Annotated in this window: 87 protein-coding genes and 1 tRNA gene (1 of these 88 running past the window's edge); 51 read left to right on the top strand and 37 right to left on the bottom strand. The window is 63.2% G+C overall.

All coding sequences use genetic code 11. The annotated features are described in order from the left end of the window. Nucleotides 1–40 precede the first annotated feature (40 nt). Complete coding sequence (locus tag KIT10_13195; GenBank protein MCW5900216.1) at nt 41–2116, top strand: peptidylprolyl isomerase; 2076 nt, start codon at nt 41–43, stop codon at nt 2114–2116. Nucleotides 2117–2123: 7 nt separating this feature from the next. Here KIT10_13195 and rodA read toward each other — a convergent pair whose 3' ends face one another. The 7 genes from rodA to KIT10_13230 form a co-directional block, all read right to left on the bottom strand. After that, on the bottom strand, nt 2124–3449 hold the full coding sequence (gene rodA / locus KIT10_13200) for a rod shape-determining protein RodA (protein ID MCW5900217.1): 1326 nt from the start codon (nt 3447–3449) through the stop codon (nt 2124–2126). Then, nucleotides 3446–5299 carry a penicillin-binding protein 2 gene (gene mrdA, locus KIT10_13205; GenBank protein MCW5900218.1) on the bottom strand — a complete coding sequence of 618 codons (1854 nt, stop codon included), beginning with the start codon at nt 5297–5299 and terminating at the stop codon, nt 3446–3448. The genes rodA and mrdA overlap by 4 nt, the downstream gene beginning before the upstream one ends. Next, nucleotides 5296–5817: a hypothetical protein gene (locus tag KIT10_13210; protein MCW5900219.1), complete on the bottom strand. Its 522-nt coding sequence runs from the start codon at nt 5815–5817 to the stop codon at nt 5296–5298. Before KIT10_13210 ends, mrdA begins: the two co-directional genes overlap by 4 nt. Beyond that, nucleotides 5814–6644, bottom strand: a complete 831-nt coding sequence (gene mreC / locus KIT10_13215) for a rod shape-determining protein MreC (GenBank protein ID MCW5900220.1) — start codon at nt 6642–6644, stop codon at nt 5814–5816. The genes KIT10_13210 and mreC overlap by 4 nt, the downstream gene beginning before the upstream one ends. Nucleotides 6645–6733: 89 nt before the next feature. Beyond that, the gene (locus tag KIT10_13220) at nt 6734–7759 is read right to left on the bottom strand and encodes a rod shape-determining protein (protein MCW5900221.1); all 1026 of its coding nucleotides are present in this window, start codon (nt 7757–7759) and stop codon (nt 6734–6736) included. Nucleotides 7760–7773: 14 nt separating this feature from the next. Beyond that, nucleotides 7774–9348 carry a bifunctional phosphoribosylaminoimidazolecarboxamide formyltransferase/IMP cyclohydrolase gene (gene purH / locus KIT10_13225; protein ID MCW5900222.1) on the bottom strand — a complete coding sequence of 525 codons (1575 nt, stop codon included), beginning with the start codon at nt 9346–9348 and terminating at the stop codon, nt 7774–7776. Nucleotides 9349–9465: 117 nt separating this feature from the next. Further along, entirely contained in the window at nt 9466–10167 is a 702-nt protein-coding gene (locus KIT10_13230) for a hypothetical protein (protein ID MCW5900223.1), read from the bottom strand. Between the two features lie 90 nt (nt 10168–10257). Here KIT10_13230 and KIT10_13235 point away from each other — a divergent pair, with 90 nt between their 5' ends. Next, a complete protein-coding gene (locus tag KIT10_13235; GenBank protein MCW5900224.1) occupies nt 10258–10698 on the top strand; it encodes a DedA family protein in 441 nt (146 codons plus the stop codon). 18 nt (nt 10699–10716) lie between these two features. Here KIT10_13235 and KIT10_13240 read toward each other — a convergent pair whose 3' ends face one another. The 4 genes from KIT10_13240 to KIT10_13255 form a co-directional block, all read right to left on the bottom strand. Next, a complete protein-coding gene (locus tag KIT10_13240) occupies nt 10717–11340 on the bottom strand; it encodes a hypothetical protein (protein MCW5900225.1) in 624 nt (207 codons plus the stop codon). Nucleotides 11341–11410: 70 nt separating this feature from the next. After that, nucleotides 11411–12856, bottom strand: a complete 1446-nt coding sequence (locus tag KIT10_13245; GenBank protein MCW5900226.1) for a hypothetical protein — start codon at nt 12854–12856, stop codon at nt 11411–11413. 232 nt (nt 12857–13088) lie between these two features. Continuing rightward, entirely contained in the window at nt 13089–15929 is a 2841-nt protein-coding gene (locus KIT10_13250) for a carboxypeptidase-like regulatory domain-containing protein (GenBank protein ID MCW5900227.1), read from the bottom strand. A gap of 118 nt (nt 15930–16047) precedes the next feature. Further along, on the bottom strand, nt 16048–16788 hold the full coding sequence (locus KIT10_13255) for a TIGR00730 family Rossman fold protein (GenBank protein MCW5900228.1): 741 nt from the start codon (nt 16786–16788) through the stop codon (nt 16048–16050). Nucleotides 16789–16908: 120 nt separating this feature from the next. On the opposite strand from KIT10_13255, the gene KIT10_13260 reads away from it, so the two are divergent. Then, nucleotides 16909–18792, top strand: a complete 1884-nt coding sequence (locus tag KIT10_13260) for a 2-oxoacid:acceptor oxidoreductase subunit alpha (GenBank protein ID MCW5900229.1) — start codon at nt 16909–16911, stop codon at nt 18790–18792. Next, on the top strand, nt 18789–19853 hold the full coding sequence (locus KIT10_13265) for a 2-oxoacid:ferredoxin oxidoreductase subunit beta (protein ID MCW5900230.1): 1065 nt from the start codon (nt 18789–18791) through the stop codon (nt 19851–19853). Before KIT10_13260 ends, KIT10_13265 begins: the two co-directional genes overlap by 4 nt. Nucleotides 19854–19862: 9 nt before the next feature. Here the strand turns inward: KIT10_13265 and KIT10_13270 are convergent, their stop codons facing one another. The 3 genes from KIT10_13270 to KIT10_13280 are packed head-to-tail and all read right to left on the bottom strand — an operon-like array spanning nt 19863 to nt 23223. Beyond that, the gene (locus KIT10_13270) at nt 19863–21005 is read right to left on the bottom strand and encodes a radical SAM protein (GenBank protein MCW5900231.1); all 1143 of its coding nucleotides are present in this window, start codon (nt 21003–21005) and stop codon (nt 19863–19865) included. A gap of 13 nt (nt 21006–21018) precedes the next feature. Further along, nucleotides 21019–22644 (bottom strand): hypothetical protein, encoded by a 1626-nt coding sequence (locus KIT10_13275; protein ID MCW5900232.1) that lies wholly within the window; start codon nt 22642–22644, stop codon nt 21019–21021. Nucleotides 22645–22656: 12 nt separating this feature from the next. After that, nucleotides 22657–23223, bottom strand: coding sequence for a hypothetical protein (locus KIT10_13280; protein MCW5900233.1), 567 nt, complete (start codon nt 23221–23223; stop codon nt 22657–22659). Between the two features lie 121 nt (nt 23224–23344). On the opposite strand from KIT10_13280, the gene KIT10_13285 reads away from it, so the two are divergent. After that, entirely contained in the window at nt 23345–24436 is a 1092-nt protein-coding gene (locus tag KIT10_13285) for a hypothetical protein (protein ID MCW5900234.1), read from the top strand. Between the two features lie 9 nt (nt 24437–24445). On the opposite strand, the gene nadE is transcribed toward KIT10_13285, so the two are convergent. Together nadE and KIT10_13295 are read right to left on the bottom strand one after the other, a co-directional pair. Further along, complete coding sequence (nadE, locus tag KIT10_13290; GenBank protein ID MCW5900235.1) at nt 24446–25237, bottom strand: NAD(+) synthase; 792 nt, start codon at nt 25235–25237, stop codon at nt 24446–24448. A 58-nt stretch (nt 25238–25295) separates the two neighbouring features. Next, the gene (locus tag KIT10_13295; protein MCW5900236.1) at nt 25296–26030 is read right to left on the bottom strand and encodes a PorT family protein; all 735 of its coding nucleotides are present in this window, start codon (nt 26028–26030) and stop codon (nt 25296–25298) included. Nucleotides 26031–26074: 44 nt separating this feature from the next. On the opposite strand from KIT10_13295, the gene KIT10_13300 reads away from it, so the two are divergent. Both KIT10_13300 and gldC read left to right on the top strand, forming a co-directional pair. Next, complete coding sequence (locus KIT10_13300) at nt 26075–27088, top strand: hypothetical protein (protein MCW5900237.1); 1014 nt, start codon at nt 26075–26077, stop codon at nt 27086–27088. 44 nt (nt 27089–27132) lie between these two features. Further along, complete coding sequence (gldC, locus tag KIT10_13305) at nt 27133–27459, top strand: gliding motility protein GldC (protein MCW5900238.1); 327 nt, start codon at nt 27133–27135, stop codon at nt 27457–27459. 47 nt (nt 27460–27506) lie between these two features. Here gldC and yihA read toward each other — a convergent pair whose 3' ends face one another. Next, nucleotides 27507–28124 (bottom strand): ribosome biogenesis GTP-binding protein YihA/YsxC, encoded by a 618-nt coding sequence (gene yihA / locus KIT10_13310; GenBank protein MCW5900239.1) that lies wholly within the window; start codon nt 28122–28124, stop codon nt 27507–27509. A gap of 29 nt (nt 28125–28153) precedes the next feature. Next, a complete protein-coding gene (locus KIT10_13315) occupies nt 28154–28915 on the bottom strand; it encodes an alpha/beta hydrolase (protein ID MCW5900240.1) in 762 nt (253 codons plus the stop codon). A 407-nt stretch (nt 28916–29322) separates the two neighbouring features. Between KIT10_13315 and mraZ the strand changes: the two genes are divergently transcribed. From mraZ to KIT10_13415, 20 genes are all read left to right on the top strand, one after another. Further along, the gene (gene mraZ / locus KIT10_13320; protein ID MCW5900241.1) at nt 29323–29787 is read left to right on the top strand and encodes a division/cell wall cluster transcriptional repressor MraZ; all 465 of its coding nucleotides are present in this window, start codon (nt 29323–29325) and stop codon (nt 29785–29787) included. Continuing rightward, nucleotides 29771–30682, top strand: a complete 912-nt coding sequence (rsmH, locus tag KIT10_13325) for a 16S rRNA (cytosine(1402)-N(4))-methyltransferase RsmH (protein ID MCW5900242.1) — start codon at nt 29771–29773, stop codon at nt 30680–30682. Before mraZ ends, rsmH begins: the two co-directional genes overlap by 17 nt. Continuing rightward, nucleotides 30679–31086: a hypothetical protein gene (locus KIT10_13330; protein MCW5900243.1), complete on the top strand. Its 408-nt coding sequence runs from the start codon at nt 30679–30681 to the stop codon at nt 31084–31086. Before rsmH ends, KIT10_13330 begins: the two co-directional genes overlap by 4 nt. After that, nucleotides 31083–33191: a transpeptidase family protein gene (locus KIT10_13335; GenBank protein MCW5900244.1), complete on the top strand. Its 2109-nt coding sequence runs from the start codon at nt 31083–31085 to the stop codon at nt 33189–33191. Before KIT10_13330 ends, KIT10_13335 begins: the two co-directional genes overlap by 4 nt. Further along, nucleotides 33188–34651 (top strand): UDP-N-acetylmuramoyl-L-alanyl-D-glutamate--2,6-diaminopimelate ligase, encoded by a 1464-nt coding sequence (locus KIT10_13340; protein ID MCW5900245.1) that lies wholly within the window; start codon nt 33188–33190, stop codon nt 34649–34651. The genes KIT10_13335 and KIT10_13340 overlap by 4 nt, the downstream gene beginning before the upstream one ends. Further along, nucleotides 34651–35898, top strand: a complete 1248-nt coding sequence (mraY, locus tag KIT10_13345; GenBank protein MCW5900246.1) for a phospho-N-acetylmuramoyl-pentapeptide-transferase — start codon at nt 34651–34653, stop codon at nt 35896–35898. The genes KIT10_13340 and mraY overlap by 1 nt, the downstream gene beginning before the upstream one ends. Next, on the top strand, nt 35895–37229 hold the full coding sequence (murD, locus tag KIT10_13350) for a UDP-N-acetylmuramoyl-L-alanine--D-glutamate ligase (protein MCW5900247.1): 1335 nt from the start codon (nt 35895–35897) through the stop codon (nt 37227–37229). The genes mraY and murD overlap by 4 nt, the downstream gene beginning before the upstream one ends. A gap of 20 nt (nt 37230–37249) precedes the next feature. Further along, nucleotides 37250–37750 carry a hypothetical protein gene (locus KIT10_13355; GenBank protein MCW5900248.1) on the top strand — a complete coding sequence of 167 codons (501 nt, stop codon included), beginning with the start codon at nt 37250–37252 and terminating at the stop codon, nt 37748–37750. Between the two features lie 18 nt (nt 37751–37768). Then, nucleotides 37769–38965 (top strand): FtsW/RodA/SpoVE family cell cycle protein, encoded by a 1197-nt coding sequence (locus KIT10_13360; GenBank protein ID MCW5900249.1) that lies wholly within the window; start codon nt 37769–37771, stop codon nt 38963–38965. Next, nucleotides 38934–40055: an undecaprenyldiphospho-muramoylpentapeptide beta-N-acetylglucosaminyltransferase gene (gene murG / locus KIT10_13365; protein MCW5900250.1), complete on the top strand. Its 1122-nt coding sequence runs from the start codon at nt 38934–38936 to the stop codon at nt 40053–40055. Before KIT10_13360 ends, murG begins: the two co-directional genes overlap by 32 nt. Next, complete coding sequence (locus KIT10_13370) at nt 40052–41434, top strand: UDP-N-acetylmuramate--L-alanine ligase (GenBank protein ID MCW5900251.1); 1383 nt, start codon at nt 40052–40054, stop codon at nt 41432–41434. Before murG ends, KIT10_13370 begins: the two co-directional genes overlap by 4 nt. Continuing rightward, entirely contained in the window at nt 41425–42249 is an 825-nt protein-coding gene (locus KIT10_13375) for a hypothetical protein (GenBank protein MCW5900252.1), read from the top strand. Before KIT10_13370 ends, KIT10_13375 begins: the two co-directional genes overlap by 10 nt. 12 nt (nt 42250–42261) lie before the next feature. Further along, nucleotides 42262–43560 carry a cell division protein FtsA gene (gene ftsA, locus KIT10_13380; protein ID MCW5900253.1) on the top strand — a complete coding sequence of 433 codons (1299 nt, stop codon included), beginning with the start codon at nt 42262–42264 and terminating at the stop codon, nt 43558–43560. Between the two features lie 44 nt (nt 43561–43604). Next, complete coding sequence (gene ftsZ, locus KIT10_13385; protein MCW5900254.1) at nt 43605–45197, top strand: cell division protein FtsZ; 1593 nt, start codon at nt 43605–43607, stop codon at nt 45195–45197. Between the two features lie 55 nt (nt 45198–45252). Beyond that, a complete protein-coding gene (locus KIT10_13390; GenBank protein MCW5900255.1) occupies nt 45253–45711 on the top strand; it encodes a GatB/YqeY domain-containing protein in 459 nt (152 codons plus the stop codon). Between the two features lie 334 nt (nt 45712–46045). Beyond that, nucleotides 46046–46219 carry a SprB repeat-containing protein gene (locus KIT10_13395; GenBank protein MCW5900256.1) on the top strand — a complete coding sequence of 58 codons (174 nt, stop codon included), beginning with the start codon at nt 46046–46048 and terminating at the stop codon, nt 46217–46219. Between the two features lie 26 nt (nt 46220–46245). Beyond that, entirely contained in the window at nt 46246–46851 is a 606-nt protein-coding gene (locus tag KIT10_13400) for a hypothetical protein (GenBank protein ID MCW5900257.1), read from the top strand. An 82-nt stretch (nt 46852–46933) separates the two neighbouring features. After that, nucleotides 46934–47560 (top strand): hypothetical protein, encoded by a 627-nt coding sequence (locus tag KIT10_13405; protein ID MCW5900258.1) that lies wholly within the window; start codon nt 46934–46936, stop codon nt 47558–47560. Next, on the top strand, nt 47557–48315 hold the full coding sequence (locus KIT10_13410) for a hypothetical protein (GenBank protein MCW5900259.1): 759 nt from the start codon (nt 47557–47559) through the stop codon (nt 48313–48315). The genes KIT10_13405 and KIT10_13410 overlap by 4 nt, the downstream gene beginning before the upstream one ends. A gap of 84 nt (nt 48316–48399) precedes the next feature. Next, entirely contained in the window at nt 48400–49524 is a 1125-nt protein-coding gene (locus tag KIT10_13415) for a hypothetical protein (protein ID MCW5900260.1), read from the top strand. A gap of 288 nt (nt 49525–49812) precedes the next feature. On the opposite strand, the gene KIT10_13420 is transcribed toward KIT10_13415, so the two are convergent. Together KIT10_13420 and KIT10_13425 are read right to left on the bottom strand one after the other, a co-directional pair. Next, nucleotides 49813–50508: a response regulator transcription factor gene (locus KIT10_13420; GenBank protein MCW5900261.1), complete on the bottom strand. Its 696-nt coding sequence runs from the start codon at nt 50506–50508 to the stop codon at nt 49813–49815. An 81-nt stretch (nt 50509–50589) separates the two neighbouring features. Beyond that, a complete protein-coding gene (locus tag KIT10_13425) occupies nt 50590–51909 on the bottom strand; it encodes a HAMP domain-containing histidine kinase (protein ID MCW5900262.1) in 1320 nt (439 codons plus the stop codon). An 86-nt stretch (nt 51910–51995) separates the two neighbouring features. Here KIT10_13425 and KIT10_13430 point away from each other — a divergent pair, with 86 nt between their 5' ends. The 6 genes from KIT10_13430 (at nt 51996) to KIT10_13455 (ending at nt 69503) form a co-directional block, all read left to right on the top strand. After that, on the top strand, nt 51996–53576 hold the full coding sequence (locus tag KIT10_13430; GenBank protein MCW5900263.1) for a glycosyltransferase family 39 protein: 1581 nt from the start codon (nt 51996–51998) through the stop codon (nt 53574–53576). Nucleotides 53577–53696: 120 nt separating this feature from the next. Continuing rightward, nucleotides 53697–58796, top strand: coding sequence for a T9SS type A sorting domain-containing protein (locus tag KIT10_13435; GenBank protein MCW5900264.1), 5100 nt, complete (start codon nt 53697–53699; stop codon nt 58794–58796). Nucleotides 58797–59178: 382 nt separating this feature from the next. Beyond that, nucleotides 59179–64818, top strand: coding sequence for a T9SS type A sorting domain-containing protein (locus KIT10_13440; protein MCW5900265.1), 5640 nt, complete (start codon nt 59179–59181; stop codon nt 64816–64818). 222 nt (nt 64819–65040) lie between these two features. Then, nucleotides 65041–66255 carry a T9SS type A sorting domain-containing protein gene (locus KIT10_13445; protein ID MCW5900266.1) on the top strand — a complete coding sequence of 405 codons (1215 nt, stop codon included), beginning with the start codon at nt 65041–65043 and terminating at the stop codon, nt 66253–66255. Between the two features lie 24 nt (nt 66256–66279). Then, nucleotides 66280–68535: a TonB-dependent receptor gene (locus KIT10_13450; protein ID MCW5900267.1), complete on the top strand. Its 2256-nt coding sequence runs from the start codon at nt 66280–66282 to the stop codon at nt 68533–68535. Continuing rightward, nucleotides 68532–69503: an HmuY family protein gene (locus KIT10_13455; GenBank protein MCW5900268.1), complete on the top strand. Its 972-nt coding sequence runs from the start codon at nt 68532–68534 to the stop codon at nt 69501–69503. The genes KIT10_13450 and KIT10_13455 overlap by 4 nt, the downstream gene beginning before the upstream one ends. A 3-nt stretch (nt 69504–69506) precedes the next feature. Here the strand turns inward: KIT10_13455 and KIT10_13460 are convergent, their stop codons facing one another. From KIT10_13460 to KIT10_13470, 3 genes are all read right to left on the bottom strand, one after another. Further along, nucleotides 69507–72011: an outer membrane beta-barrel protein gene (locus KIT10_13460; GenBank protein MCW5900269.1), complete on the bottom strand. Its 2505-nt coding sequence runs from the start codon at nt 72009–72011 to the stop codon at nt 69507–69509. A 152-nt stretch (nt 72012–72163) separates the two neighbouring features. After that, a complete protein-coding gene (locus KIT10_13465; GenBank protein MCW5900270.1) occupies nt 72164–72547 on the bottom strand; it encodes an RNA-binding protein in 384 nt (127 codons plus the stop codon). A 158-nt stretch (nt 72548–72705) separates the two neighbouring features. Continuing rightward, nucleotides 72706–73209, bottom strand: coding sequence for a GNAT family N-acetyltransferase (locus tag KIT10_13470; protein ID MCW5900271.1), 504 nt, complete (start codon nt 73207–73209; stop codon nt 72706–72708). A gap of 93 nt (nt 73210–73302) precedes the next feature. On the opposite strand from KIT10_13470, the gene KIT10_13475 reads away from it, so the two are divergent. Beyond that, nucleotides 73303–74376, top strand: coding sequence for an acyl-CoA desaturase (locus tag KIT10_13475; protein MCW5900272.1), 1074 nt, complete (start codon nt 73303–73305; stop codon nt 74374–74376). 37 nt (nt 74377–74413) lie between these two features. Here KIT10_13475 and KIT10_13480 read toward each other — a convergent pair whose 3' ends face one another. The 5 genes from KIT10_13480 to KIT10_13500 form a co-directional block, all read right to left on the bottom strand. Further along, entirely contained in the window at nt 74414–76030 is a 1617-nt protein-coding gene (locus KIT10_13480) for a DUF4139 domain-containing protein (protein ID MCW5900273.1), read from the bottom strand. A 152-nt stretch (nt 76031–76182) separates the two neighbouring features. Further along, entirely contained in the window at nt 76183–79617 is a 3435-nt protein-coding gene (locus tag KIT10_13485) for a T9SS type A sorting domain-containing protein (protein MCW5900274.1), read from the bottom strand. Nucleotides 79618–79845: 228 nt separating this feature from the next. Then, on the bottom strand, nt 79846–80241 hold the full coding sequence (locus KIT10_13490) for an IS5 family transposase (GenBank protein ID MCW5900275.1): 396 nt from the start codon (nt 80239–80241) through the stop codon (nt 79846–79848). Then, a complete protein-coding gene (locus KIT10_13495; protein ID MCW5900276.1) occupies nt 80172–80612 on the bottom strand; it encodes a transposase in 441 nt (146 codons plus the stop codon). Before KIT10_13495 ends, KIT10_13490 begins: the two co-directional genes overlap by 70 nt. A gap of 117 nt (nt 80613–80729) precedes the next feature. Next, nucleotides 80730–81689, bottom strand: coding sequence for a hypothetical protein (locus KIT10_13500; protein MCW5900277.1), 960 nt, complete (start codon nt 81687–81689; stop codon nt 80730–80732). Nucleotides 81690–81957: 268 nt separating this feature from the next. Between KIT10_13500 and KIT10_13505 the strand changes: the two genes are divergently transcribed. Genes KIT10_13505 through KIT10_13515 form a run of 3 tightly spaced genes read left to right on the top strand, consistent with a single transcriptional unit; the run spans nt 81958 to nt 86449 of the window. Continuing rightward, nucleotides 81958–82497 carry a sigma-70 family RNA polymerase sigma factor gene (locus KIT10_13505; protein MCW5900278.1) on the top strand — a complete coding sequence of 180 codons (540 nt, stop codon included), beginning with the start codon at nt 81958–81960 and terminating at the stop codon, nt 82495–82497. Beyond that, the gene (locus KIT10_13510; GenBank protein MCW5900279.1) at nt 82494–83228 is read left to right on the top strand and encodes a hypothetical protein; all 735 of its coding nucleotides are present in this window, start codon (nt 82494–82496) and stop codon (nt 83226–83228) included. The genes KIT10_13505 and KIT10_13510 overlap by 4 nt, the downstream gene beginning before the upstream one ends. Then, entirely contained in the window at nt 83225–86449 is a 3225-nt protein-coding gene (locus KIT10_13515) for a CHAT domain-containing protein (protein MCW5900280.1), read from the top strand. The genes KIT10_13510 and KIT10_13515 overlap by 4 nt, the downstream gene beginning before the upstream one ends. A gap of 73 nt (nt 86450–86522) precedes the next feature. Here the strand turns inward: KIT10_13515 and KIT10_13520 are convergent, their stop codons facing one another. The 8 genes from KIT10_13520 to miaB all read right to left on the bottom strand — a co-directional run bounded on the left by KIT10_13520 (nt 86523) and on the right by miaB (nt 96412). Next, nucleotides 86523–89615: a hypothetical protein gene (locus tag KIT10_13520; protein MCW5900281.1), complete on the bottom strand. Its 3093-nt coding sequence runs from the start codon at nt 89613–89615 to the stop codon at nt 86523–86525. A gap of 133 nt (nt 89616–89748) precedes the next feature. After that, nucleotides 89749–91389 (bottom strand): chaperonin GroEL, encoded by a 1641-nt coding sequence (gene groL, locus KIT10_13525; GenBank protein ID MCW5900282.1) that lies wholly within the window; start codon nt 91387–91389, stop codon nt 89749–89751. Nucleotides 91390–91464: 75 nt separating this feature from the next. Beyond that, entirely contained in the window at nt 91465–91758 is a 294-nt protein-coding gene (gene groES, locus KIT10_13530) for a co-chaperone GroES (GenBank protein MCW5900283.1), read from the bottom strand. Nucleotides 91759–91934: 176 nt separating this feature from the next. Beyond that, entirely contained in the window at nt 91935–92231 is a 297-nt protein-coding gene (gene secG / locus KIT10_13535; protein ID MCW5900284.1) for a preprotein translocase subunit SecG, read from the bottom strand. 17 nt (nt 92232–92248) lie between these two features. Beyond that, complete coding sequence (locus tag KIT10_13540; protein ID MCW5900285.1) at nt 92249–93175, bottom strand: hypothetical protein; 927 nt, start codon at nt 93173–93175, stop codon at nt 92249–92251. A gap of 21 nt (nt 93176–93196) precedes the next feature. After that, on the bottom strand, nt 93197–93640 hold the full coding sequence (locus KIT10_13545; protein ID MCW5900286.1) for an LptE family protein: 444 nt from the start codon (nt 93638–93640) through the stop codon (nt 93197–93199). An 88-nt stretch (nt 93641–93728) separates the two neighbouring features. After that, the gene (locus KIT10_13550; protein ID MCW5900287.1) at nt 93729–94940 is read right to left on the bottom strand and encodes a sigma-54-dependent Fis family transcriptional regulator; all 1212 of its coding nucleotides are present in this window, start codon (nt 94938–94940) and stop codon (nt 93729–93731) included. Continuing rightward, complete coding sequence (miaB, locus tag KIT10_13555; GenBank protein ID MCW5900288.1) at nt 94937–96412, bottom strand: tRNA (N6-isopentenyl adenosine(37)-C2)-methylthiotransferase MiaB; 1476 nt, start codon at nt 96410–96412, stop codon at nt 94937–94939. Before miaB ends, KIT10_13550 begins: the two co-directional genes overlap by 4 nt. Before the next feature lie 87 nt (nt 96413–96499). On the opposite strand from miaB, the gene KIT10_13560 reads away from it, so the two are divergent. Next, a complete protein-coding gene (locus tag KIT10_13560) occupies nt 96500–97273 on the top strand; it encodes a hypothetical protein (protein MCW5900289.1) in 774 nt (257 codons plus the stop codon). Here KIT10_13560 and msrB read toward each other — a convergent pair. Then, a complete protein-coding gene (msrB, locus tag KIT10_13565) occupies nt 97236–97769 on the bottom strand; it encodes a peptide-methionine (R)-S-oxide reductase MsrB (protein MCW5900290.1) in 534 nt (177 codons plus the stop codon). The genes KIT10_13560 and msrB overlap by 38 nt on opposite strands. A 233-nt stretch (nt 97770–98002) precedes the next feature. On the opposite strand from msrB, the gene topA reads away from it, so the two are divergent. The 13 genes from topA to KIT10_13630 form a co-directional block, all read left to right on the top strand. Then, nucleotides 98003–100522 carry a type I DNA topoisomerase gene (topA, locus tag KIT10_13570; protein ID MCW5900291.1) on the top strand — a complete coding sequence of 840 codons (2520 nt, stop codon included), beginning with the start codon at nt 98003–98005 and terminating at the stop codon, nt 100520–100522. Nucleotides 100523–100651: 129 nt separating this feature from the next. After that, on the top strand, nt 100652–101824 hold the full coding sequence (locus tag KIT10_13575) for a formimidoylglutamase (protein ID MCW5900292.1): 1173 nt from the start codon (nt 100652–100654) through the stop codon (nt 101822–101824). A gap of 157 nt (nt 101825–101981) precedes the next feature. After that, nucleotides 101982–102914 (top strand): type IX secretion system membrane protein PorP/SprF, encoded by a 933-nt coding sequence (locus tag KIT10_13580; protein MCW5900293.1) that lies wholly within the window; start codon nt 101982–101984, stop codon nt 102912–102914. Between the two features lie 119 nt (nt 102915–103033). Continuing rightward, nucleotides 103034–104395, top strand: coding sequence for an SUMF1/EgtB/PvdO family nonheme iron enzyme (locus tag KIT10_13585; GenBank protein MCW5900294.1), 1362 nt, complete (start codon nt 103034–103036; stop codon nt 104393–104395). Between the two features lie 95 nt (nt 104396–104490). Next, complete coding sequence (gene gldL, locus KIT10_13590) at nt 104491–105282, top strand: gliding motility protein GldL (GenBank protein MCW5900295.1); 792 nt, start codon at nt 104491–104493, stop codon at nt 105280–105282. A gap of 94 nt (nt 105283–105376) precedes the next feature. Then, nucleotides 105377–106996: a gliding motility protein GldM gene (gene gldM, locus KIT10_13595; protein ID MCW5900296.1), complete on the top strand. Its 1620-nt coding sequence runs from the start codon at nt 105377–105379 to the stop codon at nt 106994–106996. 21 nt (nt 106997–107017) lie between these two features. Next, complete coding sequence (gldN, locus tag KIT10_13600) at nt 107018–107878, top strand: gliding motility protein GldN (protein MCW5900297.1); 861 nt, start codon at nt 107018–107020, stop codon at nt 107876–107878. Nucleotides 107879–107944: 66 nt separating this feature from the next. Next, nucleotides 107945–109888 (top strand): ABC-F family ATP-binding cassette domain-containing protein, encoded by a 1944-nt coding sequence (locus KIT10_13605; protein MCW5900298.1) that lies wholly within the window; start codon nt 107945–107947, stop codon nt 109886–109888. Nucleotides 109889–109944: 56 nt separating this feature from the next. Further along, nucleotides 109945–110017: transfer RNA gene (locus KIT10_13610), tRNA-Met, on the top strand. Between the two features lie 43 nt (nt 110018–110060). Further along, nucleotides 110061–110936: a GTPase Era gene (gene era / locus KIT10_13615; protein ID MCW5900299.1), complete on the top strand. Its 876-nt coding sequence runs from the start codon at nt 110061–110063 to the stop codon at nt 110934–110936. A gap of 1 nt (nt 110937) precedes the next feature. Next, nucleotides 110938–112242, top strand: a complete 1305-nt coding sequence (der, locus tag KIT10_13620) for a ribosome biogenesis GTPase Der (protein MCW5900300.1) — start codon at nt 110938–110940, stop codon at nt 112240–112242. 14 nt (nt 112243–112256) lie between these two features. After that, complete coding sequence (locus KIT10_13625; GenBank protein MCW5900301.1) at nt 112257–114356, top strand: hypothetical protein; 2100 nt, start codon at nt 112257–112259, stop codon at nt 114354–114356. A gap of 92 nt (nt 114357–114448) precedes the next feature. Next, on the top strand, nt 114449–115343 hold the 5' end (the start) of the coding sequence (locus KIT10_13630; GenBank protein ID MCW5900302.1) for a histidine kinase. Its footprint extends 2207 nt past the window's final position; only the first 895 of its 3102 coding nucleotides appear in the window; the start codon lies at nt 114449–114451; its stop codon lies off the right edge, out of view.

Consider the following 115343-nt stretch of genomic DNA (forward strand, 5'->3'; position numbering starts at 1 on the left):
GGGGTGGGATCCTATATTTGCACCCCTTATTCCCTGGAACATGGCAGTTATCGGCAAGATCCGCGAGCGCAGCGGGTTGCTTTTGGTGATCGTGGGCGGCGCGCTTGCGGCCTTCATCCTCACGGACCTGTTCTCGGGCCGAGGCGGCCAGCGTGACCAGGTCCTCGGCGAGGTGGGCGGTGAGGAGATCAGCTTGCGCCGCTTCGAGCAGCGGGTGGGCGAGGAACTCGACAGTTACCGCAATGATTTCGGGCAGCAGGTCACCAGCCAGTTGCAGGAACAGATCCGCAGTTCCGTGTGGAACGAGATGGTGAAGGCCCATGTGCTCCTGGGCCGCGTGGAGCGCGCCGGGTTCGCCCTCACCAAACCCGAGTACGACGACATCCGCTTCGGCAACAACATCCTGCCTGAGTTCCGCAACCAGCCCAATTTCCAAGGCCCCGATGGCCGTCCCAGTCCGGAAGCGCTGCAGCAATACTTCAGTTCGGTGCAGCTCAATGCGCCGGTGTACCACGCCATCCAAAAGCGCCGCATCACCGAGAACCGCCTATATGCCAAGTACAACAACCTGGTGAAGAAGAGCATCTTCGTCAACCGTGTGCAGGCCGAGGATGATTTCCACGGCAAGAACACCAAGGTCTCCTTCGACATGGTGGCCCACCGCTACGACCAGGAGCCCGACAGCCTTTTCCCGGTGGGCGACCGCGACCTGCGCCGCTACTACGACCAGCACCGCAACGATCCGAAGCACCGCCAGAAACCGGCGCGCCGGTTCGAGTATGTGAAGTTCCCCGTAAAGGCCACCGAGGCCGATCGCCTGCTGGGTCGCCGTGAACTGGAGGACCTCCGCGAGGAGTTCGCCAGCACGCAGGAGGATTCGCTCTTCGTGGTGATGAACAGCGAGTCGCGCGCCTATGTCCTCACGCCATACGCGGAAGGGACCGCTGATGCCGAGACCGACACACGCATGCTGGAAGCGGCCGTGGGCGACGTGGTCGGCCCGTATGCCGAAGGCGAGACCTGGAAGCTGGTGAAGGTGAAGGAACTGAAGGCCGTGCCTGAGGCCCGTGTGCGCCACATCCTCCTCAGCACCCAGCAGGGCAAGGGGGAGGACGAGCAGAAGAAACGGGCCGACAGCCTGCTGACGGTGGTGAAGCGCGACCGCAGCAAGTTCCCCGATCTCGTCTCCAAGTTCAGCGATGATCCCGGCAGCGTGAACAGTGGAGGCGTATACGAATGGTTCGATAAGTTCCGCATGGTGCCGGAGTTCACCGAGGCCAGCTTCGATCAGAAAGTAGGTGCCATCACCATCGCCAAGACCACATATGGCTTCCACATCGTGGAGGTGCTGGGCCAGCGCGATCGCATGGAGCGCATGGTCGCCACCATCGATCGGGGCATGCGGGCCACACCCGCCACCTACAAGGAGGTGTACAAACAGGCCAATGAATTCTCCCTGCGCAACAAGACCCTCGCCGCTTTCCAAAGCGCCGCCGAGGAAGCCGGCCTGGAAGTGGTGAAGGTCGACGAGCTGCGACCCGACATGCGATTCGTGATGGGCCTGCAGCAGCCCAACTCCACCATCAGCTGGGTGAATCGCGCCAAGGTTGGCGACGTGAGCGAACCGCTGGATGCGGGCGATGACCATGTGGTGGCGATCCTCACCGGCATCCGCGAGGAAGGCCCGCCTGCGTTGGATGATGTGCGTGAACTCTTCACCCGCGAAGTGATGAAGGAGAAGAAAGGCGAGGAACTCGTCAAGCGCATGAAGGGCAACACCGACCTTCCGTCCCTGGCGCAGACGCTGGGCACCACGGTGCAGCCGGTCTCCGAGATGCTGCTCAGCGCCACCAGCATTCCTGGTGGCTACACCGAGTTCGAGGTCATCGGGCAGATCTTCGCCATGGAGACCGGCCAGACCAGCGTGCCCCTGAAGGGCGAGACCGGCGTATTCGTGGTGAAGGTGACCAACACTTCTGCCACACCCGAGCCCGGTGATGTGGCCACGGAGCGTTCCAGCCAGACCACCCGCATCCGGGGCCGTGCGGAGAACGCGCTTTACAACGCGCTGCGCGAGGCGGTGGGTGTGAAGGACGACCGCAGCCGCTATTACTGAGCGCGGGTCACCGCAGCTGGCTCAAACGCTCGGCATCAAGTCGCAGCAGGATGGCCAGGAGGATGGTGAAACTGATCATGCTGCTTCCGCCGTAGCTGAAGAAGGGAAGCGGTATGCCGATCACCGGCGCCAGGCCGATGGCCATGCCCACGTTGATCATCAGGTGCAGGAAGAAAATGCTGGCCACACAATAGGCATAGATCCGCGTGAACCGAGAGCGCTGCCGGTCGCTGATCCAAATGATGCGCAGGATGAGCGCCGTAAGCAGCAGAACCACGAACGAGGTGCCCAAGAAGCCCCATTCCTCGCCCACCGTGCAGATGATGAAGTCAGTGCTTTGCATGGGCACGTACTTGTATTTGGTGAGCGTACCCTGCAGCCAGCCCTTGCCCGTGAGACCGCCCGACCCGATGGCCGTCTGGCTCTGTTTCACGTTGTAGCCCAAGTTCTGTGGGTCTTCCAATTGGCCCAATGTCACCAGGATGCGGTCGCGCTGGTGTTGTGCCAGAACCTTGTCGAAGGCATAATCCACGCTGCCGATGAAGGCCGCTGAACAGACCACGCCCACGACGATGTAGGTATACAACGGCCTCCGCGATCGTTTCACCACGAAGCTGCGCACCACCCACCAGGCGATCCCGGCGGCGAAGGCGATCAGTATCATCAGCAGCCAGGGGCCGGGCAATTCACGGTCGGTAAAGGGCAGACCGAAGCTCGACTCGCGCAGGATGAGCGAAAGCACCGAGAGGATGCCCGCCAGGATGGCCAGCAGCAGCACGTTGCCTGAGAGCCCTTCTCGGTAGAGCACCAGGATGAAGGCGCCGGAGACGAGCGCTGTGCCGGTATCGGGCTGCAGCATGATAAGTGCCACGGGGGCGAGGATGATGACCCCGGCGATGACACGTGAACGAAGGTCGGCCAAGGCCTTCAGGCCACTGAGGTAGCGGGAGAGCGCGAGGGCGGTGGCGAACTTGGCGAACTCCGCGGGCTGGATGCCGAAGCCGCCGATGGCGAACCAGGCCCTGGCGCCCTTCACTTCCTTGCCGAAAAGCAGCACGGCCACCAGCAGCAGCAGCACGAAAACGTAGACCCCGAAGGCCGAATCGCGCAGGAAACCGCCCCGCACCAGCAGGATGCCCGCGCCAAGCACCAGGCTGACGCCCATCCACACCGCCTGCTTGCCATACTCGCGGCTCGTGTCGAACATGCTGGGATGGTCCGGGTCGAAAGCGGCCGAGTAGATGTTGGCCCAGCCGAGGAACATCAGCAGCAGGTACATCAACAGGATCGGCCTGTCGAGGTTGTGGGCCACATTCTCGCGCGCGCTGGTCATGGGCGTCGCGGTTTCTTGGGCGGCTTGCGGTAGTCCTTCTCGGCGGCGATCAGGTCGGCCTCCTCCATGCGTGCCACCACCTCCGGCCGCGTGATCTCGCCGGTGAGGTATTGCTCGATGATGAGGCTGGCGATGGGAGCGGCCCAGGTGCCACCGAAGCCGCTGTTCTCCACGTACACGGCGATGGCGATGCGCGGGTCCTCCATGGGTGCGTAAGCGATGAATACCGCGTGGTCCTTGCCGTGCGGGTTCTCGGCCGTACCGGTCTTGCCGCACACGGTGATGCCTGGAACCCTGGCCTGGCGTGCCGTGCCACCGGCCTCATGCACCACACGCCGCATACCCTCGTGCACCAGGTCGTACCAGCGCGCGCTGATGCCGGTCTCCTTGCGCTCCCTGTAGCGGGCCTGCGCGCTGTCCGGATGTCCGATGGCGCGCACCACATGCGGCTCGATGTACCAGCCCTTGTTGGCGAAGATGGCCGCGAGGTTGGCCATCTGCAGCGGTGCCACCAGCACTTCGCCCTGTCCGATGCTCGCCGAGTAGATGGTGCTGAAGGCCCAGCGTTCCTTGCCGTACTTGCGGTCGTAGTAGGCCGGTCCAGGGATCAGGCCGCCCTTCACCGAGGGCAGGTCGATGTCAAGCTTATGGCCCAGACCGAAGCGGTGCATGTAGGTCTCCCATTCGGCCAGGCCCAGCGCCGCGTCCCGGAATCGGCTCTTGCGGTCCAGGTCGCGCTCCACCAGCCGCCGGAACACATTGTAGAAATAGGGGTTGCACGAATACTGGATGGCCTTCTCCACATCGGTGGCCGTGGGGTGGTTGTGGCAACCCACCAGGGCACGGTTGCAGGGGTAGCCGGTGTTGGGCTGGATGACGCCCAGTTCGAGCGCGGTGAGCGATTGCACGATCTTGAAGATCGAGCCCGGAGGATACTGCGCCTGCAGCGCCCGGTCGAAGAGCGGCTTGATGGGGTCGCGTTGGAGCTGCCCGTAGTTGGTGTTGCGCACCCGTCCCACAAGCAGTTCGGGATCGTAGGCCGGGCTGCTCACCATGCACAGCACCTCGCCGGTCTTCGGGTCCAGCGCCACGATACTGCCCTTCTTGTTGCGCATGAGCTTTTCGCCCAGCAGCTGAAGGTCCAGGTCGAGGCCCGTGAAGAGATCCTCACCCGCCACGGCCAGGGTGTCGTACATGCCGTTCTTGAAGGGCCCCTTTTCGTTGTTGTGCACGTCCACCAGCACATACTTCACACCGCGCCGCCCGCGCAGCGCTTCCTCGTAGTACTCCTCCACGCCGCCAACTCCGATCACGTCGCCCGCCTTGTAGTACTTGTCCTCCTCCACCTTCTTCGGACTCACCTCGCTGAGGTAGCCCAGCAGGTGCGGCGCGGTACGTGGTGGATAGGTGCGCAGGGTCCTGCTCTGTCCATAGAAACCGTTGTACTTGTGCAGATGGACGCTGATGGCGGCGAACTGCTCGGCGGGGATCTGCTTCTCGATGACGCTGGGCTTGTAGCGCGACCAGACCATCGCTTCCGCCAGGCGCCTGCGCAGGTCGTCCACACTTACCCCGATCAGCGTGCAGAAGGCCAACGTGTCGAAGGGCTTCACCTCGCGGGGCACCACCATCAGGTCGTAGACCGGTGTGTTGGCCACCAGCAGCCGTTCCCGCCTGTCGTAGATGAGCCCGCGCGAAGGATAGACGGTGACCTTGCGCTCGGCCATGTTCGCCGCTTCGGCCTTCCAACGGCCGTCAACCACCTGGATCCAGAAAAGGCGCAGGATGAAGACCAGGGCGATGAAGACCACCCCGGCGATCAGCACGTATTTGCGCGAATCGAGGTTCATGCCCTTCCGCGTTCGGGCCGCGCGGTGAGGAATTGCGCCAGCATGCAGAGCAGCAGCGTGAAGGCCGCGCTGAGCAGGCCGCGCAGGAGGGTCTCACCGAAGCGTTCCCACCGGAGCAGTTCAACGTTGAAAAGCCACAGGTGGTGTATGAGTGTGAGCACGCCCGCATAGGTGATCCACCAGGTGACGCCCATGCGCAGCAGTGTGGGCCGCATGCCATACTCGTACCCTTCGCGCGGGGCGATCATGCGCAACAGGTGGATGCGAGCGAAACCCATCAGCACGCAGGCGCTCATGTGCATGCCCGGCGTGTCGCTGAAGAGGTCCATTGACATGCCCGTGGCGGCGCTGATGAGCAGCACGGCCCAGGCGGGCAATTCAAAGGGCAGGAGCAGCAGGAAAAGGATGTACAGGTAGGGCACCGCATAGCCGTTGGCCACGTCCAGGTGGTCCAGCACCAGCACCTGCACCAGCAGCAGCGCCACGAAACGGATGATATGGAGGGCCGCGGTGTTCATCGTGTATGGTGCGCCGCCTCCAGCGTGTCGCGTTCCATACGGAACAGGTCCGTCACCACGTACACATGTCCGCTGCGGGTCATGTCCTCGGTGAGGCGGATGGTGATGTCGTGGTAGTTGCTGCCGGGTTCCACCTCCAGCTTCTCCACCACGCCCACCGGAACGCCTTCGGGGAAGATGCCGTCACCACCCCGGGTCTCCACCGTATCGCCCACGGCCACGCGCGCGTGCTTGGCGATGTCGATCACCGAAGCGGTGCGGGGGTCATTGGTATCCCAATAGAGCAGGCCGAAATGCCCGGTGCGGCGCATGCGCACACTGGTCCGGATGTCGGGGTTCAGCACGCTGATCACAGAGGCGAAATGCGGGCTGACCTGCCGGACCACGCCCACGATGCCGTGCGGGCCGATCACGCCCATGTCCGCTTGCAGTCCGGTGGTCATACCCTTGTCCAACGTCAGGAAGTTCCGCTGCTTGTGCCAGGTGCTGTTGATCACCCGGGCCGTCATGTAGGCATAGCGCTGGCGGTAAATGGTGTCCCGTATCGTCACGAACAGGTCGGCCACGGGGGCGTAGGAGCTCGCATCGCGGCTGCGCAGATCGGCGTTCTCCTCCGCCAGTGCGCGATTCACCTCCTTCAGGCCGGCATACTCCGTCACGGACGACCACCAGCCATAGACGGTGCCTGACAAGGCGTTGCTGCTGCTGATGGCCTGGGCGCGGTGGTGCGCGTTGCCGCTGTGGAGCAGGATGAGCGAGACCACCATCAACGCCAGGAAGAGCAGCGTGTTCCGGATTCGGTGAAGGAAGCGGAAGAGGTCACGCATGGATCATGAGTGGCGAGTATGGAGTGCTGAGTGGGGAGTGCTCCACTCTCCAGCCATTGGAGCACTCCCCACTCAGCATTCCCCACTCATTACTCTCTCATTAGGAACTGGAAGCGGTCGATGTTCTTCAAAGCGATGCCCGTGCCACGCGCCACGGCGCGCAGGGGGTCCTCGCTCACGTGTACCGGCAGTTTGGTCTTGATGCTGATCCGCTTGTCCAGGCCGCGCAGCAATGCGCCGCCGCCAGCCAGGTAGATGCCGGTCTTGTATATGTCGGCGCTCAGTTCGGGCGGGGTTGCCTCCAGGGCGCTGAGGATGGCCTCCTCGATCTTGCTGATGCTCTTGTCCAGCGCTTGTGCTATTTCGCTGTAGGTGACGGTGATCTCCTTGGGGATGCCCGTCATCAGATCGCGGCCGCGTACGGCATAGTCCGGCGGGGGGCTGTCCAGCTCGGTCATGGCAGCGCCCACCTCGATCTTGATCTGCTCAGCGGTGCGTTCACCCACCAGGATGTTGTGCTGGCGCCGCATGTACTCCTCGATGTCCTGCGTGAGTTCGTCGCCCGCCACGCGGATGTTCTTGTCGCACACGATGCCGCCCAGGGCGATCACGGCGATCTCGCTGGTGCCACCGCCGATGTCGATGATCATGTTGCCCATGGGCTCCTCCACGTCGATGCCGATTCCGATGGCGGCCGCCATGGGTTCATGGATCAGGTACACCTCCTTGGCACCGGCGTGCTCCGCGCTGTCGCGTACAGCCCGCTTTTCCACCTCGGTGATGCCGCTGGGGATGCAGATCACCATGCGCAGGTTGGGGGTGAAGAGCTGCCGGCCGGGCTTGATCATGCGGATCATGCCCTTGATCATGTCCTCGGCGGCCTTGAAGTCCGCGATCACCCCGTCCTTCAGTGGGCGGATGGTCTTGATGTTCTCGTGGGTCTTGCCATGCATCTGCTGGGCCTGGCGCCCCACGGCGATCACCTTGCCGGTGCTGCGGTCCACGGCCACGATGCTGGGCTCGTCCACCACCACCTTGTCGTTGTGGATGATCAAGGTGTTGGCGGTGCCGAGGTCGATCGCGATCTCCTGGGTGAAAAAGTTGAACCAGCTCATGGTCCGGTAAGGGATCAGTGTTTGAAGTGTCGGATGCCGGTGATGCACATGGCCATGCCGTGCGCGTCGCAATAGTCTATGCTGTCCTGGTCGCGGATGCTGCCGCCGGGGTGGACGACCGCGGTGATGCCGGCCTTGTGGGCGATCTCCACGCAATCCGGGAAGGGGAAGAAGGCGTCACTGGCCATCACGGCGCCATGCAGGTCGAAACCGAATTTCGTCGCCTTGGCGATGGCCTGTTCCAGCGCGTCCACCCGGCTGGTCTGCCCGGTACCGCTGGCCAGCAGTTGGTAGCCCTTGGCCAACACGATGGCGTTGCTCTTGGTGTGCTTCACCAGCATGGTGGCGAAGACCATGTCCGCGAGCTCCTGTGCTGAGGGGGCATTTTTCGTGGCCGTTTTCATCACGGCTGCCGATGGCAAGGCGTTGTTGACGGCCTGGGTCAGCATGCCACCAAGGGCCGAACGCCAGTGCCGGGGCCGATGGCCCTTTCCCTTGCGGCGCAGGATGATGCGGTTCTTTTTCCGGCGCAGCACCTCCAGCGCGTCCGCATCGAAGTCCGGTGCGGCGATGATCTCGAAGAAGATGGTGTCGATGGCCTCGGCCGTGGCCTTGTCGATACGTGCGTTGGTCACCAGCACGCCACCAAAGGCGCTCACGGGGTCTCCCGCCAGTGCCGCGTCCCAGGCTTCCTTCACCGTGGCCCGCACCGCTGCGCCGCAGGCGTTGTTGTGCTTCAATATCGCGAACGCCTCGACTGCGCTCGGCGTGTCGGCTCCGCTGGCCTGCCCGGAGCGAAGTCGAAGGGTGGCCAGGTCATCGATCAGCTCCAGCCCGGCGTCCAGGTCCAACAGGTTGTTGTAGCTGAGTTCCTTGCCGTGGAGGCGATCGAAAAGGCCGTCCAGGTCGCCGATGAAGGCGGCCTGTTGGTGCGGGTTCTCGCCATAGCGCAGCGGGTGCACGGGCCGGCCGGCCACAGGAGGAAGGCCCGCATCGTTCCCGCTGAACCAGGCGTGTATGGCGCTGTCGTACCGGCTGCTCACGCCGAAGGCCGCCGTGGCGAAGGCCTTCCGTTGATCCAGCGTGGTGACCCCGTTCTGCTCCTTCAGCAGCTGAAGCAGTTCGGCGTACTGGGCCATGGACGGCACAATGGTCACATCGGCATGGTTCTTCGCCGCCGCGCGGATCAGGCTGATGCCGCCGATGTCGATCTTCTCGATGATCTCACTCTCGCTGCCGCCGGCCTCCACCGTGGCCTCGAAGGGGTAGAGGTCCACGATCACCAGGTCGATGGGCGGTATGTCGTACTCCTCCAATTGCGCCACATCGCTGGCCAGATCGCGCCGGCCCAGGATGCCACCGAAGACCTTCGGGTGCAGGGTCTTCACCCTGCCACCCAGGATGCTGGGGTAGGTGGTGAGGTCCTCCACGGGTGTCACGGGTACGCCCAGCCCTTCGAGGAAGGTCTGTGTGCCGCCGGTGGAGTAGAGCCTGACATCCAGGCGGACGAGTTCGCGCACAAGGGGCTCCAGACCGTCCTTGTGGTACACGGAAAGGAGCGCGCTATGGATGCGTTTTTGCCCGGCCAATGTGGTATTCCTGCGGGGTTGGCCCGCGTTCCCGGCGCAAGTTTACATCGCGGACCCACCGATCTCGGGCACGCGCGCACGGCGTTATGCGAAGGTTACCAACACCCGGCGCGCGGCTCAGAATTGGAAGCCGATGCCCAAGTGGACGTTCACCAGGCGCGTGGGTGAGCTGATGGTCTCGTAGGAGACATCGCCGCCGCTGGTGATGCTGATCGAACGGGGGTCCACGTAGGTGACCTTGCCGCCGTTGAGCCGTTCCACGCGACCCTCCACATAGAAGCCGCGCGTGGGCGCCACCTGCACACCTACGGCCCATCCGGCACTGCCGGTGAAGGCGCTGGCATTGCGCTCCTTGCTCAGCTCCTCGTTGGTGCCATCCACCTTGATCCGGGTGCGCGTGGTGAAGTGGCGCAGACCGGCCATGCCCTCGATGTAAGGACTCACCTTGCCGATCACGGGCTTGAAGCGCAGTGTGCCATGGTAGCCATACACGTTGCTGCGCACGGTCAGGTTCCCTGTGGTGTTGGGGTCCAGGTTCTCCTGTTCCACTTCCACCAGCCTGCTCTCGCCGCCCATGCTGCCCCAGGCGAAATCGAAGCCCCAGTCGAAGGGCAGCAGGCGCATCGGTACACCAAGGTCCGCGCTCACGCCCACGATCTCGCGGCCCCAGCTGTCGGCGAAGGCGCCCACAGGTATGCCGATCTCCAGACCGCCTCCCAGCGTGGCGGGCCGGTCCCGACCCCAGAAGCGGTCGCGATCGCGCTGGGCGAAGGCGCCGCTGGCGAGCAGCAGGGTGAGCAGGAGGGTGGTGGCGCGCATGGCGTGGGTGGTCGCGGCCGGGTTTCCAAACCCCATGCCGTGGCCGCGAAAGTAGCCCAAGCCTGTGTCGCGTTGCCGTTCTTTGGCCGCATGGAAGCGGGATCGTGGTGGATCGAGGCCGGCCTGTGGGGCCTGTTCCTGGCCACCTTTCTGGCCGCCACCGTGGTGCCTTTCAGCTCAGAGGCGGTGTTGGCGGCCATGGCGCTGGGACCTTGGCCAGCGGCCACCCTCTGGATCGTCGCCAGCACGGGCAACACGCTGGGCGGCCTCAGCTCCTATGGTCTCGGTCGTTTGGGCGACTTGGCCCGTATCGCCCGTTGGGTGCGCACCGATCCCGAGCGTGCGGCGTATTGGAAGGTCCGCATCGCGCGCTTTGGCGTCTGGGCCGCTCTGCTCACCTGGCTGCCCTTCGTGGGTGATGCGATCGCCATCGCCTTGGGATTGGCGCGCGCGCCCTGGTGGCCCGTGGCCGTGCTCATGTTCGCCGGCAAGGCCGCACGCTATGCGGTGGTGCTGGCGCTGATGCGATGACAATTGGACGGGCCGGGCTCAATCCCTGTAGAACCACTCCCGCTTCTCCTTGTCATAATAGAGCCGACCATCGGGCCATTCGATCAGGGTCTTGTCCTGCAGGAAGGCATCCACGTTCCCGGTAGCCACCATCTCCTCGAAGAGCACCAGCCCGCGATCGATCAACTCCGGCTCGGGCATGATGCGCGTGTTGAAGATCTCCTCGAATTCCACCATCGCCAACTGGCCGTTGGTGCGGAACCGGCCACCCACACCGCGTTTGTCGCCCTCCACGCTGCGCGCCGGCCGGATAAGGTAATACCAGTGCGTGCTATCTGGTGACACGTGGTGATACACCTGCTGGAAGGAGGCCGCGTGCTTCACATAGTAGGGGCGGAATTCCTTGTCCGTGCGGTCGCGGTTGATGGCAGTGGTGGGGCGCTTGTAGATGAAGGTGACCATGTTGACCAGGAGGCTGTCCTTCGCCGTTCCGGGGAAGTAGCGCTCCACGTCGTAGCGCGCACGGGCATACGCGATGGCTTCGGCACGGGTAGGCGTTGCTGGAGCCGCGGCCTTGTCGGTATTGATGCTGTTCGCACGTTTGTCGGTGGCCTCGCAGGCGGTCAAAGCCAAGGCGAGCAGGAGGATCGAATGCGGTTTCATGCTGGTGGCAAGTAATGAAGCCAAGGGAGGAAGGCCTCCCCTGGCTTCAAATTTCTGGTTCCGTGGATGATCAATATGTGGTCAGCGCGCTGTTCCAGTCCACCCAGCCGGCGGTCCAGTCCGTGGTGCCGAAGGCGCCGCGGAAGTTCACCTGCTGGAAGAAGGCCGGCATGCCATTGAAGCTGGCGCCGCTCAGCAGTGCGGACCCGGCGTTGGGCAGCACATTGGGCGTGCCCAGGTCGAAGATCGACTCGTTGATGCCGGCGTCCTGCCACTTGTCCATCAGCTGGTTGCCCCAGCCACCGGTGTTGAACCAGGCGGCGATGTCGAAACCGTCCACATCGGTCTTCAGGGCGTTGCCGCGCGGATTGTTCGGGTGCTGGGCGCCGTTGGCGGGCGCGTCGGTGTAGATGGTACCCGCACTGCCCCAGCCATTGCCGCCCCAGTGCTCCACGCCGGCCAGGACCGTGTTGCGCACGCGCAGTTCGTTGGCTTGCGCGGCGGCCACGCTGCCCGAGCCGTTCAGGAAGAGACCATCGGGGTAGCCGGTCATGAAGCTGTTGTGGATCTTGATGCGGCTGTTGCGGCGCAGTTGGGCACAGTGTTGGAATTGCAGGCTGATCGGCGTTTCACGGGTCTTCTTGGGCCCGATGAGGGTGATGTTGCTGAAGGTGGCGCTGGTGTAAGGCTCGTTGCTTGAACCCTGGCCGTCGTTGTCCACCTCGAAGCCGTTGGAGCCGCTCTGGTCGGCCAGGCTGGCGCCTCGGATGCTCAGGGCGAACTGGATGTTGCCGCTGAAACCGAGGTCCACGTCGAAGTCATCATCCAGGCCGCGATAGGCCACCAGGTACTTGCCGTCCACGTTGCCGCCGAACCACTCGAAGGCGTCGTCCAGGCCATAGGCGCACAGCACGTATTCGATCACCGTGCTCTTGCCCACACTGCCCAGGGTGAGGGAGTTCACCTCCTCATTGGGGTTGATGGGGATGCCGGCGAAGTTGATCTGCACGTAGCGGATCACGCCGCTGTTGTCGTTGTCGTCCGTACCACCGTGGAATGCGGCGTAGCCACCCTCCAGTTGGGCCTCGCCGCCGGGTACGTTGTTCTTTGCGCGGCCGCAGATCACCAGACCACCCCAATCGCCGGGCTGGCGCAGGCCGGGGGCCTTCTCGCTGGTCATGATGATCGGGTTGCTGGCGGTGCCCTCGGCGAAGATCTTGCCGCCACGCTGCACCACCAGGGTGCCCTTGCTTTCGAAGTCACCCAGGATCACCGTGCCGGCCGCGATGTTCAGCACGCCACCGTCCTGAACGCGCACGAAGCCGTTCAGCTTGTAGATATTGTCGTTGGTCCAGTTCACCGTGCCGGTGATGTTGCCGGTCACGTCCACCACCTGTGCGGCAGGGGGCGGAGGCGTGGGGGGATCGGGATCGGGGTCGTCCTTTTTCTTGCAGGAAGCGATCAAGACCATCGTGGCGATGGCGAGAAGCGCGGCTTTGGAGTGCAGCTTGCTCATGGGTCCTTGGGGTTGGATGTTCACAGGTGTTTTGCGCCACAAAGGACCCCAGCACGTGCTACCTTGACATTATGCCTTGGTGATGAATAGCGCATCATATGGTTAGTGCCACGTTAAACCCGGTGATGTTCATTTAACAGTCGCGGATCACGATCCATGCTCATTCAACACGTGACCCCGGCATCCGTGGCTTGCGCCTGGACACCGGGGCCGTGGACCGGCATGGGCCGGATCAGGGGGTGGCGTCGCGTTCGCCGCGTTCCAGCCGCAGACCAAGACCCACCATGAAGGTGCGCCCCGGGCGGTAGCTCTGGATGATCTGGTCGTTCACACGGTCGAATACACCGTCCTTGTTGGCATCCTGCAACAGCACGAAGCTCTGGTTGAACACATCGCCCACGCCGAATCTCACGTCGAAGCGTTGGGTCAGGCGCACACTGGCGGTGAGGTCGAGCAGGTTGCGCGGCATCTCGTAGATGTCCGGATAGGCGTCGAAGCCGATGATGAAGATGCGCGGTCCGATCACGTTGTACAACGCGCTGAGTTGGAGGCCGCGCTCGCGATCCTGGTAGTAGATGCCGGCGTTGACGATGTAGGGGCTCTGGCCCTGCAGCGGGCGGTTGTTGCTCTGGCCAAGCCCCTCCATGCCCAGGTTTACCTCGCTGTCGATAAGCGAGGCGTTGGCCACCACGGTGAAGCGCTCCAAGGTGCGGTTGCTGGTGAGGCCCATCAGCGACTTGCGCACCTCCACCTCGATACCTGTGCTGCGGGCGAAACGCGCGTTGCCGAAGGTGAAGGTCTTGATGCCGCCCGATCCGCCGCCGGGGATGAAGAGCGTCTCGATCGGGTCCTTGAACTCCTTGTGGAAGAAGGCCACCGAAAGCATCTCCGTGGGGCTGGGGTAGAACTCCCAGCGCAGGTCGTAGTTGTCGATCGTGGGCGTGCGCAGGCTGTCGCTGCCCACCTTCACCAGGTTGTAGTTGAAGTCGTAGAAACCGAAGGGCGCGAGTTCACGGAACTCGGGGCGGTTCACTGTTCGGCCATAGCTGAGGCGGATCAGTTGACTGGAGGTGATGTTGTACGCGAAGTTGGCGCTGGGCAGGATGCTCAGGATCGGGTTGTCCACGATCACCTTTTCCCCGGTGAGCAGGGCGCTTTCCAACTGTTGCTGGTTGTACTCCAGGCGCACGCCGGTGTTCAGCGTCAGCTTGTCCTTTATCAGTGGCAGGTCGGCGCCCACGTAGAAGGCGGTGAGCAGGTTGTTCGCGGTGTAGCTGTCGCTGGGGTTGCTCTGTTCGGCGATGCGGATGCCGGTGGTCTGGTTGATGTTGTCCGGGTGGAAAAGCGAATCGATGGAGGCTTCGATGAGGCCTTCGTCGAAGAGCAGGAAATTGCTGCGCACATAGCCGATGTTTCGGGCGCCGAATTCACGCGCGCGGCGCTCCATGTAGATGCCGGTGCGCAGCTTGGGAGAGAAGCGGCGCTCGGGTGCCAGTTGGTGCTCCAAGGCCACGCTGCCGGCCTGGGTGTTCTCGCGCATCTCGCTGTAGAAACGGCCCAGGTAGTTGGGGGAAAGGGGAACGCCCACGAACAGGGTCGCCTCGCCGGTGAGCGTGTCCACGTTGCTGCGGTAGCGCCGGAAGTCCGGCTGATCGCGGTAGCTCCAACCATAGCCACCGGTCCAGGTGAGCTTGGTGCGCTCCTCGTTCCAGAAATGCTTGCCGGTGAGCTGCCCGCTGTAGATGCCGCGGTAGACCTGGTCGAAGCTGTGGTTGTCCGGCACGTACTGGAAATCGTAGTCGATGCCCGTGCGGTGCACGTACTGCGTCATGTTGAACACCGTGAGCAGGTTCTTGAACTCCAGGGTGCTGTTCGGGCTGGTGCGCACGGCGAAGTTGCTGAGGATGCCCGTGCGCACACGGTGGTTGAACTGCTGGTCGTTGAACTCGTAGATCGGGAAGCTCCTGTTGTTGATGAAGTCGTAGGCGTTGTAATCGGCGCGCTGCACCTCGAAGATCTCCCTGGAGTTGCTGTAGTTCACCGCGGTGATGTTGCCGGCCTCCTTGCCGAATAGGGTGAACTTCGAGGCGTTGGTGATGGAGATGTTGCGGTCCACCATGGAGTTCACCGTCTCCGGCAGCCAGTTGTTTCTCAGCGAGCGGCCCACCTCATTGATGCGGCCGTTGTCCGAGGATTGGTCCACGTTGCGGATGTCACGTGGGAATCCGGCGGGCAGGTCGTTGTATCCGTCGTTCAGGCCCAGGCTGTGCAGGAAGGTGCGCGGGGTCTGTTCGAAGTCGCGCATGGACGAGCCCTCGCGGAAGGTGGTGCTCACATTGGCGCTGAAGAAGCTCTGGTTGGGGATGCTCTTGGTGTAGACCTTCACCACGCCGCCGCTGAACTCACCCGGCAGTTCCGCTGCGGGGCTCTTGTAGATCAACATGCGGTCGATCAGGCCAGCGGGAATGATGTCGAAGGCGAAGGAGCGCACGTCGGGTTCCATGCTCGGGGCCGACACGTCGTGCAGTTGCACATTGCTGTAGCGCTCGTTCAGGCCGCGGATCATGATGTAGTTGTTGCCGATCACGGTCACCCCGGGGATCCGCTTCATCACCTCACTGGCATCACTGTCCTGGCTCTTGCTGATGGTCTCGCTGCTCACCGCGTTCACCACCTGCATGCTCTGGCGCGTTTCCATGATCACGGCGCTCTCCGTGTCGGTGCGGCGTGTGGCCACCACGTCCACCGTCTTGATCTCGATGGCCTGCGTCTTCAGTTCGATGTTGGCCGTCACGGTCTGTCCGGCCACGACCTTGATGTTGCGCTCAACAGGCTCGTAACCCACGAAGCTCACCAGCAGGATGTGGTCCCCTGGGTCGGCTTGGAAACTGTACTTGCCGTCCAGGTCCGTGGTGGCGCCGGTGGTGGTGCCCTTGATCGCCACGTTCACGAAGGGCATGGGCTGCACCTTGCCGGCCTCGGGGGCGGTGATGGTGCCGCTGACGGTGCCTTTCTGGGCGGCGGTTTGAAGGACCAGAAGAAGCGCGAGGGAGAGACCGAATGATCGGTACATGTGGGTGGCGGATGGCGAAGGGGCTTTCCGCGCCGCAAAAGTCCTCCGCGCCCGTTACGAGGTCATTCCCGCCATGTTAACGGTCGGTTACCGGTCTTAAGGGGATCTTATCCTTCTGTTAAGCCCGCTCCTCCAGGAACCACCATTTCGGATGGTCCTTCCGGCCTTGGGCCTCCTGCCACATGGCCACCAGGCGATCCTGGAGCAGCGTGGTGGCTTCCTCCACATCGTCGGCCACGAAGACGAAGCGCAATTCCTCGCGCCCGATAGTGCCTTCCCCGATCATGCGGTCGATCTGCTGGAGCATCGGCCCCCAATAGTCCTTGCCATAGAGCAGGATCGGGAAGTTCTTCACCTTGCCGGTCTGGATCAGGGTGATGGTCTCGAAGAGTTCATCGACCGTACCGGCCCCGCCGGGCATCACCACAAAGGCGGCGCTGTATTTCAGCAGCAGCACTTTGCGCACGAAGAAGCGTTCGAAGGTGAGGCTCACATCCAGGTAAGGGTTGGCCTCCTGTTCCATGGGCAGCACGATGTTGCAACCCACGCTGCGGGCGCCCACATCACGCGCGCCCCGGTTGGCGGCCTCCATGATGCCGGGCCCACCGCCGGTCATGATGGTGAAGCCCACCCGGCCCACGCGCCGGGCCAGCTCGCGGGCCGCTTCATAGTAGGGATGGTCCTCCCGGAAGCGGGCGCTGCCGAAAAAAGTCACGCAGGGCCCCACGAAGTGCAGGTGGCGGAAGCCCCGGATGAACTCGCGCGCGATCTTCAGCACGCTGAGGAACTCGCGCCAGCGCGAACGCGGACCCGCCAGGAAGCGAAGGTCGATGAGATGCTTGTTGCCCGGTGGGACCATGGCCGGCGAAGGTAGAGGGGCAGGAACGGACACCCATGGGCGAACACCGGAGGCCTGGAGATGTTCCCTTGCCGCCCGGCGCGCCATGCCGCCCCCGTACCTTTGCGGCGCATCACTTTCATGGAAACCCCTGTCCGGCCCGAAAGTCCTCGGATCAAGCCCGTCCAAGAGCGGCGCAACGTGGTGATCCTCTTCGCCGGTGACAGCGGCGACGGCATCCAGCTCACCGGGAGCCAGTTCACCGATACCAGCGCGCTCTTCGGCAACGACGTCAGCACCTTCCCCAATTTCCCTGCGGAGATCCGCGCCCCCCAGGGCACCCTGGCCGGCGTAAGCGGCTACCAGCTCCACTTCGGCAGCGTGGAGATCTTCACCCCCGGCGACCAGTGCGATGTACTGGTGGTGATGAACGCCGCAGCGCTGCGCAGCAACCTGGCCACGCTGAAACCCGGTGGCACCATCATCGCCAACAGCGACGGCTTCGATGCGAAGAACCTGCGGCTGGCGGGGTACATCGACAAGCAGGACCCGCTCACCGACGGCACGCTGGCCAACTACACCGTGCATGCCATCGATGTGACGAAGATGACCCGCAACGCCCTGGCGGACACCACGCTGGGCATGAAGGAGAAGGACCGCTGCAAGAACATGTTCGTGCTGGGCTTCATCAACTGGATGTACAGCCGCAGCCTGGAGAACAGCGAGCGGTTCCTCGAGCAGAAGTTCGGCAGGAAACCCGAGCTGCTCGATGCCAACAAGAAGGCGCTGCTGGCCGGCTATAACTACGGGGACACCAGCGAGACCTTCACCACGCGCTTCGAGGTGAAGCCCGCGCCGCTGCCCAAGGGCACCTACCGCAGCATCACCGGCAACCAGGGCATCGCCCTCGGCCTCATCGCCGCCGCGCAGAAGGCCGGGCTGGACCTGTTCTACGGCAGCTACCCCATCACGCCCGCCAGCGACATCCTGCACGAACTGGCGCGCCACAAGAATTTCGGCGTGAAGACCTTCCAGGCGGAGGACGAGATCGCCGCCATCTGTTCGGCCATCGGTGCCAGCTACGGCGGTGCGCTCGGCGTTACGGCGAGCAGTGGCCCGGGTATCGCCCTGAAAGGCGAGGCCATGGGTCTGGCCTTCATGCTGGAGATCCCTTTGGTGATCGTCAACGTGCAGCGCGGAGGGCCCAGCACGGGCCTGCCCACCAAGACCGAACAGGCCGATCTGTGGCAGGCCGTCCATGGACGCAACGGCGAAGCGCCCATCCCCGTGCTCGCCGCCAGCAGCCCCACCGATTGCTTCGAGATGGCCTACGAGGCCGTGCGCATCGCCATCGAGCACATGACGCCGGTGATCCTGCTCAGCGACGGCTACATCGCCAACGGGGCCGAGCCATGGCGCTTCCCCGAGGCCGCTGACCTGCAGGCGATCAACGCACCTTTCGCAAAGCCCAAAGTGGAGGGCGATATGGAGAAGTTCCTGCCCTATCTGCGCGATGAGAGAGGCGTGCGCCCCTGGGCCGTGCCCGGCATGAAGGGCCTGCAGCACCGCATCGGCGGCATCGAGAAGGAGGACGGCACGGGCAACATCAGCTACGACCCGCTGAACCACGAGAAGATGGTGCGGCTGCGCGCGGAGAAAGTGCGCAAGGTGGTGGAGGGCGTTCCCCCGCTGGACCTGAGCAACGGCGTGGACAGCGGCGACCTGCTGATCCTGGGCTGGGGCAGCACCTACGGCGCGATAAAGACCGCCGTGAACGAGCTATGCGCCGAGGACAAGTGCGTGGGCCATGTGCATGTACGCTACCTGTACCCCTTCCGCAAGGAACTGGGAGAGTTGATCTCGCGCTTCAAGCGCGTGCTCATCCCCGAGATGAACAGCGGCCAGCTGCGCCAGCTGGTCCGCGCCGAGTTCCTCGTGGACGCGCAGGGGCTGAACAAGATCCAGGGCATGCCCTTCACCTCCGCGGAGATCAAGGCCGCCGCCATCGAATACCTGAAGCGATGACCACCGCGAACGAAGTCGTGAACGGCAGCGGCGCCCCGGCGAAGCTCAACTACGCCTCAGACCAGGAGGTGCGATGGTGCCCCGGTTGTGGCGACTACTCCATCCTGAAACAGGTGGAGACCATCCTCAAGGAACAGGGCAGGCCGAAGGAGGAGATCGTCTTCATCAGCGGCATCGGGTGCAGCTCACGCTTCCCGTACTACCTCGACACGTACGGCATGCACAGCATCCACGGACGGGCCCCCGCCATCGTCAGTGGCCTGCGCGCCGTGCGGCCCGAGTTGAGCGTGTGGATGATCACCGGGGATGGCGACGCGCTCAGCATCGGCGGGAACCACTTGATCCACCTCTTGCGCCGCAACGTGGATGTGAACGTACTGCTCTTCAACAACGAGATCTACGGCCTCACCAAGGGGCAGTACTCGCCCACCTCGCCGGAAGGGGCCATCACCCGCAGTACGCCCATGGGCAGCGTGGACCATCCGTTCAATCCGCTCGCCCTTTGCAAAGGCGCCGATGCCACCTTCATCGCACGTGCCATGGACCGCGATCCCAAGCACCTGCGCGATGTGCTGCTGGCCGCCGATGCCCACCGCGGCACCAGCCTCGTGGAGATCTACCAGAACTGCAATGTGTTCAACGATGGCGCTTTCGAAGTCTTCACCGAGAAGGCCAGCAAGCCCTTCCACACGCTCTTCGTGGAGCACGGCAAGCCACTGGTGTACGCCAACGGCACCAAGGGCATCAGGCTCGATGGCATGACACCCGTCATCGTGGACCTCACACCCGGTGCAGCCTTGCCGGATGACCTCTGGACCCACGATCAGCACGACAGCTTCAAGGCTTCGATCCTCGTGCGCCTCTTCGATGACCATGCGCAGGGTGGCCTGCCTGCCGGACAGACAAGTGCCATGCCTCGACCATTCGGCGTGTTCTACATGGCCTCGCGTGCCACATTGGAAACGAAGTTGAACGCACAGGTGGCGCTGGCCAAGGAGAAGAAAGGCTCCGGCGACCTGGACGCGTTGCTCAGAGGGGAAAGGACGTGGACGATCGGGTGAAGCGCATGGTCACACGGTCGGGTGCGCATGGCAGCCACCCTGTTCGGCCATGCTGAGCCGAAGCTCACCCAAGTCGTGCTGCAACGCGCTGCCGCATGCGTTTTGGCAGAACGGGCAGGCGTGGGCTTCCCCGGCCGTGTCGATGTAGAGGAACCGCGAACCCGCACCTGAGCAGCCCACGGCGCGCTGATAAGCGCCATAGTGATCGACGATGGGATACTGCCGGTAGGAGGTATCGTGGTGGAGGTCGCGAACGAATTGGTCGAGCACGGCGTGCTGCACCGGCCCCAGCTCCACATCCTGGCCATGGAAGTTGCCTGCTGCGCGCGGTTCCACCAGTCGTATGAAATGGACCTTCAACTCACCGGCGAGCCGGGCATAGGCCATCAGGTCCTCCATGTTGCAGAAGCTACGGACCGGCACCAATGACATGGCCACCACCAGTCCGGCCTCGCGGGCGTTCACCACGGCACGGCGGGCCCGCTCGAAGCTGCCTGCGAGTCCCCTGAAACGGTCGTGTTCCCTGGCGTCCCAGTGGTCCAGGCTGATGGCCACACCGGTCGCGCCGGCGTTGCGCAGGGCTTGGGCGCGTTCGGCCGATAGACCATGACCGGAACTGAGCACCCAGAAGTCGGTGAGCGATGTGTCGCAGTTGCGCAGGATGAACAGCAGGTCATCGAAGCGGCTCATGGGTTCGCCTCCGCTGAATTCGATCTGCGCGACGCCGGTCGACTGGAGCGACCGGACGATGCGGACGACCTCTGCGGCCGTGATCGCGTCAGGCTCGTTCAGCACGGCGCCCTCGGAACAATGCGCGCAGCGCAGCGGGCATTGCCGGGTGAAGGCGATGATGGCCAGGGTGAGTCCGGGCAGGTGGCCGGGTATCGGATGTACGCGATGGAGCTCATTGGTCAGGAAGGTGTCCCACGCTTTGGATGGGCGGCCGGGGTATGTGAGCATGTGGAACACGCGACCGCCCACTTCCACACAGCGGCCCATGTGACGCACGGCGCGATTCTCCATCACCGTGATGCGGAGCTTCCGCAGCGCCATGCGGACATCCGATCCACTGGGATAGTGGGCACGGGCAAGCCGGAACGCATCGGCCATGGCACGCCAGCGCGCCACCTTCAACCCCCAGCCGTTGATCATGGAAGACCCCATGTCACAATGCCACCTTCAAGGGATAGGCCCGCGAATCCTCGTACCGTTCCCGGGAGTAGCGCGGGAGGGCATCAGCATCCTCGAATGTGCGCAGGTACAGCAGACTCGGCCGATGGGGAAGCGGATCGCGGAGGATCTCGTAATGCCCGGCGGCATGCAGGAACAAGCTGCGCTGGGCGCCTTCGGGTGCCGGGGTGGCTTGGAACACGATCTCGGTCATGTCGTCGAGTTCCGGTTGGATCAGGTGGATGCCATCCTCCTCCATCAGGACCGATAGCATGTCGCGCCCATCCTGATCGGTGGCTTTGACAGGAACCAAGGACGAGCAATTCAAAGCTTGCGTCGTGCCCATGTCCAGTGCCACGCGGTCGATCTCCCAGAAGAGATATCCGGTGGACAGCCGGATGACCACTTCGTCGGCCGATGCATCGCCCAGATCGATCTCGAGCACATCATCCCGCCATGCGATCGGACCCATGAGTTCGAACTGGCCGGCCTCCTTCCATTCGCCCGACCGCTGGAGAACATGCACGGACAAGGGCATCCGCTGCGCCTTGGCCCAGGCGTGCAATTCCTCGGCACTGCGGCCCAGGTCGCGCTGTCTTACGCGGTCCGCGTACGTGCCCAGTTCATCCAGGAAGAGTCCGAAGAGATGGTCCAGCCAGAAGGTGTTCTTGGCGGTGACCATGAGACGGGCCATCGGTGCATCCGTTGGTCTGTCGAAACGCAGCTCGATGGTCTCACGGGCATCCTGTGTGGCATTGTCCGGGTCGCCATGCCATGCGATCCCATCCATGGTGGCAAGCGTTCCGGTCAGGTCCACGCCGTTGTGGGCGCGGGCCATCATGGGCGCAGCCGGGGCGGCGAGGGCGTGAGGGCTGCCATGGCGATCGAAAAGGACCTGGACGCCGGGGGTGTGGTCCACGGCGATGAGACGGACCAGGTCGGTATGCTGGATCTCGCGGGCCATGTTGCTCAGACGCACCCGGTAGTGGTCATCCACCGGCCGCAGGTGCCGTAAGGGAAGGCGATCATGCCGTTGGAGTTGGGGGTAGATCGCGCCGGAAAAGACCTCGCCTTCCAGGTGGAAGGCGCCATTGGCGTCCTGTGAAAAGACGAATGGGCACGAACTCTTGGTGGCGATGATGATCAGTAGCAGAAGTGCCGCGATGCCGACCAGCCCCAAAAGACTGAGCACGATCGTGGCGCCCGCGTCCACATCGATGTATTCCATGCGGACGATCTGCGACAGGGGGACCGAGCCGGCCAGGCCGCCGCTGGTATCACGGCGATATTCGCTGTTCGCATAGAGGATCACCCGGCGCGCATGCGACTTCAGGTCCCGGTGCCGGTCGGCATTGAGCAGGTCCATGGCATCCAGGTCGGACAATCGCTCGAACGTGCCCGACAGCGTGTCCTGTGTCAGCACGGGCTTGCGGATGCGCCATACCTCGGCGCTCCTGGTACCATCGGTGACCAGGAAAACGGCCCTGGGTTTGGCGACGAGCTTCGGCAGGGACCGCTCATCGAGCAGGCGCCGCTGCCACCGGGTGCAACTCCACTGCCCGAACAGGAAAACGATGAGCAGGAAGACGGCCATCCGCCGTTGATGCAGGTGCAGGTCCATGTGTGGGAAGGTTTATGGTCCGGTCGATCGTCGGGGCAGGTACTCCCTCAATTTTGGGCGCAACCCTTCGTAGATGGTCGCATTCCCATTCACGTAATGGGCATGGCGCTGCGATCCGGCGCCCAATCCTATGGAGAAGCCGACGCAGGTGCCGATCAGGGCGAAGAGCAAGGTGTTCTGGTCCTTGTAGGTGACCCTGAAAAAGCCGAGGTCATGTGTCCGGTCGCGACCGGTGAGATAGCCCACACCCATCCCCAACAGCAGCCCGGAAGCGCCGCCCACAGCCGCTCCGGTGAGCTTGGCGTTGCGGCGCCTGGCCATCACAGACCCCAGCTCATCGGGCGGGACCAACAGGTCCGGCATGCGCACGGCACTGTTCCTATTGGCCGGTGCCACCAGCAAGCCTTCCGCGCGCACATCCAGCAGCCTCACCGGCGTCAACTTGCCGAATCCGGTGCCGTTGATCCAGATATCATAGCGGGGCCTCGCTTCCGTCCGATCCTGTGCATGGAGGGCTGTGCCCACGCAGAGCAACATCATGCAGATCGACATCAGTTCGTGTCGCGGATGGATCCACATGAAGGATCGCGATAGGTCATGTGAAGCTAACATGATGGGGCGGATAAGCAAGCCCGTGGGGGCGCGATGGGTCATGTTCCGGCACGATGTTCCCGTTGCCCGATGGCTAACTTGTGGCGGTATGAAACATTGGACCATCTCAGCGGCCATGGCATTGTCCGCGTTGGCTGGCGCTGCCCAGGACGTCACCGCCTTCATCGACTATATGGACCGGCTCTATGTGTTCGATCGCGGCACCATCCGCCAGATCGAGCCGCGCAAGCCCATTGCCCTGCACGTAGGGGGCAACTACCTGGCCTATACCGACAACCGCGATGACCTGAAGGTCTATTGGAACGGCCGCACGCAGGTGATCGACCGCGCCATGGACCTGGAACCCATCGTCACCGACCACTACATGGGTTTCACGGTGGCCGGCATCCTGAAGGTCTTCGATGGCAAGACGCGTGTGATGACGCCCAACCTGGGCATGTACGTGGTGGAGGACAGTCTGGCGGTCTTCAAGGACGAGGTGCAGGGCAAGATCATGGTCTACTACAAGGAAGAGAAGGTCAAGCTGGAGGACCAGCTCGCGGGCAACGCCGTGGTGGACTTCGGGTCCGGTGACAACGTCTTCGCGTGGGTCTCCTCCTTCGATCGCCTGTTCAAGGTGTTCTACCACGGCGAGATCTACGAGCTGAGCGACCTGGTCACCGGCATGGACTTCAAGTGCGGGCTGGACCTGGTGGCCTACCGCGATGCGTACGACCACACCTTCAAAGCCTTCCACCAAGGCACCATCTACGATCTGGAGGAACAGATGCCACAACGTTTCGAGGTGGGCAAGGGCATACTCGCGTGGTTGGACCTCACCGGGTCACTGAAGATCTTCGAAGGCGGCCAGGTGTTCAAGGCCATGGATTTCGAGCCGCAGCACTGGGAGGTGGTGGACAGCCTGGTGGTGGTGCAGGACCGTGGTTTCTTCAACGTGTTCAACCGGGGTCGCTTCCACGAATTGGAGCGTGCCGTGCCCTTGAAGTGGAAGGCCTCCTGGGGCACCATGGCCTATGTGGATGTGGACCGCACACTGAAGGTGTGGCGCAAGGGGATCACCGACGTGGTGGTGCGCGGGCAACCCGTGCAGGACTTCCGGGTGGACCGCGGGCTGGTTATCGCGCGGCTGAACGTGAACACCGCCCGCATCTGGTGGCGTGGCGAGACCTACGACCACTGACCGCGGCGCTCAGCGCAAGGCGGCCGGTATCAGGCACACCGGAATGGGCGCCATCTTGTGGCGATTGGCCGCATGCAGGCGGTCGAAGATCGACAGCACCTCGCGCTGACGATCGTCCAATGCGGATGTGGTCGGATCGACGCCGCGTTCGCGCAGGTCCATGGCCCACTCCAGTTCCGGGTAACTCGCTCCGATCTGGTCCTCGTCGCTGCGGTCATCGCCCCACAGACCGTCGGTGGGTTTCGCCCGCATGATGCTTTCGATGATGCCCAGTTCGCGGCCCAGGGCATAAACCTCGGTCTTCGTCAGGTCGGCGATGGGGGAGAGGTCCACGCCGCCGTCACCATACTTGGTGAAGAAGCCCACACCGAAGTCCTCCACCTTGTTGCCCGTGCCCGCCACCAGGAAGCGCAGCAGGCCGGCGAAGTAGTAGAGCGTGGTCATGCGCAACCGGGCGCGCGTATTGGCCAGTGAAAGATCGGGCAGCCCGCCTTCGGGTTTCGGCAGGGCCGCCACCAGTTGTTCGAATACGGGCGTCAGTTGGACCACCTCCTCGCGCACGTTCGGATGGCGCGCCCGCAACCAGGCGATATGGTCCTGCGCGCGCTTCACCTGGTCGGGCGATTGGTGGATGGGCATCTCCACGCACAGGGTGGGCAGGCCGGTGCGCGCGCACAGCGCGCTGGTCACCGCGCTGTCCACTCCGCCGCTGATGCCGATGACGAAGCCTTCCTGTCCGGCCCGCTCGCAATAGTCGCGCAGCCAACCGCTGATGTGGTCGATCACGCGGGGGACGTCCATCCGTGCGAATGATGAGGTGCGTCCTTCGGATCGATGACGCTGCCGTGGTGTGACCTTGTCAGAAGAACACGCCGGCCGTGAGTTCGATGTAGTTGGCGAAGGCCTTGGCCTTCTTGCCCTCGGCCAGTTCCACGTCCTTCAATACGTTCACGAAGCCGTTGTTGTAGGTGATGCCCACCAGCAGGCTGGTGTTGCCGGAGAAATTGTATTCCATGCCGGCGCCCACGATCAACGATGCCTTGAACAGGTTGATCTGGTCCTGGATGTCCTCGCCCTCCAACTTGTCGAAGCGCTGCACATAGGCCTGCCCGGGAGGCGCGTAGAACACGGGCACTTCGATGTCGGCCTTCGCGCGGATGTTGAAGGCCGTGCCGATGCCCACCTGTCCGAAGTAGCGCATGTAGCCGATCTCATTGGTCATCATCTTGATGGTGAGCGGCAACTCGATGTAGCCCAGCCGGGCGGAGGTCTCCAGTTGGCGCACCAGGATGTTGGGCGGATCGGCGGGGGCCTCCTGGTAGCTGTACTCCTGCGACCACTTGCCGCCGATGTAGTTCAGGTTCAGGCCCGTGGCGAAACGGTAGTTGCCGCTGGTGCCGATGGGGAATTCAGAGATCAGGCCGAAGGTGTAGCCCAGGTTGTTGCCCTCGCTCTTCAGTCCGCGGGTGTCCGGGCGTATCCATCCGCTGTTCGGACTCAGCTTCAAACCGAATCGTACGCCAGCATCGTCCTGGGCGTGGAGGGCGAGGCTGCCGATCATGGCGGCGGCCAGGGTGGCGAGGGCCTTCTTCATAGTTTTGGGCGCTTTTTTGGGTGGATCAAAAGTATGCGTCGCCGATGCGCCTGACAAAGGCCGTGCTGATCGTGGTCCCGGTCCTCGTGTCCGGTTGTCGTGAAGACAAGGGTGGAACGATCGATACCACCTCCGTCCAGCTCGATCTGCGGATCGGCCGTTTGGACCGCCAGCTCTTCCTGGCGGCACCCCAGGAAATGCCCGCCGCAAGCCTGAAGGCGCATGCGGAATACGGGGATTTCTATCAACTGTACGTGGAGGAGATCCTCCAAGGGGCCGCCATGGGTGATACCATGCTCCCCGTGGCGCTCAACCATTTCGTCAACGACCCCGACATGCGCAGCGTGCAGGAAGAGGTGGAGCGCGTGCTGGGCGACATGGAACCGCAACGCCGTGCGTTCGAGGCGGCCTTCAAGTGCTTGGCGGTGCTCTTTCCGGACAGTGTCATCCCCAGGGTCGTCGCCTTCAACTCGGGCTTCAACTATGGCATCTTCCCCACCGACAGTGTGCTGGGCATCGGCGTGGAATGGTTCATCGGCCAGGAGCATCCGGTGATCGGCTATCTGTCCCCCGAGATCTTTCCGCGGTATGTGAAGGACCGCATGGTGCCCGAGATGCTCGTGCCCGGCGCGGTGAAGGGTTGGCTCCTGGTGCATTACGCGCGTGACACACGCGGCGACGACCTGCTCACCCATCTGGTGGAGACCGGCAAGGTGATGGCGCTGCTCGATGCGATGCTGCCCGATGTGGATCCACATCTCAAATACGCCTTCACGCCAGCGCAACTCGCCTGGTGCGAAGCGAACGAACTGGCCATCTGGCAGGAGTTGGTGGGCAAGGACATGCTCTTCAGCCGCAAACCGGCCGACATTGGCCGGTGGATGAACGACGGTCCCTTCACCAATGGCCTGCCGCGCGAAAGCCCGGGCCACATCGGCGAATGGATCGGCCACCGCATGGTGAAGGCCTACCTGAAGGCCGAACCACGCATGGATCTCGCGCGCCTCTTCGCGCTGGACGAACCGCGCGCCATCCTCAAGCACTACAAGCCCCGCTGACCGCGGCACCGCTTCTCGCCAACCGCTACCGACCCCTACCGCCCATGACCACCTCGGAGATCCGATTAAGCGTACAACTCGACGACAACCGCGTGCCCGAGCGCATCGACTGGGAGGCCGAGGATGGCGCCATGAAAAGCTCCGGCAAAGCGGTGCTGTTGAGCCTTTGGGACGAGAAGGAACAGAACACCCTGCGCATCGATCTATGGACCAAGGAGATGACCGTGGAAGAGATGAAGGCCTTCTTCCACCAGAACATCCTCACCCTGGCAGACACCTTCGAGCGCGCCACCGGCGAAGGGAAGATGGCGGCCCAGATGCGCGACTTCGGCGCCTATTTCGCCGAGCATATGTTGGAATTGAAGAAGTGATTGGAGGTTGGATGTCGCAGTCCGGGTGGCGTGCAACCTCCGACCCCTCAGCTTCCCCAACCCCGATTCACCTCCTCCACAAAGGCCAGCAATTCATCCCGCCCCAGGCCGGTCTCTGAGGAGGAAAGGACCATGGTGGGCAGGTTGTCCCAGGTCTCCTTCAGCTTGCGCTTGAGCTGTGCCACGTTCGCTTCCACCTTGGGCCGTGTGAGCTTGTCCGCCTTGGTATGGACGATCACGAAGGGGATGCCTTGATCGCCGAGCCATTGGATCATGTCCAGATCGTTGCGCTGAGGCTCCAGGCGTGCGTCCACCAGCAGGAAAACGCATTGCAGGTTCTCGCGCTTGGACAGGTAGCCGCGGATCATCTTCTCCCAGGCCGCGCGTTCGGCCTTGCCCACCTTGGCGAAACCATAGCCCGGCAGATCGGCCAGCAGCCAGGGACGCCCGCCGGTGGCGTCCTCCACGCGGAAGTGCTCCACATTGCGTGTGCGGCCGGGCGTGTTGCTCACACGCGCCAGCTTGTTGATGTTGCACAGCATGTTGATCAGGGAGCTCTTGCCCACGTTGCTGCGCCCGATGAAGGCGTATTCCGGCAGGGTGGGCGCGGGCCAATGCTTCGGCTCACGGCCGCTGCCGAGGTGTTCCGCGCGCAGGGACTTCATCCAGGTCGTTGCCACACCGGTCTTCCGGATCACGCCAGGACCTTTTCCAGCCACCGTTCCAGGATCGCGTTGAACTCGGCGGGGTGTTCCATCATGGCGGCATGGCCGCATTGGTCTATCCAGTGCAGCTCGCTGTTGGGCAGCAGGCTGTGGAACTCCTCGGCCACATGCGGCGGTGTGATGGTGTCCTGCCGCCCCCAGATCAGCAGGGTGGGCATGTTGAGTTTGGGCAGCTCCTTGGCCATGTTGTGGCGGATGGCGCTCTTGGCCAGCGACAGGATCCGGATGAGCTTGGCCTTGTCGTTCACCGTCTCGAAACACTCGTCCACCAGCTCGTCCGTGGCGTGCTTCGGATCGAAAAAGGTCACCGCCACCTTCTTGCGGATGAACTCCTTGTCCTCCCGCCGCGGGAACCCTCCGCCGAAAGCGTTCTCATACAGGCCACTGCTGCCGGTGAGCGTCAGGGTGCGTACACGGCCAGGGTGGCGGCTGCAATACACCAGTGCCACATGCCCCCCGAGCGAGTTGCCGATGAGGTTCAGACCAGTGAAGCCCTTGTGTTCGATGAAGCGGGAAAGGAACCTGGCCAGGTTGTCCACGTTGGTGCTGAGCATGGGCAATGTGTACAAAGGCAGTATTGGCACCACCACCCGGTAACGTGGGGTGAAGTGGTCGAAGAGATACTGGAAGTTGCTGAGGGCGCCGAACAGCCCATGCAGCAGCAGCAACACCGGCCCTTCGCCAGCTTCCAGGTAGTGGAACTCCCCTTCCTCTTTCAGCTTCCGCTCCATCGTTCGCGTTCCACCCCATGGGCCGCATGGAGGCGGCTGGTGGCATCCGTCCAAAGGTAGGCGGCGGCCGATACGCGCCCCAGACTCCCCTCCACCCCTGTGAACATCGCCCTGTGGATGTTCCGCACCCTGCGGCTGGCGCGGTCGGCAGTGGCGCCGGCCACCTTGTGACCGGTATCGGACAACTACCCGGGACCATTCCGCGCTCCGGTCGAGGATCTTTCAACAGGTCCCACAATTCCCCACCACCGATTCTCCCTATCTTGTCAAGGTTTTTCAGGCCTTTGACAACTTCGTGATACACTCGTCGTTCAACATTTATCAACATTGGACCAAAAAAGTGGGGATCTGTAGCTGAAAGTGGGTGAACCCGTCTACTTTCGCCTCCGGTCCCACGTGCATGTGCGATGCTGAACCTGTTGGGGGAATACCCAAGCACCCTGGACGCCAAGAGCCGGGCCCTGCTCCCTGCCGCGCTGAAGAAGCAGCTCGGCAAGGCGGTGGCGGACGGATTCGTGGTGAACAGGGCCGTGTTCAGCCCATGCCTGGTACTGTACCCGATGGAGGAGTGGAGCCGCACCAGCGCCGCCGTGCGCAGGCTGAATCACTTCGACCCCGACAACGTGGAGTTCATCCGGCGCTTCCTCAATGGGGCCACGCCGGTGGAACTCGACGCCAGCGGGCGGTTGCTCATCCCCAAGAACCTGTTGGACCATGCCCGCATGGGCAAGGACATCGTGTTCACGGGCCTGGGCGACCGGATCGAGGTATGGGCCGAGCAGGAATACAAGCAGGCGCTCGCGGGGCAAGTGGACTTCAAGTCACTCGCGGCCAAGGTGATGGCTGGAAAGCCTAATGACCATGCCGCATGACTACCACGACCCCGTTCTTTTACATGATTGTATCGAAGGGTTGGATCTCCGCCCCGATGGCGTCTACGTGGACGTCACCTTCGGCGGTGGAGGCCACAGCCGCGCCATCCTCGAGCGGCTCGGTGCGCGTGGGCGATTGATCGCCTTCGACCGCGACGCCGATGCCCGGGCCAACGCGCCCGATGACGAGCGCTTCACGCTGGTGCCGGCCGACTACCGCTGGCTGCGCAACTACCTCGGCTACCTGTACGCCTTGCCGATCAACGGCCTCCTGGCGGACCTGGGTGTAAGCAGCCACCAGTTCGACAGTGCCGCACGTGGATTCAGCTTCCGCTTCGAGGGGCCGCTGGACATGCGCATGGACCGCCGGGCCGAACGCACCGCGGCCAAGCTGCTGGCGGCGATCGAGGAAGGTGATCTGGCCAGGCTCCTGTCCCGCTACGGCGAAGTGACCAACGCCCACCGTGTGGCCCGCCAACTGGTGCGTGAGCGCCGGACCAAGGCGATCCACACCACGCAGGACCTGGTGGAAGCGCTGGAACCGATCACGCCCAAGCGCGATGGGGCGGGCTTTCTGGCCCAGGTGTTCCAAGCGCTGCGCATCGCGGTGAACGACGAGCTGGGCAGCCTGGAGGAGTTGCTGCGGCAGAGCGCCGAAGTGATCGCGCCGGGCGGCAGACTGGTGGTGATCGCCTACCACAGCCTGGAGGACCGGCTGGTGAAGCGCTGGATGCGCACCGGCGATCTGGATGGCGTGGAGCACAAGGACCTGCGCGGCAACCGACAAAGACCCTTCGATCCAACGCATGCAAGGGCGATACGCCCCACGGAAGAGGAGATCGAAAGGAACCCCAGGGCACGCAGTGCCCGCTTGAGGATAGCGACAAGGACATGAACAAGCTGCGACACGTTCAGGAGGAGAAGCCGAAGCAGGCGCCGCGCAAGGAAAGCGCCGCTCGGCTGCCACGCGCCTTCATCGCCCTGCTCAACGGCTCGTTCCTGGCCCGCGAGAACGTTCTGCGCAACATGCCCTTCATCGTATGGTGCGCGGGCCTCATGGTGCTCTACATCGCCTATGGCCATGGCACCGAGCGCATCGTGCGCGGGCTGCACAGCACCGACGCCGAGTTGAAGGAACTCCGCAGCGAGTACATCACCGAGCGCGCGCGGCTGGAGAAGCTGGAACAGCAGAGCCAGGTGGCATCGCGCATCAGCGCCCTTGGGCTGAAGGAAAGCCGGGTGCCGCCGGTGAAGATCCCGGTGACGGACAAGCAACGCCCCATCGCCCACAGGCCATGAACGACAACAGGCAGCTGCGCGCCCGGGCCAACGTGGTCTACCTGCTGGTGACGCTCTTCGCTCTGGCGATCGCCGTGAAGCTTTTCACCATACAAATGGTGGAAGGCGAGAAGTGGCTGGCCAAGGCGACCACCGTGGCCACCGCCTGGCGCACCGTACAGCCCGACCGCGGCCACATCCACAGCGCCGATGGCAGGCTCCTCGCCACCAGTGTGCCCGAGTACGAGGTGCGCATGGACATGGTGCCGCAGGGCCTCAGCGACGAGGTCTTCCGCGCGGGCATCGACTCGCTGGCCTGGTGCCTGTCCGATCTCTTCGGCGATCGCAGCGCGGCGGAGTACAAGCGCGATCTCACCGATGCGCGATCGCGCCGCGAACGCTACCACCTCGTCAAACGCCGGGTGGACCACGCGCAAGTGCAGCGCTTGCGCGGCTTCCCCATCTACCGACTGGGCCGCTACAGGAGCGGGCTCATCACCGAGAAGCGCACCGTGCGTGTGCGGCCCTTCGGTCGTTTGGCCGAACGCACCGTGGGCAAGATGCTGCTTGACAGCACCGCCTTCGGGCTCGAAGGCGGATTCGACGAGGTGCTGCGCGGCACCACCGGCCGCCGGCTCGAACGCCGTCTCGCGGGCGGCATCTGGATGCCCATCGGGGATGACAACGGCGTGGATCCGGTGCCCGGCGCGGACATCCACACCACCATTGACATGAACCTGCAGGACGTGGCCGACGCCGCGCTGGAGGCACAGCTGCGCAAACATGGCGCGCAGTACGGCTGCGTGGTGGTGATGGAGGTGGCCACCGGCTATGTGAAGGCCATCAGCAACCTCACCCGCCGCAACGACAGCACCTGGGTGGAGGACCGCAACTACGCCGTGGAGGAGCGCACCGAGCCCGGCTCCACCTTCAAGCTGGCGGCCTTGATGGCGGGTTTGGAGGACGGCCTCATCAGCCTGGAGGACACCGTGGACACCAAGGGCGGCACGGTGCGCTTCAGGGACCGGATCATGCGCGATTCGCATGAAGGCGGCTACGGACGCATCACCGTGCGCCGCGCCTTCGAATTGTCTTCGAACACGGGTATCAGCGTGGCGGTGAACCGTGCCTACGAGAAGGAGCCACGCCGCTTCGTTGACGCCCTGCGCCGCATGCGGCTGCACGAAACGTTGGGCGTGTCCATCCCCGGCGAGGTGATCCCCGTGCTGCGGCAGCCCGGCGACAAGGGATGGAGTGGCGTGAGCATCCCCTGGATGAGCATCGGCTACGAAACGGCCTTCACGCCGCTGCAACTGCTGGCCTTCTACAACGCCGTGGCCAACGAGGGCAGGCTGCTTCGCCCGCAGTTCGTGGACCGCGTTTCGCGCAACGGGCGCACGCTCCGCGAGTTCAAGCCGCAGGTGCTGGAGGACCGAATCTGCTCCAAGCGCACGCTGGAACAGGTGCGCGGCCTTTTGGAGGGTGTGGTGGAGAGCGGCACGGCCACCAATCTGCGCGGCGCGCACTTCGCCATCGCGGGCAAGACGGGCACCGCCCAGATCGCGCGCAACGGCAGCTACAAGCAGCACGGCATCAGCTACCAGGCCTCCTTCGTGGGCTACTTCCCGGCCGATGCGCCCAAGTACAGCTGCATCGTGGTGGTGAACGGCCCGACCACCAGCGGCTATTACGGCAACGTGGTGGCCGGGCCCATCTTCAAGGAGATCGCCGACAAGATCCACAGCAACCGGCTGGAGTTGCAGCGCGAGGAGCACCTCGCCGACAACACCATGCAGCGCATGCCGGTGAGCCACAGTGGGCATGCCGCCGACCTGCGCACCGCCTTCGCCGCGCTGGGTGTGCCCTTCGAAGTGCAGGGCGAAGGGGAGTGGATGACCACGCAGGCCGGCGACAGCGCGGTGACGCTCCTGTCTCGCGAGCTGCCGGGCGACGCCACCTCGCTGGTGCCCAGCGTTCTGGGCATGGGCCTGAAGGACGCGCTCTACATCCTGGAGAACCGCGGACTGCGCGTGCGCTTCCATGGCGCGGGCATGGTGAAGCGGCAGTCCATCCAACCCGGCTCGCCCGCCATGCGCGGCGCCACCATCCTCATCGAGCTCGCATGAAGCTGCTGAAGGACATCCTCTACAAGGTGCGCATCGAGGAGGTGGCGGGCAGCACCAACACCGCCATCGAACATATCGCCTTCGACAGCCGGAAGGTCACCGCCTTCACTGTCTTCGTGGCCATTCCCGGCACACGCACCGATGGACACGAACACATCGACGCGGCCATCGCCGCCGGTGCGAGCGCCGTGGTATGCGAGCGCATGCCGGCCGCACGCAAGGACGGCGTGACCTATGTGCGCGTGGAGAACGCGGCCGCCTCGCTCGCCATCCTCGCCGCCAACTTCCACGACCACCCCTCGGCCAAGCTGAAGCTGGTGGGCATCACCGGCACCAACGGGAAGACCAGCGTGGCCACCATGCTCTATCGGCTGCATCGCGCATTGGGCCACAAGTGCGGCCTCATCGGCACGGTGGAGACGCGGATCGGCCAGCGCAAGGTGGAGAGCACGCACACCACGCCCGACGCGCTGCGCCTCAACGAACTGCTCGCCGAGATGGTGGAGGCCCGCGTGACGCACTGCTTCATGGAGGTGAGCTCGCACAGCATCACGCAGGAACGGGTCACCGGGCTGCGCTTCGCCGGTGGCGTGTTCACCAACATCACGCACGACCACCTCGACTACCACGGCACCTTCGACGCGTACATCAAGGCGAAGAAGCGCTTCTTCGATGAACTGCCCTCCGCGGCCTTCGCACTGGTGAACGCCGACGACCCGAACAGCGCGGTGATGGTGCAGAACACGCGCGCCACCAAACGCTCCTTCGCCCTGCGCAACATGGCCGACCACCATGCGCGCATCGTGGAGAACCAGCTGAGCGGGCTGCACCTGAGCATCGACGGGCACGACCTCTACGCGCGCCTGATCGGCGCCTTCAACGCGAGCAACCTGCTGGCCGTGTACGCCACGGCTCTGCTGCTGGGCTCGGCGCCGTTGGACGTGCTCACCGCGCTCAGCGACCTGGAGCCGCCCCCCGGCCGCTTCCAGATCGTGCGCGGAGGCGGCGGTGTGATCGGTGTGGTGGACTATGCCCATACGCCCGACGCGCTGAAGAACGTGCTCGGCACACTGAACGAGATCCTCGGTGGCCGTGAACTGGTGATCACCGTGGTGGGCTGCGGCGGCGACAGGGACCGCGCCAAGCGACCGCTGATGGCGCGCATCGCCGCCGAACTCAGCGGTCATGTGGTCATCACCAGCGACAATCCGCGCAGCGAGGACCCCATGACGATCATCGAGGAGATGCGTGCGGGACTCCTCGTGAGCGACATGCAGCGCACCTGGGTGAACACCGACCGCCGCGAGGCCATCCGCCAGGCCGTGGGCATGGCCAAGCCCGGCCATGTGCTGCTGCTCACCGGCAAGGGTCACGAGAACTATCAGGAGATCCAGGGCGTGAAGCACCCCTTCGATGATGCCGCCGTGCTGAAGGAAACCCTCGAACTGCTGCACAAGTAATGCTGTACCACCTCTTCGAAGCGATAGGCTACGGTGTACCCGGATCGGGGGTGTTCAGCTACATCTCCTTCCGCGCGGCGTCGGCCGTGGTGGTGTCGCTGCTGATCTCGCTCTTCTTCGGCCGCACCATCATCGGCATGCTGCGCCGCAAGCAGGTGGGCGAAACGGTGCGCGACCTGGGCCTCGAAGGCCAGATGGGCAAGCAGGGCACGCCCACCATGGGCGGTCTCATCATCATCGCGGCCACCATCATTCCCACGCTGCTCTTCGCACGGCTGGACAACATCTACATCGTCCTGCTGCTGGTGGCCACCGTGTGGCTGGGCCTCATCGGATTCCTGGACGACTACATCAAGGTCTTCAAGAAGGACAAGCGTGGGCTGGCCGGCAAGTTCAAGGTGGTGGGCCAGGTGGGGCTGGGCATCATCGTGGGCGCCACGGTCTACTTCCACCCGGACATCCGCACGCGCGTGGAGGTGCCCGAAGTGCTGGTGGCACAGCTAGACCCCGGCATGGTGCACACCCTGGTGGACGACAACGGGCGCACGCACTACATGCTCAACCGCAAGTCGCCCAACACCACCATCCCCTTCGTCAAGGACAACGAGTTCAACTATTCCTCCCTGCTGAAGCCCTTCGGCAACGAGGCGCGCAAGTACACCTGGATCATCTACATCCTGGTGGTGATCTTCATCATCACGGCCGTCAGCAACGGGGCCAACATCACCGATGGGCTGGACGGCCTGGCCACCGGCACCTCGGCCATCATGGTGCTCGCCCTGGGCGTCCTCGCCTACGTCAGCGGCAACATCATCTTCTCGGACTATCTGGACATCATGTACATCCCCGGCATCGGGGAGTTGGCGGTGTTCGTCGGCGCGCTGCTCGGCGCGTGCATCGGCTTCCTGTGGTACAACGCCTACCCCGCGCAGGTCTTCATGGGCGATACCGGCAGCCTGGCGCTTGGCGGCATCATCGCCACGCTGGCGATCCTGGTGCGCAAGGAACTGTTGATCCCCGTGCTATGCGGGATCTTCCTCGTGGAGAACCTCAGTGTGGTGATGCAGGTGTCCTGGTTCAAGTATACCAGGCGCAAGTACGGCGAGGGGCGGAGGATCTTCCGCATGTCGCCCCTCCACCACCACTACCAGAAGCTGGGGATCCACGAGAGCAAGATCGTGTCGCGCTTCTGGATCGTGGGCATCATGCTCGCGGTGCTGTCCATCGTAACGCTCAAGCTCCGATGAAGCCGCTGGTGGTCATAGGAGCGCAGGAGAGCGGTGTGGGTGCCGCACGGCTGGCCGCGCAGCGCGGACTCGATGTGTTCGTGAGCGACGCGGGCGCCATCAAGCCGAGGTACCGCGAGGTGCTGGACGCGCACGGCATACCCTACGAGGAGGGCGGACACACCGCCGCACGCGTGCTGTCGGCCGGCGAGATCGTGAAGAGCCCCGGTGTGCCCGACAAGGCACCGATGATCGCGGCGGCGCGCGCGCAGGGCATCCCGGTCATCAGCGAGATCGAACTGGCTTACCGCTACTGCAAGGGCTCCATCGTGGGCATCACCGGCAGCAACGGCAAGACCACCACCACGCTGCTCACGCATCACATCCTCTCACGCGCCGGATTGGATGTGGCGGTGGGCGGCAACGTGGGCAACAGTTTCGCCGCGCTCGTGGCCGATGGCGACCATGCGTGGTACGTGGTCGAGCTGAGCAGCTTCCAGCTCGACGGCATCCGCGACTTCCGTCCGCGCATCGCCATGCTGCTCAACATCACACCCGACCATCTGGACCGTTACGACGGCCGCATGGAGCGCTATGTGGCGAGCAAGTTCCGCATCGCCATGAACCAGGGTCCGGACGACCATTTCATCCACGGCGACGACGATGCCGAGGTCGCCGCGGGCATGCGCATCCATCCGGTGGCCGCGCGCCGCTGGCCTTTTTCCATCGAACACCCCATCACCGAGGGCGCCTGCCTGAAGGACGATCACATCCACATCACCACCAACCGAACCACATTCAGCATGTCCATCACCGAACTGGCCCTGCAGGGCAAGCACAACGTGTACAACTCCATGGCCGCCGGCATCGCCGCGCGCGTGCTGGAACTGCGCAATGAGGTCGTGCGCGAAAGCCTCAGCGATTTCCAGAACGTGGAGCACCGCCTGGAACACGTGGCCCAGGTGAACGGCATCGAGTTCATCAACGACTCGAAGGCGACCAACGTGAACTCCGCGTGGTACGCTTTGGAGAGCATGGACAAACCGGTGATCTGGGTGGCCGGCGGCGAGGACAAGGGCAACGACTACGGCGCGCTGATGGAGCTGGTGCGCGCCAAGGTGAAGGCCATCGTGTGCCTGGGGGTGGACAACGCCAAGCTGCTGAAGGTCTTCGGGCCCCTGGGTCTGCCCATGCCCGAGGCGCGCAGCGCCGAACAGGCCGTGCAGGCCGCCTATGACCTGGCCGAACCCGGTGATGTGGTGCTGCTGAGCCCGGCCTGCGCCAGCTACGACCTGTTCGAGAACTACGAGGACCGCGGGCGCCGCTTCAAGGCCGCCGTGCGCGCATTGTGAAACCAACACGACCGGACGACATGGACAGCCAGAACATACACGCCCAGCTTCGCATCGTGGGCGGGCAGTTGGTGGAGGCACGCCGCGCGGCGCTCGCCTCGCAGGCCTCCGCACCGCACCACCTGGAACCCGTGGCCTCCTTGGGCGACGCGCTCTACGTGAACGATTCGCGCTCCACCTTCCTCGACGCCACGTTGGCTTCCATCGCCGAGTTGGACCGGCCCGTGGTGTGGATCGCCGGGGCTTGGAACGAGGACATGGACGCGCCGCATGTGCGCCAGCTGCTGGAGAACCGCGTGCAGGCCACCGTGCTCTTCGGCCCGCAGCCCGACCATGTGCTCGCCCTGGTGCCTGAGCGTCTGCTCCACGCCGATGATCTGCGCACGGCCGTCTTCCTCGCGCGTGAACTGGCGCGTGCCGGCGACGTGGTGCTCTTCAGTCCCGCATGCCCCAGCGGCAACGGCTTCGCCAACTACGAGGAGCGCGGCGCCGAATTCAAACGCGCTGTTCGCGACCTCTGATCCAACCTCCGACCACCCGTGACAGCCCTCCTCAACCGCCTGCCCGGCGACCGCGTCATCTGGATGACGGCCATCTTCCTGGGCCTCATCAGTCTGCTGGCGGTGTACAGCTCCATCAGCTCGCTGGCATTCACGCGCGAGGGCGGAAGCACCACGCATTTCCTGGTGAAGCATGGGTTGATGCTGCTGAGCGGCGGTGTGATCATGTTCTACGCTGGCCGACTGCGATTCGGGATCTGGTCGCGCTTGTCCAAACTGCTCATCGGGCTCACGGCGGTGCTGCTGTTGCTCACCCTGGTACTGGGGTCGAACATCAACGATGCCAGCCGCTGGATCACCATACCCATCATCAACCAGAGTTTCCAGACGAGCGACCTGGCCAAGGTGGTGCTCATCACCTACCTGGCGCGCGTGCTGGGCAAGCACCATGGTGAACCCTGGACGCTGCGCGATGTGGTGCTGCGTCTGATGCTGCCCATCGGGGTGATCTGCGGGTTGATCCTCCCGGCCAACTTCTCCACCGCCGCCGTGCTCTTCCTCACCTGCCTCATCCTCATGTTCGTGGGCCAGGTGCCCTTGAAGTGGATCGGCGTCACGGTGGGTGCCGCGCTCGCCGCGATGCTGACGCTGGTGGCGGTGAACGAGGCGCTCGGCGCGATCGACCCCAAGCTGGAATTCCTGCCGCGCGTGAGCACCTGGGAGAAGCGCCTGCGCGTGCATGGCGACGACGGCAACGTGGCGAACTACCAGGTGGAGCACGCCAAGATCGCCATCGCCAGCGGCGGGCTGTTGCCCAACGGACCGGGCAGCGGCGCATCACGGAACTGGCTGCCGCACCCCTACTCCGACATGATCTACGCCTTCATCGTGGAGGAGTACGGCAGCCTCTTCGGCGGGCTCGGCCTCATTCTGCTCTATCTCATCCTGCTTTTCCGCGCGGTGCGCATCGCGGGCCGCTGCCCCAAGCCCTTTGGCGCGCTCGCCGCCGTGGGTCTCTCGCTCATGCTCGTGCTGCAGGCCATGGTGAACATGGCCGTGGCGGTGAACCTGGTGCCCGTTACCGGCCAGCCGCTGCCCCTGGTGAGCATGGGCGGCACGTCCATCTGGTTCACCTGCCTTGCCATCGGCATCGTGCTCAGTGTGAGCCGTGCCATCGAAACGGATCCGAACACCGAAGACAAACATGTCCGCCGTGCCCGCACAGCAGCCGCTTAGGGTGATGATCGCCGGTGGAGGCACCGGTGGTCACATCTTCCCCGCGATCGCCATCGCCAACGCGGTGCGCGAGCGTGAGGCGGGGACGGACTTCCTTTTCGTGGGAGCCGAAGGCCGCATGGAGATGGAGAAGGTGCCCGCGGCGGGCTACCGCATCGAATCATTGCCGATCCGTGGTTACCAACGCGGCGATCCGTTGCGCAATCTGGGTCTGCCTTGGCGCCTGCTGCGCAGCATGTTCAAGGCGCGCCGGCTGGTGAAGCGCTACCGTCCGCATGTGGCGGTGGGCGTGGGCGGCTACGCGAGCGGACCGCTCCTGGCCGCCGCGCAGCGCATGGGCGTTCCCACCCTGATCCAGGAGCAGAACAGTTATCCGGGCCGCACCAACATGCTCCTCGCCAAGCGTGCGCAACGCATCTGCGTGGCCTATGCGGGCATGGAGAAGTATTTTCCGAAGGAGAAGCTGTTGCTCACCGGCAATCCGGTGCGGCAGGACGTGGTGCGTCTCGCGGGCAAGCGGCCTCGGGGCCTGGAGCATTTTGGCCTCACGGATGGAAAGCCCGTGTTGTTCATCACCGGCGGCAGTCTCGGCGCGCGCGGCATCAACCATGGCGTGGAAGCGGCGCTCGCAGCCTGGATGACGTCGGGTGTGCAGGTGATCTGGCAGACCGGCAAGCCCTTCTTCGAGCAGGCGCGCAAGGCGGTGGACGCACTCGGCTATGCCGACTGCAAGGTGATGGCCTTCGTGGACCGCATGGACCTGGCCTATGCCGTGGCCGATCTGGTGGTGGCACGCGCGGGGGCGATCAGCGTGAGTGAGTTGTGCCTGGTGCACAAGCCCGCCATCCTGGTGCCGCTGCCCACCGCCGCCGAAGACCACCAGACGCACAACGCACGCGCCCTCACCGACCGCGGGGCCGCCGTGTTGCTGCGCGACGATGAGGCCGTGGAGAAGCTCGGCACCACCGTGCTGGACCTGATACGGAACAAGGAAGCACTGGACCGCCTCGCGCTCGCCATCGCGGGCATGGGCACACACAACGCCGCCGAAGCCATCGCCGCCGAGGTGATCAGGATCGCGAAACGATGAAGGACCTGCGCGGACATATGCTCTTCTTCATCGGTGTCGGTGGCATCGGCATGAGCGGCCTGGCGCGCTACTTCCGCCGGCAGGGCGCCACGGTGGCGGGCTACGACCGCACGCCCAGCGAGCTCACGAACCAGCTGCAGAGCGAAGGCATCCACGTGCAGTTCGCCGAGGACCACGCGCTCATCCCGGACGAGTTCCGTGACGCCCCTGCCGAGGTGATGGTGGTGCGCACGCCCGCCGTGCCTGGCGACAGTCCGTTGCTGCGCTGGTGGGAGGAACGTGGCGCACGGATCCTGAAACGCGCCGAGGTGCTTGGCATGGTGACGCACGACCGCCGCACGGTGGCCGTGGCCGGCACACATGGCAAGACCACCGTGAGCACCATGCTCGCCCACCTGCTCACCGCCGGTGGCGTGAAGTGCAACGCCTTCCTCGGAGGCATCGCGGCCAACTACGGCACCAATGTGCTGCTGCACGACGAGGCCACGGTGAACGTGGTGGAGGCCGACGAGTACGACCGCAGTTTCCTGCGCCTGCGACCCACCGAAGCCATCGTCACCGCCATGGATCCCGACCACCTGGACATCTATGGCACGGCCGAGGCCATGTTCACCGCCTACACCGAGTTCGCAGCGCTCTGCACAGGCACCATGCTCGTGCATGAACGCCTGGCGGAACGTTTCGCGGGCCGCGATGGTCTGCGCACTTATGCGCTGGGCGGCACCGGTACGCCGCGCGCTGAGAACCTGCGTGTGGAGCAGGGCGCGCACGTCTTCGATCTGGTGGCCGATGGACATCGCCTGGAAGGATTGAGCCTGGGCATGCCCGGCCGCCACAACGTGGAGAACGCCATCGCGGCGAGCGCCATGGCATTGCACGTGGGTGTGGACGAAGCGCGTTTGCGCGATGCGTTGTCCTCCTTCCGTGGCGTCTCGCGCCGCTTCGAGGTGCGGCTTCGTGGATCGCGTGGCGTGCTCATCGATGACTATGCGCACCACCCGGTGGAACTGGAAGCCTGCATAGCCAGCGTGCGCGAGCTGCATCCCGGCCGGCACGTCACGGGCATCTTCCAACCGCACCTGTTCAGCCGCACACGCGACCTGGCGCCCGATTTCGCCACCGCGCTCGCCAAGCTGGACGCCCTGATCCTGCTGGACATCTACCCGGCGCGCGAGGAACCCATCGAAGGCATCACCAGCGCGTGGCTTCTGGAGCGGGTATCCCTGGGTGACAAGACCGTTTGCGCACGAGTCGACCTGCTGGACCTGCTGCGTGCGCGTGACACCGACGTGGTGCTCACCCTCGGCGCGGGCGACATCGACCGCCTGGTGCCATCCATAGAAAGCCTGTTGGACCAACGATCACGGCCATGGACCTGAAGAAGCGCCTCCTTCGTTCGCTGCGTTTGCTGGGCATCGCCTTGGCGGTGGCCGGTGTTCCTGTGCTGCTCGCATTCGTGGAACGTGTCAACCACGCGCGTCCCGTGTCGGAGATCGATGTGCGGCTCACCGGCGACCCCGGCCTGCACTTCGTGGACGAGGCCGTCATCCGCCAGGCGGTGCTGGACCGTGGCACGGCGGTGATCGGCGCGCCCATCGGCAGCGTGGACCTGCCCTCCATCGAGGAACGGCTGCTCGCCCTGCCCGCGGTGGCCACCGCCGAGGCGTACCACACCATGGATGGGACACTGCACGTGAAGGTGCGCCAGCGCGATCCGCTGGTGCGTGTCTTCAACCGCGATGGTGAGAGCTTCTACATCGATCGCGAAGGATGGACCATGCCCGTGAGCGAGGCCTGGACCGCACGCGTGCCCGTGGTCACCGGCCACTTGGAGGAGGTCGGTGCGCGCGACGGATCGTACCGCGTGGACGAGGCGACCACCACGGACGGCCATTCGCGCGACATCCATCGGCTCGCGCTCTTCATCCATGCGCGGCCGCTTTGGAAGGCCTTGATCGAACAGGTCGTGGTGGACCATGAAGGCGTCTTCGAGCTCATCCCCAAAGTGGGCGGGCAGCGCATCGTGCTCGGATCGCCCGCCAGCTGGCCCGATGAGGACGCGCTGGCCGAGCGCTTCACCAAACTGGAACTCTTCTACCGCGAGGGCATTCCGCGCAGCGACTGGCGTCGCTATCAACGCGTGGACCTGCGCTTCGCCGGACAGATCGTTTGCACCCAAAGAACAACGCCCTAAGCACCAACACCCATGGACAACAACCAAGAGATCGTCGCAGGCCTGGACATCGGCACGACGAAGATCGCCTGCATCGTCGGGCGCAAGAACGAGCAGGGAAAGATCGAGATCCTCGGCATGGGCAAGTCCCGCTCGGACGGCGTCACGCGCGGCGTGGTGGCCAACATCCAGAAGACCGTGGACAGCATCATCGCCGCCGTGCGACAGGCCGAGGACAGCGCCGGGGTGGACATCGGCACGGTGAACGTGGGCATCGCCGGGCAGCATATCCGCAGCATGCAGCACCGTGGCATGAAGATGCGCCAGAGCCTGGAGGAGGAGATCACCCAGGGCGACATCGACCTGTTGATCGATGAGACCTACCGCCTGGTGATGCCGCCGGGCGAGGAGATCATCCACGTGCTGCCGCAGGAGTACATCGTGGACAACGAGCAGGGCATCCGCGACCCCATCGGCATGAGCGGCATCCGCCTGGAGGCCAACTTCCACATCATCAGCGGGCAGGTCACCGCCGCGCGCAACATCAACAAGTGCGTGCACCGCGCCAACCTGGAGGTGACCGAGCTGATCCTGGAGCCCCTGGCCAGCGCGGACGCCGTGCTCAGCGCCGAGGAGAAGGAGGCCGGTGTGGCGCTGGTGGACATCGGCGGCGGCACCACGGACATCGCCATCTTCTATGACAACATCATCCGCCACACCGCGGTGATCCCCTTCGGCGGCAACGTCGTCACCGAGGACATCCGCCAGGGCTGCGGCATCATGCGCGACCAGGCCGAACTGCTCAAGACCAAGTTCGGCAGTGCCCTCGCCGCGGAGAACAAGGAGAACGAGGTGGTGTGCATCCCCGGCCTGCGCGGCCGGGACCCCAAGGAGATCAGCCTGCGCACACTGGCGGAGATCATCCAAAGCCGCATGGAGGAGATCCTCGAGCACGTGCATTTCGAGATCAAGAACAGCGGCATGGAGAAGCAGCTCATCGCGGGCATCGTGCTCACCGGTGGAGGCTCGCAACTGAAACACCTCAAGCAGCTGGTGGAGTACCTCACCGGCATGAGCGCGCGCATCGGCTACCCCAATGAACACATCGCCAAGAGCGCCGTGGAGGACGTGACCAGCCCGCTGCACGCCACCGGTGTGGGCCTGGTGATGAAAGGCTTCGACTACCTGGAGCGTCGCCGTCCCAAGACGGTGGAGACGCGCAACCCGCAGAAGGCCCCCGTGCGCGACCACAGCGAGAAGGGCCGCATCGGCAAGTTCTTCGGCTCGGTGCTCAGCGGCGCCAGCGACCTGTTGAAGGACGACGACAATTGAACCGCACCCCATCACATCGATCACCCATCAAAAACCCCGACGTCATGAAATTCGACCTTCCCCAGGAGCTCTCCTCGATCATCAAGGTGATCGGCGTGGGCGGCGGCGGCGGCAACGCCGTGAACCACATGTACCAGCAGGGCATCAAGGGCGTGGACTTCATCGTCTGCAACACCGATCGCCAGGCCCTCGATACCAGCCCCGTGCCGGTGAAACTGCAACTCGGCACCAGCCTCACCGAGGGCCTCGGCGCCGGCGCGGTGCCCGAGCGCGGCAAGGACGCCGTGCAGGAGAACCTGGACGAGATCCGCCAGCTGCTCAGCACGCGCACCAAGATGATCTTCATCACCGCCGGCATGGGCGGTGGCACCGGCACCGGCGCCGCGCCCGTCATCGCCAGGATCGCCCGCGAGATGGGCGTCCTCACCGTGGGCATCGTCACCAGCCCCTTCATCTGGGAGGGTCGCCGCCGCAAGCAGCAGGCCGCCGCCGGCATCGAGGAGATGCGCAACGCCGTGGACACCCTGCTGGTGATCAACAACGACCGCCTGCGCGACCTCTTCGGCAACCTCTCGCTGGACAACGCCTTCGAGCATGCGGACAATGTGCTCACCACCGCCGCGCGCGGCATCGCCGAGATCATCACCAAGACCGGCAAGGTGAACGTGGACTTCGAGGACGTGAAGACCGTGATGACCACCAGTGGCGTGGCCATCATGGGCATGGCCGAGGCCGAAGGGGAGGACCGCGCCATGCGCGCCGCCCAGGAAGCGCTGGCCTCGCCCCTGCTCAACGACAACGACATCAAGGGCGCCAAGTTCGTCCTGCTCAACATCACCCATGGTGACCGCGCCGTGCTGATGGACGAGATCTCCGAGATCACCGACCACATCCAGGAAGCCGCCGGCAGCACCGCCGATGTGATCTGGGGCTATGGCCGCGATGAAAGCCTCGGCGAGAAGGTGCGCATCACCGTCATCGCCACGGGCTTCCACACCAACCCCGCCACGGGCGAGGTGGGCGCTATCCCGGCCGAGAAGAAGGTGATGCCGCTGGGCATGCCCGTGCCCACGGAGATCACGCAGGCCATCGCCAATCCGGTGACCGGTGCCGCACCAGCAGCACCTGCGCCGCCACCCGAAGTGCCCGAGATCAGCGAACCCTACCTGAAGGAGGTGACACCCGCGCCGGTGGCGTCGGTGGAGCCTCAGCGCACCATCGAGTTCGATCTGCAGGCCAGCGACGAACCGCGGATCACCGACAGCACCGTGGAGAAGACGGTGCACACGCTCTACGACGCCGTGGAGGAGACCGCGGACGCCAACAGCGTGAGCGAGCCGGTGCAGCGCACCAGCGTGGGCGAGGCGCGCCTCACGCCCACCGAGCACCAGGCCCGCGTGGAGGAACGCCAGGCGCGCATGCGCGAACTGGCCACCCGCCTGCGCACCGCCAACGGCCTCAACGAGATGGAGCGCGAGCCGGCCTACAAGCGCAAGAACGTGCAGCTGAGCGATTCGCCGCGCAGCACCGACAGCAGCGTGAGCCGCTACACGCTCTCCGAGGAGACCGACGAGAACGGTGAGCGCCGCGTAGAGTTGAAGCGCAACAACCCCTACCTGCACGACAACGTGGATTGACCGCACATGGCTCCCGGTCATGGGCACATGACCACATGGGCACATGAACACCGCCATGGACCTGCAACAGAGGATCGACGTCGACATCAAGGCCGCCATGCTGGCCCGCGACAAGGACCGGCTGAACGCGCTGCGCGCCATCAAGAGCGCCATTCTGCTGGAACTGACCAAGGAAGGCCCGGGGAAGGGGCTGGACGAGGCCACCGGGCTGAAACTCCTGCAGAAGCTGCACAAACAGCGTATGGAGAGCGCGGCGATCTACCACGAGCAGCAGCGCGCCGAGTTGGCGGCCGAGGAGGAGGCGCAGGCCAGGGTGATCGAAGCCTACCTGCCCAAGCGCATGGACCTGGCCGAACTGGAGTCCAGCGTCATCGCCCTCATCGGCGAGCTGGGCGCCAGTGGCATGAAGGACATGGGCCGCGTGATGGGCGAGGCCAACAAACGCTGGGCGGGCCAGGCCGATGGCAGCGCCATCGCCGCGCTGGTGAAGAAGCTGCTGGCGGCCGGTGGGTGACCGGCCGACGAATGGACCAATGTGACGAAGCGCGCCGAAAGGCGCGCTTCGTGGTTCGAAGGGTGTGCGAGCAGCTTGCCTGTGCAGGATCCCTTCGTGCCTCAGGAGACCCCGCGGTGGCCCAGGTCAAGTGCATGACAAAGTCACACATTGGTCCACACCTGCATTTTAACGCGTGATCCATGCCTTTGAACGGTATAGAATTGGAAATAGATGTTTCTGCGGATTTGGTGCTCGTGCACTTTCGCATTACGTTCGTTCCACCCTGTTCCATCGATCATGCGTTCTATCCCCCCCCCCCCAAGCCTACCACTTCCTGATCGCCCTGGCTTGCATGGGCATTTTCGCTGATAGCGCTATCGCCCAGCCGCTCAACATCACGCTCGTCCGCAGCAATTACAACGGCTATGGCGTCAGTTGTTTCGGTGGTACCAATGGTAGCATAGAAGCCATCGTCACCGGGGGAACAGCACCCATTTCCTGGGGTCCATCAACGCGGAACCACTGATCTTCAAGACCCATAACACGATCCGCATGCAGATCGGCTCCACAGGCAATGTCACGGTGGGTACCGGGCTTGCGGTCCCGGGCACAAGGATGAGCATTGGCCAGGCATCCGGCAGCAATTGGCTGGAACTGCGGCGCACGGCAGGAGCCGGGAGCAACAGTTCATGGCTGTTGCACGATCCCGAGAATGATGGCGCGTTGGAGTTCCGATTCCAGCCAGCCGAAGGAGACCCCCTGGAGAAGGTGCTCAGCCTGCATGACAATGGCAAGGTCAGCATCGGTGATGTACCCACGGATACACCCTTTCACGACTACCGGCTCTATGTGCAGGGTGGCCTGCTGACCGAAAAGGTGAAGGTGGCCTTGAAGACCTCCGATGAATGGAGCGACCATGTGTTCAAGCCCGGTTACAGACTGATGCCCCTGCCCGAAGTGAAGGCCTTCATCAAGGAACACGGCCACCTGCCCGGAGTGCCTTCTGCGGAGCAAATGGTGGAGCAAGGATTGGACGTGGTGAGGACCAATGCGATGCTGATGGAGAAGGTGGAGGAGTTGATGCTCTACGTTCTTCAACTCGAGGAGCGTATTGATCAAATGGAGCGTGCTCGAACATTCCAGGGTGGCAACAAGTGACACCGATCTACGGGGCAACGCATCACTACACCACAAGATCAAGGTCTCCATGCTATTCAAGGTACGCAACAAGTAAGTCGGGATGTACACCAAGCTATTGCGGGCCGCACATCTGCTTTGCCACTTCCTGTGCATGTTGGCGCAGGTCGTTGCGCAAGCACCAGTGGACAGCGCGGGAACGAGCCGGAACACGATTTATCTGTCCGCATGGGGGCATGGTGGCCTCTACTCGGTGAACTACGACCGGGCATGGCGTGTGGGCCGTAACAGGATGTCTGTAAGCATCGGTGCTACCTACCTGCCGGATATCGGACCGGACGAACCGTCGTACCCATCAGTGCCGAAGTACTCTTTGCCCGTGCAGTGGAACTTCTTCCACGGTGAAGGGCCGAGCACGATGGAGCATGGGCTGGGCCTGAGCCTGTGGAGTGGCTGGAATGCGATCGGGCCGCGTTATGTAGGAACAGTGCATGAACTTGGCCCCGTCAGCTCCACTGCATTGTACGCATTTGTGAAGCCGATCGGCTACAGGCTCCAGCCCAAGCGTCATGGCTTCTTCTTAAGGGCACATGTATTGTTGGCCCTGAAGCTCGCAGAGTTCGATCCGAAGTGGGATAGGTACAGCCGCGACCACCCGAACAGGGAGCAAAAGGTCTTGCTGTTGCCAGGATTGGATTTGGGGTATTCGTTCAAAGTCCGAAAGAGATGAGACTTGTTGCGTGCATCCTGCTTCTCTTCATTACGCTGGGCACCCATGCGCAGTACGATGTGCCCGCCAAAGAAATGTTCGACAAGCTTGGCCACAAGGCGGTCTACAATGGGACATACGATGGTATCGTAAGCTATATGCTATATACCAACCCTTGGTCCGGCTATCGGTATGGTGAACAGGTCGGCCCCACGCTGGAGGGATACATACGCCTATATGAAACTACACAGGACAAGGCATACTTGATCAAGTTCGTGAACCTGGCCTTGAAGGCGGTTGCCTGGCGCAAGGCGAACTATCGGTTCAACGACCTGCTGTACATGGATGGCCAGCTACTTTGGCCCATGGCCCACTTCATACACTTGGTGCTGATCGATGACCCCAATCTTGCTACCTTCGAAGTGTCGAGCAATGCGGGATTGATCGAAGTGCCTGCTTCAACCATTGCTGTCAATGAGCTGCCATTCCAGTCCAGCTACGTCTTTCAAGAGATAGCCACTTGGCTGCTGGCAAGAGGCGTGGAGAGCTTGGATGCCATCATCGCTGACGAATGGGATGAAGATATCGGCTTCAAGGGAGCTGCAGCGGTCAATTTGCAAGGGGGCTTCGCGGGTGCGCTTTTGCATCTGGGGCATATGGCCGCAGTGAACAGCAGCTATTCAGGGCTTCAGTCCTACTTGGACCGTGGAGCAAGGTTGGCGGCGCTGTTTCGCTCCGATATGGACATTGAGGATGATTGCTCCTGTTCCAGCTAAGCGTTTCCGGTTCTCAGAACAGGGTCGCATAATTCCTATTGGTGGTATCACAGCGGTTGGCACTATGATGTCATAGCTTCATGCGTGAATTCATGCCTACCCTTTTTTCACTTCGACCAACCTGATCTGAACACCTACCAAGAATTTATTGAAGACATCAGCCACGCAATACCGACGCTTATCATTCCCTTCATGTCGCATCGCTACTCACTATACACCAATGGCTTCTATCCCTTTACCGATACGGAAATGGTACGGTTCAGGAACACATTCACAAAGCATGTATGGGATCCTACGGCCGGGGGTTTCCACACTGCCGTGAATGGGCAGGATGCACCCGTCTACCCTCCCTCATATAATGGCCAGTTCAATGTTCTCAGGTACAATGCGCTGGCTTGGATGCCCCTGCAACATTTCGACCAGGCCTCAGGTGCCGCAACTGGTGATCAGGTCTACGACATCATCATGGGTTTCTATGAGAGCGAAGTACATGGCAGTCCTACAGATTTGACCGGGGGCTTCCATTATTTGGGCCTCGCGGAGGTCGTCTCCGCCCAATGGGAGCGCGAATGCTTCAGCCTCACCCTCTTCAACCGCGAATTGGTGTACGATCAGGATTTTGCGGCCAAAGCCGTGCTGACCGTTGATGCCTTCGGGGAAGAGGGTGCCTCCTTCGCTGACCCGGTGATCCATGTGCCGCGCTTCACGGTGCATGAGGGGATCCGCTCCCAGTTCCGGGCCGGTGGGGCCGTGGCGTGGGAGCCTGGCTTTGAGGCGGTGTATGGCAGCGTGGTGGAGGCTGTGATCGACCCCTTGGGTTGTGAGATGGCGTACAAGGCGCTCGCCAGTGGTGACATGACCACGACCTATGCCGGTGGGGAACAGCGCGATGGTGCGAGGGCTGTTCCTGCGGATGACGCGAGTGCTGCTGGTGAGCGGAAGGGACTGGAGCGCAAGGCGACCATGACCCTGATGCCGAACCCTGCCGCCCACGAAGTGACGGTGCGCTTGACCCTGCCCAGCGAACAGCGCGTGCGTATCGAGCTTCGCGATGCATTGGGCCGACGCATCAGCGGAAAAGATGTGGGCATGCTGCCTGAAGGGGTCCATGACCTTTTGTTGCCGCTGGAAGGCCATAGCCCCGGACCTTATAGCTGTACTGTCCACTTGGATGGTGGCCCCCTGACCCGCATGTTGATCGTGGAGTGAGCTTCGTCGTGGTGCAACGATGGACAGATAGGTTCCATCCAAGGCCGCGTCACCAGGACATGCCACAACGCCTACAGACCGTCCGCATGAGCGAATGTGGATCTGCTGGCTGGCGCTGCGGGGCGGACGGGAATGGATCCACACCACCTCGGGGTCTCCGAAGGGACCTTACGCTCCCAGTGCCATGAGGCTCCGTCCTGGGCCTGCGAAGCATCACCAGCAATACCATTGCTGTCCGCGCAGGACCCCCTCTTGCCATAGACCCACAGGCGGGACGCCTGTGGGACTTTACCCCACCACCAGCTTGAAGCCCACGCCGTGCACGTTCACGATGGCCACGCGGGGATCGGGCTTGAGGTATTTGCGCAGGCGGCTGATGAACACATCGAGGCTGCGGCCCAGGAAGTAGGTGTCGTCGCCCCACACCATGTTCAGCACCAGTTCGCGGGGCAGCACCTGGTCCTGGTGCATGCACAGCAGGCGCAGCACCTCCGCCTCCTTTTTGGTGAGCTTGCGTTCGCCCGATGGGTGGCTCAGCATGAGGTTGCGGTGGTCGAAGGTGAAGGCGCCGATCTCGAAGCGGTGGCGGTCGCGCGGGTCCTCCTCGTGGCGGCTGGTGCGGCGCAGGATGGCTTCGATGCGCAGCACCAGCTCCTCCTGGCTGAAGGGCTTGGTGAGGTAGTCGTCGCCGCCGGCCTTGAAGCCCGCGATGCGGTCCTCCGTCTGGCTCTTGGCGGTGAGGAAGACGATGGGCACCTGCGCGTTGACCAGGCGGATGTCCTCGGCCAGGCTGAAACCGTCCTTGTGCGGCAACATCACGTCCAGCACACACAGGTCGTAGGGCTGCTCGTTGAATTTCTTCAGGCCCTCCTTGCCGTCGCGGCACAGGTGCACGGTGTAGCCCTTGCGCTTCAATGCGTCCTGGATCACGAAGCCCAGGTTGGCGTCGTCCTCCACCAGGAGGATCGCGGGTTTTTCATTCATGGTCATCGAAGGTCATTCGAGGTTGAGGGCCGATGAGGGATCGGGAGCTGTAGGCGGAAATGCCGACCTCCAACAGTATGGTCATGTCAACGGCAACACCAAAGTGAAAACACTCCCTTTGCCGAATTCACTGCGCGCGGAGACTTCGCCGTGGTGCGCTTCGGCGATCTGTTTCACGTAGTGCAGGCCCAGGCCGAAGCCCTTCACGTTGTGCACATTGCCGGTGTGCACGCGGTAGAAGCGCTCGAAGATGTGGCGCAGGTCCTCTTTGCGGATGCCGATGCCGCGGTCCTGCACGGCGATGGCGAGCCGTTCGCCCTGCTGGCTGGTGCGCACGTCGATGGCAGCGCCGTCCGGGCCATACTTCAGCGCGTTGTCCACCAGGTTGAAGATGGCGTTGGTGAGATGCACCCTGTCGCCGCGCACGCTGGCCTGCTTCGCCCCGAGGTCCAGACGCAATTCCGCGCCGCGTTCCTGCAGCGGCAGCTTGAAGGACTCGGCCACTTCGCGCAGCACCTGGTGCATGTCCACGCGGTCCTGCCGCAGTTCCAGCTTGTCCTTGTCCAGTGTTGCCAGTTGCAGCACGCGCTCCACCTGGGTGCGCAGCCTTTCGTTCTCGCTGCGGATGATACGCGCGTATTCGCCGAGCCTTTCGGGTTCCTGGGTGATGCCGGGATCGGAGATCACCTCGGCGCTGAGGGCGATGGTGCTGATGGGCGTCTTCAACTCGTGCGTCATGTTGCCGATGAAGTCATTCTTCATCTCGCTGAGCTTCTTCTGCCGCAGGATCACCCACACGCTGTAGGCGAAGAAGCTGAAGACGATGAGCGTGACCACGGCGGGGAAGATCCAGGTCCAGCGGTCGGGCTCGGCCTCCCACAGGGTGCTGTGGCGGTTGGGGAAGTACACGCCGAAGTAGTGGCCGTCCTTGTCGAGCTTCAGCAGGGTGCTGTGCTGGACGCTGTCGGTGCCGATGGTGTCCTGCGACACGTAGTTGCCATAGACGATGCTGTCGGTGAAGCAGTCGTAGATGCCGTACTCGAAGTCGTCGTTGATGTTGCGGCGGCTGAATTCCTTCTGCAGCAGCGATTCCAGCAGGTAGGGGTGGAGCGTGTCGTTGATGGTGACAGCGAAGTAGTTGGGCCGTTCCTGTTTCACCGCGTCGTAGAGGTCGCTGGGGTCCTTGGTGATGGAGAGTATCTGCTCGGTGACGGCGGTGAGGGCCATCACCACGCGGTCGTTGAACTGCTTCTCCAACTGGGAGGCCTGCTCCTTGTGCAGGGCCACCTGGTCACTGCGGTAGCGCGACGCCTGCTGCAGCCAGAGCAACTGGGTGAGGATGACCCCCGCCACACTGAGGGTGGCCAGGAGCATGAGGGTGGCTATGCCTTTGCGCCCCATGGGTGGACACAATGTTAAGACCCGCCTGGTGCAGCGTCCGTGGCGTTAACAAGGCTTGGCATCATGCACCGCATCTTCGCGGGGCCATGGGCGAACGGACCTTCATCCTCCTGCTGGTGCTGCTGGCCGTGGTGGTGGCCATGGGCGCCGTGCTCGACGTGATGGAGGTGGACGCCGCGCAATACGCCGCCATGTCGCGCGAGATGCTCGGCAGCAGCGACTGGACGATGCTGTACCATCGTGGCGCGGACTACCTGGACAAGCCGCCGCTGCTCTTCTGGCTGTCGGCCACTTCCTACAAGGTCTTCGGCATCCACAACTGGAGCTACAAACTGCCGAGCATCCTCTTCGCCGCGCTGGGCCTCTTTGCCACCTATCGGCTGGCGCTCCTGCACCATGCCCGCGAGGTGGCGCGCACCGCGGTGCTCGTCCTTGGTGGCAGCGCGGCCTTTCTGCTGATGACGAACGATGTGCGCACGGACACGATCCTCACCGGCGCGGTCATCACGGCCATCTGGCTGGGCATGGCCTGGCTGGACAGACCCTCGGTGCAGCTCGCCCTGGGTTGTGGCGCGGCCATCGCGGCGGGCCTGCTGGCCAAGGGCCCCATGGGCCTGATGGCGCCCGCCCTGGCGATCGGTGCGCATGTGCTGTTGACACGCCAATGGCGGAGGCTGCTGGACGCGCGCCTGCTGCTGGTGCCGCTGGTGGTCGCCCTGCTGCTCCTTCCCATGTGCCTCGGGCTTTGGAAGCAGTTCGGCGCGGAGGGCCTGCGGTTCTTCTTCTGGGAGCAGAGTTTCGGCCGCATCACGGGGGAGAACGTGTGGAAGGACGATTCCACCTTCCTCTATTTCACCCATGAGTTGCCGTGGCTGCTGTTGCCCTGGACGCTCTTTCTGCTGGCAGGCCTGTGGCACGATCTGCGGGCGGTGGTGCGGCGCGAAGCATTGCCGGAGTATGCTTCCCTGATCGGCGCACTGCTCATCTTCATCGGCCTGTCCGCCTCGCAGTTCAAGTTGCCGCACTACCTCTACGTCACGCTGCCCCTCTTCTCCATCGTCACCGCACGGGTCTTGCACCGTAAGGGAAGCAGGACCTTGGTCCGCATCCATGGCGGCCTCTTGGCCTTGCTCTGGCTGGTGGCCATGGTGCTGGTGGCCTGGTCCTTTCCCACGGGCAGGTGGCCGTTCATCGCGGTCTTGCTGACCGGCGGTTTGGCCGTGTTGAGGTGGACCCGTCGTGCCCAGGGAATGCTCGTGGATGCGACCTTCCTGCTGATGATGACGATCGGCATCGCCATCAATGGCCACCTCTATCCGAACATCCTGCGCTATCAGGCCAACGCGCAAGCCGGCAAGTGGGCGGCCCAGCAGGGGCTGGGTCCGGAGCGCTTCTATGGCATGCAGGTCAGCGGTACCGCGCTGGACCACTACGCGGGCTTCGCTGTGCCCTGGCTCAGCGATGTGGAGGAAGCACGGCCGGTGATACGCCCGGGGGTGGCCATCTACACCGATCCGCCCCATGCGCGGGACCTGCGTGACGCGGGATTCATACCGGGTCGGACCATCCTGTTGCGGAATTTTTCGGTGCAGCACCTTTCCTTGGAGCACCTTGATCCGGCGCGCCGCGACGCGGTGGCCGACGAAAGGATAATACTCCTGTATTGATGCCGGTACACAGGCGTCGTTGCTTCGTGGCCCGAACCAACCGTCCGCGGTTTTGTTCCTTTACTGTTCCAAGATCAACCCGGCCGCCATTGCCCTGGCGGCCACAGCCTGCCAAAACCCATGAAGTACTGTTCTACCCTTACCTCCAGGAGAAGCGCGTCCCTGCTCGTCGCGCTTTTCACCGGCATGGCCCTGTGGGCCGCCCCTTTGCCCACCGGCGATGATTGCCAGTTGCGCACCCAGACCCAGGGTGGTTGGGGCGCGCCGCCCAATGGCAACAACCCCGGGGCCTACCTGCATGCCAACTTCGCGGGGGCCTTCCCCGGTGGGGTGACCATCGGCTGCGAGAACACCTTGGTGTTCACCTCTGCGCAGGCCATCACCAACTTCCTGCCCAGCGGCGGACCGCCCAGCGTGTTGCCTTCGGGTACGTGGGTGAACCCCACCGGCTATGGCAACGTGCTGGCCGGGCAACTGCTGGCGGCCACGATCAGCGTGGGTATGGACGCCTACGATCCGGGCTTCGGTGCGAGCAGCACCCTGCTGGGCAACGCCATCGTGGCTTCGGGTCCCTTCGCGGGCTGGACGGTGAACGCGGTACTGGCCGCGGCCAACGACTTCATCGGCGGCTGCGGCGGCAGCTACACGGCGCCTCAGTTCAACAGCGTGCTCACGGCCATCAACGAGAACTTCACGGGTGGCAACACCAACAACGGTTTCCTGATCTGCTCGGAGAGCGAGGAGTGCGAGGCCTACGCGGGCACCTTGGCGGGCTTCAAGCCCACGGACTGTCTGCAGGAAGGCGGCACGGCCATCGGTGGCATCCCCATCGGCGATGCGGTGGTTCCGCCGGGTTACCAGATCGCCTGGGTGCTGACCCAAGGCCCGGGTCTGGTGATCATCGAGGTGCGCGACATTCCCATTTTCGACGTGTATGCGGAAGCGTTCTACACCATCCACACGCTGGTGTACAATCCGGCCACGCTGGACCTGACGAGCATCGTGCTGGGCGTGACCACGGGCTTCGATATCGCGGCCTTGCTGATCGAGAACGGCGGCGATATCTGCGCGAGCCTGGACGTGACCGGCACGAGCGTGCTGGTGGAGAACCCCGATGCGGGCTCGCTCACCGGCTTCAAGGATGAGGATTGCCTGGAAGAAGGCGGTACGGTGATCGGTGCCACGCCCAACGGGGACATGCATGTGCCACCGGGCTACCAGGTGCTTTATGTATTGACCCAAGGCCCCGGGCTTGTCATCGTGGATGTGAGCCCCGCGCCCTTCTTCACAGTGAACGACCTGGGCCTGTACACGATCCACACGCTGGTGTATGACCCGGCCACTCTGAACCTGGGCGGTGTTGTCATTGGCGTGACCACCGGCTTTGAGGTGAACAGCCTGCTGATACAGGGCGGTGGCGTGATCTGCGCCGCATTGGATGTGGCCGGCGCGCCCATAGACATCATCGATTGCCCGGATGAGGAGTGTGAGGCGGATGCCGGCACGCTGGACAGTGACATGGGCGAGTACGGCTGCCTGGAAGAAGGCGGCAGCGTGGTGATCTCGGCCACGCCGAACGGTGATGCCTTCGTGCCTGCCGGGTATGAGACCTTGTATGTCCTCACGCAAGGTCCCGGTCTGGTGATCGTGGACGTGAGCGCCGACCCGAGCTTCAGTGTGAGCGCCGCTGGCAGCTACACCATCCACACGCTGGTGTACGACCCCAACACGCTGGACCTCTCCATCGTGGAGTTGGGCGTCACCACCGGCTTCGATGTGAACAGCCTCTTGATCCAGGGCGGTGGCGAGATCTGCGCGAGCCTGGACGTGGCCGGTGCGGCCTTCGAAGTGGCGGACTGCCCGCCGCAATGCCTGGCGCTGGCCGGCACGCTCACGGCGGATGAAGGCGAGATCGGCTGCCTGGAAGAAGGCGGCAGCGTGGTGATCTCGGCCACGCCCAACGGTGATGCCTTCGTGCCTGCCGGGTATGAGACCTTGTATGTCCTCACGCAAGGTCCCGGTCTGGTGATCGTGGACGTGAGCGCCGACCCGAGCTTCAGTGTGAGCGCCGCTGGCAGCTACACCATCCACACGCTGGTGTACGACCCCAACACGCTGGACCTCTCCATCGTGGAGTTGGGCGTCACCACCGGCTTCGATGTGAACAGCCTCTTGATCCAGGGCGGTGGCGAGATCTGCGCGAGCCTGGACGTGGCCGGTGCGGCCTTCGAAGTGGCGGACTGCCCGCCGCAATGCCTGGCGCTGGCCGGCACGCTCACGGCGGATGAAGGCGAGATCGGCTGCCTGGAAGAAGGCGGCAGCGTGGTGATCTCGGCCACGCCCAACGGTGATGCCTTCGTGCCTGCCGGGTATGAGACCTTGTATGTCCTCACGCAAGGTCCCGGTCTGGTGATCGTGGACGTGAGCGCCGACCCGAGCTTCAGTGTGAGCGCCGCTGGCAGCTACACCATCCACACGCTGGTGTACGACCCCAACACGCTGGACCTCTCCATCGTGGAGTTGGGCGTCACCACCGGCTTCGATGTGAACAGCCTCTTGATCCAGGGCGGTGGCGAGATCTGCGCGAGCCTGGACGTGGCCGGTGCGACCTTCGAAGTGGAGGACTGCCCGCCGCAATGCCTGGCCTATGCGGGAACACTTACGGTCACAGCGAGCAATGTCTGCTTGCAGAACGGGCTCGCTTCCGTCACGGCCGTACCCAATGGTGATGCCTTTGTGCCGCCCGGCTTCACCACCTTGTATGTGCTCACACTGGGCCAGGATCAGGTGATCCTCAACGCTGGCTTGGTACCCAGCTTCGTGGTGAACGCCCCCGGCCAGTACACCGTGCACACCATCGTCTTCGAATTGGCCTCGTATGATCCCGGCACCATCCAACTGGGGGTCACCACGGCGGGCAACATCAACGCCCTGTTGATACAAGGAGGAGGTACCATCTGCGCCAGCCTGGACATGATCGGCGCCACGGTGACCGTGACCGATTGCGGACCGGGTTGCGTGGCCAGCGCGGGCAACATCATCGCCGATGCCGCGCAGGTCTGTCTCGATGGTGGCCAGGCCAGCCTCAGTGCCACGCCCGTGGGCAACGCGAACGTTCCCGCAGGCTACACCACGCTCTATGTGCTTACCCAAGGTGCGGGCCTGACCATCATCGATGTGGAACCGACGCCCTCCTTCGCGGTGGCCGATGTGGGTTCCTACACCATCCACACCCTGGTCTATGACCCCAATACCTTGGATCTCTCCGGTGTGGTCTTCGGTGTCACCACAGGCTTCGAGGTCAACAGCCTGTTGATCCAAGGCGGCGGGTCCATTTGCGCGAGCCTCGATGTGGCCGGTGCGGCGATCGAGGTGCTGTCCTGCGATGAGGAGTGCGCGGCCAATGCTGGTACCCTCACCATCGCCGATGACGAGGTATTCCTCTCTGGCGGCAGTGCCTCCTTCTTCGCCTTCCCCAATGGCGACATGCTCGTGCCGCCGGGCTACCAAGTGCTCTATGTGCTCACCGAAGGTCCTGGGCTGGTCATCGTGGCCACTTCGCTGACACCGGTCTTCACGGTGAACGCGGCGGGCAGCTATACCATCCACACTTTGGTCTATGATCCTACGACGCTTGACCTGAGCATCGTGGAACCCGGTGTCACTACGGGCTTCGAGGTGAACGCGCTGCTGATCCAAGGTGGTGGCGAGATCTGCGCGAGCCTGGATGTGACGGGCGCCTCGGTATCGGTGGTGAATTGCGCGGACGGTTGCACGGCCTTCGCCGGTACGCTCACCGCAGTGGAGTCGGAAGTATGTCTGGCCGAGGGAGGCGCCGTTCTGGCCGCAACGCCCAACGGTGACGCCATCAAGCCGGCCTGCTTCGAGCGCATCTTCGTGCTTACCGCCGGCGAGGAGTTGGTGATCATCAACGCCAGCGTCACGGCCAGCTTCGTGGTGGATTCACCCGGACTGTACACCATCCACACCCTGGTCTTCGATCCCAACACCATCGACTTGAGCATCATCCAGTTCGGTGTCACCACGGGCTTCGAAGTGAACGCCTTGCTCATACAGGGTGGCGGTACCATCTGCGCGAGTCTGGATGTGGCGGGTGCGCCCATTCTGGTGCAGGACTGCACACCATCGGTGCCAGGCGCCACTTGCGATGATGCGATCGCCATCAACTGTGGTGGTACCGCCGAGGGCAGCACCATCGGGGTGGCCAACGATACCGCCACTTCAGGAGCCTTCACTTGCGTGACCTCGGTGGGCACGGGTGGCCAGATCTGGTACGTCTTCACACCGGCCGAGGACGCCCTGGTGAATGTGAACACCTGCACGGACACGGACTTCGATTCGAAGTTGCACGTGTACACCGGCGCCTGCGGAACGCTGGTCTGCGTTGCGGGCAACGACGATGCCTGCGGGCTCCAGTCCACTGTGAACTTCACTGCCACGGCGGGGGTCACCTACCTGATACGCGTCGGTGGTTTCGGCGGTGCCGAAGGAAACTTCACCTTGTCCTTGGAGTGCACGCCGATCGTACCCCCCAATGCGGGTGAAGTATGCGCCGATCCGATCCCGCTTGGCTGCGGGGCTTCCGTGCAGGGCAGCACCGCCGGCATCCTGAACGACAACGTCACTTCGGGTGCCGCGACCTGTGTGACCACGGTCGGGTCGGCTGGTCAGATCTGGTACGCCTTCACACCCGATGTGGACGCCCTGGTGAACATGAACACCTGCACGGGCACCAACTTCGACTCCAAGTTGCATGTATACACCGGTGAGTGCGGCGCGCTGGTGTGCGTCACCGGCAACGATGATGGCTGTAGCCTTCAGTCCTCCGTGAACTTCCAAGCCACAGCGGGCACCACCTATCTGGTGCGCGTCGGTGGTTTCGGTGCTTCGGCAGGCTCCTTCAACCTGGTGGTCGAGTGCGGCCCCACCCAATTGACCGACCCGGGTGATGTGCTTTCACTGAACGCCTGGCCTTCTCCCACGGCCCAGTTCCTGAATGTGGAGGCACGTTCCAATGGCCAGAACCGCATGGAGCTGAGTGTGTGGAACATGCAGGGCGCGCAAGTGATGGGCGATCAGGTGGTGTCCGGTCGTGACCTTACCGTGATGGACGTGTCGCCATTGAAGGCCGGGGTATACATCCTGCGCCTGCAGGCCGGTGACCAAGTGCTCACCCAGCGCTTCTTGAAGATGGATTGATCTTCTTTCTCGGACGCCTGCATAAAGGACCCGGACCGCGAGCACCAGTTCCGCGATCCGGGTCCTCTGGTGTTCGGGGGTGACCGGCATTTCATGGGGGGCGGGGAACGAGAGGTTGTAAGTGGGGAAGGACGGCCTCGTCGGGGAATTATTTACGCTCATCGCTTGACATCGGTCACTCGTCAGATTTATTTCGGGGCGTGAAGGCCGTTTGCCCCGGTCCTTCGCTCGAGTTCCGATCGTTCCATCTTTCCAACCCGCCGTTGCCCTACGGCTCTATTCTGCCAAGCCCATGTCAGATCGATCACTACCCCCTGCCTTTGCTTTTCGATGTCTACCCCGATACCAGCGCTGGTTGGCTGCGGCCCTCCTGCCGGTGTCGATGTACCTCCTGACCCTTCCCGCACTTGCTGGGGAGGGTTTTGCCATTCTGACCGGCGATGATTGCCAGTTGCGCACCCAGACCCAGGGTGGTTGGGGCGCGCCGCCCAATGGCAACAACCCCGGGGCCTACCTGCATGCCAACTTCGCGGGGGCCTTCCCCGGTGGGGTGACCATCGGCTGCGAGAACACCTTGGTGTTCACCTCTGCGCAGGCCATCACCAACTTCCTGCCCAGCGGCGGACCGCCCAGCGTGTTGCCTTCGGGTACGTGGGTGAACCCCACCGGCTATGGCAACGTGCTGGCCGGGCAACTGCTGGCGGCCACGATCAGCGTGGGTATGGACGCCTACGATCCGGGCTTCGGTGCGAGCAGCACCCTGCTGGGCAACGCCATCGTGGCTTCGGGTCCCTTCGCGGGCTGGACGGTGAACGCGGTACTGGCCGCGGCCAACGACTTCATCGGCGGCTGCGGCGGCAGCTACACGGCGCCTCAGTTCAACAGCGTGCTCACGGCCATCAACGAGAACTTCACGGGTGGCAACACCAACAACGGTTTCCTGATCTGCTCGGAGAGCGAGGAGTGCGAGGCCTACGCGGGCACCTTGGCGGGCTTCAAGCCCACGGACTGTCTGCAGGAAGGCGGCACGGCCATCGGTGGCATCCCCATCGGCGATGCGGTGGTTCCGCCGGGTTACCAGATCGCCTGGGTGCTGACCCAAGGCCCGGGTCTGGTGATCATCGAGGTGCGCGACATTCCCATTTTCGACGTGTATGCGGAAGCGTTCTACACCATCCACACGCTGGTGTACAATCCGGCCACGCTGGACCTGACGAGCATCGTGCTGGGCGTGACCACGGGCTTCGATATCGCGGCCTTGCTGATCGAGAACGGCGGCGATATCTGCGCGAGCCTGGACGTGACCGGCACGAGCGTGCTGGTGGAGAACCCCGATGCGGGCTCGCTCACCGGCTTCAAGGATGAGGATTGCCTGGAAGAAGGCGGTACGGTGATCGGTGCCACGCCCAACGGGGACATGCATGTGCCACCGGGCTACCAGGTGCTTTATGTATTGACCCAAGGCCCCGGGCTTGTCATCGTGGATGTGAGCCCCGCGCCCTTCTTCACAGTGAACGACCTGGGCCTGTACACGATCCACACGCTGGTGTATGACCCGGCCACTCTGAACCTGGGCGGTGTTGTCATTGGCGTGACCACCGGCTTTGAGGTGAACAGCCTGCTGATCCAGGGCGGTGGCGTGATCTGCGCCGCATTGGATGTGGCCGGCGCGCCCATAGACATCATCGATTGCCCGGATGAGGAGTGTGAGGCGGATGCCGGCACGCTTTCCTATGATGGTGGCGAGTGGCCTTGCCTGTCCGAGGGCGGCAGCGTAGCACTTTCGGCCACCCCGAATGGTGACGCCGTGGTCCCTGCCGGCTATCAAGTGCTGTATGTGCTCACGCAAGGACCCGGCCTGGTGATCGTGGACGTGAGCGCCGACCCGAGCTTCAGCGTGAGCACCGCTGGCAGCTACACCATCCACACGCTGGTGTACGACCCCGCGACGCTGGACCTGAGCATCGTGGTGCCTGGCGTGACCACGGGCTTCGATGTGAACAGCCTCTTGATCCAGGGAGGAGGCGAGATCTGTGGCAACCTGGACGTGGCCGGGGTCTCCTTCGAGGTGGAGAACTGCCCGCCGCCACCGGCCGGCCCATGCTGTACGTCCAATGGTACGCCGGGTTGCGATGATGCCGCCTGCCAGGCCGTGATCTGCGCGTCGGATCCCTTCTGCTGCAATACGCAATGGGATGGCATCTGCGCCGGTTCTGCGCTTGCCAACGCGAACGCTGGGGGTGCCTGTGCGGACGTGAGCAACTGTCCGAGCGGGCCACCCCCGCCGCCGGAGTGCGTGGAAGCGCCCGAATGTGTGCTGAGCGATCCGGAGGCCTATGCCACGGTGATCGCCGACGATAGCTTCTGCTGCGAAGTGCAGTGGGATGGTCTCTGCCAGAGCGCCTTCGACGCGATCAGCGACAGCTGCGGAGGGCAGTCCTGTGTGGAAGCGCCCAACTGTGTGTTGGCCGATCAAGCCGCCTACAACACCGTGGTGGCCAATGATCCTTTCTGCTGCGAGACGTTCTGGGATGGCCTCTGCCAGAGCGCCTTCGACGAGATCAGCGACAGCTGCACCGGAAGTGGTGTGGGTCCTTGCTGCTCCAGCCACCAAGGTGTGGGTTGTGAGGACGCCGCCTGCCAAGCCGTGATCTGCGCGTCGGATCCCTTCTGCTGCAATACGCAATGGGATGGCATCTGCGCCGGTTCTGCGCTTGCCAACGCGAACGCTGGGGGTGCCTGTGCGGACGTGAGCAACTGTCCGAGCGGGCCACCCCCGCCGCCGGAGTGCGTGGAAGCGCCCGAATGTGTGCTGAGCGATCCGGAGGCCTATGCCACGGTGATCGCCGACGATAGCTTCTGCTGCGAAGTGCAGTGGGATGGTCTCTGCCAGAGCGCCTTCGACGCGATCAGCGATAGCTGCGGAGGGCAGTCCTGTGTGGAAGCGCCCAACTGTGTGTTGGCCGATCAAGCCGCCTACAACACCGTGGTGGCCAATGATCCTTTCTGCTGCGAGACGTTCTGGGATGGCCTCTGCCAGAGCGCCTTCGACGAGATCAGCGACAGCTGCACCGGAAGTGGTGTGGGTCCTTGCTGCTCCAGCCACCAAGGTGTGGGTTGTGAGGACGCCGCCTGCCAAGCCGTGATCTGCGCGTCGGATCCCTTCTGCTGCAATACGCAATGGGATGGCATCTGCGCCGGTTCTGCGCTTGCCAACGCGAACGCTGGGGGTGCCTGTGCGGACGTGAGCAACTGTCCGAGCGGGCCACCCCCGCCGCCGGAGTGCGTGGAAGCGCCCGAATGTGTGCTGAGCGATCCGGAGGCCTATGCCACGGTGATCGCCGACGATAGCTTCTGCTGCGAAGTGCAGTGGGATGGTCTCTGCCAGAGCGCCTTCGACGCGATCAGCGATAGCTGCGGAGGGCAGTCCTGTGTGGAAGCGCCCAACTGTGTGTTGGCCGATCAAGCCGCCTACAACACCGTGGTGGCCAATGATCCTTTCTGCTGCGAGACGTTCTGGGATGGCCTCTGCCAGAGCGCCTTCGACGAGATCAGCGACAGCTGCACCGGAAGTGGTGTGGGTCCTTGCTGCTCCAGCCACCAAGGTGTGGGTTGTGAGGACGCCGCCTGCCAAGCCGTGATCTGCGCGTCGGATCCCTTCTGCTGCAATACGCAATGGGATGGCATCTGCGCCGGTTCTGCGCTTGCCAACGCGAACGCTGGGGGTGCCTGTGCGGACGTGAGCAACTGTCCGAGCGGGCCACCCCCGCCGCCGGAGTGCGTGGAAGCGCCCGAATGTGTGCTGAGCGATCCGGAGGCCTATGCCACGGTGATCGCCGACGATAGCTTCTGCTGCGAAGTGCAGTGGGATGGTCTCTGCCAGAGCGCCTTCGATGCGATCAGCGACAGCTGCACGGGACCTGTCTGCGTGGAAGTGCCCGCGTGCGTGGCCGCCGACCAGGCCGCCTATGAGACGGTGGTCGCCGCCGACTCCTGGTGCTGCGAGGTGGAGTGGGACTTCATCTGCCAGGATGCCTTCGACGCGATCAGCGACAGCTGCACGGGACCTGTCTGCGTGGAAGCTCCTGCCTGCGTGCTGAGCGATCCCGAGGCCTATGCTGCGGTGCTGGCCGTGGATCCCTTCTGTTGCGAAACGGCATGGGATCTCATCTGCCAGGCGCAGTTCGATGAGTTGAGCGACGCCTGCGTGCCACCTCCGCCTGTCTGCGTGGAAGTGCCCGAGTGCGTGGCCGCCGACCAAGCCGCCTATGAGACAGTGGTCGCCGCCGACTCCTGGTGCTGCGAGGTGGAGTGGGACTTCATCTGCCAGGATGCATTCGACGCGATCAGTGACAGCTGCACGGGACCTGTCTGCGTGGAAGCTCCTGCCTGCGTGCTGAGCGATCCCGAGGCCTATGCTGCGGTGCTGGCCGTGGATCCCTTCTGTTGCGAAACGGCATGGGATCTCATCTGCCAGGCGCAGTTCGATGAGTTGAGCGACGCCTGCGTGCCACCTCCGCCTGTCTGCGTGGAAGTGCCCGAGTGCGTGGCCGCCGACCAGGCCGCCTATGAGACGGTGGTCGCCGCCGACTCCTGGTGCTGCGAGGTGGAGTGGGACTTCATCTGCCAGGATGCCTTCGACGCGATCAGCGACAGCTGCACGGGACCTGTCTGCGTGGAAGTGCCTGCCTGTGTAGCCGCCGACCAGGCCGCCTATGAGACGGTGGTCGCCGCCGATCCCTTCTGCTGCGAGTCGGGTTGGGACTCCATCTGCCAGGATGCCTTCGACGCGATCAGCGACAGCTGCACGGGACCTGCCTGCGTGGAAGTGCCTGCCTGTGTAGCCGCCGACCAGGCCGCCTATGAGACGGTGGTCGCCGCCGACGCCTGGTGCTGCGAGGTGGAGTGGGACTTCATCTGCCAGGAGGCCTTCGACGCGATCAGCGACAGCTGTACGGGACCTGTCTGCGTGGAAGTGCCCGATTGCGTGGCCGCCGACCAGGCCGCCTACAACACTGTGGTGGCCGATGATCCATTCTGCTGCGAGTCCGGTTGGGACTTCATCTGCCAGGAGGCCTTCGACGCGATCAGTGACAGCTGCACGGGACCTGTCTGCGTGGAAGCTCCTGCTTGCGTGCTGAGCGATCCCGAGGCCTATGCTGCGGTGCTGGCCGCGGACGCCTTCTGCTGTGACACATTCTGGGATGGCCTCTGTCAGACGCAATTCGATGCGCTGAGTGATGCCTGTGGTGGTCCGTCCTGCGTGGAAGCGCCTGCCTGCGTGCTGGCCGATCAGGCCGCCTATGAGACTGTGGTCGCCGCCGACCCCTTCTGCTGCAATACGCAGTGGGATGGTATCTGCCAGGATGCCTTCGACGCGATCAGCGACAGCTGCACGGGACCTGTCTGCGTGGGAGTGCCCGAGTGCGTGGCCGCTGACCAGGCCGCCTACAACACTGTGGTGGCCGATGATCCATTCTGCTGCGAGACGTTCTGGGATGGCCTCTGCCAGAGCGCCTTCGACGCGATCAGCGACAGCTGCGATGGTGGTGTATCCCTGAACCCCTGCTGCACCAGCCACACCGGAACTGGATGTGAGGATGCGGCCTGCCAATCCTTCATCTGCGCTGCCGACCCCTTCTGCTGCAACACGCAGTGGGATGGGCTCTGCTCGGGTGCCGCCATTGCCAATGCGGGCAACGGTGGTGTATGCTCTGGTGTGAGCAACTGCCCCAGTGGCGGTGGTATCATACAGGAAGACCCCGTGGCACTCTCCTTCACCATGTGGCCCAACCCCACCAACCAGTTCCTCTTCGTGAAGGCGGAGGCCGATCTGGATCCTGACGCCCGCATCGAGCTGACGGTGTGGAGCATGCAGGGCGCGCAGGTGATGCCCACCAGCCAGATGATGGATCGTGAACGCACGGTGATCGACGTGTCCAACCTCACGCCGGGCCAGTATCTGCTGCGCATGGTGGTGGGCGACCAGGTCGTGATCGACCGCTTCATGAAGATGGATTGACCATCGCCTGTTGACCTCCTGAGCGGGGCCCGGATCGATCGGCGGATGCCGTTTCGGTCCGGGCCCCGGCCTTTGCGTGCGGGTATTGCAGTTCCATGACGGAACAGGCCCATTCCGACCGATCCGGCTATTGTCCCGCCGTGTTCTCCAGGTGTTGCTTTGCGGCCCGAAACACGACACACCTGCGGGATCATGCGATATACTACGCTCATCACCATCGCGATGCTGACTTGCCAGCTCGCCGCCCAGGACCCGGTCACGGTCACCACCGCTCCCGGGAACGCCATGCGAACCTTCTACAGCCTGCAGAACGGGGTGGTGGACAGCCGCCCCATGGCCGAATGGGACCTGGCCTTCGAGATCACCGGCATCACCGGCAGCATCCAGGCCAACACCGCCAAGGGCATCCAACTCTACAAGGCACCCTATTCCATCGCCCAATGGGCCACGCTGGACACCACCGGTCTGGCCGCAGGTTGGCCGCAGCAGCACAACAGCGAGACCGATTGGAGCAGTGGCGCCTTCAACCAGGATCTCACCAGCAACCCTTTCGACCTGGGCTGGGGCATCTACAACATGATCACCCACAATGTCGTCGGCGACAGCTGTTTCGTGATCAAGCTCGCCGATGGCCAATGGAAAAAACTCCGCATCGACGGCTATGCCAGCGCCACCGACAGTTACACCTGGACCTGGGCCGATCTGGACGGCGGCAACGCGCAGAGCAACTCCCTCGTGCGGTCCCAGTTCGCCGGGCGCAACTTCGGCTACGTCTCCCTGGAGAGCAACAACGTCTTCGATGGCGAGCCGCCGGCGAACACCTGGGACCTCCTCTTCACACGCTACATGGCCTTCGTGCCCTTCCCGGTGCCCTCGATGTATCCGGTGGCCGGTGTCCTGCAGAACCGGGACATCCCCGTGCGCCGCGTGAACGGCGTCACTCCGGCTTACAACGATTGGAGCAGTGGACCCTTCAGCGATGCGATCAACGGCATCGGCTTCGACTGGAAGACCTTCAACCAGCAGACCTTCCAGTGGGAGTATGCCACCGATCGCGTGCACTTCGCGCAGGACCGTTCGGGCAACATCTGGAAGCTCGTCTTCATGGCCTATGGTGGCAACGCCACGGGCGACATGACCTTCACGCAGGAGATGGCCAGCGCCACGGGGATCGATGCGCCCACGTCAGGTGTTCTCGCGATCTGGCCGAACCCGGTGCGCGATGGCCATTTGAATGTGCTCCTCGATGGCCAGTCCCCCACGGCGAACGTGGTACTGCATGATGCCTGTGGCCGCATGGTGCGGGAGCAGCGGCTCAATGGCCTCGCCCATGGTGTGGCCGCATCGGTCGATGTCAGTGGTCTCGCACGTGGCATCTATGTCGTGCGGATCCAGAGCGAGGGCCACGCGCACAGCACCCGCATCGTGGTGGAATGATGCACGGACCGTACCGTACCCGCGATGCTTCGTGCACTGACCATCATCCACGTGTCGCTGACCCTTCCGCTGGCGGCGCAGGTGGAGGTGCGGGTGCGTGAGGCCGGAACAGGTACGGGTATCCCTTACGCCCACATCGCCTGGCAGCCCCTTGGCGGTGGTCCGGGGGCGATGGCGGTGAGCGGCCCGGATGGAAATGCGAGCCTGCCCCTGCATGACGACATGATGCGCCAAGGCGTGGCGCTGCGTGTGAGCTTCCTGGGCTATCAGGCCCGGCAGGACACGTTGTACACATTGGCCCCGGTCATCTGTGACCTGGAGCGTGCGCTGTTCTCGCTGAACGAGCTGGTGGTGACCGGGCAATACGCGCCGAACACCCCGGAGCGTGCCGTGCACAAGGTGCGCGTGATCGATGCCGCACGTTTCCAACGCATGGCCGCGAACAATTTGGCCGAAGGGCTTCGCAACGAACTGAACATCCGTCTGCGGCAGGACAACATCCTGGGCACCTCCATGAGCATGCAGGGCCTCGGGGGGGAGAACGTGAAGATCCTCATCGATGGCGTGCCGGTCATCGGCAGGCTGGACGGCAACATCGATCTCGCGCAACTGGACCTCACGGGCATCGAGCGCGCCGAGATCATCGAAGGACCGCTGAGCGTGAGTTACGGCACGAACGCGCTGGCGGGCACCATCAACCTCATCACCAAGCGCGGAGGAGCTGTGCCCGCCACACTGAAGGCGGTGACCCATGCCGAGCACATCGGCAGGTTGAACACCACCGTCACCGCCACGCGGCAGTACCGCGACAACGAACTGGCGATCACCGCAGGGCGCAACTTCTTCGGAGGTTGGGATCCCGGACAGGGCGGCTTCCCCGATCTCTCGCCCGCACCGGCCGACACGAACCGCTTCCAGCAATGGAAACCCCGCGAGCAGTTCTTCGCACGTTTGGGCCACCGCTGGAACGGGCAGCGCTGGAGCATCGGCTACAAGGGCGAGGCCATGCACGACCGCATCGTCAACCGGGGCATGCCCAGAGCACCGTATTTCGAGACCGCCTTTGATGAGCGGTACCTCACCCTGCGGCTGGACAATGCCGTCTTCGCCGAAGGTCGCCTGTCAAAAGGCCGCCGCATCAACGCGCTGGCCGCGCACAACCGCTTCATTCGCACCCGCAACACTTGGTTCCGCGACCTTACCACACTGGGCGAGCAGCTCGCGGACATCGCCGGCATGCAGGATACCTCGCGCTTCACGCTCACCAACGTGCGCGCGGTCCTCAGCGCCGCGCCGGACAGCGGACGTGTCAGCTATGAAGCGGGCATCGACATCAACTTGGAATCCGGGTCCGGCGACCGCATCGATGAGGGGGTGCGGAACATCGGCGACCTCGCGGCCTTCGCCAGCATGGAGTACCGGCCATCGGACCAGCTGACCCTCAGGCCAGGGCTCCGCTACGCCTACAACACGCGCTACGGAGCCCCATTGATACCCTCGCTCAACCTGCGCTGGCGCATGGATGACCGTTTCACGATGCGCGCCTCCTATGCCCGGGGTTTCCGTGCACCCAGCCTGAAGGAACTCTTCTTCTTTTTCGTGGACGTGAACCACGACATTACGGGCAACCCCGACCTGCGCGCCGAGCGTTCGCACAACTTCGCCGGAGGACTCACCTATCGCCACGCCAGGGAGAAGGTCGTCTACCTCAGTGAGGTGGGTCTGTTCCACAACCGCATCAGCGACCTGATCACCCTGGCGCAGGTCAGCGGCGCGCGCTTCAGCTATGTGAACGTGGGCGACCTCCGCACTGCGGGCGGCACGCTCGGCGCCAGTTGGGACAACGGCCATTGGATCGCCTCCATCGGCGGCGGGCTGACCGGCAGGTATGATGCGCTCGCCGCGGAAAGGGATGAGCCCTGGCTCTGGTCGCCCGAGGTGCGCGCCTCCATTACCCGCCATTGGATGCGCAGTGGATGGACCGCATCGCTGTTCTGGAATTACCAGGGCGAATTGGCCAACTACGTGCAGTTGTCCGACACGGAACTCGCACGAGGCTTCATCGCGCCGTTCCATTTGGCCGACGCCACCCTGGGCAAGCGGATCCTGGGCAAGCGCATGCTGCTCTCCGGCGGATGCAAGGACCTGCTCGACGTGCGCAACGTGGAAGCCGCCATCGCCGGAGGTGTGCACGCGGTGGGTGGCAACAGCGTACCCATGACCACGGGCCGCACCTGGTTCCTGCGGCTTGAACTGGATCTCAATAAGAAGGCAGCATGAGCGCCGCGCGGATCACCCTGGCGATCGCTTGCATGGCGATGCTCAGCGCCTGCATCAAGGAGGAGCTGCCCGTACCGGCCTACCCGCGCGGCGATGCGCGCGAAGTGCGTTTCTGCATGGGGCAGGGCTACCAGATGCAGTACTGGGTGGACCTGGGCAGCGGGGAGGCCGTGCGCGAGAACACCCTCATGGCCTGGGACCTCGCCTTCGAGGGCGGTCCGGAGGGTTGGCGCATCATGCTCAATGGCGGGCGGTTGATGCTGGCGTGGGATACGGGCCTGCCGGTGATCGATGCGGCGGTGGACGTGCAGCAGACCGCGCTCCAGGGCCGGTTCGATGCTGCAAGCGGCCACCCGGACAGCACGGCCATCGGCGACTGGCGCAACACGCGCCCTTTGATCGTCATCGACATGGGCTACGATGCGCAGGGAAACCCCATCGGTCATCGCCGCATCCGGCCGGTCGAGGTAAGTGCATCGGCCTACACGCTGGAATTGGCCCAGGCCGACGGCAGCGACGCTGTGATCGTTTCCGTGCCCAAGGACCCGCAACGCCATTGGACCCATTTCGCTTTCGGGCAGGGCGCGCTGCAAGTGGCTCCTTCCAACGGCCAGTGGCACATCGTGCTCACCCGCTACACGCACTTCTTCGCCGAGGACGATCTGCCCTACCTGGTGGTAGGGGCGTTCATCGATGGTGCCCATACACGCGTACTGCGGCTGCCGGACGCCGACTTCGCCACGGTGGAGCTCGCTGATACGCTCGGTCATCCCTTCCTGCGCCGCCGCGACATCATCGGCTACGACTGGAAGGAGTACGACTTCGATGCCGGCCGATACGAAGTGGATGCCCGCCGGGTGTACATCCTGCAAGTGTCCGATGGCCGCTTCTTCAAGCTGCGCTTCCTGGACTACTATGGCACCAGCGGCCAGGCCGGTTGTCCGCTTTTCGCCGTGCAGGCCCTGTGAGGATCATTCCTCCATGCCGCCACCGCCGCGCAAACTGGGCTCGGTGCGCTGGGGCCTGCGCCGGAAGAAGGAGGCGTCGCGCTCGCCGAATTTCCACGTGGCGGTGAAACGCACGAAGCGCATCTCGCGGCGGCGGAAGTCGTCCTGGATGAAGGTGGGCGTGTCGTAGGCATAGCCCCAACGGCGCGTGAAGAAGACGTCATTCACCGAGAGCACCGCGCTGAGCCGCTTGCTGAACTCCTTCGACAGCGAGACGTCCACACCGTAGTTGCTGATGCGCGTGCCCTGCGGGATGATGCCCGGGGCGCGGTACTCGCCGTTCAGCTGCAGAACCAGGTCCTTCGGCATCTCGTAGCTCACCATCAGCTTGGCGTCCCACACCACACCACTGTTGCGCACCGGCATCAGGCCGCCCAATTCCACGGTGACGTACTGGAGTGTGCCGCTCAGGGTCGTCACCAGCTTCTTCACGGGTTCCACACGCAGGGTGTTCTCCCAGCCATACTCGAAGGCGTTACGGCCGTTGTCCCAGCTGTTCACCAGGATGTCGGGGTCGCTTTCCAGCGGATAGGCCACATGGCTGATGATGTCCTGGATGTAACGGCCATAGAGTGAACTGAGCCAGGAGCCCTTGCCGTTCTGGAGCGGGAGCAGGTGGTTCAGTTCGGCCATGTTCACCAGCTCCGGTGCCAGCGCGGGGTTGCCGATGCGGATGTTGCGGCTGTCGGCGATCTGGATGAAGGGCATGATCTGCCAGAAGCGCGGCCTGCGGATCTTGCGAGAGAAGTTGACCTGGAACTCACGGGAACTGTTCTCCCAGCGGCGAACGAGGTACAGGGCCGGGAAGAAGGTCTTGTCCAGGTCGTCGGTGCCATCGGGGTACTTGTAGCCCAGGAAGCTGCCTTTGCCGCGCAGTTCGGCCTCGAACCAGGTCTGTTCGAAACGGATGCCCGCCTGCAGCGCCCAACGTTCGTTCAGCTTGCGCGACCAGTTGAAGTACGCGGCGTTGACGATGTCGGTGATGAGGTAGTCGTTGCTCTGCGAGGTGTCCACCACCGACTCGCCGATGAGCGGGGAGGTGAGGTACACGTTGAGCCAGGTGTTGTCCAGCGTGTAGCTGCCCATGAAGCCCCATTCGATCTTGTTGTCGTCGTCGATGGGGTCCACCGCATCGAACTGGGCGCGCCAGCGGTTGTAGCCGGCACCGCCGGAGTTCTCCTGGGTGCGCGGGCTCCATACCAATGGGTCGCCATCGGTGCCGAAGCTGCGCGTGGTGAATGCTGAGATGCTCTCACGCTGCCAATAACTGTGGTTCAGGTCCGCGGTCCATTCCCTCCCCTGTTTCGGGCTCTTGCGGCGGAAGAGCAACTGGTTGTTCAGGCTCATGTTCCGCGTGTCGTTCACATTGAACTGATCGCCGCGGGAGAGCGGTTCGCCCTCTGGCGTGGAGGTACTGAAGATCTGGGTCTCGTCGCCGCCCATGTTCCGCATCTGCACATTGGTGGCCAGGCTGATCGTGTTGCGGTTGCTCTGGTCCCAGTCGATGCCGACGCGGCCGCCCCGCATGGTCCAGTTGCTGTTGTTCTCCGCGTCCTGCCGGAAGATGCTCACAGGCACCCCGTCCACCAGGTCCACCCGGTTGGTGCGGCCATCGGTGGCATTGGTGGAAGTGTTGTAGTTGTAGCCGACGCTCAGCCCCCAGCGGCCTTCCTTCACATTGAGGTTGCCTTGCAGCTGGTAACGGTCGTTGGTGCCGATGCCGCCCTGGACCTGGCCGAAGTAGCCGGGCTTGTCATTCTTCTTCAGCACCACGTTGATGATGCCGCCTGTGGTGCCCGCATCGAAGATCACCGAAGGGTTTGTGATGATCTCCACGCGCTCGATGTCCTCTGCAGGGATCTGGTCCAATGACAGGGCACTGGGCCGGCCGTCCACCAGGATCTGTGGTGAACTGCCGCGCAATTCCACGTTCCCTTCCACGTCCACGTTCAGGCCGGGGATGTTCTTCATCACGTCCACGCCCGATCCTCCCCGCGTGGTGAGGTCGCGCTCCACATTGAACACGCGGCGGTCCACCTTCATCACCACTTGGCTGCTGCGGCCCGTGATCTCCACTTCCTGGAGGAGTTCGGCGTCGGGCTCCAGCAGCAGGTTGCCCAGGTCGGCTTCCATTTGGTCGCGCGTAAGGGTCACTTCGGAGGAGAGCTTCTTGTACCCGATGAAGCTCACTTCCACCCGCAGGGGGGCCAGGGGCAATTTCTCCACGCTGAACTCGCCGTTCGGCCGCACGATGGTTCCACCCAGCAGGCTGTCGTTGCGCTGCAGAAACACGGCGATCGTGGCGAACTCCGCAGGTTTGCGCGTGCTGGCGTCCAGCACCCTGCCATAGACCTTGCCGATGGTGGGTGGAGCGCCGCCGCCGGGGCGTTGCGCCAGGAGTTGCAGGCAGGTGGGAAGGAAGAGGATGGGGGTGAAGGCCCATCGCAGGGCCGGGATAGCGAGGCGCATGTCGGGTGGCAAAGGTACCGGGGCGGTATTCCCCCGGGCGGACATACGCCCTCCGGACCTTGGAAGCGTTCGGTCGCGTGACGTTTTTTAACACCCCCCAAGAGAAAGCCCCCGCCGGTGGGCAGGGGCTTCCATACTTGTGCGGGATGTGCTCAGTAGTCCTCGTTGCGGAATCCACCGCCACGGCGATCGCCGCGGTCTTCGCGGTATCCGCCACGGTCTCCTCCACCGCGATCGTTGCGGAAACCGCCACGATCGCCACCACCACCGCCACGGAAGGGGCGGTCGCCCTCGGTGCGTGGGCGTGCCTCGTTCACGACCAGGTCGCGGCCGTGGAAATTCTTGCCGTTGGTGGCCTCGATGGCCGTACGGCCGGCGTTGTCATCGGACATCTCCACGAAACCGAATCCGCGGCTCCGGTTGGTGACCTTGTCCATGATGATCTTGGCCGAAGTGACCTCCCCATACGGCTCGAAAAGTTCGCGGAGGTCCTGGTCCTTCACTGAGTAAGGCACGTTGGCGACGTAAATGTTCATGAGTTCTACTGACTGTTTTTGTTCGTGATCGCCTGTGCCGCGGAGGTCTCGCCAAAGAACGCCCCGGCCGTTGGGCGAGACGAAAGTAGGTCTATTCCCGATCCCGGCAATACCCGTGGCCCCCGGCCGGGTGTTCGGGATCGGGCCGTGGTAGCGGGTCAGGGCCGGTCGATCCGGTAGATCAGCGCCTCGGGATCGTGGTCGCAAACGTCGGTCTTCCAGTACCGCATGCCCAGCTTTTCCAGCACCCGGATGGAGGCGATGTTCCCCTGTGCCACGCGGCCGACGATGGTTTCCAGGCCGAATTGCCCGAAGCCCAGTTCCAAGCTGGCTTGAGCCGCTTCGGTGGCGTAGCCCCGGCCCCAGTGTTCGCGCAGCAGCCGGTAGCCCAGGTCCACAGTTCCGTCCTCAAGCCGCTTCAGGCCGCACCACCCCAGCCAGGCGTCATCGGCGGTGCGCATCATGGCCCAGCGGCCGAACCCATGCCGGCGGTAGTCCGGGTAGGCGGCCAGGAAGGCACGGGCTTCCTCCACCGACGCGAATGGGCCATCGCCCGTGTACCGGACCACTTCAGGGTCGCTGTTCAGCAGGAATGCGTGATCGGCGTCATCCGGCGTCATCTCGCGGAGATGGAGCCGTTCGGTGGTGGCGATGGGGGACATGGACAATGGGGCCTTGTGGCCCACTTGACGAAGCCGGGCCGTCGCTGGTTACCCGGGCACCTACCTTTGGTCCATACCGCTTTTCCCAACGACATGTCACAACCCGTTTTCGCCAGGACCGCTCCGCTCTTTTTCCAACGCCTGCGAGAGGTCACCGAGGCCTACTTCAAGGAGACCGGCAACCGCAAGACCGGCGACCTGCGCCTCTATACCAAGACCGCCGTGCTCGGCGCGGCGCTGGTGGCCCTTTACGTGGTCCTCGTCTTCTTCACACCGGCCTCCACATGGCTGGCCCTGGGCCTATGCGCCGTGATGGGACTGGTGGTGGCCAGCATCGGCTTCAATGTGATGCACGATGGGGCCCATGGCAGCTACAGCCGCCGCAAGTGGGTGAACGAGACCATGGCCCACAGCCTCAACTTCCTCGGCGGCAACGTGTACATCTGGAAGCTGAAGCACAATGTGAACCACCACACCTTCACCAACGTGGAGGGGCACGACGACGACATCGACATCAAGCCCTGGATCCGGGTGCATCCCGGCCAGGAGCGCCGGTGGTACCACCGCTTCCAGCACATCTACGGCCCTGTGCTCTACGGCACCACCTACCTGTTCTGGATCTTTTACAACGACCTGCGCAAGTACTTCACCGGCCGCATCGCGGAGGAGACCCCCTTGAAGCCCATGGACCTGAAGGAACACATCCTGTTCTGGGCCTCCAAGCTGTTCTACATCGGCCTGTTCCTGGTGCTGCCCATGGTCCTGGTGGGCGTGCTCCCAACACTGGCCGGCTATGGCGTGATGGTCTTCGTCGCGGGCGTGGTGATCAGCGTGGTGTTCCAACTGGCGCACGTGGTGGAGGGCACGGACTTCCATCATCCTGCCGAGGAAGGACATGCCATCGAGAGCGAGTGGGCCATCCATCAGGTGAGCACCACGGTGAACTTCGCCACGCGCAACAAGGTGTGGAACTGGCTCTTCGGCGGGCTCAACTTCCAGGTGGAGCATCATCTTTTCCCGCGTATCAGCCACGTGCACTATCCCGAGTTGAACAAGCGGTTGCGCCTGGTCTGTGCCGAGTTCAACGTGCCATACCGGGAGTTCCCCACCATGCGCAGCGCGCTGTGGTCGCATCTGCGTCATCTGCGGCAGGTGGGCAGGGCTTGAGCCCTTGGCATCGGAAGCTGGCCGCCGCCGCCGGGGATCACTCCAGCACCACCGGCGTGTCCTTGGGGTGCTTCACGCTGTAGCTGAAGCCCAGCTTGCGGGTTTCCCGTGCGGCCAGGTTGATGTCCCAGGAGAGGAAGCCCTTCTGCGCGTCCACCGTGGCGCCGCCCTTGTCTTCCAGCTTCACCTCGATCTCGCTCTGCGGGCTCAATGGATGCTGATCGCGCACCTCCAGGTCCACGGAGATCGACTTGGTGTTGCGCACGGTGAGGTCCCAACCGATGGTGACGGTTCGTTTGCCGCCCACCACCGCCTTCTGGTCCGTTGTCTTGCGGCGCACACGCTCCACCACCACGCCCTTGTCGCGGCCCAGGGAGATGTCCATGGTATCACGCGGCTGGTCCAGGTCCAGATAGCTCTTGCCCACGTAGGTGCCCTCGAAGAACACGTTGGCCTCACCGGGCAGCAGCCCAAGGTCCTCCCAGCCCGTGGTGCGCGCATAGAGGAAGGCGTCCTTGTCCAGCTTGGGTGTCGCATAGTGCTTGTAGTTGGCGGGAATGTCGTGGCTGCGCACACCCACCGTATGCGCCTTGCCATCACTGGGGATGGTGAAAGGCGTTTCGATGATGTACTCGAGCGTGGTGGTGCGGAATTCCAAGGCGTTGGCCACCATGGTGGTCGCCTCCCGCTCTTCCAGCATGACCTGTTCCCCTGCGGATGGCGCCATGCCGCGGTAGTCGTCGGCATCCATCGCTTCCTTGCGCGCGGCACTGGTGCGTGTGAGGGTCTGCGTCGCCATCGGTCTGGGCCGCCAGAGCGTCCAGGGCAGCAGTTGCGGCATCACCCCGCCCAAGGTGGGGTTGCCGCTGCTGAGACTCAAGGCGACCTTGTTCCAATCCTCACCGGTGTTGTTCACCACCTGGGCCTTCATCAACAACTCGATGGGCTGTCCCACGGCTTTGGCGCGCAGGTCGTAGGCCGGCACCCAGCCGGCGTTGCCCACGAAGCAGGTGATCGTGAAGCTGGCGTTCACTTCCGCCGCGCTGCTGATCTCCACCACCACTTCGCTGGTGGGCCGTGGCGCCTGGGCCTGCAACTGCTGCAACTGCTGACGATGCTTCAGCAACTCCTCATTGATCGTGTTCATCTTTTCCTGTTGGGCCAACTGCCCGCTCTTCACCGCCTTCATCCGTTCGCGCACGTAGTCGTTCACCGCGGTCAGCTGTGCCGCCGTGATCCCGTTCTGCTGCCCACCGATCGCGCTGTTCTTGTTGAGCAGCTGCTCCTCGTTGGTCCATACGTCATGCAAGGCCTTCTCCTGCGCCTGGTCCTTCTCCAACTTCTTGATCCGCGACTGCAATTCCTCGATCTCCTTCTTCTTCGGGCTTTCCGTGAGGTAGTTCATCCTGTGGTTCACACTGAGGATGTTGTAGCCGCCCTTGCCGGTGACCTGGATGCTCTGCGGGTCGATCCCCTGCGGCAGTCCGGCGAAGACCAGCGTGCTGGTGCCAGCGGGGACCGTGGTGCTGGCGGTGCGTGTCACCTGTGCGCCGCTGAGGAAGACCTTGGCCTCGGTAAGCTTGCTGGTGACGTTCTTCTCGCTGGCCAAAGTGGTGGAAGCGATGAGCAACAGGGGGAGGATGATCGTGCGCATGTTGGTGCTGTTCCAGGGGACAAAGGAAAGGTGCCGCTGGTACGAAGTGCCCGTACACGCGACACGTCCTTGGGTTCAATGCCGAGGGCCGCCCCATCCCGGACCTGGATCCGGGAGGGAGCGGCCCTCGTTCGAATTGACGCGGTGATCGCTCACCGCTGCACCACCAGGCGCTTCACTTGCCGCTCATCACCAGCGGTGATCGCCACCAGGTAGGTGCCAGGGGCGAGGCCATCCAGTTGGAGCATGGTGAAAAGTTGTCCGCCTTGGGCAGGTAGCTCCTGGGCCATCACACGCTGTCCGCTCAGGTCGAAGAGGTCGATCGCCACGGTGGCGGTGGTCACTTCATCCATCGCGATCCAGAGCTGCTGGCCGTTGTTGGGGTTGGGCCAGATCGTGAGCTGGGCTTCGTTGGTTTCGTCGAGGAGCATGTTCTCGTTGCCGGGAGCGGCGCCAGCGCTGATGGTCACCGTGCAGTACTCGCCCCAGGTGCACCAAGTGGGCACGCCACTGATGTTCTTGCGGGCACGGACACGCACGTTGTAGGTGACACCGGGCTGCATGGCCGGCTGGCTGGCCCAGTTCAGGTGGCGCTGCACGGTGGTGGTCTGCAACACGGCCAGGTAAGACGCATCGCCCGGCAGGTTGGTGAATTCCCACTCGTAGAGGTTGGCACCGGCGATGGCCATGGCGAAGAGCCTGTTGGCCGCCTGGTTGGGGCCACCCCATGTGCGGGTGACACCACAGCTGAAGTTGGGGTGGCCCACCACATCGTTGAGCTTGGCGGGCGGGCAGGCGGCCGTCACCGGGTCGAGGGTCATGCGGCAGGCTGGGCCGTATGCGGCATAGACCCCATTGACCACGCTGCGGATGCGGACGTTGTAGAGGACGAGGTCCTGCAAATGGTTGGCGGCGGCCCAGTTGTTCAGCTTGATGTGGCATGCACGTGTGGCGCCCACATTGTTGTACCCATCGCTGGTGGCGTGGTTGCGCAGCTTGCGGAAGCTGAGGCTGCCATGGGGGTCGAAGAACCAGAACTCGTATCCGTCGTCGGTCTGGTCGCCCACTTGCCACTCATCGCTCACGATGGCGTTCTCAGCGGCCACCAGGTATTGTCCACTCACCCAGTAGTTGCGGTCGCAGCTGCTGGCGATGGGGCGGTCGGTGCCCATGGGCAGGCAGAATCCTTCACCGGGGGCCAGAGCGCTCCCACTTCCGAAAGCGCCGTTGTCGCGGCTGTCGATGATGCGGTCGCCTGCGAGGGTGCGCAGGATGTAGCCACCGCCGGCGATGCCATCACCACCGGCGTCGGTCACCACCAAGCGGTAGCAGCCATCGGGCAGGCAGCAGGCTTCGAGCACGCTGGGCTGGCTGCTGGGCAGTCCGCTGCCGCTGCACACCGGTGAACCACCACCGAGCGGGCTGATGCTCCAGGAGATCTGGCCGCCATTGGCATCGGTGGCGAAGTCGATCACCAGATCATGGATGCAGTCGGTGGGCTCGCCCACGCAATCGCACGCTTCGGTCACCACGCCATTGATGTAACCGGGGCCGGCGTCGCACACATCACCGATGTTGGCCTCCAGCAACGGGCAGTCGAACTCGGGTTCGATGGGTGTGCCCACGCAATCGCAGTCGGCGTTGACGGTGTCGTTTTCGGTGTTCTCGTCCAGGTCGTCGCAGGCATCACCGATGTTGGCTTCCAGCAGCGGGCAGTCGAACTCGGGTTCGATGGGTGTGCCCACGCAATCGCAGTCGGCGTTGACGGTGTCGTTCTCGGTGTTCTCGTCCAGGTCGTCGCAGGCATCACCGATGTTGGCTTCCAGCAACGGGCAGTCGAACTCGGGCTCGATGGGCGTGCCGGCGCATTCACATCCTGCGGTGATCACATCGTTCTCCGTGTTCTCATCACCGTCATTGCAGGTGGCGCCTGGTTCGGGATTTCCGCAGCCGCAATCACCAGGTGCGGTCTTGTCCGGGTCGTTCGGGCAGCCATCGTTGCAATCGGCCGTGCCGTCACCGTCGGAGTCCACATCGCTCACCCCGCATCCACAGATGCCAGGCGCGGTCTTGTCGGGGTCGTTCGGGCAGCCGTCGTCCGCGTCGCAAACCCCGTCGCCATCGCTGTCCTGGAAGGTGCCGGCGCAATCGCAATTGGCGTCGTACACGTCATTGATCGTGCAATCATCGCCATCGTCGCAAGCGGTGCCTGGCTGGGCAGGTCCGCCGGGAACGCCGGCGCAATCCTCATCGGGCAGCACGCCCACGCAGAGGCAGTTGGCGTTCACCGTGTCGTTGATGGTATTGGCGTTGCCATCGTCGCAGGCATCACCGGGTTGCAGGCCGGCCAGCAGCGGGCAGGGGTCGTTGCAATCGGCCACACCGTCACCATCGGTGTCCACATCGCTTGCACCGCATCCGCAGATGCCGGGCTCGGTCTTGTCCGGGTCGTTCGGGCAGCCATCATTGCAATCGGCCACACCATCACCATCGCTGTCCACATCGCTCACACCGCATCCGCAGATGCCAGGCTCGGTCTTGTTGGGATCGTTCGGGCAGCCATCAATGCAATCCGCTACGCCGTCACCATCGCTGTCCGCATCACTCACGCCGCATCCGCAGATGCCGGGCTCGGTCTTGTTGGGATCGTTCGGGCACAGGTCGTTGCAGTCCGGTGTGCCGTCGTTGTCGGTGTCGGTATCAGCCACGCCGCAGCCGCAAATGCCGGGTATGATCTTGTCCGGGTCGTTCGGGCAGCCATCGATGCAATCCGCTACGCCGTCACCATCGCTGTCCACATCGCTCACACCGCATCCGCAGATGCCAGGCGCGGTCTTGTCCGGGTCGTTCGGACAGCCATCGATGCAATCGGCCGTGCCATCACCATCGGTATCCGTATCCGGCACACCGCAGCCGCACTGGCCCGGCGCGATCTTGTTCGGATCGTTGGGGCAGCCATCGAGGAAGTCGCAGGTGCCATCGTTGTCGGCGTCCTGGAAGGTGTTGCTCACGATGCCGTTGGTGCACTCGTCCAGCGTGCAGGGGTCGCCGTCGTCCACCGTCAGTTGCGAACATGCGCAGCCGTCGCTGTTCACGCCTTCACCGCCGGGCGTTCCGGGGCAGAGGTCGCTCGCATTGCACACGCCGTCCTCATCGTCATCGTTGCACAGTATGCTGAACGACATACCACATGGAGAACCGTCAACCTCTATGTAGTATATCGCGGCCGCACGTGCACCGAAATCGGCTTGTCCGGGCAATGGTGTGGAATTCCCACCCGCACTCAGGATGATCGTGCTCAAGAGTGCTGTGGCTGAGTTTCGCAAGCGGACATTGTAGTTCTGGACCGTGGCACCAGCGTGTTCGGCCTGGAGGTTCAGCACCAAAGGACCGCCTGGATGTTCGATCCTGTAATAAGCATTGGTCGGGTTGAACTCGAAGTTCACCTGACCCGTGACGGTCGAAGCTTCCAGGTCGATGGTCGGAGCATTGCCGCTTCCGGTTCCAGCTGGCGGGTTGATGGCAAAGACGGGCGGTGTGACGTCGTAGCTGAGGGTATAGGAAATGCCACAAGTGACGCCTTCCAATGACAGGTAGTAGATAGCGCCGATTCCGCGACAAATGGTGCTTACCGTTTCGGAAAGAGGAAGGGAGTTCCCACCTACGGATACGGTCCATGATTGCAGTATTGCCGACAGACTGTTCCGCAACCGGATCGTGGCGGTACCTGGTCCACCAATACCCGCATGCTCGGCTTCCCAGTTGATGTTGAGCACACCGTTCGTAGGCAGGGAGATCTGGTAGTAGAAGCCATCTCAAAATAGTTTGCGCATGAGGATCATGGCACAAGCGAGCTGGACGAAGCCCAGGAAGTTGATGCTGTGATACTCGTAGCGGACCACAGTACGCCTGAAGTTGTTGAGCCAGGCGAAGCATCGCTCCACCTTCCATCTCCGCTTGTATCTGCGAAGCTCCCTTCCATCTTGGGATTTTGAACGCCCTGCGCGGTTCGGTGCGATCATGCGGACCTTCCTGCGCTTGAGCTTGCGATCGAGCTGATCGCTATCGTAGGCCTTGTCGCCGATGAGCACTTGGGGCAATTCTTCCATGAAACGCGCGGCCAGCGTTTGGGTCACGAGCTTCACTTCGTGGGTGCTGGCTCCGAAGGTCCGTACGGCGATAGGAAGACCAGCAGCGTCTGTGACGACCATGATCTTGGTGCCTTTACCTCGCTTAGTCGGGCCGATATGGAGCCCCCTTTTTTGGCACTGGAGAAGGTGCCATCGATGAAGCATTCTGTGATGTCGATCTTCCCTCTTCGTTTGAGGTCCTGCGCCAAGGCCCACAGCACCTTGTCCCATACGCCCTGCTGACACCAGCGCTGGAAGTACCGATGGCACGACTGGTAAGGAGGGTAGCGCGGTGGAAGATCCTGCCATCTGGCTCCTGTCCGGCAGATCCATAATACCCCATTGAACACCTCCCGAGCATCCAGTGGCTTCCTGCCACGCGTCTCGGTCCTCTCTTGAATAGGTGAGAGCAGGTCCTTGACCGCTTCCCACTGGGCGTCCGTGCAGTCCATCGTTTTGGACATCGAAAGAGGACATGCACGGTGAAAGGATCAAGACCCTCCCTTCTTCGGTTGTCAAACGCCCGTTGTTCATGGCTCAGGACACCTCAACTATTTTTGAGATGGCCTCTAGTCACTGTTGTCCACGTATGTGGAGAAGTTGATCTGTCCCTGCGCATCGGTGTTCGGCGGTAGTATGATGGCGGTGCCCGTGGTGTTATTGGACTCCAGGTCATTGGCGAAGACAGGTGGGGTCACTGTATACCTGAAGCGATAGCTCGTACCGCAGATATCGGTGGTCAGGCTCAGGTAGTAGAAGTTCGTATTGCTGCGGCAATCGAGGCTCACTGATTGGGTCGCAGGTATTGAGTTGGCACCCACGGGCAAGGACCAGGATTGTATCACGGTAGTTGTGGTATTACGCAGTTGCAGCGTCGCAGAGGCCGGGTTCGACGTGCCCGCATGCTCGGCTTCCCACTCTATGTTCAGGACACCGTTCGTAGGCAGGTCGATCCGGTAGTAGTCGATGTTGTCACCATACCGGAAGTCGATCTGGCCTTGATGCCATACCCCGGGGGCCACGGTCGTCGCGGTCCCGGAACCATTGTTGGATTCGACATCATTGGCGAATACAGGCGCCACGATGTCATAGGTGAAGGTGTAGTTCGTGCACACCAACGTGCTGGGGTTCACGATGCTGATGTAGTAGAGGCCAACGCCTTGGCAGGGGAAGAGGAACGAATCGTTCACCGGCACTCCGTTGGCTCCTGCGGTGAGCGTGAACGTGCCAATAACAGCCGTGGTGGATTGGCGGACCTGGAAGGTCACCTCAAGATCCGTGGCGCCGGTGTTGCTCATGCTGCTTTGCACGCGCAATTGCCCTTGTGAAGGCGGTGTGAAGCTGAAGTAGTCGGCGCTGTTGTCCGTGGGCGAGCAGGCGCCCATGCTGCCGGTCATGCTCACCGCATATTGCAAGGCGTTCGCAGTGCCGGAGGTATTGTTCGATTCGGATTCGGTGTCCTGGGCCCAGGTGCCGAGCGGAATGGCCAGTACCAGGCAACAGGCAAGCAGTTTCTTCAAGGTGCGCATGAGGGTTCAGGTTAGGGTTTCAGGGCAAGGATGGATCGGTTTCATGGGCACATCGGGGAGGAGGCCGGGATGTGAACGATCGGTCGCAGGCCTCCATCCCTTGTTCACATCTCCAGCCCCCTTTCGATATGGTGGAAGAGGACAGGGCGATCAGTGCCCGCGCTCCTTGAAAGGATGCATCACACCTTCCATTCGCCGTATTATCGCGGTCGGTTCACCACACACCGTGGAAACACCGGCCACCGATACCGCAGCGCACCCTGCCTGGATGACCGGGCTTCGGAGCAACGACGCCGCCACGGTGCGCCAGTTGTACAGCGACCATTTCCCGGCGGTACGTCGAATGGTCCTGGGCAACAGCGGCACGGTCAGCGATGCGCAGGACATGTTCCAGGAGGCCATGGCCGTGCTCTGGTTGAGCGTGAAGGAGGGGCGCCTGGTGCCCGATGCCGACCCCGGCGGCTTTCTCTTCCGGGTGGCCAGGAACAAATGGCTGGACGTGGTCCGGTCCGCAGCGCACAGGCACATGAAGGTGGTGCATGATGAACGGGTGCTCGACCAGCGTGCGGAACCCTCGGATGATCTCGAGGAGCGGCTCTCGCGACTGCGCGACGTGTACGAGCAGCTGGACGATCGCTGCCGATCGGTGCTGGACCGCTACTACTTCGAGCGGAAGGACATGGCCACCATCGCGGCCGAACTGGGCGTGGGCGAGGACAGCGTGCGCACCATGAAGTACCGATGCATGATGAAACTGCGGGCCATGCGGCGCACCATCGCTTCAGGGCAGCACAACGGGGAAGCATGACCAAGGGCACATTGAACGAGGAACGATTCGAGGCGATCGAGGCCTACCTGCTGGAGACCATGCCGCTGGCGGAGCGCGAGCGATTCGAGCAGGAGTTGGCCTCCGATGCGGATCTGCGGCAGGAAGTGGACCTCATGCGCGAGCACATCCTGGCCGTAGAGCTGGGCGGCTTCACGAGAGCAATGCGCACTGCTGCAGAAGAGGGTCGCGGATCGGATGGGAAGCGTGGGGGTGGATGGCCAGGCTGGTGGCGTTACGCCGCCGCTGTAGCCATCCTCACCGCTGTGGCCTTGTGGTTCCTGCTGGATCGCGAACCGGCCCATGAGCGCCTTTTCGCGGAGCACTACGTCACCGATCCCGGTCTGCCGGTGCCCATGAGCAGCGGCGATGACGAGGCCTTCCACGACGCCATGGTGGCCTTCAAACTGGGCGAGCATGACGAGGCCCGCAGCAAGTGGATGGACCTGCTCCGCGCCGCGCCGGACAACGATACCTTGCGCTACTACATCGCCCAGGCCGCGCTCGCCCAAGGTGATGTGGTTGGCGCCGTTCCCCTGCTGGGGCAAGTGGCTGCGGATACCACCTCGGAGTTCAGCGGCAAGGCGCGCTGGTATCTCTTCCTGGCCCACCTGAAGCGCGGGGATCGGGAGGCCATGCGGGCCTTGCGCCTGGAGGACGACGTCCATTTCGGCGAACGCGCCCGCGCCATCCTCGCTTCCCTGGATCCGTGAAGCACGCACTTGCCATCGCTTGGGCCTGTGCGCTGCCATATCCGCTCCTGGCGGGCGATGGGGATGCGTTGCGGCAACGACATGCCCGTATCGAAGCGCTCTACAAGGCCGGTGACCACGCGCAGCTGATCACGGCCATCGATGTGCAGCTGCTCGAGGCGCAGGGCACCACCTGGGTGGATTCCCTGCACTACTACCTCTACAAGCATGCGCGTGCCCACCGCATGCTCAAGGGCGCGGAGGCGGGCGCCCAGGCAGGCGAACGCATCCTGCGGCTGGTGCAGGCGCGTGGGGTTCCCAAGCACGAGCTGAAAGCGCTGATGGACCTGAGTTGGTACTACTATGACATCGGCCGGCTGATCGACTGCGCACGCGTGGACAGCATGGGCGTGGCGCTCACGGACAAGCACCAGGTGTTCAGCGCCGAGGATCGCGGCAAGGCGCGGCAGTACCTCGCCTTCGACCACAGCGTCATGGGCGATCACGGCACGGCCGCACGTTGGGCCCGGGACGCTTTGGATGAGTATGAACGGGGCGGTGTCACCTCGCCCGTGCTGCTGGCCGAAGCCACTACCGCCTTGGGGGTCTCCTTGATGCACATGGGCCGGTACCAGGAAGCGGAAGAACGCTTCAAGGGGTCACTGGCCATTCTTGGGGAGGCGGATGATCCGGACCTGATCAACCGACGGGCCAGCGTCCATGGCAATCTCGGGGTGCTCTGGCAGCATGCTGGCGATCTTCCACGGAGCCTTGTCCATTACCAGGCGAGCATACCCTGCTACGATCGTGTGATAGCCGGGGCCGAGTTGGGGTATCTGCGCGACGAAGCGGTGCTGAACCGTTCGCGCACTTATCTCAATCAGGCCACGGTCTATTTTGAATTGGGTGATCTGGGCCGTGCGCAACGTCTCTTGGAATTGGCGTGGAAGGATCGCAGTAGTGTATTGGAACCCGGTGACGCGCAGCTGTTGTCGGTGAAGGACCGCATGGCGGATGTGGCCCTGGCCAAGGGCGACCTGGAGCAGGCCGTGGAACTGGTGTCCGCTTATCTCAAGGCCTGCGGCGAACGCTTCGGCATGCACGGGGAGCCCTACATCCGCGCGGCATCCAAGCTCGGCGACCTCTACCGCCGGATGGGCGACCACCAGCGCGCCGATTCGCTCTTCCGCACCAGCCTGTCCGTGGGCGGGTTCGGCGCGGATGCGGCCATGGACCAGGTATTGCACCTCACCCTTTTGCGACGGGCGCAGCTGCACAGCGCCATGGGCCGCCATGCACAGGCCTTGGAGGACCTGCGTAAAGCGCGCACCGTGATGGTGAACATCCATGGTCCGGGACATTTCAAGGTGGCGCAGGCGGATATCCTTCTCGCGGAGGCCCACTATCTGGCCGGCGAACATCAGCAGGCCATCGAGCATGCGCGCAATGCACGAGCGATCCTGGATGATCGTGTGCGGGCTCTGCGAGCCAACGCGCTCCCGGTCAATTTCCCGGAACCGGAACTCTTGCCCGAGGCCATTTATTGGGAGGTGCTAGCGGAACGTGCTCAGGCGCCCGGCGAACCGCCCTCGGAACACTGGAACGGATCGCTTGATCTGGCCATCGCCTCGCTGGCCCGGAACAGAACGGCGTTGCAGGACGAAGCCTCCAAGTTGCTGTTGGTGGCCGCACAGAAGCGGCTGTTCGGCCTGGCCATCGACCTGGCCCAGGAAGCCCACGCGGCCAGTGGATCACAAGAAGAGGTCGACCGCTTCCTGGCCATCAGCGAAGCGGACCGATCCGTGCTGCTCAAGGGCAAGCTCAACGCCTTCGCCGGATTGCGTTTCGCCGGCGTGCCCGATAGTGTCCTGGCCCGGGAACGGGAGCTGATCGCCGCGCTGGAGGTCCGGGCCGATGATCGTGGCACCGCCATGGACCGCGCGGACAAGGAGGAGGCCTACCGGAAGTTCCTCGCCACACTGGAGCGGACGCACCCGGCCTACTTCGCGCTGCGGCACGGCGAGCCCCGGATATCCATCAGCGATATCCGCGAAAGGCTGCTCACCAAGGACCGCGATCTGGTGGTCTATGCCGTCACCGGGGAGTACCTGCATGTGCTGGTGCTCGGCTTGCACATGGCGGAGTTGCTGCGCCTGCCGATCTCCGACCTGGCCGGGCAGGTGCGTGCGCTGAACGAGGCCATCGCCACGCGTGATGCGGCCGCCTACGTGGAGCACGCGCATACCCTGTACGAAGTGGTCTTCGCACCGGTGGCTGAGCGGACCACCGCGCCCGAGTTGCTCATCATTCCGGACGGTCCGTTGCACCTGCTCAACTTCGAGGCGTTGCTCACCGCGCCCTCCAAGGCAGCGGACTTCAAGGCGAACCTGCTCATTCGCCGCCACGCCATCGCCTACCTGCTCTCAGCGTCCACGGCCCTGCGTTTCGCCGATCTGAAGCAAGGACGCGCAAAGGGAACACTCGCCCTCGCACCGGGCTTTACCGACGATGTGAAGCAGGACTACCTGGCGCGCGTGAAGGACACCACCCTGATCGACCGTCACTTCCTCCGGTACGTGCGCCAGCCCTTCGCGGTGCACACGGCGCAGGACCTCGGTGGCCTCTTGTCGGCGCGTGTGATGGTGGGCGGGGAAGCCACCGAGCAGCGATTCCGTGAGCAGGCCGCGCGCCACGGCATTCTGCATCTGGGCACCCATGCGGAAATGAACACCACATCGCCCATGTATTCACGCCTGGTGCTGAGCAAGGATGGCTTGGGCATGGAACCTGACGCCGATGGCTACCTGCATGCCTACGAGATCTACGCGTTGGACCTGCGCGCCCAACTGGCCGTGCTCACCGCCTGCGAAACAGGCACCGGCCAGCACGATGCCGGAGAGGGCGTGCGCTCCATCGGCTATGGCTTCGCATTCGCCGGATGCCCCAGCCTGGTGATGTCACTCTGGAAGATCGACGAGAAGGTGTCGTCGGAGATCATCACCCGCTTCTATGCCAACCTGGCCAAGGGCCTGCCCAAACACATCGCCCTGCGTCAGGCCAAACTGGACCATCTGGACCACGCGGTCGACGAGATGACCTTGCCCTACTACTGGGCCGGGCTGGTGCTGGTGGGTGATGTGGAGCCGGTGGATCTGGGAGGCCGCTGGTCTTGGACAACGATCCTGGCTGTGGCCGCGCTCGTGCTGATGCTATTGCTCTTCTTGCGGCGCTTCAAACGCTGATAGACACAAGCCCCGGCCGGTCCCATTGTATTTCGGGATCGGCCGGGGCTTGTGCCCAACACCGTGCTTCCGATCAACGCGCGAGGACAACACGCTGATGCTGCGTGCGATCCAGGAGGTCCCTTGTTTCCAGCAGATAGACGCCCGGTGTACACCGGTCCAGATCGATGGTGACCAGTTCGCTTGGCGCGTTCAACGGGAACGAAACGCGTCGGCCCTGGATGTCGATCAGACCAATGGCTTGGATGTCCGCACCCTGCCCGGCGCGGATGTGCAGTACATCCTGCGCGGGATTTGGCCAAGCTCGTGGCAGATGCGACTCCTCGGCGATCTCCACGCCACCGGTGGAAGTGCCGTTCAGGTCCGCATCGCTGTCCGACACCGCCAGTTCCCGGAAAGAGGAGAGTCCGGTGATCGACTGGGTGAAGGGGTCGGCCCCATTGGCGGCATTGAAGGTCCCGGGGATCCAGTTGGTGCCATCATAGCGCGCCACCGTGCAGGTGTTGCGTCCGAATGATGCCAGTTCTTCCGCGCTGCCCCATTGCAGGGTGATGTTGGCGGTGTTGCCACCGGCGATCTGTTCGCCCACCACCCAGGTGCGGCCCACCACATCGGTGTTGATGTTCGATCCGGTGGCCACGCCAGGCGCACCGTACTCCGTGCTCACACCGTCCTGTACGCGCACGCTGAATCGATCCTGCGGACCGGAGGTGCTCATGGTCAGTGGCGTGTAGCTGGTGGTGCCTACGGGGAAGAGGTAGACGCTGCCGGACACCTGCCGGTGCAGGGATCCACTGCCGTTGTTCACCACCCAGCTGCTGGCACCGCCCCCGTTCACCGCGGCCGGCGCGCTGTTCTGGATGAACAGGTCGCTGTTCCCCAATCGCAGCAGGCCATTCAAGAGATGGAACGCGTTGATCACGGTCTGGTCGCCACCCAGGTCGACCCCCGCCGTGTTGTTGATGGCCAGGCTGAGTATGGTGCCCGTACCGTTGAGTTGTTGTCCGCTCATGCCGGTATAGCTCAGCATCGGCGTTGTGATGCTCCCGTTGTTCATGATCGCGGGCCCCGCGAAGCCGAAGGAGTTCGAGCCGGTGAGCGTGGCGCCATTGGAAATGTTGAAGGATCCGTTCTGCAAGGGGAAAGGCAGGGCGTAGGCCAGCGTGCCACTGGGCACGTTCACCACACCGCCAGGCAGGTTGGTGAAGCTCTTGCCACTGAAATCGTTGCCGAAGGTGAAGGTCTCCGCACCATTGTTCTTGTTGATGGTGCCGGCATTGTTGGTCACCATGTGCCATGCTGCCTGGCTCGTGTTCCAGCCGTTGAGGTCGAGCACACCGCCCGCGAGGTTGTTGAAGAGGTGTGGCGTGCTGCCCAAGCCGGTGATGATGCCGCTCTGCATCGTCACGTGCCCCCCATTGTTGATCGTGCCTTGTGCCACGAGGGTCGCACCGTTCAAGGTCCCCGTGGCGCCGGCGGCGAGGGTGATGATGCCCGTGGTGTTCAGCGTGCCGCCGGTCCAGGTGAACTGCCCGCCGTTGCCGATCGTCAGCGCCAGTGGTCCGTGCAGCGTGCCACCGGTGAAGAGGAACGAGTTCAGTGTCAGCGCGCCCTCGATGTGCATCAAACCAGTGAGCAGGTGGAAGGGCGCGCCCACCGTGCCGCCAGAAAGGTTCGTGAACGGTCCGCCATCCAGCTTGAACACGCTGTTCGTCGTACCGGTCATGCTGCCCGTATTGGTTGTGGGCGCCTTGAACACGCACTCGCCGGCCGGCACGTTCAGCACACCGCCCGCCAGGTTGTGGAAGGCTTTGCCGCTGAAATCGTTGCTGAAACAGAAGGCCGTGCCGCCGTTGTTCTTGTTGAAGGTGCCCTGATTGTGCGTCACTTGATGCCAGGTGTTCGAATTGGTCAGCCAGCCGTTGAGGTTCACCACGCCGCCGGGCAGGTTGTTGAAGGTGGTGGGACCTCCGGCGAACGAGGATTGCCCCACGTTCCCGCCCTGCAGGTTCCAGGTGCCCGCGTTGTTGATGGTGCCCAGTGCGTCCAGCGTGGTGCTGCCATTCGCCACGGCCGTGCCGCCGGAGAGGATGTTCAGTACCGTGGTGCCATCGAGCCTGCCGCCGGTCCAAGTGAACTGGCCTCCGCCAGGAATGGTGATCGCTTGCGGGCCTTCAACAATGCCGCCGCTCAGGGTGAAGGAGGCCAGATTGAGGGGGCCATTCAGGATGAGGGTGGAGAACTGATGCTCGTACGGCGCGGTGATCGTGCCTCCGGGTCCGTTGGTGAAGGTGGGAGCGAAGGGGGATGGGTTGTGCTTGAATCCGCCCGTGCCGCTTGTCGTCAACGAGCCCTGGTTCACCGTGGCGCACTTGAACACCACGGTGCCGCTCGCCGCGTTCACCACACCGCCCGCTGCGTTCGTGAAGCTCTTCCCGCTGAAATCGTCGCTGAAGGCGAATTCCACCGTGCCGTTGTTCTTGATGAAGGTGCCCTGGTTGGTGGTGGCCTGATGCCAGCTGTTCGTGTTGCTCTGCCAGCCGTTCAGGTTCACGATACCACCGGTCTGGTTGTTGAAGGCGCAGGGCCCACCCGAAGCGGTGGGCTGCCCCAGGTTGCCGCCTTGCATGTTCCAGGTGCCGGCATTGTTGATGGTGCCCAGGGCCGCCAGCGTAGCGCTGCCGTTGGCCGTCACCGTGGAGCCGGCGTTGACGTTGAGGGTGCTGCTCGCCGACAAGGTCCCGCTGGTCCAGTTGAGTGTGCCGTTGTTGGCGAGCACGATGGTGCCCGGGCCTTCGATCGTGGCCCCGCTCAACTGCCATGTGCCGCTCACGGACATGTCCGTTCCCGGTCCGTTCTGAATGGTGAAGACATTGCCCGAGGTGATCAGCGTGGCGCCCGTGGCCACGAAGAGCTCGTCGATGGAAACGGGCGTGCTCGCGGTGACGGTGTGCCCGGGCAGGATGACCACCTGGCCGTCAGAAGCCGTGGGCACGCTGGGTGCGGGAACGAAGTCCACGCCATTGAATCGCAACCAGGTGGACAGTGCGTTCCAGGGGCCCGATGCGGCGGTGTTGTAGTCGCCCACTCCCTGGGCGGCCAACATGGTGGGAAGCAGGAGAAGGGCGATCAGGACGATCGTGGACCTCTTGTGGTCGTGTCTCATGGCTGTGGGTCTATCGTGCAAGGATCGACCGATCGCACCGGCCCTGCAATAGAACATTGGTTAGCGGGCACAAGCGGCAAGCCCCGGCCAATGCTGACCGGGGCTTGCCCTTGTTGTTCGGTATGGTGGAGGCTTACATCATGCCGCCCATGCCGCCCATGTCGGGGTGGCCATGGCCGCCTGCCGCCTTCTCTTCCTTCTCTTCACTGATGACGCACTCGGTGGTGAGGAGCATGCTGGCGATGCTGGCGGCGTTCTCCAGGGCGATGCGGGTCACCTTGGTGGGGTCGATCACGCCGGCGGCGATCAGGTTCTCGTACTCCTCGGTGCGGGCGTTGAAGCCATAGTCTGCCTTGCCCTCGCGCACCTTCTGTACCACGATGCTGCCTTCGATGCCCGCGTTGGCCACGATCTGGCGCAGGGGTTCCTCGATGGCGCGGCGCACGATGGCGCCGCCAGTGGTCTCATCGGCGTTGGCGCCTTCGAACTTCTCCAGCACCTTCTGGGCGCGGATGTAGGCCACACCGCCGCCGGGCACAATGCCTTCCTCCACCGCGGCGCGGGTGGCGTGCAGGGCGTCGTCCACGCGGTCCTTCTTCTCCTTCATCTCCACCTCGGTGGCGGCGCCGATGTAGAGCACGGCCACGCCGCCGGCCAGCTTGGCAAGGCGCTCCTGCAGCTTCTCCTTGTCGTAGTCGCTGGTGGTGGTCTCGATCTGGGCCTTGATCTGGTTCACGCGCGCCTTGATGTCGTCCTTCTTGCCGGCGCCGTTCACGATCGTGGTGTTGTCCTTGTCGATGGTGATCTTCTCGGCCTTGCCCAGGAAGCTCAGATCGGCGTTCTCCAGCTTGTAGCCGCGCTCCTCGCTGATGACGGTGCCGCCGGTGAGCACGGCGATGTCCTCCAGCATGGCCTTGCGGCGGTCGCCGAAGCCAGGGGCCTTCACGGCGGCCACTTTCAGGGCGCCACGGATCTTGTTCACCACCAGAGTGGCGAGCGCCTCACCATCCACGTCCTCGCTGATGATCAGCAGGGGCTTGCCGGTCTGCGCGGCCTTCTCCAGGATGGGCAGCAACTCCTTCATGCTGCTGATCTTTTTGTCGTAGATCAGGATGTAGGCGTTCTCCAGATCGGCCTCCATCTTGTCGGGGTTGGTCACGAAGTAAGGGCTGAGGTAGCCGCGGTCGAACTGCATGCCCTCCACTACCTCCACGGTGGTCTCGGTGCCCTTCGCCTCTTCCACGGTGATCACACCCTCTTTCTTCACCTTGGCCATGGCCTCGGCGATCAGGCTGCCGATGGTCTCATCGTTGTTGGCGCTGATGCTGGCCACCTGCTTGATCTTGGCGTTGTCCTCGCCCACGGTCTTGCTCATCTTCTTGAGCTCGTCCACAACGGCGGTCACGGCCTTGTCGATGCCACGCTTGAGGTCCATGGGGTTGGCACCGGCGGCCACGTTCTTGAGGCCGGCGGTGACGATGGCCTGGGCGAGCACGGTGGCGGTGGTGGTGCCATCACCGGCCTGGTCGGCGGTCTTGCTGGCCACCTCCTTCAGCATCTGGGCGCCCATGTTTTCCACGGCGTCCTTCAGCTCGATCTCCTTGGCCACGGTGACGCCGTCCTTGGTCACCTGGGGCGCTCCGAATTTCTTGTCGATGATGACGTTGCGGCCTTTGGGGCCGAGGGTCACCTTCACCGCGTTGGCGAGGTGGTCCACGCCGCGCTTCAGGCGGTCGCGGGCATCAATGTCGAATTGGATGTTCTTGGCTGCCATTGCAGTTGTTGGGATTTGGTTGGGTTGGGTCGGGCCAAAGGCCGACGGTCGTGTTGTCCGAATAGCTTTCCCGCCTTAGTTCAGGATGGCGTAGATGTCGCTCTCGCGCATGATCAGGTAGTCCTTGCCGTCGTAGTTCAGCTCGGTGCCGCTGTATTTGCCATACAGGATCTCATCGCCGGCCTTCACGCTCAAGGGGGTCACCTTGCCGTCGTCGGCGACACGCCCGCTGCCTACGGCGATGATCTTGCCGCGCTGGGGTTTCTCCTTGGCCGTATCGGGAATGATGATGCCACCCTTGGTGGTCTCTTCTGCGGGCGCTGCTTCCACGAGCACGCGGTCCGCCAACGGTTTCACTTTCGTCGCCATGACGTTCTTCGGTTTGGGTCTGTTTGAGGTTGGACTTGTGATCGTCGCCGCGCGGCTGTCAACGGTCGTGCCACCGGGGCGAATGTGCCATGGGGCTGTCACGATGACCCCTTCGAGGGCCTTGGAGGTAGCCGATCGGCAGACGTCCGCTGCCAAGCTGACAAGGCGGACCGGACCTACTCCACTTCGAGTCCGTCCTCGGGGTCGAAGTCCTGCGGGGCCACCTGTTCCACGGGGCCGTCGAGGTCGTCGAAGTCCACCACGTTTGAACCGCCCTGCAAGCCGGCGGAAACCAGGCACAGGACCATGATGGCCGAAGCCAGGGTCCAGGTGCTCTTTTCAAGGAAATCAGCGGTGCGCTGTACACCGCCGATCTGCTGGGCACCGGTGAAACCGGCCGCCAGCCCGCCCCCCTTGGGGTTCTGGGCCAGCACGACCAGGGCCAGGAGGCCGCAAAGGACAAGGATGATGATGGAGATGGCGACCATGGCTATTTGCGGAGTTGTTCCTCCAGCTCTTTTTGAAGGGCCGCAAAGTAAGTGGATCTGTCGGGGTATTTCAACGCCAGGCGGGCATAGGTGTCGATCGCCTTGGCCAGGTTGCCCTGCTTCACATGGATGCGGGCCAGGGTCTCGGTGACGATGCCGGCGGTGTCGTCCAAGCTGCGTTTGGCGGCTTGTTGGGGAGAGAAGAATTCGGCCCTGCGCTCCGGCAGGGGTGCACTCTGCTGGATGAATCGTTCGATCAGCGCGCCGGTGTCGGCAGGGGCTTCGGGCAGAACGGCGGTTGCCTTGCGCGCCGCTTCCGGGGCGGAAGGAGCGGCGCCCTCGGCGGGCATGGCCCCCAGCCAGGCGGTGAAGGCCATGCGGCGGCCGTGCCCTGGAGCCACCTCCTGCGGGGAGATCCGTGCTTCCGTGGCGGCGTCCGCAGGGGCGGGCGTGGGAGTCACTTCCAACGCTGAAGTGGGCGCCACCGCCAGGACCGGTGGTTCCACGCCATGTTCCAGCAACAGTTCATAGCTGCTGGCCAGGGCGGCTTGGCGCACTTCGCGATCCAGCTCATCCGTGGCCTCAGTTGTCGGCCCATGCGATGCGCGCGGCTCGGGCGAAGGAGCGGGTTCCGGCGTTCCCACAGGCTGCTCCTGTTCCACCGCCGGCTGTGGGTCGGCGGACCGCGGTGGGGGCTCGGACACATGCACCGCATCGAACAAGGCCGCACGGGAGGGCAGATGCGCGGCCACATGGCGCAGGGTCTCTTCGTAGAGCACTTCATCGGCCGCATGCTCGCCAGCGGCCCGCAGGAGATGTGCGCCACTGAACCAGGGGTATCGCTCGCCGAGTTCGCGCAAGGCGGCCAGATCGCCCGCCGCCACGCGTCCGGGGGCTTCGATCAGTTCGGTCAGTCGTTCGCGTTCCATGGGCCGGTCATTGGCCGGTGATCACCACCCGCCGAGCGTGCGATCGAAGATATCCTGCGCGAGCTGCCCGCCGATCTCCCGCACCAGCTGCTCTTCCACGGTCACCAGGTCCTGGGTGCTGTCGTAGTCGGCGAAGCGGCTCACACTGAACTCCACATTCTTTTTCGGGTCCAACGTGTTCACGTAGGTGACGCTGGCCGTCATCGTCAGCCGGTTCAGGGCGGCGGTCTCGCTGGCCTGGATGCTCACGGGCTGCATGTCATAGCCGGTGATGGCGCCACTGTATTGGAGGTCACCTTCCTCGCGGGCCAGCTTCAGTGGGCTTTGCGCCAGCAGCAGGTCACGCAGCGTTTCGGTGAAGACCTGTGCGCTTTGGGGCGTGGCGAGCGCCGCGCTGGCTTGGAAAAGGTCCACGCTCACGGTCCGCGCCTCGCCCACATCGCCGCCCGAGAAGGAAACATTCATTCGGCAAGCCGTCAGCAGCATGCAGGCGGCGAGCAGACTCGTGGCCAACCCCCAACCCCCGACCTCCAACCCCCGGGCCTTCATCGTTTCAACCGATCCCATACTCCTTGATCTTGCGGTAGAGCGTGCGCTCGCTGATGCCCAACTCGGCGGCGGCGGTCTTGCGCTTGTTGCGGTGCTTGGCCAGCGCTTTTCTGATCAGTTCCTTTTCCTTCTCCTCCAGGCTCAACACTTCCTCCACTTCGGTGTGGTCGACGTCCTCGTCCTCCACCTCGCCCGGCATATGGATGCTCATGGTGCCTTGTGGCGCGTGGGCCGGGATGATGTACTCCTCGCGCAGCGCTGCGGGCATCTTGGTGGCGGGCAGCGGCTGCCCGGTGAGCACCTGCACCTGCTCCTTCAGCGCGTTCAGGTCGTTCTTCATGTCGAACAGGAACTTGAAGATCAGTTCCCGCTCACTCACGCTGTCCAACCCACCGCCGTTCGAGGGGCCGCCACCCATGGGCACCAGGGCGGTCACTTCCTCGGGCAGATATCGCCGCAGTGTGCGTGAATCGATCTCGCGGGTGCGTTCGATCACGCTCATCTGTTCCACGATGTTGCGCAACTGGCGCACGTTGCCGGGCCAGCGGTAGGCGAGCAGCAGTTGCAGCGCGTCGTCCTTCAGGGAAAGGGGCGGCGCCTTGTACTTGGTGGCGGCATCCTGGGCGAACCAGCGGAAGAGCAGGTGGATGTCCTCCTTGCGCTCGCGCAGGGCGGGCACGTGGATGGGCACGGTGTTCAAGCGGTAGTAGAGGTCTTCGCGGAAGCTGCCCTTGGCCACGGCCTGCAGCATGTGAACATTGGTGGCGGCCACAACGCGCACGTTGGTCTTCTGGGCCTTGCTGCTGCCCACGCGGATGAATTCGCCAGTCTCCAGCACGCGAAGCAGGCGCACTTGTGTTGTCAGCGGCAGCTCGCCCACTTCATCCAGGAAGATGGTGCCGCCATTGGCCACCTCGAAGTAGCCCTTGCGCGCCTCGTGCGCCCCGGTGAAGGAGCCCTTCTCGTGCCCGAAGAGTTCGCTGTCGATGGTGCCCTCCGGTATGGCGCCACAGTTCACGGCGATGTACGGACCGTGCTTGCGGGCGCTGTACGCGTGGATGATCTGCGGCATCACCTCCTTGCCGCTGCCGCTCTCGCCCTGGATCAGCACGCTGAGATCGGTGGGCGCCACCTGGGCGGCGATCTCGATGGCGCGGTCCAGCACGGGCGAGGTGCCGATGATGCTGAAGCGCTGTTTGATGGCCTGGACGTTCATGTGACCGGTATGCTTTCCTGAATGACCTCCAGCACGTCACCCTGCAGGCTGCCGCTGGTGGCGCTGGTGATCCGGGTGCGGATGAGATCGCCGGGTTGGAGTTGGAGGTTGTCAGTTGCCGATTGTCCGTTGTCCGGCTTCCTGCTGACAACGGACAACTGAGAACCGGCAACCGTCTTCGGCACGATCACCACCGCATTCTGGCTGTTGCGCCCGTACATGTGCTCCTCACTTCGCTTGCTTACACCCTCGATGAGCACGTCGTGCGTCTGCCCCACATAGCCCGCCATGCGCATCCCGCTCATCTTCTTTTGCAACGCGATGATCTCCTGCAGGCGGCGGTTCTTTTCCTGGGAGGGCACATCGTCGGTGTACTTGCGCGCGGCCAGGGTCTTGGGCCGTTCGCTATACATGAACATGAAGGCCATGTCGTAGCCGACCTCCTCGATCAGTGAAAGGGTCTGCCGGTGGTCCTTCTCGGACTCGCCGCAATACCCCGCGATGATGTCGGTGCTGATGGCGCAGTCAGGCATGTGGCGGCGGATGCTCGCGATGCGCTCCAGGTACCAGGAGCGATCGTAGCCCCGGTTCATGCGTTTCAGCACCTCGCTGCTGCCGCTTTGCACAGGCAGGTGGATGTACTTGCAGATGTTCGGGTACTTCGCCATCACCACCAGCACCTTGTCGGTCATGTCCTTGGGGTGGCTCGTGCTGTACCGGATGCGCAGGGTGGGGCAGGCCAGGGCCACCATCTCCAGCAGGTCGGCGAAGTCGGTGGTTGGCAGGTCCTGCCGATTGCCGACCGCCGACTGCTGGGTTGTGGGCTGTGCGCTGGCCTCGCGCTGGGTCCATTTGTACGAATCCACGTTCTGCCCCAGCAGGGTCACCTCCTTGTAGCCCTTGGCCACCAGGTCGCGGCACTCGTCCACGATACTGTATGGATCGCGGCTGCGCTCTCTGCCCCGGGTGAAGGGCACCACGCAGAAGGCGCACATATTGTCGCAGCCCCGCATGATGGTGACGAAGGCCGTGACACCATTCGTGTCCAGGCGCACCGGTACGATCTCACCGTAGGTCTCCTCGCGGCTCAGCAGCACATTCACGGCTTTTTGGCCGGTTCCCACCTTTTCCAACAGGTCGGGAAGGGTTCGGTAGGCATCGGGGCCCACCACCAGGTCCACCACTTTCTTCTTTTCCAGCAGGTCCTCGCGCATGCGTTCGGCCATACAGCCCAGCACACCCACCTTCAAGCCCTTGTTCCGGGCCTTCAGGTTGTTCATCTCGTTGATGCGCTGCAGCACGGTATACTCGGCCTTCTCGCGGATGCTGCACGTGTTCAGCAACACCAGGTCGGCCTCCTCGGCGGTCTTCACAGGCTTGTAGCCGTCCTGGGCCAGAATGCTCGCCACGACCTCACTGTCGCTGACATTCATCTGGCAGCCGTAGCTTTCGATGTAGACCCGTTTGGCCATGAGGCCGCAAAGGTACAGGGCACGGGGGTGCTGACAAGCTGGCAGGAGCCGTACATGGATGCAGGTTGGACCACGATCTTTGGTGGTATGCGGTTTCTCACCTGCCTGGTCCTTTGCGGCATGGGCCTTACCGCCCAAGGCCAATATGATCTGGGACTCTCGGCAGGTGGGTATGCCTATGTGATGTACGCCAACAAGGCTCACCGGCCGGGTTCGGCGGTTCGCTTCAATTCCGGGCAATCCCTGCCATGGACCGTCGCGCTGCATTACCGGGAGCGGAGCACCCGCAAGGTGGACCTGGGTGCCGAGCTACGCTATGTCCATCGTGAATTCCAGATGCGAACCCAAGGCGGTAGCTTGGACTACCAGTACCTCCACACCATGGATGTGGCGCTGGACCTGTTGTATATGTCCATCCTCCCTGAATTTTCCCTGGACGACCGTGGCATCGGTGTGGTACGCTTTGGACCGCAGATCGGTCTCAAGTTCGGCAGCAGTACCGTGGAAGGGAGATTGGAGGAATGGTCCTTGCCCGAGTTCTACAAGAGCACGGTGATCCCCTCTGGACCTGCCAACGACTTCCGTGGCGATGTCCGTTTCCTGGTCGGTTTGGGGCTCCGCTATCCCATGGGTCGGCATCTGGCCGTGGCGATCGACCCCTATTGGAGCATCGCGCTCAGCTCCATGCTGAAGTGGGAAGCGGCCAGTGTGGGCATGGGTGGCCACGACATGGGGCTTACCATTGGACTCGCCTGGGCCAGTCCGGGCCAGGGCTTGTGGCGATCCTTCAGGGCGGGAGCGCCTGTGAAGAACAAGGGCATGATCAATGCTCCGGCAGGTACTCCAGGCTCACCGAATTGATGCAATACCGCAAGCCCGTCGGCTTCGGCCCATCGTCGAACACATGGCCAAGGTGGGCGCTGCATCGTCCGCAGGTGACCTCGGTGCGCACCATGCCGTGGCTCCGGTCCTCATGGTACTTCATCGCTTCCTTTCGTTCGGGTTGGAAGAAGCTCGGCCAACCGCAGCTGCTGGAGAACTTCGCATCGGCCTGGAAGAGGATATTGCCGCACACCGCGCAGGCGTATGTGCCGATACCCTCGAAATCCCAATACTTGCCCGTGAAGGCGCGCTCGGTGCCCGCCTCGAAGGCGATGCGGTACAGCTCCGGTGGCAACAGCCTCTTCCATTCGCTCTCGGGTACGTCCAGCTTGCTGGTGTCCGTGTGCGAGTAGTAGGGATTGCTCCTGTGGTCATACTGGGTCATGTCATCCATGGCGGTGGAGTTCTTGGGTCGTGTCTGCCCCGCGCAGCTTCCCGTGCCCAGTATCAACAAGGTCAGCAGGGCCAGGGTCATGTTCGGGTGCGACTTGGGCATGGCGGATGTGGCGAAGTTCCGCTGGATAACGCATCCGCGGCATGCACCGTTCATTCCATGCTCCGACCGGTCCGACCTTCCACCCCCCCCAACATCCTCGCTTGTGGAAAAAATCCTTCCCCCTAAAGGGGAAGTATATCCATGGATGGGTGCGGTGTGGGTGTGGTCGTTGCTGATGACCTTTTATTTGCCGCCGCTAACGCGTTCCGGACATGGCCAAGAAGAGCACGACAGGGGATCTGGTGATCGTGGAGTCGCCCGCCAAGGCGAAGACCATAGAGAAGTATCTGGGAGAGGGCTTCAAAGTGTTGAGCAGCTATGGCCATGTGCGCGATCTGCCGGAGCGCGACCTGAGTGTGGACGTGGAGAACGGATTCGAGCCGGTGTACATCATCCCGGACGACAAGAAGGCACGTTTGAAGGAACTGCGGAAGGAATCGGACAAGGCGAACACCGTGTGGCTGGCCACTGATGAGGACCGCGAGGGGGAGGCCATCAGCTGGCACTTGAAGGAAGCCCTGGAACTGTCCGACGACAAGGTGAAGCGTATCACCTTCAACGAGATCACCAAGAAGGCCGTCACCGAGGCCATGGCCCAGCCGCGCGGCATCGACGTGCATCTGGTGGATGCCCAGCAGGCCCGACGCGTGCTGGACCGCTTGGTGGGCTATGAGTTGAGCCCGGTGCTCTGGCGCAAAGTGAAGCCCAGCCTCAGCGCGGGCCGCGTGCAAAGCGTGGCCGTTCGCCTGATCGTGGAACGCGAGCGTGAGATCCTGGACTTCGATGCGAAGAGCGCCTTCCGGATCACCGTGTTACTCACCACCGAGAAGGGCGCCACCGTGAAGGCCGAGTTGCCAGCACGATTCGCCACGGAGCAGGAGGCCCTGGCCTTCTTGCAAGGCTGCATCGGCGCCGGCTTCACCGTTTCCGCCGTGGAGAAGAAACCCGGCAAACGCTCGCCCGCAGCGCCCTTCACCACCAGCACCCTGCAACAGGAGGCCAGTCGCAAGCTGGGCTATGGGGTGGATCGCACCATGCGCATCGCGCAAGGCCTTTACGAGCAGGGGCACATCACCTATATGCGTACCGACTCGGTGAACCTGAGCGACCTGGCCATCGAGGCGGCCAAGGAGGCCATTACGGAGCAATACGGCGACCGCTACAGCAAACCGCGCCGATATACCAGCAAGAGCAAGGGCGCGCAGGAGGCCCACGAGGCCATCCGCCCCACCGACATGCGGGTGCGCAGTGCCGGTGCCGACCGCGATGCCGAACGCCTCTACGACCTCATCCAGAAGCGCACCCTGGCCAGCCAGATGGCCGATGCCGAGTTGGAGAAGACGGTGGTGGACATCGCCATCAGCACACGGCCCGACGAAAGCTTGCGGGCGCAGGGTGAGGTGATCCTCTTCGACGGCTTCCTGAAAGTGTACATGGAAGGGAAGGATGATGAGGACAGTGAGGAACAGGAGGGCCTGCTCCCGGAGATGCGTCAGGGCGAACAACTCGGCCTGCGTGAGATGACCGCCACGCAGCGCTTCGACCGGCCCGCGCCGCGCTATACCGAGGCCAGCCTGGTGAAGAAGCTGGAGGAACTCGGCATCGGGCGTCCCAGCACCTACGCGCCCACCATCAGCACGGTGCAGAAGCGCGGCTACGTGGTAAAGGAGAACCGCGACGGCGTCCAGCGCCCGTACCGGGTCCTCTCATTGGCCGATGGGCAGGTGAAGGAGACCACCGCCATGGAGAACGTGGGCGCTGAAAAGCAGAAACTCTTCCCCACGGACATCGGCATGGTGGTGAACGACTTCCTGGTGGAGCATTTCCCCGTGATCGTGGACCTGAACTTCACCGCCAAGGTGGAGGAGGAGTTCGATGTGATCGCCGAGGGGAAGGAGAACTGGCGCGAGATGATCGCCCGCTTCTACAAGCCTTTCCACGCCACCATCGGCACGGTGAAGGATACCGCTGAGAAGGCCACCGGCGCACGTGAACTGGGCGTGGACCCCTCCAGTGGCAAGAAGGTGTACGCGCGCATCGGCCGTTTCGGGCCCATGATCCAGATCGGCGAGGCGGAGGACGAGGAGAAGCCACGCTTCGCCAGCCTGCGCAAGGACCAAAGCATAGGCTCCATCACTTACGAGGAGGCCATGGACCTCTTCAAACTGCCGCGCACCCTCGGCAACCATGAAGGGGAGGAGCTCATCGTGGGCGTGGGGCGGTTCGGACCCTATGTGAAACTCGGCAGCACATTCGCCAGCCTCACCGCCGAGGACGACCCCCTGGAGATCGACCTGCGCCGGGCCATCGAACTCATCGATCAGAAGAAGGCCGCCAGTGTTACCCGTGAACTGGGTGAGTATGAGGGCGAGACCATTGTGCAGGGCCGGGGGCGCTTCGGACCCTTCGTGAAGTTCGGCAAGCTCTACGCGAACATCCCGAAAGGGGAGGAACCCGCCACGGTGACCCTGGAGCGCGCCATCGAACTCATCCAGGCCAAGAAGGCCGGCGCGAAGCAGAACATCCTGAAGGATTTCGAGGGCTCCAACATCCAGGTGCTCGACGGCCGATACGGACCGTATATCACGGACGGTAAGAAGAATGCCAAGATCCCAGGGGGCAAGGAACCGAAGGACCTGACACTGGAGGAGGTGACCAAGCTTATCGCTGAAGCACCGGAGAAGAAAGGTGGGGCACGGCGCAGTGCGGCCCGGAAGCGCACCCCGCGTTGAGATGCCCCGATCAGGGGGCGGCCGTTTCCAACACATTGCTGTGGGCATGTCGCCGGCCGGGCGACCGTCCCCTGCGGTCCATGCCTGCGAACTTCGCCAAGGGCACCGGAGAGGGTGCCCCATCCGCTTATGGACCTGAGCATCTACTTCAAGCCGTCGGCCCGCTTTGGTGGCGGCAGACCCGATCTCCCCGCCAATTCGCTTGGTGACTCCACCCTGTTCCATCTGGAAGGACAGGAATTCCCCCGGCTGGAAGGCGCGCAAGTGGCCCTCTTCGGTGTGCTGGACGATCCCGGGCATGCACGCCCCAGGGGATGTGTGGAAGCTCCGGACGCCATACGCGAGCACCTCTATGCCCTTTACGCACCAGCCGGGGAGGCCCGGCTCGTGGACCTGGGGGACATCCATCCTGGAGCCAGCGCCTCGGACACCCAACATGCCGTGGCCGAGACCATCGCGGAACTGCTGCGCATGAACATCCTGCCGATCATGCTGGGCGGTGGCCAGGGGCACACCTATTCCCAGTATCTCGCTTACGAGCGGCTGGAGCGTACCGCCAACCTGGCCTGCATCGATGCGCGCTTCGATCTGGGTGAGCCCGGGCAGGGCCTTGCCGACACCAGCTACCTGAGCCATATCGTGCTGCGGCAACCCAACTACCTCTTCAATTACAGCAACCTGGGCTTCCAGACCTACCTGGTGGACCAGCCAGGCATCGCCCTGATGGACAAACTCTACTTCGATGCCCATCGGCTGGGCGAGCTGCGGGCGGACCTGTCCGATGCGGAACCCTTGCTGCGCAATGCCGACACCTTGAGCGTGGACATGAGCGCCATTCGTCGCAGTGATGCCCCTGGGACCACGCGCCCGGGTCCCAATGGATTCCACGCCGAGGAGATCTGCCAACTGATGCGTTATGCGGGCGTCAGCGAGAAGGTCGGTTCGCTTGGGATCTACGAACTGGACCCAACGCGGGATGTGGACGGGGTCACCGCCCAACTCGCCGCCCAGATGGTCTGGTGCTTCCTCGATGGCCATCGCAGCCGCACCAACGATCTTCCCTGGCTGGACCGCAAACGCTTCACCCGCTTCCGAATACCCATACGCGGACATGATCAGGACCTGGTCTTCTACAAGAGCCAGGTGAGCGACCGCTGGTGGATGGACATACCCTACCGGGCAGAGCAGGAAGCGCGATTCGAAAGGCACCATCTCGTACCGTGCTCCTACTCGGACTATCGCATGGCTTGCCGTGAGGAAGTGCCCGATCGCTGGTGGCGGACCTTCCAGAAGCTGGCTTGAACGGCTGAGAGGGGAGGTTGGTGGGTCTTTGTGGACGGTCCGGCGAAAGGGATCCGGATTTGGCCGTTTCGGTTTGTTGCTATATTGGCGCCGGGATCAACACCGATCGGGCGGCTATCGCATGCCCGATCGTGCTTAACAAGAACGAACCGACAAGATGAGGGGGATAGCTACCGCAGCGGTTTGCGCGGTCCTTGGCAGCGTTTCATTCGCCCAGCAGGACCCGCAGTTCACGCAATACATGTTCGACCGCCTGTCGATCAACCCGGCCGTGGCAGGCACCACAGGCCAACTCTGCGCCACCGCGCTGCTCCGCCAGCAGTGGACCGGCTTTGATGGCGCCCCCAAGACCGGGCTCCTCAATGCGCACATGCCCCTGGCCAAGATCAGCAGTGGCATCGGCCTGTCGGTGTACCTGGATGAGTTGGGCCAGCAGAAGAGCACCTTCGCACGGCTGCACTACTCCTTCCACAGGAAGCTGGGCGCTGGCACCTTCGGCATCGGCCTCTATGCGGGGCTGGGCAGCCACACCTTGGGCCGGGATTGGATCGCCACGGATGGTGTGGCCACCGATGCCGCCATCCCGGACAATGGCCAAAGCCAGGGAGGCTTCGATCTTGGCGCGGGGCTGTACTATGCATCCCCCACTTTCTGGATAGGCCTTTCCAGCACCCACCTCCCCGAGACGGAACTCGATGATGTGAGCATCAAGATGCGCCGCCACTATTGGGTCCAGGCAGGCTACGATTGGAAGATCGGCGGTGATGCGAAGTACGTGCTGCAGCCGTCCACCCTGATCAAGACCGACGGTACGTCCACCCAGTTCGACGTGAACGCCACTTTCCTCTACAATAGCATGGTGTGGCTGGGCGTTTCCTACCGTACTGAGGACGCCATCGCCCCCATGATAGGATACCAGCACAAGATGCCCAATGGCAAGTCCATGCTTCGCGTGGGCTACAGCTATGACGTCACCACCTCGCAACTGAGGAACTACAGCAGTGGCAGCCATGAGGTCATGGTGAACTACTGCGTCCTATTGGAGAAGAAACCGGACCTGCAGATCTACAGGAACGTTCGCTTCCTGTGAGCCACGGAAACCAACACAACCAGACTGTCGTAGACCGCCTCGTCGTAGTTGTCCGCTTACCCGAACACCCGCGCCAGGCATCCCTGCAAGGAAACCCACTGCGACAAACAAGGAAGATCATGGAACGTCCCATCATGTATCTCTGTGCCATAGGCTTGCTGGCGAGCTGTGGCAGAGGTGGTCAAGGGCAGTTGATCGGTGTCCAGGGCAGACCTTCCTGGTACCAGGTGGACCCCTACGGCATGAACTACATCGGCATGGGCTCCTTCGTCATGGGACCCAGCGACCAGGATGTGCCCTATGCGCTCGTGACCAAGAGCAAGACCGTGTCGGTCCAGGCCTTTTACATGGACCAGACGGAGATCTCCAACAACGAGTACCGCCAGTTCGTGTACTATGTACGCGACTCCATCGCCAAACGCATCCTGGGGGATGAGGATATCGGCGAACATGTGTTCTTCGAGGACGAGTACGGGGAGGACCTCGATCCCCCGCGCATCAACTGGAAGCCACGCATCAACTGGTATGGGGATGAGGAGCGTGAGGTGCTGTACGAGATGTTCCTCTCCGAAGGCGAGCGCTTCTACCAGCAGAAGGAGATCGATACGCGGAAGTTGCTCTTCGAGTACTACTGGATCGATCTGAAGGAAGCGGCGCGAAAGGGTACCCCCACCAACTGGGCGCGTGACCTCGATCTGAGCTACACCAACGTCAAGGGCCAGAACAACGCCATCCGCGGTCACAGCGACCGGTCGAAGTTCATCATCAAGGAGATCATCCCGGTCTATCCGGACACCTTGGTGTGGGTGCATGACTTCACCTACGCCTTCAATGAGCCGATGACCGAGAACTATTTCTGGCATCCGGCCTATGACGATTATCCCGTGGTGGGCCTGACCTGGCAGCAGTGCAACGCCTTCAATGTGTGGCGCACCCAGTTGATGAACAATTGGCTCGACCGTGGGGGTGACGCCTATGTGAACCGCTTCCGGTTGCCCACCGAGGCCGAGTGGGAGTACGCGGCACGCGGAGGTCTGGACCTGGCGCCATATCCGTGGGGCGGCCCCTACGTGCGCAATCGCCAGGGCTGCTTCCTGGGCAACTTCAAACCCCTGCATGGCAACTACGTGGATGACGGCGGTTTCCATACCGTGCCCGTGGACAGCTACACGGCCAATGACTACGGCCTCTACAACATGGCAGGCAATGTGTCCGAATGGACAAGCACCGCCTTCGACGAGAGCGTGTATGATTTCGCCCATGACCTGAACCCCGAGTACCAGTACGACGCGCTCCAGAACGACCCGCCTTCCCTGAAGCGCAAGGTCATCCGCGGCGGCTCTTGGAAGGACATCGGCTACTTCATCCAGACCGGCACCCGGAGCTACGAGTACCAGGATACGGCCAAGTCGTACATCGGCTTCCGCTCCGTGATGACCTACTTGGGACGCGGCAAGGCCGTGAACGCCGAGGACCTTTGATCCGATGACCGACGGTAAGCACGTTACCAGGGCGGCCCCGGAGCATTCCTGACATTGAACCCTCTTCAGACAACCATCAAAAGCAAGGATCGACGATGAAACCAGGCAGCAAGAAGTGGAAGAACTTCATGGCCAAGCTCTACGGATGGGGCGCCGCCCTCGTGATCGTAGGCGCACTCTTCAAGATTGAGCACTGGCCGGGCGCCAGTCTATTCCTGGTGATCGGCCTCAGTACCGAGGCGATCATCTTCTTCTTCTCGGCCTTCGAGCCACCCCATGAGGATCCCGATTGGAGTCTGGTCTACCCCGAGCTCGCCACCGGCGACCGCGCCGAGGGTGATGAATTCAAAAAGGAGGACCAGCGTTCGATCACCGAGCAGTTGGACGACATGCTGGAAAGCGCCAGGATCGAACCCGAACTCATCGCGAGCCTGGGTGATGGCATGCGCTCCTTGAGCGACCAGGCGCGCCAGATGGGCGAGATCACCGGGGCGGCTTCCGCGACCAATGAATACGCCAACAGCCTGAAGAGCGCCTCCGCGCGTGTCAGCGACCTGAGCGACTCCTACGCCAAGGCCAGCGAAAGTCTCGTGGGTCTTACGCAGAACGCCGATGCCGGAAGGAACGCCGGGGAAAGCCTGCAGCGCATGAGCCAGAACCTCAGCGCACTCAACGAGATGTACGAACTGCAACTGCGCGGCAGCCGCGAGAAGCTCGAGGCGGCCAACCAGATGTTCGAGGGCATGGCAGACATGCTGACCAACCTGCGCAACTCGGTGGATGATACCAAGCGCTACAAGGAGAACATCGCCGTGTTGAGCGACAACCTCTCCAAGCTCAACCAGGTCTACGGCAACATGCTCGCCGCCATGACCATCAGCCGCTGACGCCATCGGCGCATGCACCAGACCTTGAACGAACGGAACCGGACAAACCCGCAGGAGCAAGATGGCAGGTGGAAAATTGTCGCCCAGGCAGAAGATGATCAACATGATGTATCTCGTGTTGACCGCGCTGCTGGCATTGAACGTTTCTAAAGAGATACTCGACAGCTTCGTCACGGTGGACAAGGGCCTTGGCATCACCAAGGGCACACTCGCCGAGAAGATGTCCGAGACCTACACCACCTTCGGTTCGCTGGCGGGTGAGAACGCGGCCAAGTATGGCGCGGCCCACGCCTCCGCACAGGAGGTGCAGCGTGCGGCCGATGGCATGGTGGCCTATATCGACAGCATCAAGGCCAGGCTGATCGCCGGCACGGACAAGCTGCCCATGGACTCCGTGGTATTGCGCGACCCCAATGGGAAGCCCATGATCCGGCCTCTTGAACTGGTGAAGGGCAAGGACAATTACACCGTGCTCACCAACATGATGGGCATGGGCGATCCGGGTGTGCCCAAGGAAGGGCCTTACACGGCGCTCGAACTGCGTTCCAAGCTGGAGGAGTTCCGCGACATGCTCAAGCGCATCGGTGCCGACAATCAGGTGATCGTGGAGAACATGGACCGCATGTTCGATTTCAGCGAACGGAAGGACTCTGGTGGCAAACCCGTGAGCTGGGAGGCGCTGAATTTCTATCATGTGCCGTTGGCCGCGGGTGTCACCATCCTTTCCAAGGTGCAGATGGATGTGCGCAATTCCGAGAACGAACTTGTCAACTGGATGCTTGGCGAGGTGGAGGGTGAGAGCTTCAAGTTCAACAAGCTCACGGCCATCGTGAAGCCGCAGAGCAGCTATGTGACCGTTGGCGGAACCTATCGCGCGGAGATCTTCCTGGGGGCCTATGATGACCAGAACACCCCGGAGGTGTATATCGCAGGACCGGGTGCCAAGGTGGACACCGCCGCCAAGAAGATCATCGGCGAATCCATCAAGCTGCCAATGGAAGGCACCAAGGCCAAGCTGGAGCAGACCGCTTCTGGTTCCGGTCTTCGGACGGTGAGCGGCATCATCAAGTTCAAACCGGTGGGGGGCGAAGAGCAGATCGAGACTTTTGAGACCTCTTATGAGGTGGCGACCCCCAACCTGGTCGTCAGCCCCACCAAGATGAATGTCTTCTACCGCGGCGTTGACAACCCCGTGGACATCAGCGTATCCGGCTACAGCGCCAAGGACATCGCACCGAGCATGTCCAACGGTACGCTCACCAAGGCCACCGCTGGCTATACCGTACGCCCCGGCAGCGATTCCAAGGCGCTGATCAGCTGTACGGTGACCAACCCCGATGGTACGAAGAAGACCATGCCCGGCGTGGAGTTCAGGGTGAAGAACGTGCCCAGCCCGCAACCCTTCTTCGCGGGCAAGAGCGTGAACGACGAGACCATCAAGAAGGCCGAGCTCACCGCTGCGCAGGGTGTGATCGCCCGGATGATCGACTTCGAGTTCGATCTGAAGTTCGACATCGTGGAGTTCAAGGTGACCATGATCGTGGGTGGTACTCCCATCGAGAAAATGACCAAGGGGCCCGCGGTGAGCGGTGACATGAAGGAGATGTTCAACAAGGCGAAGCCCGGCCAGAAGATCTACATCGAAGGCATCAAGGCGAGAGGCCCCGATGGCACGGTCCGCAATCTGGGTTCGCTCTCCTTCAAGGTGGTGTAATTCAAACCGATCGATCCAACGATGAGGACCTGCAGGAACATCATGGCCGCCGCCGCGATAGCAGTGGCCGCCGCATGGGGCGCCCCGGAGGTGGACGCACAGACCGTGCTCGACGGGGCCTACATCAAGGAGCACACGAAGACCAAGCGGGTGGTCCCGTACGTGTCCATCCGTGAAGCCGATGTGATGTGGATGCGCCGCGTATGGCGCACCGTCGATCTGCGGGAGAAGATGAACCACCCGCTCTACTACCCCACTGAGCCGATCAACGACCGCAAGAGCCTCTTCGATGTTATCCGGCAGGGCCTCATGGTCGATGGCTCCATCACCGCCTACGATGCCGGTCCGCTGCTCACCGACGATGAATTCCGCAAACCGCTCCTGGCCACTGAACTCAAGGAGATGTTCATGCGGGTGGACACGCAATACACCGAATCACTGGAGACCGGTGACATGGAGATGGTGGTTCAGGATATTCCCTTGGAGAGCCGCGACATCAAAATGTACCGGATCAAGGAGGACTGGATCTTCGACAAGCAGCGGTCCTCCATGGAGATCCGTATCATCGGCATCGCCCCCATGAAGGAGATGCGTGGCGATGATGGTGAGATCCGCGGATACGCCCCGCTGTTCTGGCTCTACTACCCGGAGTGCCGATATGTCTTCGCCAACTGGGACGCCTTCAACCGGGAGAACGATGCGGAGCGTCGCAGTTTCGAAGACATATTCTGGAAGCGCCAGTTCAGCAGTTACATCACCAAGTGGAGCAATGTGTACGACCGCCAGTTGAGCGACTACAAGACCGGCCTCGATGCCTTGTTGGAAGGTGAGGCCATCAAGCAGGCGCTTTTCGAGTTCGAGCATGATCTCTGGAACTTCTGATCCTGCGCCGTAAGGCAATTCTGCGAAGCCCCGCCCTGCGGGGCTTCGCTACTTTTGCGCCCCTCCATGCTGACCGTACAAGGATTAACGCTCCATTTCGGCGTCCGACCGATGTTCGACGAGGTGTCGTTCTTCATCGGCACCGATGATCGCATCGGGCTGGTGGGCAGGAACGGTGCGGGCAAGAGTACCCTGCTGAAGATCCTCGCCGGCAAGCAGCCCTATGATAGCGGTACCATCGGCAGACCGCGCGACCTGACCATGGGCTACCTGCCCCAGGAAATGACGCACGATCTGGCGTTGACCCCCTGGCAGGTGGCTGAAAGGGCCTTCGCGGAAGCGCGAGAACTGGAGGCCTCCTTGGACCGCATCACCGCCGATCTGGAGAAGGCCACCAGCGATGAGGAGGCCATTGAACTGGCCACTCTCCTCGCGCACGCGCATGAGCGTCTGAACGCCCTGGGTGCGGCGGATCACGATATGCAGGTGGAGCGCATGCTCAAGGGGCTGGGATTCGTGGGGCATGACATGCACCGGGCGCTGTCCGAGCTCAGCGGTGGCTGGCGGATGCGGGCCGAGCTCGCGCGTATCCTCCTCATGCGGCCTGACCTGCTCCTCCTCGATGAACCTACCAACCACCTCGACCTTCCCGCCATCCAATGGCTGGAGGACCTGCTCCGCACCTATCCGGCCGCTTTGGTGCTCATCTCGCACGACAAGACCTTCCTGGATCGCCTCACCACGCGCACCATCGAGGTGGCCAACGGCAAACTCATCGACCGCAAGGCCTCCTGGAGCAAGTTCGTGGAGTTGCGGAAGGTCGAGCGCGAGCAACTCTCCGCCGCCGCCAAGGACCAACAGAAGTACATCCAGGAGACCGAGAAGCTCATCAACAAGTTCCGCGCGAAAGCCAGCAAGGCCGCCTTCGCCCAAAGCCTGATCACCAAGCTCGAAAAGCTCGATCGCATCGAGGTGGAGGATGAGGACCTGCGGAAAATGCTGGTGAAATTCCCCCCGGCGCCCGCATCCGGTAAGATCGTCTGCGAAGTGCTCAAGGTGAGCAAGGCGTACGGGGACAAGGTGATCTTCCGCAATGCCGAGTTGATCATCGCCAAGGGCGAGCACCTCGCGCTGGTGGGCGCCAACGGCACGGGCAAATCCACCCTGGTGCGCATGATCGTCGGGGAAGAGCCCTACGAAGGCGCGATCCGCCTCGGCCACAACGTCATTCCGGGTTACTACGCCCAGGATATGCCCGAGCGCATGGATCCCAAGCTCACCGTGCTGCAGACCGCTGAGTACGCAGCCAGCGAGGAGAACCGCACCCGGGTGCGCGCCATGCTCGGCGCCTTCATGTTCAGCGGGGAGGACGTGGACAAGAAAGTGAAGGTGCTCAGTGGCGGTGAGCGGGCGCGCCTGGCCCTATGCTGCATGTTGCTCAAGCCGCTCAACTTCCTCATTCTCGATGAACCCACGCACCATCTGGACATCCAGAGCAAGGATGTGCTGAAGGAGGCCCTGAAGAGCTACGAAGGCACCTTCCTGCTGGTGAGCCACGACCGTGATTTCCTCACGGGACTCACCAACCGCATCCTGGAACTGGACCACCACCGCATCCGGGATCAGCACATGGACATACTGGAGCTGATCGAGAAGCGCAAGGCGCTCCAAAGTGCGGACATCGGCAAGAGCGACACCCAGCGCCCCAAAGCCATGAAAGCCCCCGCGGCCAAGGGCGATAGGGACGATCATCACTCTCGCCGTGAGCGCGAAAAGGAACTGCGGCGGGTGCAGAACCAGGTGAAGCGCCTGGAGGACCGGCTTGCCGGCCTGGAGCGCGAGGAGAAGGAACTCCAGGAGCGCGTGATGAAAGGAGGTCTTCCGGCCGATGAAGTGGAGCGGGGATATGCCAAACTCGGCGAGATCGCCCAAAGCATCGCCGCCACCATGGAAGAATGGGAAAGCACCGCTCTGCGGCTGGAGGAACTTGGCGAGGGCAAGGAAGTCTGACCCCCCGTCCCGCTTTTGTCGCCATTCTAGCCGCCCGATCTATATTTGCGCCCCATTGCGGGGTGGAGCAGATGGTAGCTCGTCGGGCTCATAACCCGAAGGCCGCAGGTTCGAGTCCTGCCCCCGCTACGATGAGAGCCCCGGCCAAGGCCGGGGTTCTTTGTTTCGACCCATGACGCACAAAGCCGGATACGTCAACATCATCGGCGAACCCAATGTGGGGAAGAGCACCCTGCTCAATGCCCTACTGGGCGAGCGGCTGGTGATCGTCAATCCGAAGGCGCAGACCACCCGGCACCGCATCCTGGGCATCCTCAACGGAGATGACCACCAGCTCATCCTCAGTGATACGCCCGGGATCCTGGATCCGAAGTACAGGATGCAGGAACGCATGATGCACGCGGTGGATGAAGCCCTCACGGATGCCGACATCCTCATCGTGCTGGTGGAGTGGGCCCAGCGGCCCGAACGATCGGCCAATGTGGTGGACCGCGTTCAACGATTCCAAGGGCCGGTGGTGGTGCTGGTGAACAAGGTGGACACCGCCACGGACGACGATGCGCTGGCGTCCCTCGAAGCCTGGCAGGCCGCTTTCCCCCAAGCCAAGGTCGTTCCCATAAGCGCCTTGCACGGACTCAATGTGGATGAACTGCGGCGATATCTCATCGACCATCTGCCGGAGCATCCGCCCTACTTCGACAAGGAGGACCTCAGCGACAGGAACATGCGTTTCTTCGTGAGCGAACTGGTGCGCGAAAAGGTCCTGGACCTCTACAAGCAGGAGATCCCCTACAGCACACAGGTGACAGTGAACAGCTTCGAGGAGAGCGAGGACATCACACGCATTCAGGCTGATGTCATCGTGATGAGGGAGAGCCAGAAAGGCATCCTGATCGGGCAGGGTGGGAAAGCCCTGCGTCGGCTGGGCACCGAGGCGCGCCTGGCCATCGAGCGGTTCCTGGGCACCAAGGTCTTCCTCGACCTGCGTGTGAAGGTGGACCCCGATTGGCGCGAGGACGAGAAGAAGTTGAAGCGATACGGATATTGATATGGGCAACATCATCGCCATAGTCGGCCGGCCCAACGTGGGCAAGAGCACGCTCTTCAACCGGCTGGTGGAAAGCCGCGAGGCCATCACGGACCCCACGGCAGGTACCACACGCGACCGCCACTACGGCAAGGCAGAATGGAACGGGGTGGTCTTCAGTGTGATCGACACGGGCGGGTACATCAGCGGAAGCGATGATGTGTTCGAGGGTGAGATCCGCCGGCAGGTGGAACTCGCGATCGAGGAGGCTGACACCGTGCTGTTCCTGGTGGACGTCAAGGGCGGGATCACCGGCCTCGACGAAGCCATCGCAGGAATGCTCCGCAAGGCGCGCAAACCCGTGGTGCTCGCCGCGAACAAGGTGGACACGCCGGACATGGGGTTCGGGGCCGCCGAGTTCTATGGCCTGGGCCTGGGAGAGGTGCACGAGCTGGCGGCTGTCAGCGGTGCGGGCAGCGGCGACCTGCTGGATGCCGTGGTGAAGACCTTCACCAAGCCCAGCGAAGAACCCGAGGCGGATATCCCGCGTTTCGCGATCGTAGGCAAGCCCAATGTGGGCAAGTCATCCCTGGTGAACGCCCTGCTCGGCCGGGAACAGAGCATCGTCACCCCGGTGGCGGGCACCACGCGCGATCCCATCAACACGCGCTGGAATGTTTTCGGGCATGATGTGATGCTGCTGGATACCGCGGGCATCCGCCGCAAGGCCAAGGTGGATGAGGACATCGAGTTCTACAGCGTGTTGCGCTCGGTGCGCGCCATCGAGGAAAGCGATGTGTGCCTGCTGATGCTCGACGCCCAGGAAGGCATCCAGCAACAGGACCTGCACATCCTGTCGATCATCCTCAAGAATGCCAAGGGCGTGGTGGTGCTGGTGAACAAGTGGGACCTCGTCGCCAAGGAGACCAACACCATGAAGGCCTTCGAGGCCGAGGTGAAGCAGCGGCTCGAACCCTTCACCGACGTGCCCGTCCTCTTCATCTCCGTGCAGGAGAAGCAACGTCTTTTGAAGGCCATGGAAGCGGCCATGCAGGTCCATGAGGACCGCAAGCGGCGCATCCCCACGCGCCAACTCAATGATGTGATGCTGCCCATCATCGAGCGGCAGCCGCCGCCCATGTACAAGGGCAAGCAGGTCACCATCAAGTTCATCACGCAGCTGCCTGTGCACGTGCCGACCTTTGTTTTCTTCTGCAATCTGCCACAGTACATCAAGCCCAGCTACGAGCGTTTCCTCGAGAATCGCCTGCGCGAGCACTGGCGCTTCACAGGCGTGCCCATCCGGCTGTTCTTCCGCAAGAAGTAAGGTGCCTCCTTCTGATGGTCGTGCTGTGCGCAACGGCGATGCATCCGCTGCGCGCCCAATGGGACGATGTCCCACGTTCGGGGACCAGCGAGATCCTGGACGACCAGCTGTCCATCCGCCTGCGCCATGTGAAGCCGCAGTTCCTCGCGGTGTTCTTCGAGCGGCGTCGCGTGGTCCACTTCACCGGTCCAGAGGATATCGCCACCCACGGAACGGTGGTCCTGCCCGAAAGTCTGGACCCCCCGTACGATCGCCGCTTCGATCCCTGGCACCTGCGTGATGGAGCACCACGCACGCGCTGGCTCAATATGCGCCTGGACCTGTTCCATGCGCGGGTGAAACGTGATGGCGCTTGGCTCGATCTCCCGGTGGTCCAGCGATCGGAGCAGGATGAGCTGCGCACACTGCGCACGATCGAAAAGGCCTGGAGCCAGGTGATCGCCGTGCAGGACATAACACCCGGAGACACGGTGGAGTTCCACTGGAAGTATATGCTGCCCTACGATTACAACTGGCCGGCGACGATGGGCTGGCGTGGTCTGGAGTGGGTGGACAACTGGGCGCGGCTCACCAGTTGGCGCGTGTTCTTCCATGGCGATCTGCCGATCCGCCGCCAACAGGTGGAGGTTCTTTTCAACCTGAAGCATGGGCTGGCCATCACGGGGCCACCGCCCGATGAGCGCATCGAGAAAGGCAACGAAGTGACCGCACGTTGGGAGCATCACGATCTGCCCGGATGTATGAGCGAGGTGAACGCGCGGCCCGCCGATGACCTGCCACACTTGGTGATGCGCATGGAGCCGGAGGACTTCCGTTACTGGCGGCGCGACAGACTCAGCGGCATCTCCTTCCCCAACCCCTATTGGATGCAGGTGGTACGCCACCGTGAAGCACGTGCCTTCTGGTGGCGGCAGGTGTCGCGTAAGCGGATCCCCGACAAGCAGAACCAGTACGTGAAGGACTTCGCGCGCCGTGTCTCCGCCGGTGTGCCGGACAGCCTGCCTGCCCGCCGCATGGCCCGCATCCACGACCATATCGCGGAGCATTTCACCTACGAGGACGATCGCCTGTGGTACCTGGACATGGACCGCCGCAACGCCCGCATCGGCGAACAGGTGCGCGAGGGGCGGCTGCGCGACATAAGCCGGTATGACATGTACAGCAAGCTGGTGAACCTGCTGCGCCTGCGACATGCCACGGCCTACGTGCTGGACAAACGCATAGGCCGCATGACGGAGACTTATCTGACACCGCTATGGGACAGCGAATTCGTCTTCCGTGTGAGCGACCGGTATGAAAGCCATGTGCTGCATCCCAAGCGCACACGCTGGGGCTGGTACGCTGATGAGTTGCCCTTCTATTGGCAGGGCACCGCCGCACTGCACTTGGACCTGGACATCCTGTTGGAAGACCTGGAGCGCCCCGCCGTTTTCGTGGACCTGCCGGAGGGCGATGTCGCCGCCAACGTGCGTGGCGTGGAGTACGTCATCGAGGTGGACCCGGAGCAAGGCGCGGCGCATGGCGAGGTGATGGTCTTCCTCAGTGGGCAGTACAGCACCCTGGGACGTGCGGCCTTCTTGGGGCTGCCCATCGACAGCACGGTGGATCCGCTCTATGGCTGGCGTCCCGGCGATGGGCACAAGACCTTGGATTGGAAAGTTGACCTGGCTTCCGATCCGCCCTACCGAGTCCGGGCCCGGGCCTCCATCGATCTGTCGGACAGATTGACCCCCGTGGACGACAGCACCTTCGCCCTGGATCTTTCCGCTCTCGTGCGCCATGTGGTACCCGACGGATTTCGTGCTGAGGGAAGAACGCTTCCCTTCCATTGGGACTTCGCCGGAAAGGATGTGTTCCGGATCGACCTGCGCTGCTCGGAGCCCGTGAAGCTGATCGAAGGAGGTACCTTCGACGTGGAGATATCCGGTTCGGGTTCCGACCTCCAGCGGAGGATCATGACATCGACCGTGGATCGCATAAGCCTAGAAAGCGTACTGCATATTGGGCGAGAGCGCGTGGAAGCCCTGCATGCTGCCGGCTTGGAAGTGGTGATAGATGGGGCCAAGGCACAAATTCCCATACTTCAGCTGGTCCGGATCGGACGAGAGCCTTAAGTCCTGGCCCGTGACGTGATGCGCGATCGGAGACTCCGATCGCTCGATCGGCCACGATGGTGCGCTGGAGTAAGCACGAACTTCGGAGGATCATGCACTTGCTGCGCGTTTTGCCCTGTTTGCTTATGGCATGGACCGTTACCGTTCTGGCACAGCAGGGGCTATTGCCCGCGAGCGACCCTTTCCTGCGCGTGCGGCATCTGCCCGGCATTTCCGACCGCGCATTGTATACCGCCGTTCAGGATGCCGATGGACGCGTGTGGTTCGCCAGTTGGGCCGGGCTGCTCGTTACCAACGGGGTGGACGTGACGCACTACCGCCACGATTCGGAGGATCCATCCACCATCGCAGGCCGCTCCATCACCCACCTTTCGATCGAGGGCGACAGCCTGATGTGGTTGGCCACCGAGAACGGCCCTTGCGCTTTCCTCCTGGGCGAGCGCAGGGCCGTGCGCATCGCAGGTCCTGTTGGCGATGTTTGGCCGCGATGCAACCAGGTGTTCACCGGGGAGGATCACAGACGATGGTTCGCCACCAATGAAGGGCTCTTCAGTCTGAAGGACCTGGACAGCTCGCCTGATCCGCACGGACCGGCCACCTGGGGTGATGTCAGGGCGGTGCATCCCTGGCCGGGTGATCCGGAACGTCTCCTGGTGGTGGCAGCGGATGCGGTGTACACCTACACTCCCGGTACCGGGGAGTGGCTTCCCCTGCCGCATCCTGTTCCCGGCACTCCCTATAGCGCCGGACATTCCATCGTTCATGACGGCTCGCTGTGGCTCTCGCACTGGGGTCTCGGTGTGGTGCGCTATGATCTGCTGAACGGTGGCGGTGGGCCGATCACCTATGTCCGCCCCGATGGCTATCCCGCCTCCTTCACCGCACACTTCTGCGCACGGGATACACACAGCCTGTGGGTGAGCACACTGGATGCCGGTATGATGGTGCTGGACACGCGCGAAAGCCGCTTCTTCGCGCGGCATCCGC

The organism is Flavobacteriales bacterium (genome assembly GCA_026129465.1).
Classification (GTDB): Bacteria; Bacteroidota; Bacteroidia; order Flavobacteriales_F; family PHOS-HE28; genus PHOS-HE28.

What these genes read in the sequence shown, in the direction of transcription:
- KIT10_13195 (MCW5900216.1), top strand. Translation starts at nt 41, where the DNA reads ATGGCAGTTATCGGCAAGATCCGCGAGCGCAGCGGGTTGCTTTTGGTG.
- rodA (MCW5900217.1), bottom strand. Translation starts at nt 3,449, where the DNA reads ATGACCAGCGCGCGCGAGAATGTGGCCCACAACCTCGACAGGCCGATC.
- mrdA (MCW5900218.1), bottom strand. Translation starts at nt 5,299, where the DNA reads ATGAACCTCGATTCGCGCAAATACGTGCTGATCGCCGGGGTGGTCTTC.
- KIT10_13210 (MCW5900219.1), bottom strand. Translation starts at nt 5,817, where the DNA reads ATGAACACCGCGGCCCTCCATATCATCCGTTTCGTGGCGCTGCTGCTG.
- mreC (MCW5900220.1), bottom strand. Translation starts at nt 6,644, where the DNA reads ATGCGTGACCTCTTCCGCTTCCTTCACCGAATCCGGAACACGCTGCTC.
- KIT10_13220 (MCW5900221.1), bottom strand. Translation starts at nt 7,759, where the DNA reads ATGAGCTGGTTCAACTTTTTCACCCAGGAGATCGCGATCGACCTCGGC.
- KIT10_13230 (MCW5900223.1), bottom strand. Translation starts at nt 10,167, where the DNA reads ATGCGCGCCACCACCCTCCTGCTCACCCTGCTGCTCGCCAGCGGCGCC.
- KIT10_13235 (MCW5900224.1), top strand. Translation starts at nt 10,258, where the DNA reads ATGGAAGCGGGATCGTGGTGGATCGAGGCCGGCCTGTGGGGCCTGTTC.
- KIT10_13240 (MCW5900225.1), bottom strand. Translation starts at nt 11,340, where the DNA reads ATGAAACCGCATTCGATCCTCCTGCTCGCCTTGGCTTTGACCGCCTGC.
- KIT10_13245 (MCW5900226.1), bottom strand. Translation starts at nt 12,856, where the DNA reads ATGAGCAAGCTGCACTCCAAAGCCGCGCTTCTCGCCATCGCCACGATG.
- KIT10_13250 (MCW5900227.1), bottom strand. Translation starts at nt 15,929, where the DNA reads ATGTACCGATCATTCGGTCTCTCCCTCGCGCTTCTTCTGGTCCTTCAA.
- KIT10_13255 (MCW5900228.1), bottom strand. Translation starts at nt 16,788, where the DNA reads ATGGTCCCACCGGGCAACAAGCATCTCATCGACCTTCGCTTCCTGGCG.
- KIT10_13260 (MCW5900229.1), top strand. Translation starts at nt 16,909, where the DNA reads ATGGAAACCCCTGTCCGGCCCGAAAGTCCTCGGATCAAGCCCGTCCAA.
- KIT10_13265 (MCW5900230.1), top strand. Translation starts at nt 18,789, where the DNA reads ATGACCACCGCGAACGAAGTCGTGAACGGCAGCGGCGCCCCGGCGAAG.
- KIT10_13270 (MCW5900231.1), bottom strand. Translation starts at nt 21,005, where the DNA reads ATGATCAACGGCTGGGGGTTGAAGGTGGCGCGCTGGCGTGCCATGGCC.
- KIT10_13275 (MCW5900232.1), bottom strand. Translation starts at nt 22,644, where the DNA reads ATGGACCTGCACCTGCATCAACGGCGGATGGCCGTCTTCCTGCTCATC.
- KIT10_13280 (MCW5900233.1), bottom strand. Translation starts at nt 23,223, where the DNA reads ATGTGGATCCATCCGCGACACGAACTGATGTCGATCTGCATGATGTTG.
- KIT10_13285 (MCW5900234.1), top strand. Translation starts at nt 23,345, where the DNA reads ATGAAACATTGGACCATCTCAGCGGCCATGGCATTGTCCGCGTTGGCT.
- nadE (MCW5900235.1), bottom strand. Translation starts at nt 25,237, where the DNA reads ATGGACGTCCCCCGCGTGATCGACCACATCAGCGGTTGGCTGCGCGAC.
- KIT10_13295 (MCW5900236.1), bottom strand. Translation starts at nt 26,030, where the DNA reads ATGAAGAAGGCCCTCGCCACCCTGGCCGCCGCCATGATCGGCAGCCTC.
- KIT10_13300 (MCW5900237.1), top strand. Translation starts at nt 26,075, where the DNA reads ATGCGCCTGACAAAGGCCGTGCTGATCGTGGTCCCGGTCCTCGTGTCC.
- gldC (MCW5900238.1), top strand. Translation starts at nt 27,133, where the DNA reads ATGACCACCTCGGAGATCCGATTAAGCGTACAACTCGACGACAACCGC.
- yihA (MCW5900239.1), bottom strand. Translation starts at nt 28,124, where the DNA reads ATGAAGTCCCTGCGCGCGGAACACCTCGGCAGCGGCCGTGAGCCGAAG.
- KIT10_13315 (MCW5900240.1), bottom strand. Translation starts at nt 28,915, where the DNA reads ATGGAGCGGAAGCTGAAAGAGGAAGGGGAGTTCCACTACCTGGAAGCT.
- mraZ (MCW5900241.1), top strand. Translation starts at nt 29,323, where the DNA reads ATGCTGAACCTGTTGGGGGAATACCCAAGCACCCTGGACGCCAAGAGC.
- rsmH (MCW5900242.1), top strand. Translation starts at nt 29,771, where the DNA reads ATGACCATGCCGCATGACTACCACGACCCCGTTCTTTTACATGATTGT.
- KIT10_13330 (MCW5900243.1), top strand. Translation starts at nt 30,679, where the DNA reads ATGAACAAGCTGCGACACGTTCAGGAGGAGAAGCCGAAGCAGGCGCCG.
- KIT10_13335 (MCW5900244.1), top strand. Translation starts at nt 31,083, where the DNA reads ATGAACGACAACAGGCAGCTGCGCGCCCGGGCCAACGTGGTCTACCTG.
- KIT10_13340 (MCW5900245.1), top strand. Translation starts at nt 33,188, where the DNA reads ATGAAGCTGCTGAAGGACATCCTCTACAAGGTGCGCATCGAGGAGGTG.
- mraY (MCW5900246.1), top strand. Translation starts at nt 34,651, where the DNA reads ATGCTGTACCACCTCTTCGAAGCGATAGGCTACGGTGTACCCGGATCG.
- murD (MCW5900247.1), top strand. Translation starts at nt 35,895, where the DNA reads ATGAAGCCGCTGGTGGTCATAGGAGCGCAGGAGAGCGGTGTGGGTGCC.
- KIT10_13355 (MCW5900248.1), top strand. Translation starts at nt 37,250, where the DNA reads ATGGACAGCCAGAACATACACGCCCAGCTTCGCATCGTGGGCGGGCAG.
- murG (MCW5900250.1), top strand. Translation starts at nt 38,934, where the DNA reads ATGTCCGCCGTGCCCGCACAGCAGCCGCTTAGGGTGATGATCGCCGGT.
- KIT10_13370 (MCW5900251.1), top strand. Translation starts at nt 40,052, where the DNA reads ATGAAGGACCTGCGCGGACATATGCTCTTCTTCATCGGTGTCGGTGGC.
- KIT10_13375 (MCW5900252.1), top strand. Translation starts at nt 41,425, where the DNA reads ATGGACCTGAAGAAGCGCCTCCTTCGTTCGCTGCGTTTGCTGGGCATC.
- ftsA (MCW5900253.1), top strand. Translation starts at nt 42,262, where the DNA reads ATGGACAACAACCAAGAGATCGTCGCAGGCCTGGACATCGGCACGACG.
- ftsZ (MCW5900254.1), top strand. Translation starts at nt 43,605, where the DNA reads ATGAAATTCGACCTTCCCCAGGAGCTCTCCTCGATCATCAAGGTGATC.
- KIT10_13390 (MCW5900255.1), top strand. Translation starts at nt 45,253, where the DNA reads ATGGACCTGCAACAGAGGATCGACGTCGACATCAAGGCCGCCATGCTG.
- KIT10_13395 (MCW5900256.1), top strand. Translation starts at nt 46,046, where the DNA reads ATGGGCATTTTCGCTGATAGCGCTATCGCCCAGCCGCTCAACATCACG.
- KIT10_13400 (MCW5900257.1), top strand. Translation starts at nt 46,246, where the DNA reads ATGCAGATCGGCTCCACAGGCAATGTCACGGTGGGTACCGGGCTTGCG.
- KIT10_13405 (MCW5900258.1), top strand. Translation starts at nt 46,934, where the DNA reads ATGTACACCAAGCTATTGCGGGCCGCACATCTGCTTTGCCACTTCCTG.
- KIT10_13410 (MCW5900259.1), top strand. Translation starts at nt 47,557, where the DNA reads ATGAGACTTGTTGCGTGCATCCTGCTTCTCTTCATTACGCTGGGCACC.
- KIT10_13420 (MCW5900261.1), bottom strand. Translation starts at nt 50,508, where the DNA reads ATGAATGAAAAACCCGCGATCCTCCTGGTGGAGGACGACGCCAACCTG.
- KIT10_13425 (MCW5900262.1), bottom strand. Translation starts at nt 51,909, where the DNA reads ATGGGGCGCAAAGGCATAGCCACCCTCATGCTCCTGGCCACCCTCAGT.
- KIT10_13430 (MCW5900263.1), top strand. Translation starts at nt 51,996, where the DNA reads ATGGGCGAACGGACCTTCATCCTCCTGCTGGTGCTGCTGGCCGTGGTG.
- KIT10_13435 (MCW5900264.1), top strand. Translation starts at nt 53,697, where the DNA reads ATGAAGTACTGTTCTACCCTTACCTCCAGGAGAAGCGCGTCCCTGCTC.
- KIT10_13440 (MCW5900265.1), top strand. Translation starts at nt 59,179, where the DNA reads ATGTACCTCCTGACCCTTCCCGCACTTGCTGGGGAGGGTTTTGCCATT.
- KIT10_13445 (MCW5900266.1), top strand. Translation starts at nt 65,041, where the DNA reads ATGCTGACTTGCCAGCTCGCCGCCCAGGACCCGGTCACGGTCACCACC.
- KIT10_13450 (MCW5900267.1), top strand. Translation starts at nt 66,280, where the DNA reads ATGCTTCGTGCACTGACCATCATCCACGTGTCGCTGACCCTTCCGCTG.
- KIT10_13455 (MCW5900268.1), top strand. Translation starts at nt 68,532, where the DNA reads ATGAGCGCCGCGCGGATCACCCTGGCGATCGCTTGCATGGCGATGCTC.
- KIT10_13460 (MCW5900269.1), bottom strand. Translation starts at nt 72,011, where the DNA reads ATGCGCCTCGCTATCCCGGCCCTGCGATGGGCCTTCACCCCCATCCTC.
- KIT10_13465 (MCW5900270.1), bottom strand. Translation starts at nt 72,547, where the DNA reads ATGAACATTTACGTCGCCAACGTGCCTTACTCAGTGAAGGACCAGGAC.
- KIT10_13470 (MCW5900271.1), bottom strand. Translation starts at nt 73,209, where the DNA reads ATGTCCCCCATCGCCACCACCGAACGGCTCCATCTCCGCGAGATGACG.
- KIT10_13475 (MCW5900272.1), top strand. Translation starts at nt 73,303, where the DNA reads ATGTCACAACCCGTTTTCGCCAGGACCGCTCCGCTCTTTTTCCAACGC.
- KIT10_13480 (MCW5900273.1), bottom strand. Translation starts at nt 76,030, where the DNA reads ATGCGCACGATCATCCTCCCCCTGTTGCTCATCGCTTCCACCACTTTG.
- KIT10_13490 (MCW5900275.1), bottom strand. Translation starts at nt 80,241, where the DNA reads ATGGTCGTCACAGACGCTGCTGGTCTTCCTATCGCCGTACGGACCTTC.
- KIT10_13495 (MCW5900276.1), bottom strand. Translation starts at nt 80,612, where the DNA reads ATGGACTGCACGGACGCCCAGTGGGAAGCGGTCAAGGACCTGCTCTCA.
- KIT10_13500 (MCW5900277.1), bottom strand. Translation starts at nt 81,689, where the DNA reads ATGCGCACCTTGAAGAAACTGCTTGCCTGTTGCCTGGTACTGGCCATT.
- KIT10_13505 (MCW5900278.1), top strand. Translation starts at nt 81,958, where the DNA reads ATGACCGGGCTTCGGAGCAACGACGCCGCCACGGTGCGCCAGTTGTAC.
- KIT10_13510 (MCW5900279.1), top strand. Translation starts at nt 82,494, where the DNA reads ATGACCAAGGGCACATTGAACGAGGAACGATTCGAGGCGATCGAGGCC.
- KIT10_13520 (MCW5900281.1), bottom strand. Translation starts at nt 89,615, where the DNA reads ATGAGACACGACCACAAGAGGTCCACGATCGTCCTGATCGCCCTTCTC.
- groL (MCW5900282.1), bottom strand. Translation starts at nt 91,389, where the DNA reads ATGGCAGCCAAGAACATCCAATTCGACATTGATGCCCGCGACCGCCTG.
- groES (MCW5900283.1), bottom strand. Translation starts at nt 91,758, where the DNA reads ATGGCGACGAAAGTGAAACCGTTGGCGGACCGCGTGCTCGTGGAAGCA.
- KIT10_13540 (MCW5900285.1), bottom strand. Translation starts at nt 93,175, where the DNA reads ATGGAACGCGAACGACTGACCGAACTGATCGAAGCCCCCGGACGCGTG.
- KIT10_13545 (MCW5900286.1), bottom strand. Translation starts at nt 93,640, where the DNA reads ATGAATGTTTCCTTCTCGGGCGGCGATGTGGGCGAGGCGCGGACCGTG.
- KIT10_13550 (MCW5900287.1), bottom strand. Translation starts at nt 94,940, where the DNA reads ATGAACGTCCAGGCCATCAAACAGCGCTTCAGCATCATCGGCACCTCG.
- miaB (MCW5900288.1), bottom strand. Translation starts at nt 96,412, where the DNA reads ATGGCCAAACGGGTCTACATCGAAAGCTACGGCTGCCAGATGAATGTC.
- KIT10_13560 (MCW5900289.1), top strand. Translation starts at nt 96,500, where the DNA reads ATGCGGTTTCTCACCTGCCTGGTCCTTTGCGGCATGGGCCTTACCGCC.
- msrB (MCW5900290.1), bottom strand. Translation starts at nt 97,769, where the DNA reads ATGACCCTGGCCCTGCTGACCTTGTTGATACTGGGCACGGGAAGCTGC.
- topA (MCW5900291.1), top strand. Translation starts at nt 98,003, where the DNA reads ATGGCCAAGAAGAGCACGACAGGGGATCTGGTGATCGTGGAGTCGCCC.
- KIT10_13575 (MCW5900292.1), top strand. Translation starts at nt 100,652, where the DNA reads ATGGACCTGAGCATCTACTTCAAGCCGTCGGCCCGCTTTGGTGGCGGC.
- KIT10_13580 (MCW5900293.1), top strand. Translation starts at nt 101,982, where the DNA reads ATGAGGGGGATAGCTACCGCAGCGGTTTGCGCGGTCCTTGGCAGCGTT.
- KIT10_13585 (MCW5900294.1), top strand. Translation starts at nt 103,034, where the DNA reads ATGGAACGTCCCATCATGTATCTCTGTGCCATAGGCTTGCTGGCGAGC.
- gldL (MCW5900295.1), top strand. Translation starts at nt 104,491, where the DNA reads ATGAAACCAGGCAGCAAGAAGTGGAAGAACTTCATGGCCAAGCTCTAC.
- gldM (MCW5900296.1), top strand. Translation starts at nt 105,377, where the DNA reads ATGATCAACATGATGTATCTCGTGTTGACCGCGCTGCTGGCATTGAAC.
- gldN (MCW5900297.1), top strand. Translation starts at nt 107,018, where the DNA reads ATGAGGACCTGCAGGAACATCATGGCCGCCGCCGCGATAGCAGTGGCC.
- KIT10_13605 (MCW5900298.1), top strand. Translation starts at nt 107,945, where the DNA reads ATGCTGACCGTACAAGGATTAACGCTCCATTTCGGCGTCCGACCGATG.
- era (MCW5900299.1), top strand. Translation starts at nt 110,061, where the DNA reads ATGACGCACAAAGCCGGATACGTCAACATCATCGGCGAACCCAATGTG.
- der (MCW5900300.1), top strand. Translation starts at nt 110,938, where the DNA reads ATGGGCAACATCATCGCCATAGTCGGCCGGCCCAACGTGGGCAAGAGC.
- KIT10_13625 (MCW5900301.1), top strand. Translation starts at nt 112,257, where the DNA reads ATGGTCGTGCTGTGCGCAACGGCGATGCATCCGCTGCGCGCCCAATGG.